Source organism: Caulobacter sp. LARHSG274 (genome assembly GCF_052871235.1).
Genome location: NZ_JBIXJO010000002.1, coordinates 616,225 through 730,978, shown reverse-complemented (window position 1 = coordinate 730,978; position 114,754 = coordinate 616,225). Strand labels below are relative to the sequence as shown.

Genomic DNA, 114,754 nt, shown 5'->3' with positions numbered 1-114,754 from the left:
TGACCGCCAAGATCATCGCCGACGCCGACTTCGTGGTCGCCCCGCTGGACCGGCGGATCTTCGGCACCTTCGTCGAGCACATGGGCCGCTGCGTCTATGGCGGCATCTACGAGCCCGGCCACCCCACCGCCACGCCCGAGGGCTTCCGCCAGGACGTGCTGGACCTGACCCGAGAGCTGGGCGTCACGATCGTCCGCTATCCAGGCGGCAACTTCCTGTCGGGCTACAACTGGGAGGACGGCGTCGGGCCCAAGGAAGATCGCCCGGTTCGCCTCGATCTGGCCTGGCACTCGACCGAGACCAACCAGTTCGGGACCAACGAGTTCATCACCTGGTGCCGCAAGGCGCAGCTGGAGCCGATGTTCGCGGTCAATGTCGGCACCCGCGGCGCCGACGAGGCCCGCCACTTCCTCGAATACTGCAACCATCCGGGCGGGACCTACTATTCCGACCTGCGTCGCGCCCACGGCTACGAGCAGCCACATGGCGTCAAGTTCTGGTGCATCGGCAACGAGATGGACGGTCCCTGGCAGATCTGCGCCAAGACCTCGGCCGAGTACGGCCGCATCGCCCAGGAGACCGGCAAGGTGATGAAGTGGGTCGACCCCACCATCGAACTGACCGCCTGCGGCTCGTCGCAGCGGGCCATGCCTACCTACGGCAAGTGGGAGTACGAGGTGCTGGACCAGTGCTTCGACCAGGTCGACTACATCTCGCTGCACCATTATTGCCGCAACGACGCCGACGACATCCACGAGTTCCTGGCCACGATCGACGACCTGGACCACTTCATCCGCGAGGTGGCCGCGATCGCCGACGCCGTGGCCGCGAAGCGCCGCTCCAAGAAGCGGATCATGCTGTCGCTGGACGAATGGAACGTCTGGTACAAGGCCAGCGGCCCCGACGACCTGAGGAAGCCCGGCTGGCCCGAGGCCCCGCCGCTGATCGAGGAGGTCTATAATCACGAGGACGCCCTGGTGGTGGGCGGCTGCCTGATCGTGATGATGAACAACGCCGACCGGGTGAAGGCCGGGTGCCTGGCCCAGCTGGTCAATGTCATCGGCCCGATCATGACCGAGACCGGCGGCCCGGCCTGGCGCCAGACCATCTTCCACCCGTTCGCCGACTGCGCCCGCCACGGCCGCGGCGAGGTGCTGAAGCTGAAGGTCGAGACGGGCGCCTTCCCGACCAAGGCCCATGGCGAGGTCCCCACCCTGCTCGCCACGATCGTTCGCGACCCCGAGACGGGCGCGGCCACCTTGTTCGCCCTGAACCGCAGCGTCACCGAGGACATGGCGCTGTCGGTCGACCTGCGCGGCGTCGCCGACGACCTGGCGATCGCCGGCGCGACCCAGCTGCACGACCCCGACCTGAAGAGGACCAACACCAAGGCCGCGCCGGACGCCGTCTCGCCGGTCGCCAACCCGACGGCCAGGCTGGAGGGCGGTCGCCTGACCGCCACCCTCAAGCGCCAATCCTGGAACGTGATCAGCCTGGCGCGGGGCTGATTCTCACGGCGGCGGCCGCGTCCACGGCCGCCACCGCTCGGGATCCCCGTCGGCGCTCACCAGCCGTGCAATCTATTTATTTGTCTGACCAAGATTCGTGCGTTTTTCGCGCCAGAGCTTTCAACCGCCCTGACGTCGGCCTCAACCCGCTGCTCTATCGACGCCCCCGAAGGATCAGGCAACATCCAATTGATTTCGCTGCATTATCATCATTTATCATAACAATAAAGCGAACATTTATCGGCTCATTGCACGCCGCTTGCGCGCCAGAATACCGCTTCCATTTCACGCCCTCCCTGCGCAATACGCTTGCGCTTCATCCATTTGTCAGACAAGCTAACGCTCATCGAGAAACGCCCCGCGCAGACGGGGAGACGATGAAACCTGGGAGGGACATCCATGACTACCGGCATCCAAAAGCCGATCCGCTCCGCCGTGCGCCGAGCCCTGCTGATTTCGGCCGCCTCGGCCACGGCCATGCTGGCCGCCGCGCCCGCCTTGGCCCAGACCGCCGCGACCAAGAACGACCAGACGGTCGAGGAGATCGTCGTCACCGGTCAGCGCAAGGCCGCCCAGAGCGCGCAGCAGATCAAGAAAAACAACGACCTGGTCGTCGACTCGATCGTCGCCGAGGACGTCGGCAAGCTGCCGGACAACAACGTCGCCGACGCCCTGGCCCGGGTCACCGGCATCCAGGTGCGCCGCGACTCCGGCGAGGCCAATTCGGTGCTGATCCGCGGCCTGCCCAACCTCGTCACCGTGCTCAACGGCCGCGAGGTGTTCACCACCACCGGCCGCTACATCGCCCTGGCCGACATCCCCGCCAACATGCTGCAGCGGGTCGACGTCTATAAGAGCGCCGCGGCCGACCAGATCGAAGGCGGCATCGCCGGGGCCATCGACGTGCGCACCCGCCGGCCGTTCGACTTCGCCGGCGCCCAGTTCAACGCCTTCGGCCACGCCGACTACGCCGACAAGGCCAAGTCGTGGGATCCGGACTTCGGGGCCACCGCCTCGAACCGCTGGGACACCAAATATGGCGAGGTCGGCGCCCTGATCGGCGTGTCCTTCGTCGAGCGCAACTATCATGAAGAGCGCGCCTTCAACGTGCGCCCCGACCCCAAGACGCTCTGCGCCGACGGGACCAAGAACCGGACCTGCGGCTCGTTCAACGCCGCCCATCCAGCGCCGCAGGATGACGTGCAGGGCCCGTTCGTGATGGGCTACATCCCGATCGCCGGCGACCGCAAGCGCAAGGCGGTCAACTTCGCCCTGCAATGGCGGCCCGATGACGACACCGAGCTGTACTTCGAAGGCTTCGACACCGACTACAGGAACAAGTTCGAACTCGACTTCCTGGTCGGCCTGCCCTGGCTGGGCGACGGTAACCTCTCGGCCACCGTGTTCCCGGGCACCAACCAACTGAAGACGCTGACCAACCACAACGTCTTCACGATCATGTCGACCCAGGCCAACGACCAGCACTCCAACACCAACCAGTTCTCGCTGGGCGGCTCGCGGCGCCTGGGCGATTTCAAGGTCTCGACCGACCTGTCGGTGACCAACTCGTTCTTCCGGTACGAGAACCCGATCATGGACAGCGGGACCGTGGTGCCGCTGGTCCAGGTCGACACCAGCCACGACGGCGTCGCCCAGCTGAACTATAACAGCCCCGGCTACGACATCACCAACCCGGCCGGCTACAACATCGTCAACTGGTTCGACAACTACGGGAAGCAGACCGGCCACTCGGTCGATTGGCGGGCCGACGTCGTCTACACCGCGCCCGACGACGGCCTGGTGCGCGAGATCAGCGCCGGCGTCCGCTACGCCGACCGCGACGCCGAATCCAACCAGTCGTATGGCGGCGCGGCCTATCCCTTCGCCGCCTCGTCGGTGAATTCGCTGCCCGGCCTGAACGGCCTGTCCGAGGCCATGGCCAGCGGCGGCCCCGACTATGTCACCACCCAGTGGTACACGCCGAGCGCCGCCTACCTGCTCAACAACACCGACAAGGTCCGGGCGGCGACGGCGCTGGCCTATGATCGCTCGCTGACCACGGCCGCCGAGTTCGCCCTGCGCAACGATCCGGTCACCGGCAAGCGCAGGATCGATCCGGGCATGTTCTTCTCCGACGTCGAGAAGACCATCGCCGGCTACGTCCAGAGCAAGATCGGCGGCGACCTGGGCAGCGTGCCCTGGAGCGGCGTGGTTGGCCTGCGCCTGGTGCGCACCGACCAGACCCTGGGCGGCAACAATGTCGACACCGCCACCTCGGTGCTGGTCTACACCCCGACCAGTCAGAAGAACTCCTCGGTCGACCTGCTGCCCAGCGCCAACTTCAAGTTCAACCTGCGGCCTGACCTGATCGCCCGCCTTTCGGTCGGCAGGACCGTCACCCGGCCCGACTTCGCCCAGTTGAACCCCGGCGTGTCGCTGTCGACCGTGGTGTCCAACACCACCTTCCTGTCGGGCTCGGGCGGCAATCCCAAGCTCAAGCCGGTAAAGTCCGACAGCGTCGACGCCGCACTGGAATGGTACTTCGCCGCCGACGGTTTCCTGACCGCCGCCTACTTCCACCGCGACATCAACGGCTACATCGAGACCACCTCGGCCAACGAGTCGATCAACGGCACCACCTACATCATGACCCGGCCCAGCAATTCGGGATCGGACAAGCTGCAGGGCGTCGAACTGGGCTACCAGCAGTTCTACGACTTCCTGCCGGGTCCGCTCGGCGGCCTAGGCCTGCAGGCCAACGTGACCATCATGGACGGGTCGATGAAGAACGCCGTCACTGGCGTGAAGACCGATTTCCGCGGGCTGTCGAAACTGTCCTACAACCTCGCCCTGCTCTACGAGAAGGGTCCGCTGTCCGGGCGGGTGGCCTATAACTGGCGCCAGCACTTCCTCGACACGCCCAATTTCGAGAACAGCGGCTTCGACCTGATCGCCGACGACACCGCCCAGATGGACGCCAGCCTGTCCTACAAGGTCGGCGGCAACCTCACCCTGACCCTCGAAGGGGTGAATCTGCTCGACACCGAGTTCAAGGACTACTTCACCGACAAGCACCTCTATCCGCGCGACACCCGCCGCTACGACCGCCAGGTCCTGGTCGGCTTCCGCTGGAAGATGTAGGGCCCAGGGCGTCCGGCCCTCGCGGCCGGGCGCCCGCCTTCGCCGGAGCGTCCCCCATGCCGACCCGCAGACGGGCCCTGCTGACCCTGGGCGCGGCGGCCGCCCTGGCCCGGCCCCTGGCCGCCGGGGCCGCCGCCAGCCTCAACGACCGGCTGGCCGGCGACCTGTCGCCCGTCCACGACCCCTGCATCATCAAGCAGGGCGACACCTATCACCTGTTCTGCACCAGCCAGGTCGGCCAGAAGCCTGGCCTGATCCCCTGGCGCACCTCGCCCGACCTCGTCACCTGGACCCTGGCCGGCGCGGTGATGCCCGCCCTGCCCGACTGGGCCCAGAAGGCCGTGCCCGGAACGCGCGGGGCCTGGGCGCCGGACATCAGCCTGATCAACGGCCGCTACCACCTCTATTACGCCCTCTCGACCTTCGGGAAGAACCGCTCGGCCATCGCCCTGCAGACCACCGCCACCCTCGACCGGACCGATCCGGCCTTCGGCTGGCGCGACGAGGGGGTGGTGCTGGCCTCGCAGGCCGGCGACGACTTCAACGCCATCGACCCCAACATCGTCGCCGCCGCCGACGGCCGCGTCTGGCTGGCGTTCGGCAGCTTCTGGTCGGGCCTGAAGCTGGTCGAACTCGACCCGGCGACCGGCAAGCCCAGACCCGGCGCGCCCCTGACCGCCCTGGCCGCCCGCAGCCGCCCCCATGCGATCGAGGCGCCCTACATCATCGCGCGGCGCGGCTGGTTCTACCTGTTCGCCTCATTCGACTTCTGCTGTCGCGGCGCCGACAGCAGCTACTACACCGTGGTCGGCCGGTCCCGCGACCTGGCCGGTCCCTATGTCGACCGCAACGGAAAGGCCATGCTCGACGACGGCGGCCTGATCGTGCTGCACGCCGACCTCGACCCGGCCAAGCGCTTCAAGGGTCCCGGCCACGTCGCCGTCCTCCACGACGGTGACCGCGACCTGATCGTCTACCACGCCTATGACGCCCGCCGGGGCGGGGTTCCGACCCTGCGGATCCAACCCCTGGGCTGGACCGACGACGGCTGGCCGGTCGCGCTCTGAGCTTCCGCCAACGCGCCGATTGCGCGGCGCGGCGCTCGCTCGGACACCTATCGCCTTTGGCCAGGCGTTGCGTCGGATGCGGCGGAAAACACCGCGGAGGCGACATCCAGTTCGAGCCAGATCCGACGCGGGCCGTGAGAACTCTCGCCGGGTTTCCGAGGGACGGATCTGCTCCCCAGATATTCTCCAGAAACGCTCGGGAAAGGAGCGCGTGGTCGCCTAAAGGAGCTAAAGGACCATCGCCGAAGAGCAACGCTCTTGACCCGCTTCCACAGCCTCGGGACGCCGCGAAATTCATCGTCGGTCGACCGTCGCCACGGGCCTGGGGATTTTGACAACAGGCGGGCCAGTAAGGGAGTTTCGCCTCTTGCGCGCCCCGAAGAGCCGGGCTATACGCCCCTCCTCTCGCGACGAGGTCCATGTCTTGGACGCGCGATAAGGATGCTTAGCTCAGCGGGAGAGCACCTCGTTCACACCGAGGGGGTCGCAGGTTCAATCCCTGCAGCATCCACCATTTCCCCCTTCTGCAGACCTGAAACCCCGACGCCGGCTAGGCCAGGGTGAACGACGGCGGGCGGTCGGCGGGGGCGGCGCCGAAGGCGGCGTTGGGGGCGGCCGACATCGAAAATCGCAGCTCGCCGCCGGCCATCAGGTCGGCATGGCTGATCCACGACTTCGTGTAGGGCCGGCCGTTCCGCGTCACCGCGCCGATATAGACGTGGGCGTCGTCGACGCCGTCGGCGATGATCGTCAGCGTCTTGTCCCCCGGCAGGGCGATCTGCGCGCGCGGGAACAGCGGCGCGCCGAACACATAGACGCCACTGACCGGATCGACCGGATAGAAGCCAAGCGCGCTGAGGATGTACCAGGCGCTCATCTGGCCGCAGTCCTCGTTGCCGGCGACGCCGTCGGGCGCGGCGCGGTACTGGCTCTTCAGCAGCATCCGCACGCGGGCCTGGGTCTTATGGTGCGCGCCGCAGAAGGCGTAGAGATAGGCGATGTGGTGGCTGGGCTCGTTGCCGTGGATGTACTGGCCGATCAGCCCCGACATGTCGGGCGGCGCGTCGGGCGGCAGCTCGGAGGAGGCGTTGAACAGCGCGTCGAGCTTGGCCTCGAAGGCGGCGTCGCCGCCGAACAGCTCGATATAGCTGTAGACGTCATGCTGGTTGAGGAAGGTGGCCTGCCAGCTGTTGCACTCGGTATAGTCCCACCAGACCGTGGGATTGTGGCCCATGCCCCGGGGGTCGAACGGCTCGGCCCAGCCGCCGTCGGCATTGCGCGGCCGCGCGAAGCGGCTCTTGGCGTCGAACAGGTTGCGATAGTTCTTCGAGCGCGTCCGTAGCGCCTCGGCCGAGGCGCGATCGCCGGCGGCGTCGGCGATGCGGGCCATCGCCCAGTCGTCATAGGCGTATTCCAGCGTCTTGCTGACCGACTGGTCCTCCAGGTCGCACGGGATGTAGCCCTTGGCGCGATAGGCCCGGACGCCGGCGGCGGGGCTGTTGAAGGCCAGATCCTTGTATAGCGACCACGCCGTCTTGGCGTCGACGCCGGGCAGTTGCTTGTGCAGGGCCTCAGCGATGACGACCGCCGAATGCCAGCCGATCATGCAGAAGGTCTCGATGCCCTGCAGCGGCCAGATGCAGGGCCCGCTCGGGCTCTCCAGGCCCATGTCCACCAGGTTGCGGGCGAAGGCGGCGGCGCGGTCCGGCGCGATCAGGGTCATCAGCGGATGCCAGGCGCGGTAGGTGTCCCAGAGGCTGTAGGTGCTGTAGTTGCGCTGGCCGGCGGGCAGCTGACGCACCTTGGTGTCCATGCCGCGATAGCGTCCGTCGGCGTCGCTGAACAGGGTCGGCGCCAGCTGGGCGTGGTAGAGCGCGGCGTAGAAGATCCGGCGATCGACGTCGGACGGGGTGTCGATGCGGATGCGCGCGAGCTCGACCTCCCAGGCGGCGGCCGCCGCGGTCCGCGCCCCGTCGAAGTCGAAACCGGGAACCTCGCGGTCGAGATTGTTCAGCGCCCCGTCGATGTCCACCGCCGACAGCCCGACCTTGACCAGCAGCGGGGCGTCGAGGCCGCGGCCGTAATCGAACACGCACTTGAGCGCCGCCCCGTCGGCCCGGGTCGCCCCGTCCGCCAGGGGCACGTCGTTACTATAGAGCCGCGCGGCGACGAAGGGGCGCGAGAGCTTGAGGGCGAAGTGGATGACCCGGCCGCCAGCCCATTGGCTGACGCGGCGCGAGCCGACCAGGGTGTCGCGCCCGATCAGCCGCAGATGGGCGTCGCTGACCTTGCACGGCCGGGCGTCGTTCTCCTGCGAGCCGTGGGCCCAGTCGATCAGCAGATGCGCGTCCTGGCCGGCCGGGAAGGTGTAGCGGTGCAGGCCGGCGCGCTCGGTGGCCGTCAGCTCGCAGCCTATGCCGGACTCCGGCAGGACCAGGCGGTAGTAGCCGGGCCGCGCCGTTTCCGCCGCGTGGTCCATCCGCGTACGGTAGCCGCCTTCGGGCGCGGCCAGGGTTCCGGGCCGCAGCCGCACCTCGCGGACCTGCGGCACGACCAGCAGGTCCAGCATGTCGCCGACCCCGGTGCCGGACAGGTGAGTGTGGGAGAAGCCGAGCAGGGTCGCGTCGCCGTAATAGTAGCCCGACGAGGCGTCCCAGCGGGCGTTGTCGGTGTCGGGGCTCAGCTGCACCATGCCAAACGGCAGGCTGGCGCCGGGATAGACGTGGCCGTGGCCGCCGGTCCCGATCAGCGGATCGACCTGGGCGCCCAGCAAGGTTCCCGCGCCGCGCGCGAACGCCCCGGACGGGCTCAGGCCCACGCCGGAGGCCAGGCCGGAGGCGGCCGCGGTGATCATCAGGGTGCGACGCGACAGCATGGAAGTTCCCTTCGCCGATAAGTTTACGCTGGACGCATTGGAGGATCGCCGCCGCCGGTTCGCAACGCCCTTCAAAAAAACGGCCTTCGATCGGCAGGGAGTCCGATCGAAGGCCAGTGAAATGCGCCTCGGAGGAGACGCATTCCTCTCGGGGGGGACCCGGGATGGCGGGCGTCAGAACTTGTATTTCACCGACGCCAGAACGGTTCGGCCGGAGTCGATGACGTCGGAGATCGCCAGGGTGTCCTCGCCGATGTGCGACCAGTAGCTGTAGCCGCCCAGCAGGTTGGCCACCGACAGGTCGAAGCGGACGTCGCCGAACTCGTAGCCGGCGTGGAGGTCGACCCGGCTGACCGGCCGGACCCACAGGTCGTCCCACGAGCCGTTCTTGCCCAGCTTGTCGTACTCGGCGACGTAGGCGCTCGAATAGTGATAGAGGACGTCCAGCGAGAAGCCGCCCTTGGCGTAGTAGATCCCGGCGTTGCCGGTGATGTCGGGCGCGTTCTGGATCCGCTCGTCACGTCCCCAGTCGGTGCCGATGTCCACCTTGGACGACTGGAACGTCACGTTGCCGCCGATCGAGATTCCGTCGAACGGCGCGGGCATGCCCGAAAGGCGCTGCTGGCCTTCCAGCTCCAGGCCCAGGATCTTGCCGTCGCCGCCGTTGCGCGGCTGGCTGGTCAGGGTCGCCCCGCTGGTCAAGGGGTCGGCGTTCACATAGCCGGTGCCGCTGTCGTAGAGGTAGTGGCTCAGGCGCTTGTAGAACAGGCCGGCGCTGTAGAAGCCGCCGCTATCGGTGGTCCAGGTCCCGCTGACGTCGAAATTGATCGCCTCGATCGGCTTCAGGTCCGGATTGCCCTTGCGCACCGTGGTCGTGCCGCTCGACGGATCGAAGCTGGTCGACGAGCTGCCGCCCAACTGGAAGAACGGCGGCCGCGTGTAGCTGGTCCAGATCGAGGCGCGATAGACGGTCGCCGAGGTCGGCCGGTAGTTGAAGAAGATGCTGGGCAGGAATTCGGAGAAGTCGGACTTATTAGACGCGAATTGCTCGGGCCCTCGCACCCAGTAGGTGTTGTGGATCTTGGCCGACTCGTAGCGGGCGCCGGGGATGATCTCCCAAACGTCGTTGCCGAACTTCGCCGAGATGTAGGCCGCCGCGACGTCCTCGGTGCCCGACAGGGTGTTGCAGTTGTAGTTGGTGGTCACGCCCTCCGGCGTGCTGCCGGAGGTGCAGACGTCGCTGGCCGCGTCGAGCTGGGCCTGGGTGGCGGTCAGGGCGTGGAAGCGGCGGTCGAGTTCGGAGTGGACGATGATCGGGATCGGATAGTCATAGTGGCCGGGGAAGCCCGGATAGTAGCCCGACAGGATCGCCGTATCGGCCGCGAAGCTGGCCGCCGGCGAGGGTTCGTTGACGGTGTAGTCGCGGTTGCTGACGTTGCGCTTGCTGCTGACGTACTTGGCGCCGAAATTGATTTCCTTCAGCAGGGCGCCGGCGGCGAAGTCATAGCCGGCGTCGAACCGCCCGCCGTACTTCTTCTGGTCGCTCATCCCCGAGGTCAGCTCGTAGCAGCAGGGGCCCGGCATGGTGCCCGGGTTCTCGGCGGAGAACTGCATGCCCGGCGTCAGATGCGCGACCGGCAGGTTGTCGCGATAGGTGACCAGGGTCGCCGCGCCATAGGGGCTGGCGCCGCTGCTCGACGAACCGGTCGGGATCGAGGTGGTCCACAGTTCCAGGTGGTCGGGGCGGTCGTTGCGGCCGAACGAATAGAAGACGCTGGGCTCGATATGCCAGGAGCCGAAGGCCTTGCGGGCCCCAAGCTCCACCGTGCTGAGCACCGCCGTCTCCGGGTTGGTCTCGTACCAGAGGCGGTTGGACACCGACGGGATCAGGGTCTGGTAGAGACCCGCGCCCGCGGCGACATAGCCGGGCAGGACCGTGCCTTCGGAGTCGACCGGGGCCGTACCTTCGTTACGCACCGTGCCCTCGCCGACGATCTGGTTGAGGATCGAGTTCTGGGTGGTGTCGTCGTGCGCATAGGTGAAGTGCGCGTAGTAGCTGGAGTCGGCGTCCGGCCTCCAGTCGAGCGAGGCGGTGCCGCCCCAGAGCTTGGTCTGGCCGCTGGACACCCCGACGTTGAAGCCCGCCAGGATCAGGTCATCGATCGGGTTCATGCTGGCGGGAATGTTGCCGCTGGCGTCGACATAGGACAGCGCATAGGCGCGGTCGCCGCCGGCGGCCTCCATGACGCCGCCGAGCTCGGAGTTGGCGTAGTTGCGCCGGTTGTAATAGCCGCTGACATAGACGCCGAAATTCTCGTCCGGACCGAACTTGCGCGAGAAGTCGGCCGTCGCGCCGTAACCCTTGTCCTTGGCGTGCAGGGCGTGGGCCTGGCTTTCGTAGTTGCCGCTCAACGAAATCGAACCGGTCTGCTTGGCGGCGAAATCGAAGGCGGTCGGCGTGCGGAAGTCGATGGTGCCGCCGATCGCGTCCCCGTCCATGTCGGCCGTGGAGGTCTTGTTGAGGATGACGGTCTGCAGGCCGGACGGCGGGATCAGGTTGAGCTGGACGCCGCGCGAATAGGGCTGCGCGGTGGCCACTTCGACGCCGTTGATCAGGTTGACGTTATATTCCGCGTTCATCGAGCGGATCGAGACGTACTGGCCTTCGCCGCGCGAGGCGCCGTCAATGCCGCCGATAAAGGAGTTGCCGGTCATCATCACGTTGACGCTGGGCATCAGGCCCAGCACCTCGGCGGCGTTATGCACGGCCGTGTGCTGGAGGTCGGATTCCGACAGCACCGAGATCGCCTGGGCCGCCTTGAGCTGGGCCTGGCGGGCGCTGAACCGGTTGCTGACGACGACGATCTCGTCGAGGGTCGGGCGAGCCACAAACTCGACCGACGCCGCGCCGGTGGTCGGTACGCGCAGGGTCGCCGCGCCGATGTCATAGCCTCGCGCATAGGCTTCGACATTGTACTGGCCCGCCGGCACGCCGCTGAGGACGAAGGTCCCGTCGGCGCCGGTGGTGGCCTTGAACGGCAAGCCCGGTATGTCGACCGTGGCCCCGGCCAGCGGCCCGCTGGTGCCCGCGTCCTTGACCTTCCCGGAAATGTCCCCGGCCCAGGCCCCCGTCGCGGCGAGCACGCCGCAGACGCTGAGCGCCGTCAGGGCCGATGCGTTGAGAAGGGCCCTCCGTCCGATGAAACCCGCCATGTTCCCCACCTTCCTAGTTGCATGCCGCTCTTGCGGCTCGGCCCAAGCCCCTGCCGGCCTGTTGAGAAATTTGGAACATAATTTGCATTTTGTCTATAAATGATAATGTCGTTTCATAAATCAGACCAGAACGCTCGGAACCTATGCATGGTCGCGCCGCAACACCCTGATTTCACGAACGAAACGCCCTCATAAAGTTCACTGCGGGGCACGCCCTCCCCGCCTCTCCGCGGATCAGCAATGGATGCAGGTCGGGTCGAGCAGGTCGCGGATCAGCGGATCGGTCGCCTCCCAGTCCTGGATGGCGGGATGGAGCAGGAAGGCCTTTCTCTGCCGCAGCCGGGCCAGGGGCTCGATCGGCGGGGTCAGGGCCGCCTTGATGGCGGCGCGCTCATAGGCCTTGATGGCGGTGACCAGCCCGCGCGTCTCGTCGGGCAGTTCGCCCAGCGGCTCGGGGAAGACCCCCGCCCGGCTGACCGCGCAGGTGGTTTCGATGACGTCGTCATCGGCCAGGTCGGCCAGGGCCCCGCGGTTGCGGGTGTTGACGATCAGCCGGGCCGGCGTCTCGGAACTGAGGGCGCGGATGACGTCCATGGCGATGATGTGATAGCCGCTGGCGACGCGGAACGGGTCGATGTCGAACGTCGCCTCGGCGTCGAAGGCCGAACCGCCGCTGGCTTCGAGCCGCATGTAGGAGCCCGAGCGGCGGTTCAGATAGGCCGCGTAGGCCTCGACCGCGGCGGCGCCGTCGCCAGCCCGCAGATGGCCGTCGAGGGTCTGCAGCAGCTCGGTGTTGAGCTTGTCCACCTCCGCGCCGCGGCTGCCGCCGTGGGCGACCTGGTTGGCCAGGGCCTTGCGCCGGCAATAGTAGAAATAAAGGTATTCGGTCGGGATCAGGCCGAGCTGGCGGATCATCTCCGGGTCGAAGATCGGCGCCGAATAGGCCTGGGCCAGAATGGCGTCGTCGGCGAGCACCCGGGCGGTGACGTCTTCGCCGTTCAGGCTGATCTTCCGCAGCCAGCCCAGGTGGTTGAGCCCGACATATTCGCAGCGCACCGCCTCGGCGCTCGCGCCCAGGGCGCGGGTGATGTTGTGGATCAGCTCGATCGGCGTGTCGCAGATGCCCACCACCTTGGCCGCGGTGTGGGTGGAGATCGCCTGGGTGACCAGGCCGGCCGGATTGGTGAAGGAGACGATCCACGCCTCGGGGTTCAGCTTTTCGACCAGCCGCGCCTGTTCCAGGACCACCGGCACGGTGCGCAGGGCCATGGCCGCGCCGGCCGGGCCCGTCGTTTCCTGGCCGGGATAGCCGTTCTTGATGCTGGCCAGCTCGTCGGCGGCGCGCGAACGGATGCCGCCGACCCGGATCGAGTTGAGCACGAAGGCGCAGCCCTCGATGGCCTCCTCGATGCGCGCGGCCACGGTGATCTTCAGGTCGCCGCCCTCGCGCGCGACGATCGCGCGACCCAGCTGCGCCATCAGCTGCACGCGGGCGGTGTCGGGGTCGTAGAGCACGACCTCCGAGATGCCCAGCGTGCGCGACAGGTCGTTCAGGCCGAAAATCACCAGCGGCGTGCGGATGCCGCCGCCGCCGATCAGCGAAACCCTAAGGGACGGAAGCGTGGTCATGAACGGCCTTTACGTCGTCTGAAGTCGGCAGGGCGCTGAGGGCGCCGGCGGCGCGGGTCGACAGGGCGCCGACGACGCAGGCCCGGCCGAGCCGCTGCGCCAGCGGGACGCCGTCCAACAGGGCGTCAATGAAGCCGGCGTCGAAGGCGTCGCCGGCCCCGGTGGTGTCGAGCGCCGCAACGGCCGGCGGCTGGGCCCGGTCGCGCCGCCCGCCCTCCTCGGCCGCGGCGCCGCGCGCCCCCAGCTTCAGCAGCGGACGGACCAGGCCCAGCCGCGCGGCGTGGGCGAAGAAGGCCTCCTCGCCCGGCGCGCCGCACCACAGCTCGGCCTCTTTCTCATTGGGCAGGAAGTGGTCGATCTGGGCCAGGGTCGCCGTATTGGCCGGGTCCGCCAGCCAGTCGGGCTGATAGCCGACGTCGAGCGAGGTCGTGCAGCCGGCGCGCCTGAGGACCGGCAACAGCCGCTCGGCCACGGCGCGGGGCAGCGGCAGGGCGAAGTGGACGTGGCGCGCGCCGGCCAGTTCGGCGGCGGTCTCGGCGGTCGCCAGGGCGGCCGCCAGCTCGCGATTGACGCCCAGGTGGGTGAAGAACGACCGGTCCTCGCGGGTGGAGACGCTGAGGGTCACGCCGGTCACGCCGTCGGCGACGAGGCGCAGGCCGTCGGCGGCGACGCCGAAGCCCGCCAGGCGCTGGCCGATCCACGGCGCGTCGGCCGCGCCGATCAGGCCGATCAGCCGCACCGAACGGCCCAGCCGGGCCAGGCCGCAGGCGGTGGTCGCCGCCCCCCCGCCGAGCTCGCGGGTATAGTCGTCGGTGACGATCTCGACGCCGGGCGCCGGCCAGGCCTCGAAGCCGGAAAAGACGTGGTCGACATAGAGCTCGCCGACCACCGCGACGTCATGGCTCTTGCTGGACGCCCGCATGGTCAGGCCCCGGCCGGCTGGACGATCGGGACGGCGAACGGCCATTCCTTGCGGCGGTGGGCGAGCAGCAGGAAGATCAGGCTGCCGACCGCGAACAGCACCACGCCCAGGCCGATGTAGATCAGCTTGCTGGTGGTGACGATGTAGATCCAGCCGGCCAGGGCCAGCAGGGCCGGCAGCGGGAACAGCGGCATCCTGTAGGGCATGCCGATTTCCTTGAGCGCCTTGCGCCGGACGATGACCCCGATGCACTGCACGCTGTACTGGAACAGGGTCTGGATGACGATCAGCACCTCGATCAGGGCGTCGAGCCGGACCAGGCAGCACACGGCCGAGGCCACGCCCATGAACACCAGCGACACCGTCGGGAAATGCCCCTTCGGGTGCAGGGCGGCGAAGGGCTTGAAGAACCGTCCCTCGGCGGCGGCGGCGTAGGGCACGCGCGAATAGCCCAGCAGCACCACATAGATCGAGCCCCAGCCGGCGATCATGATCAGGCCTGCGACGATGACCCCGCCGGTACGCCCGTAGAGGGCGTGCATGAAGTCGGCGACGACAGCCTTGGAGGCCACGACCTCGCGCCAGGGCATGGTGCCCAGGATCGACAGGTTGAGCCCGATATAGAGCAGGGCGATCAGGATGATGGAGGCGATGATCGAGTTCGGAATGTTGCGCTGCGGGTTCTTCACCTCGCCGCCCAGGCGGCAGACATTGGCGTAGCCGCCGCAGTCGTAGATCGCGATCAGCGTCGTCGTGCCCAGGCCGGCGAAGAAGCCGGTGTGCAGGGTGAAGGCCCCCGGCGGGAAGTCGAACGCCCGCGCGGCGTGGAAGTGGAAGACGCCGGACAGGATGATCCAGGCCAGGGCGCCGATGACGATCAAGGTGGTGACCTGGGAGATGCGCTGCACCGAGCGGATGTCGCGATAGAGCAGCGCCGTGCTGACCAGGCAAAGCACCGCGGCCACGCCGATCAGGGCGCCGTGGCTGAGCGAGGGAAAGATGTAGCTGGCGTAGTTGGTCAGGCCGACCGCCCCGGCCGCGACGTTGAGCGGACCGTTGACCAGGGTCTGCCAGAGCAGCAGGAAGGCCAGCATGTTGCCCAGGCCCCGCTCGCCGAACAGCCGCTTGAGATAGACGTAGGAGCCGCCGGAATCGGGCATGGCCGCGCCCAGCTCGGCCCAGACCAGGCCGTCGCACAGCGAGATGAAGGCGCCCAGCACCCAGCCGAGCAGGGCCTGCGGCCCGCCCATCGCCCCCAGGGCCAGGGGAATGGTGATGAAGGGCCCGATCCCGACCATGTTGAGAATGTTGGTCGACAAGGCGCCCCAGAAGCCGATGGCGCGGTCCGGCGCGACGCGGCCGGGCAGATCGGCGGGCTGAGGGCTGGCGGACACCGGCTACACCTTCACGCTTTGGCCGCTGCGCGCCGAGGCGTCGGCCGCCTCGGCCAGCTCCAGCGCCCTCACCCCGTCGCGATAGCCGACCGCGGGCGGGCTGCGCCCGGCGATCACCTCGACGAAGTGGTCGAGTTCGGCGCGATAGGCCTGTGCGTAGCGGTCGAGGAAGAAGTTCTGAAAGCGGTCGGCCTGGGCGCCTTCGCCGCCCCAGTGCGACACCGTGCTCTCCAGCACGTTGTCGGCCCTCAGCAGCCCGCCCGCGCCATAGGCCTCGATGCGCTGGTCGTAGCCGTAGCCGGAACGGCGCGAGTTGCTGATCACGCAGATTTTGCCGGAGGCGGTCTTCAGGATGGTCTTGGCGGTGTCGACATCGCCGGCCGCGCCGATGGCCGGATCGACCAGGCAGGCGGTGCTGGCGAACACCTCCACCGGCTCCTCATCGAGCAGGAAGCGGGCCATGTCGAAATCGTGGATCGCCATGTCCTTGAACAGGCCGCCCGAGGTCCTGACGTACTCCGCCGGCGGCGGCGCCGGGTCGTGGCTGATGATCAGCAGCGATTCGAGCGCGCCGATCCGGCCGGCCAGCAGCTGCTGCTTCAGGCCGGCGAAATGGCGGTCGAAGCGGCGGTTGAAGCCCAGCACCAGCGGCTGGCCGCCGCCCAGGGCGCCCTCGGCGGCGCGGGCCTTGGCCAGGTCGAGGTCCAGCGGCTTTTCGCACAGCACCGCCTTGCCGGCGGCGATGGCCGCCGCGGCCTGGGCGAGGTGCTGCTGGGTCGGGCTGGCGATGATGACCCCGCGGATCCGGGGATCGCCGATCACCGCCTCGAACGAAAGAACCGCCGCCCCGGTCTCTGCCGCGACCTCCGCCGCCGTCATGGCGACCGGATCGGACACGCCCGCCAGGACGAGTTCCGGGTGCGCGGCGACGTTGCGGGCATGGATCCGCCCGATGCGTCCGGCGCCGATTACCGCTATGGGAAACATCCGGACTCCAGCAAGATCTTACCGTTCAGGTCGGCGTCGATTTGGAAAGAATATTCCAAATTATGTCAATGTGGAATTTGCAACACTTTTGCATTTGACGGCGGCATGATTTGGTCTAGGGCTTGGCATGGCGAGCCGTCGTGGCGCCGAGCCCTCCGCCAGGACATTATCGCCTATATGATAAGCGGACCCATGCATGACGGCGCCTCCCGAAACTGCTGAAGCGCTGCGCGCCCAGATCCTCGAAGTCTATGACGGTCTCAGCAAGCGCATGAAGCAAGTTGCGCGCTACGTGCTGGACCAGCCCGACGACCTGGCCTTCGAGACCCTGTCCCTGGTCTCGCAGCGCTCGGGCGTGCAACCCTCGGCGGTGGTCCGCTTCGCCAAGAGCCTGGGCTTTTCCGGCGCCAACCAGATGCAGCGGCTGATTCGCGAGGACCTGCTTTCGCGGCGGGTCGACCTGGCCTATGGCGAGCGGGTCCGGCAGTTCGCCCGCGCCCGCAGCGCCGCCGACGACGACGCCGGCATTCTGGCCGAGCACGCCGACGCCGATACGCTGGCCCTGGCCAACCTGAAGGAAGCGATCAGCGAGGAGACCCTCAATCGCGCCGTCGACCGCCTCGAACAGGCCGACACCATCTATGTGGCCGGCGCCCGGCGCTCGTTTCCGGTGGCCTCGTACCTGGCCTATTCGTTCCAGCAGATCGGCAAGAAGACCGTGTTCATCGACGGGGTCGGCGGCTTCCACGCCCAGGCCGCCCGGACCCTGACCCCGGACGACCTGCTGCTGGCCGTCAGCTACCACGCCTATGCCGAGGAGACGATCGCCTGCGCCCGGATCGCCGCCGAGCGCGGCGCGCCGATCCTGGCCATCACCGATTCCGCGGTCAGCCCGCTGGCGACCCTGGCCAGCGAGGTGCTTCTGGTGCGCGAAGCCGAGGTGCGCAACTTCCGCTCGCTCGCCGTTTCCCTGTGCCTGGCCCAGAGCCTGGTCATCGCCTACGCCTTCCGCGTTACCGCCCGCCCGCCCGAGGAAGGCAAGGGCGGCTAGCCCTCCCCCTTGTCGGCGACGCAGCGCCGAGCGCCGTTCCACGCTTCGTTATGAAATGGTAATTGCATTTTGAGAACGAATGGAATTTAGTTTCCAACTGTACGACGGTTGCGGGCAAGTTGGGGTCCATGCGTGGTTGAGCGAAACGAGAGTCAGGCGCGCGCCCCGGGCGGCGACGCGGCGGGGCAGGCGCCGAAGCTGGACCTGATCGGTCTGGGCCGGGCGGGCGTGGATCTCTACGGCCAGCAGATCGGCGGCCGCCTCGAGAACATGTCGACCTTCGCCAAATATGTCGGCGGCTCGCCGACCAATACGGTGATCGGCGCGGCCCGCCTGGGCCTGAAGGTCGGGCTGATCTCCCGGGTCGGCGACGACCATATGGGCCGCTTCATCCTGCAATCGCTCGAGCAGGAAGGCGTCGACGCCCGCGGCGTCCGTCTCGATCCCGACCGCCTGACCGCCCTGGTGATCCTGGGCATCCTGGAGCCCGAGGTCTGCCCGCTGATCTTCTACCGCGAGAACTGCGCCGACATGGCGCTGACCCCGGCCGAGATTGACGCGGACTGGCTGCAGGGGGCCGGGACCGTGCTGCTCAGCGGCACCCACCTGTCGCGCGACAATGTCTATGCCACCTCGCTGCGCGCGGCGCAGCTCGCCAAGGCCGCCGGCCGCAAGGTCGCCCTCGACATAGACTACCGCCCGGTGCTGTGGGGCCTGACCGCCCGGGACCAGGGCGAAAACCGCTTCGTCGCCGCCGAGGCGGTGACCCGGACCATGATGACCATCGCCTCGCTGTGCGACCTGATCGTCGGCACCGAGGAAGAGATCTGCATCATGGGCGGCGCCGACACCGTCGCCGAGTCGCTGCGCGCGATCCGCGCCGCCACCCCGGCCGTCATCGTCTGCAAGCAGGGCGCGCGCGGCTGCGCCATCTTCGACGGCCCGATCGTCGACGACGGCCTCCAGGTCCAGGGCTTCGCCATCGACCTGCTGAACGTGCTGGGCGCGGGCGACGCGTTCTGCGCGGGCTTCCTGAGCGGCTGGCTGCGGGGCGAGGACCTGCAGGCCTGCGGGCGCCGCGCCAACGCCTGCGGCGCCCTGGTCGCCTCGCGCCATCCCTGCGGCCCGGCCATGCCCACCCAGGCCGAGCTGGACATCTTCATGAACGCCGGGCGCTGGCCGATCGACGCGGCCACCCGCGACGCTCTCGACCATCTCAACTGGGTCGAGCGCCGCCGCCGCCACTATGACGTGCTCAACGTGCTGGCCATCGACCACCGCGTCCAGCTGGAGCAACTGGCGCAGGAGCAAGGGGCCGAGCCCGGCCGCATCGCCCAGTTCAAACGCCTGGCCCTAAAGGCCGTCGACGCCGCGGCGGCGGGCGACGGCTCGTTCGGCGTGCTGCTCGACGGGCGGCTGGGCGAGGACGCCCTGGTCGAGGCCGCGGCCTATCCCTACTGGATCGGGCGGGCGATCGAGGTTCCCAAATCGCGCCCGATCACGTTCGAGTCCTCGGCCGATGTCGGCATGGAGATCGCCACCTGGCCCGCCAACCACGTGGTCAAGTGCCTGGTCTCCTACCATCCCGACGATCCCGAGCCCCTGAGGTCCGAGCAGGAGCGGCAGTTGCTGCGGCTGCAGGACGCCTGCCGCAAGACCGACCACGAACTGCTGCTCGAGGTGATCCCGCCGGCCGAGATGCCGGCCGACGACACCACCCTCGGCCGGGCCCTGGCGCGGCTCTATTCCATCGGCGTCCGCCCGGATTGGTGGAAACTGGAGCCGCAGCTCAACGTGGGGAGCTGGGCGCTGGTGCAGGCGACGATCGAAGCCCATGATCCCCATTGCCGCGGCGTCCTGCTGCTGGGGCTCAATGCGCCCGAGGCCGATCTGGTGCGGGGGTTTGGAGTCGCGGCGCGGTTCCCCTGCATCAAGGGCTTCGCCGTCGGGCGCACCCTGTTCCAGGAGACCGCCATGCTCTGGTTCGCCAATGCGATCACCGACGATGAGGCCGTGGACCGTCTGTCGCAGAAATTCCAGGTGCTGATCGACGCCTGGCGCGCGGCCCTCAAGGCGGAGGAGCGCGCGGCGTGAGCAGCCTGCGGCTGACGACAGCCCAAGCCCTGGTGCGCTATCTCACGCATCAGCACGTCGCGTGCGACGGCGTGGAAACGCCGTTCTTCGCCGGCGTCTGGGCGATCTTCGGGCACGGCAATGTCGCGGGCCTGGGCGAGGCCCTCTCCGCCGCCCGCCAGGCCTTGCCGACCTACCGGGCCCACAACGAGCAGGCCATGGCCCACGCCGCCATCGCCTTCGCCAAGCAGGCCAAACGGCGGCGCGCCATGGCCTGCACCACCTCGATCGGTCCGGGGGCGACCAACATGGTGACCGCCGCGGCCCTGGCCCACGTCAACCGCCTGCCCGTCCTGTTCCTGCCGGGCGACGTCTACGCCAGCCGCCGCCCCGATCCGGTGCTGCAGCAGATCGAGGATCCCGCCGACGGGACGGTTTCGGCCAACGACTGCTTCCGGCCGGTGTCGCGCTATTTCGACCGCATCACCCGTCCCGAGCAGATCCTCAAGGCGCTGCCGCGGGCCATGACGGTGCTGCTCGATCCGGGCGATTGCGGCCCGGTGACCCTGAGCCTGTGCCAGGACGTGCAGGCCGAGAGCTTCGATTTTCCGGAGCGCTTCTTCGACAAGCAGGTCTGGCGCATCCGCGCGCCGCCGCCCGATCCGCATGAGATCGCCGACCTGGCGGCGGCCCTGCACGAGTCGGCCGCGCCGCTGCTGGTGCTCGGCGGCGGCGTGAAATATTCCGGGGCGGAGGACGCGACGGCGGCCCTGGCCCTGGCGCGGCGGCTGCCGTTCGCCGAGACCCAGGCCGGAAAGGGCGCGATCGCCTGGGACCATCCCAACAACCTGGGCGGCGTCGGGGTCACCGGCACGAGCGCGGCCAACGACGCGGCCCGCACCGCCGACCTGATCATCGGCGTCGGCACGCGGTTGCAGGACTTCACCACCGGCTCGGCCGCCCTGTTCGATCCTCGGGCGCGGATCGTGCAGATCAACGCCAACCGCCACGACGCGGCCAAGTTCGGGGCCCTGTCGGTGACCGCCGACGCGGGCGCGGCCCTGTCGGCGCTGTCGGAGCGGCTCGGCGACTGGCGCGCGCCCGAGGCCTGGCTCAACAGGTTGCAGGAGGCCAAGGCCGGCTGGGGCGAGGTGACCGACGCCGCCTTCGCGGCCGACGACGCCGGGCCCTCCGACGCCCCCCCTTCCGACGCCCAGGTGCTGGGGGCCCTGCAGCGCGCCCTGCCCGCCGACGCCGTCGTCATGGCCGCCGCCGGCGGGCTGCCCGGGGAGTTGCACAAGCTGTGGCGCACGCGGGCGGCGGGCGGCTACCACGTCGAGTACGGCTATTCGTGCATGGGCTACGAGATCGCCGGCGCCCTCGGCGTCAAGATGGCCGAGCCCCAGCGCGAGGTCTGCGCCCTGGTCGGCGACGGCAGCTACCTGATGCTCAATTCCGAGATCGCCACCTCGGTGATGCTGGGCCTGAAGCTGATCATCGTCGTACTCGACAATGGCGGCTTCGGCTGCATCGATCGCCTGCAGCGGGCGAGCGGCGGCGAAGGCTTCAACAACCTGCTCGCCGACTGCCTGCACGTCGAACTGCCGGCCATCGACTTCGCCGCCCACGCCCGCGCGCTCGGCGCCGAGGCCGAGCAGGTCGACACCGTCCAGGACCTCGAGGCCGCCGTGCAGCGGGCGCGCGCCGCGACCCAAACCCGCGTGATCGTGATCCGCACCGACCCCCGCCGCGCCACCCAGGCCGGCGGCGCCTGGTGGGACGTGGCGGTCGGGGCGGAGACGGCGCGCGGCGCCTATGAAGACAGGCTCGCGCAGATCAGGAAGGACGGGCGGCCATGACCATCGAATTCGGCGTGAGCCCGATCGCCTGGATCAACGACGACATGCCCGAACTGGGTGCCGACACCGCCTTGCAGGACGTGCTGCGCGACATTTCCGAGCTGGGCTTTTCCGGCGTCGAGCTGGGCGGGCGGTTTCCCAAGGACCCCGCCGAACTGCGGCCGCTGCTCGACGGCTTCGACCTGAAGCTGGTGGGCGGCTGGTACAGCGCCTCGCTGCTGACGCGCACGGCCGACGAGGAGATCGCCGCCCTGCAGCCGCACCTGGCGCTGCTGAAGGCGATGGGCTGCCGGGTGTTCATCATCGCCGAGACCAGCAACGCCATTCACGGCGACCGCGCCATGCCGCTGGCGCAGAGGCCGCGCCTGGCGCCGGACCAGTGGGACGCGTTCGGCCAGCGCCTGAGCGCCGTCGCCGACCATGTGGCCGGCCACGGCCTGGCCCTAGCCTATCACCACCACCTGGGCACCGTGGTCGAGGACGCCGATGACCTGAACGCCTTCATCGCCGCGACCAGCGACGCGGTGGGCCTGACCCTGGACACCGGCCACGCCGTGCTGGGCGGGATCGATCCGCTGGCGGTGATCGAGACCTGGCCGGAACGCATCCGGCATTTTCACTGCAAGGACGTCCGCCGCGAGGTGTTCGCCCAGGTCGCCGCCCGGGGCGACAGCTTCCTGGACGGCGTGCTGGCCGGCATGTTCACCGTCCCCGGCGACGGCGAGATCGACTACGGCCCCCTGATGCGCGCCCTGCGTCGCCAGGACTATGAAGGCTGGGTCATCCTCGAGGCCGAGCAGGACCCCGCCAAGGCCGACCCGCGCGCCTATGCCGAGCTCGGCCTTGGGACCCTGAAACGGCAAGCCCTGGCCTCGGGCCTGGCGCCGGGAGCGGGCGGATGAGCCGGCTGCGCGTGCGCCCCGCCCCGCCCGATGCGGCGGGGGTGGTCCTGGACGTGACGCCGCAGTCGGCGGGCTGGTCGCATGTCGGCTTCCGGGTGCTGAAGCTGTCGGCCGGCGCGACCTACGCCGCCTGCGAGCCGGCTCGCGAGACCTGCGTCGTCGTGCTGGCCGGGACGGCGGACATCACCGCCGGGGGCGAAACCTTCGCAGCGGTCGGCGGGCGCCTGCGGGTGTTCGACGACACCCCGCCGGGCGCGGTCTATGTTCCGCCGCAAACCGAGTTCCGGATCGAGGCCTCCGGCGACGCCGAGATCGCCCTCTGCACCGCGCCGGGCGCGTCCGGCTTCTCGCCGCGCTTGATCCCGGGCGAGGCGATGACCCGGGAAGTGCGCGGCGCAGGGGCCAACACCCGGCATGTCCGCAACATCCTGCCCCAGGACGCGCCGGCCCACAGCCTGCTGGTGGTCGAGGTGCTGACCCCCGGCGGCCACTGGTCGAGCTATCCGCCGCACAAGCACGACACGGCCGGCGAGGGCGAGACGGCGCTGGAAGAGACCTATTATCACCGCCTCGACCCGCCCCAGGGCTTCGCGTTCCAGCGGGTCTATACCGACGACCGCAGCCTGGACGAAACCGTCAGCGTCGAGGACGGCGACGTCGTCATGGTGCCCCGCGGCTACCACCCCGTCGGCGCCCCGTTCGGCTACGACCTCTACTATTTGAACGTGATGGCCGGGCCGAAGCGCGAATGGAGGTTCCGCAACGACCCGGCCCACGACTGGATCGTCAAGCCCAAGCCCGCAGGCGGGTGAGCGCCATGCCTCCGCCGCTGGACCGCCGCGCCTTCCTGCTGACCACGACCGGCGCGGCCGCGGCCCTGGCGCTTCCGGGGGCCAGGGTCTTCGGCGCCGAACCCGCGCCTTCGCCCTCGCCGCGCCAGGACCTGCTGCTCGACAAGGGCTGGCGCTTCCACGAGGGCGACATCCCCTTCCCCGAGATTCTGACCCAGGACGGCTCCTACGACAACGCCAAGGCCGGCAAGGCCTCGGGGGCCGCCGCCGCCGGCTATGACGATTCCGAATGGCCGACCGTCACCCTGCCGCACGACTTCGTCAGCTTCCAGCCGATCGAGCCAAACGCCAACCGCGCCCAGGGCTACCGCCGGCGCGGCCTGGCCTGGTACCGCAACACCCTTCGCTTCGCGCCCGAGGACGAGGGCAAGCATATCGAGCTGGAGATCGGCGCCGCGGCGACCTTCGCCACCGTCTGGTTCAACGGCACGATCGTGGCCCGCAACTTCAGCGGCTACAACGCTATTCGCATCGACCTGACCCCCTTCGCCCGCTACGGCGAGAACGCCAACAGCCTGGCCATCCGCGTCGACGCTCAGGCCATGGAGGGCTGGTGGTACGAGGGCGGCGGGCTCTATCGCGACGTCCGGATCCTCAAGCGCCAGGCGGTGCATATCGCCACCGACGGCGTCTACGCCAACCCGGTCAAGGGCGAGCGTGGCTGGACGGTCCCCGTGGAGGTGACGGTCGCCAGCATCGCCGCCGCCGACCGGCCGGTGACGGTCATGACCGAGCTGCGCGACCCGGCCGGCGTCGTGGTCGCCGCGCAGAGCGTGGGCCTGGCCGTCCCGGCCCTGGATTCCGCCGTCGCCCGGCTGACCCTCGACGTCGCCGCGCCGCGGCTGTGGAGCATCGCTGCGCCCGCGCTCTACACCGTCCGCACCCGGCTGATGGACGGCGAGGCCTGCCTCGACGAGGTCGCCACGCCCTGCGGCTTCCGCACGATCCGCTTCGACGCGGCCCGCGGCCTGCTGCTGAACGATGCGCCGGTCAAGGTGCAGGGCGTCTGCCTGCACCAGGACCACGCCGGAGTCGGGGTCGCCATCCCGGACGCGATCTGGGCGTTCCGCATTCGCCGGCTCAAGGAGCTCGGCTGCAACGCGATCCGCTGCTCGCACAACGCCCCCTCCCCGGTGCTGCTGGACCTCTGCGACCGCTACGGCCTGCTGGTGATGGACGAGAACCGGCAGTTCAACCCGACGCCAGAGTACATGGCGCAGCTGGAATGGATGGTGCAGCGCGACCGCAACCATCCCAGCGTCTTCCTGTGGTCGGTGTTCAACGAGGAACCGATGCAGGGCAGCGCGGCCGGCCGCGAAATGGTCCGGCGCATGGTCCATGCGGTCAAGGCCCTCGACCGGACCCGGCCGGTGACGGCGGCGATGAACAGCGGCTATTTCGAGCCGGCCAATGTTTCCCAGGCCGTCGACGTGGTCGGCTTCAACTACAACCACCAGAGCTACGACGCCTTCCACGCCGCCCATCCGGACCTGCCGATGATCTCGTCGGAGGACACCTCGGCCTTCATGACCCGCGGCGACTACGCCAGCGATCCGGGCCGCCACGTCCTCGACAGCTATGACGACCAGATCGGCATCGACACGCACCGCGCGGCCTGGAGGGCGATCGCTGAGCGCGACTTCGTGGCCGGCGGCTTCGTCTGGACCGGCTTCGACTATCATGGCGAGCCCTCGCCCAGCGGCTGGCCGACCAACAGCTCGCAGTTCGGGATCATGGACCTGTGCGGCTTCGACAAGGCCGCCTTCTACATCCACCAGGCCCAGTGGGTGAAGGACCGGCCGGTGCTGTGGCTGGTCCCGCACTGGAACTGGGCCGGCCGCGAGGGCCAGCCGATCAAGGTCATGGCGATGAGCAATCTCGACGAGGTCGAGGTGCGGCTCAACGGCATGTCGCAGGGTCGCCAGCGCGTCGACCCGTTCGAGATGAACAGCTGGTCGGTGGCCTATGCGCCCGGCACGCTGGAGGCGGTGGGCTATCGCGCCGGCGCCGTCGCGGCGCGGACCCGGGTGCAGACCACCGGCGAGGCCGCGGCGCTGAAGGTCACTTCCGATCGGGTCCGGGCCCGGGGCGACGGACGCGACGCCGTGGCGTTCCGGATCGAGGCCGCCGACGCCCAGGGCCGTCCGCATCCGCTCGCCAAGCCGCTCGCGCGCTTCGCCGTCGAGGGCGGCGAGATCATCGGCCTGGGCAATGGCGATCCCAACTGTCTCGACCCGGAGAAGGGCGACCGGCGGGCGCTCTATAACGGCCTGGCCCAGGTGATCGTCCGTCCCCGCGAGGGCTTCTCCGGCGACCTGGTCCTGACGGCCAGCGCCGAGGGGCTGCGGCCCGGTCGCGGCGTCGTGCGGGTCGTCGCGGCGGCGCCGCCGCCCCGCCAGGCGGCGGGGCCCTCCTTCATGCTGCTGGACTGGTGGTACCAGGCGCCGGCCACGCCCCGCTACGAGGACGCCCTGGCCAAGCGCCACGACAACCTGCTGCAATGGCCCGATTTCGGCGGCCGCGGCCTGCTCGATCCCCTGCCCGCCGACGGCTACTGCCTGTGCTCGGCCCAGTTCACGCCGCACGCCCGCATGCAGGCCCAGGGCGGCGTGGTCGACTTCTTCCGCGTGGTCGGCGCCTGCGAGGTGTTCGACGGCGATGACCTGATCGCCCGCAAGTCCGAGCCCGCCGAGGGGCCGCTGACCGCCGCCCTGCCGCCGAAGCCGGGCCCGCGGCGGCTCAATGTCGTGTTCCACGTCGTCGCCGGCCAGCCGTTCGGCTTCCGCAAGGACGTCACCGTCAAGCTCAGGCCGGGGGACCAGCGATGATCGATCCGATGGACGGCGCCCTGTCGCGGCGCGACGTGATGGTGTCGGCGCTGGCGGTCCCGATGGCGCCCCAGGCGTTCGCCGCCCCCCTGAGCCCAAGACCCTATGGCGCTGTCCCCTCCCCGCGGCAGATGGCGTGGCAGCGGCGCGAGGTCGTCGGCTTTGTCCACTTCACCGTCAACACCTTCACCGACCGGGAATGGGGGCTCGGCGACGAAGACCCCGCGGTGTTCAACCCGACCGACCTCGACGCCGACCAGATCGTCGCCGCGTTCAAGGGCGGCGGGATCGGCCAGATCGTCCTGACCGCCAAGCACCACGACGGCTTCTGCCTATGGCCCAGCCCGCTGACCGAACATTCGGTCAGGAACAGTCCGTTCCGGAACGGCAAGGGCGACGTGGTTGGGGAAATGGCGGCCGCCTGCGCCCGCGGCGGGGTGAAATTCGGGCTCTACCTGTCGCCGTGGGATCGCAATCACGCCGAATATGGCCGAGCGGCCTATGTCGAATATTATCATCGCCAGCTGCACGACCTGCTCACCCGCTATGGCCAGCTTTCCGAGATCTGGTTCGACGGCGCCAATGGCGGCGAGGGCTATTACGGCGGCGCCTGCGAAACCCGCCACATCGACGCTCGCACCTATTACGGCTGGCCGGAGATCTACCGCCTCGTGCGCGAGCATCAGCCCCAGGCGGTGATGTTCGCCGACGCCGACACCGACGTGCGCTGGGTCGGCAACGAGGACGGCGTGGCCGGCGATCCATGCTGGCCGACCATGGGCCGCGCGCCGTACACGCCGCGCCTGGGAAACGCCGGCGTCCGCGGCGGGGCGCTGTGGAATCCCGCCGAAGCCGACACCTCGATCCGGCGCAGCTGGTTCTGGCACGCCGACGAAGACGAGCAGGTGCGCTCGCCCGCGAATTTGCTGCGCACCTATCTGAGTTCGGCGGGGCGCGGCGCCAATCTGATGCTCAACGCTCCGGCCAATCAGCAGGGGCGGATCGCCGAACAGGATGTCGCCGCGCTGCAAGGGTTCCGCGCCATCCTGGACCAAACCTATGGCCGCAATCTCAATCAAGGCGCGGTCGTCGCCGCCAGCAGCAGCTTCGGGCCTGGCTTCGAGCCCGAAGCCCTATTGCGGGCGGATGGCGCCTGGGCCGCACGTGAGGACGATCGCGCCGGCGCTTGGTTGCAACTTGATTTGCCCGCGCCGGTCACCTTCGATCTGATCCGGCTGCGCGAGGCGATCGAATTGGGGGCGCGCGTCGACGCGTTCGCGATCGAAGCCTGGACGAACGGCGGATGGCGGCAGATCGCTCGCAAGACATGCATCGCCTCCCAGCGCCTCATTCGTCTGGATCAGCCGGCGACAGCGCAAAAAGTGCGGGTGCGGATCTTGTCGGCGGCGGCCTCGCCGGTGCTGACGGAATTCAGCCTCTATCGCTTGCCCGAACTCATCGACGATCCGGTGATCAGCCGGGACGATCGCGGCTGGGTGACGATCACGGCGCTTGGCGAGGATCTGGAGATCCGCTACACGCTCGGCTCCGATCCGCCGCACGCCGAGACGCGCCTCTATGCCGGCGCCTTCGATCTGTCCCGCGGCGGCGTCGTTCGCGCGACCGCGGTGCGGCCGACGACGGGCGCCCGCAGCGCGACGGTCATGGCCAGTTTCGAGATCTTGAAGTCCGATTGGCGCATCGTTTCCGCCAACGGTGAAAACGCCAAGGCGCTTCTCGACCAGCGCCCGACCTGGGACGGGGACACCTTCATCGGGGCCGACGGCCAGGCGACGGAGATCGTGATCGACATGGGCCACACCCACGATGTCGCCGGTGTCGCGCTTAGTCGGGGACAGTGGCTCCCCTACGGGGCCGGCCCGCCGGAAAGCTGTGAGGTCTGGATCGCTGAGGCGCTCGGCGCGTGGGGCGAACCCGCCGTGACGGCGGCGCTGGATGCGATGGCGGGCCGCCGCGCCTGGATCAAGACGCCCTTCGCAGCGCCGGCGCGCGGCCGCTACCTGCGTCTGAGACTTTCCCGAGCCGCTGGCGGCAAGAGCAAGATCGGACTCTTTCGCGTCAGCGTTATGCCGGTCTGAACGCGAGGGACCATGAAAAAGCTGATCACCGCGCTGCTCGTCCTGGCCAGCGCCAACGCCGGTTCGGCCGCGTTCGGCGCCCAGCCCGCCCCAACGGCGGCGCCCTCGCCCAGGCCCGCCGCCGCCGCCGAGACCCTGCGCCCGAGCCCGGCCACCATAGAGCAGTGGCGCGACCGCAAGTTCGGGATGTTCATCCACTTCGGCCTCTATTCCCTGGCCGGCGGCCAGTGGAACGGCCGCAGGATCGACAACGGCTACAGCGAGCAGATCCTGGCCAACGGCAACCTGCCGCCCAAGGCCTATGCCGCCCTGGCCAGCCAATTCGATCCTGTAAAGTTCGATCCCGACGCCATCGTCGCCTTGGCCAAGGCGGCGGGCATGAAATACATCGTCATCACCGCCAAGCATCACGACGGTTTCAACCTGTTCGGCACCAAGGTGACGAACTACAACATCGTCGAGGCCACGCCCTATGGTCGCGACCTGGTCAAGGAACTGGCCGAGGCCTGCAAGCGCGGCGGCGTCGCCTTCGGGGTCTATTATTCGACGATCGACTGGCATCATCCCGGCGGCAACCGCTACATCGAGGGCAACAGCAACCCGATCACGCCGGCCCAGGAAGCCTTCAATGTCGCCCAGCTGAAGGAACTGCTGTCGAACTACGGCCCGATCTCCGAGATCTGGTTCGACATGGGCAAGCCGACGCCGCAGCAGAGCCTTCACTTCGAGCGCACGGTCCACCGCCTGCAGCCGGAGACCATGGTCTCCGGCCGGGTCTGGAACCACCAGGGCGACTTCACGGTCATGGGCGACAATGCCGAGCCCAGCGTCGCCGTTGAGGAGCCCTGGGAATCGCCGGCCTCGATGTTCCCCGACACCTGGGGATACCGCGCCTGGGAAGTCCGCGGCGACGTGAGCGGCAAAATCCACGAGCATATCGGCCGGCTGGTCCGGGTGGTCAGCGCCGGCGGCAACTACATCCTCAACATCGGGCCGGAGAGCGACGGCGCCGTGGTGCCGTTCGAAGCCGAGGTGCTGCACGGCGTCGGCGACTGGCTGAAGACCAACGGCCAGGCGATCTACGGAACCCGGGCCCAGCCGTTCAAGGCGCTCGACTTCGGCTACGCCACGGTCGGCCCCCACACCCTCTACCTGTTCGTCGAAAAGCCGCCGGCCGACGGGCGGCTGCGGCTGCCGGGCGTGGTCGACACCCGGCTGGGCGACGCGGCCGTGCTGGGCGCCCCCGGCGTTTCCCTGCCGGTCTCGACCGACGCCGACGGCGCCGTGGTCGATATCAGCCAGGCGGCGGGCCTGGGCGGCGGGTTCATGCCGGTGATCGCCGTTCCGCTCGAGGGCGCCCTGCATGTGCGCCCCAAGGCGGTGGCGCCGGACGGCCAAGGCCGCGCGCGCCTGGTCGCCGCCAACGGCGAGGCGTTCCTCCGCCACGACGGCTACGGCTACGCCGACCCGCCGAAGATCTACAAGATGGGCTGGAACGTCGGCCTGGGCCCGGGCCGGTACGTCGCCGCGATCGCCTACAAGCCGGTGGCCAAGGCCCGCCCCGCCAGCCTGGTCGTCGACGGCCGGGCCTATCCGCTTCAGGTGGGTCCCAGCGGCCATGCCGCGATCACGATCCAACGCGACCCGGCCGCCTCGCCCTACGCCATGCGCCTGGAAATCACCCCGCCCGCGCCGATCGGACGGGCCGACCACCTGCCGATGGTGGTGCGCAGCGTCGAGCTGCGTCCGAACTAGGGCTTGCGTGCGGCCGGACCCTTGGCCCGCTTCGAAGCGGCGGGTTCTCGGCAAAAAGCTGGAGCGACGGTCGACCGCTCCGCTATAAACGCCAAAACCGGCGTTTTCGCCCTTGCCATCCGCCCGCCGCGCCGGGCAGCTTCACCACATCCATAGGTCGCATTCCGTGCAAGATCTCGCCCACGCCGCCTACCTGACCCTCGGCCTCGCCCTCGTCGGCGGCTACCTGCTGGGCTCGATCCCGTTCGGGTTGATCGCCACCCGGCTGGGCGGGGCCGGCGACATCCGCCAGATCGGCTCGGGCAATATCGGCGCGACCAACGTGCTGCGCTCGGGCCGCAAGGACCTGGCGGCCATCACCCTGCTGGGCGACGCCGGCAAGGGCGTGGTCGCCGTGCTGCTGGCCCGCTGGCTGACCCACGACACCCCCGCGATCGTCGCCCTAGCCGGGGGCGCGGCCTTCACCGGCCACCTGTTCCCGGTCTGGCTGAAGTTCAGGGGCGGCAAGGGCGTGGCCACCTTCTACGGCGTGCTGCTGGCCGCCGCCTGGCCGATCGGCGTGCTGGCGGCGGCGACCTGGCTGGCCGTGGCCTTCCTGTTCCGCATCAGCTCGCTGGCCGCCCTGGTCGCCGCCGCCTTCGCCGCGCCCTTCGCCCTGGCCACCGACCAGCCCTATCCGATGCTGGCGCTGAGTCTGTTCATGGCGGTGCTGATCTTCATCCGCCACAAGGACAATATCGGCCGGCTGCTGAAGGGTCAGGAGCCGCGCATCGGCAAGAAGAAGACGGCGGAACCGCCGACTCCCGCCGCATGATCCCGCGCCGCCTCTCGGACAGCGAGCGCCTGGCCTGGCTGCGGCTGGCGCGCACCGAGACGGTCGGCCCCGTCGCCTTCGACCATCTGCTGACCCGCTTCGGTTCCGCCGAACGCGCCCTGCAAGCCCTGCCCGACCTGGCTCGCCGGGCCGGTCGGGCCACGCCCCTGCGCCCGCCGCCCGTCGACGAGGTCGCCGGCGAGCTGGAGACCGGGGCCGGGCTCGGCGCGCGGCTGATCTGTTCGTGCGAGCCGGACTTCCCCGCCCGCCTGGCCGCCCTCGACCCGCCGCCGTCGGTGCTTTGGGCCCTGGGCCGGGCCGAGATCCTGTCCCAACCCAGCCTGGCCATCGTCGGGGCCCGCATCGCCTCGGCCGGCGGCCAGCGCTTCGCCCGCCAGCTGGCCGCCGAGCTGGGCCGCCACGGCTATGTGGTGGTCTCGGGGCTGGCGCGCGGCGTTGACGGCGCCGCCCACGAGGGGGCCCTGGCGACCGGCACGGTGGCGGTGCTCGGCGGCGGCGTCTGCGACATCTATCCGCCCGAGCACGCCGCCCTGCACGCCCGCATCGCCGCCGAGGGCGGCTGCATCGTCAGCGAAAGCGCCCCTGACCGCCGGGCCATCGCCAAGGACTTCCCGCGCCGCAACCGCATCATCTCCGGCCTGGCGCTGGGGGTGGTGGTGGTCGAGGCCGAGCTGAAGTCCGGCTCGCTGATCACCGCCCGCCTGGCCGCCGAGCAGGGCCGCGACGTCTTCGCCGTGCCCGGCTCGCCGCTCGATCCCCGCGCCAAGGGCCCCAACGACCTGATCCGCCAGGGCGCGATCCTCTGCGAAGGCGTCGAGGACGTGCTGCGCTCGCTGTCGGGCCAGGCCTCCTTACGCGAACGCGACCGCCCCTATGCGGCCGAGGACGACGGCGCCGAGATCGACCACGACGCCCTGCGCGAGGAGATCGCCCGCCTGCTCTCCCCCGCCCCCGTCTCCCGCGACGACCTGGTCCGCGCCACCCGCGCCCCGACCGCGGCGGTGATGGCGGCCCTGGTCGAGCTGGCCCTGGCCGAACGGGCCGAGCTGCTGCCGGGCGGGATGGTCGGGGGCCTCTAGGGCCAGCCGCGCGACGTCGGAAACGCCTGGCCGCCCATGAGCGGCTCAGCGGTAATCCACAGGCCTGTCGCTCGCGTGGTTCTTTCCGACGCAACCATCCTGGCTTGTGCGCGATTAACCGTAATCGCGGGCTGGAGCGACTGCCGCCAAATCAAAACCTAACCGATTGCAATCGTTCCGCATCGCCTCGTCGGCGCACCCGCAATTCAAGCGCGGCGCCGAACTGTCCTGGGGAGGATTCATGCAAAGACGCCTTGCTCTTCGCGCCCTGCTGCTTGCCGGCTGCAGCGGCCTTGCGGCTCCGGTCCTGGCTCAGACGACGCCCACGCCAGCGCCGACACCGATACCGGCGCCGCCCGCCGAGGCCAGCGACCAGACGGTCAGCGAAGTCGTCGTCACCGGCATGACCTCGCGCAACCGGCCGCTGATCACCGCCTCGGCCGACATCACCCTGGCCACCCGCGCCGATCTCGAACGCAAGGCCCCGCGGTCGACCGCCGACCTGCTGGAGCTGGTGCCCGGCATCTTCGTCGAAGGCACGGCCGGCGAGCTGTCGAACAACTATTCGGTGCGCGGCCTGCAGGGCGGCGGCCAACGCTTCATCCAACTGCAGGAGGACGGCCTGCCGGTCATCTACCAGGGCGGCGGGGCGGACTTCTTCTTCTCCGAAGACGTCACCATCGATCGGATGGAAGCGGTCAAGGGCGGCACCTCGGGCATCCTGACCGTCAACGGCGCGGGCGCGACGATCAACTTCCTGTCGCGCAAGCCCAATTTCGACAAGCCCGAGGGGGTCGTGCGGGCCACGGGCTATAATTACGGCCTCAAGCGCGGCGACTTCTACTATTCCGCGCCGATCGCCAACAACCTGGCCTTCAACATCGGCGGCTATGTCCAGAGCAGCCCCGGGGTGCGCAAGAACAGCTTCGACTATGACGGCTATCGCCTGAAGGGCATGTTGGAATACCGCTTCGACGGCGGCGGATTCGTGCGCCTGACCGGCAAGATCGGCGACCTGAAGAACGCCTATTACGCCGACCAGCCCTACGCCTACAGCAACGGCAAGCCCCACGGCATTCCAGGGCTGGGCACGCAGTTCGGCAATGTCGGCGGCGACGCCTTCAACCGGATCTCCGTGCCGGTGTCGACCTTCGTCGAAAGCGACGGCTTCCGCGATTTCCGGCTCAGCGAGGGGGTGCGGGTCAAGACCAAGCAGCTGCGCATCGATTTCGAAAAGCCGCTCAGCGACAGCGTCGAAGTGTTCGCCCGGGCCCGCTACCTGGACCTGAAGGACGACTTCAACGGCCTGTTCCCCGGCTCGGGCACCGGCAATGCGGGTCTCGCCAGCGCGGTGACCTATCTGACGCCCGGCGCGACCTCGCCGATCAACAACCTGCTGACCGCCGGAACCGCCGCCTATCCGGCCACGGTGCGCTTCGGCATCCGCAACCTGCGCACCGGCGTCGTCACCGGGTCGAACGACACCGCGACCCTGAACGCCCTGAACGGCAACGGCTTCCTGCAAGAGACGACGCTGAACCACGACTATCAGTCGGGCCACGACTTCGGCTCCAACATCGGGGCGCGCTGGGAGTACAGCAGCGACGCGTTCCAGAACTCGCTGACCGCGGGGGTCCAGTACTACGACGTCAGCCGCAAGCAGAACCAGTCCGCCGTCGCCACGGTGGTTAACGACGTCCGCACCAACAGCGACATCTATGACATCGTCTCGCTGGACGCCAACAACCAGGTCATCGGGACCCTGAGCGACAACGGGATGGTGTCCTATGGCGACTGGGGCGCGGGCATGCGCCGGCGCACCGACAAGTCGGTGTCGCTCTACGCCAACGACGAACTGGCGATCGGCGACAAGATCCACATCGACGGCGGCGTGCGCTGGGAAAGCGACAAGGCCAAGTACCTGGAAGGCAACGCCGCAGCCGTCAACCAGCCGGTGCAGCCCGGCGTGGTCGGCGTCGTGCGAACGGTCGGCTCGACCTTCGATGGGACCTATACCGTCACCCGCCGGACCCAGGACAAGGTCGCCTGGACGCTCGGCGCCAGCTACCTGATCACCCCCCACTTCTCGGTCTATGGCCGCTACGCCAACGGCTTCCAGACCAACAATACCGACCCGATCACCAAGATCGAGCTCTACGAGGCCGGCGTGCGCTTCGAATATGGCCGCCTGCTCAACGCCTCGGCGACGGTGTTCCGGACCAATTTCGACAACCAGTTCTACAACTTCATCGACCCGTCCGACCCCACCAAGCAGACCAGCTTCCTGGCCGACCTCAAGACCAAGGGCGTCGAGCTGGACGCCCTAGTCCGGCCCGTCGACTGGTTCTCGGTCAATGTCTCGGGCGTGATCCAGGATCCCACCCTCAACAACCTCAGCCTCGCCGGGGTCCCGCAGCCGACCTATGACGGCAACCGGCCCGAACGGACGCCGGCGCGGCTCTACACCATCACGCCGGCCATCAAGCTGCCCAACGGCCGGGGCGAGGTCTATGCGCGCTACAAGTACGTCGGCAAGATCTACGCCGACTCCGGCAACGGGGTGGCCCTGCCCTCCTATGGGGTGACCAGCGCCGGCGTCACCCTGAACCTGAAGGACAATCTCCAGGCCAATTTCAACGTCGACAACATCTTCAACGTCGTCGGCCTGACCGAGGGCAACCCGCGCCAGGGCCAGACCCAGAACGCGGCCTCGGGCTATTTCTACGCCCGCGGCATCGTCGGCCGGACCTATGGCGGCTCGCTCACCCTGCGCTTCTAGGGCGCGGGATTGGAGACAGCGATGATCGAGGACCTTCGACGGGCCGCCGCCGGGCTCCTGCTGGCGCTGACGGTCTCGGGCCAGGCCCTGGCCGCGCCCGACCTGGCCTATCAGCTGACCGAGGGCCAGAACCTCAACGCCTTCGTCCGCGAGGACAAGGTCGCGGCCCATCTGCTGCTGCGCAACGGCGTCGATCCGCGCATTCTGGTCGCCTTTCCCGCCGGCAACAGCGGGGTGGGCCTGTGGTTCGAGCCCACGGCCCGGCCGGCGACCTGGCGCCTCGACCAGCCGCCCCGGCCGGTCCGGCGCGGCGCGCTGAACGGGGTGATCGCCATCGCCAGCAGCGATGCGCCAAGGCTGGTCGTGAAGCAGGCCGTGCTCTCCAATGTGCGCTTCCTGCGCGACTACCAGGCGGTCGGCAAGTTTCCGCCCGAGGTCGCGGCCGAGCCGAAGATCGCCGCCGACACCATCACTTGGCGTCGCACCCGCCTCGACGGCGGCCTCGGCTACGAGCTGAGCGTCCGTGTCATCGACGGCCGCATCGACAACGGCGCCATCACTGCCGGGGCCAATGGACGGATCGCGCTGGAGATCACCGCGCTGAGCGGCGACGCCCCGCTGACCCCGCTGCCGGTCGCCCAGTTGCTCAACGCCGACGCGGCCGCGGATCCGGCGGCGCGCAACGCCCTGGCCTTCCTGAGCTATCGCGAGAAGTTCCTGGCCGGGTCCTGGCGCTTCAACACCTATTTCGGCCGCGACACCCTGATGTCGGTGCGGCTGCTGACGCCGGCCCTGCGGCCGGCGGCGGTCGAGGCCGGCCTCAATTCGGTGCTGGCGCGGCTGTCGCCCGGCGGCGAGGTCGCCCACGAGGAGGGCATCGGCGAGTTCGCCGTCGTCCAGAATCGCAAGGCCGGCCGCGGCGGCGACGCGGCGGAACTCGACTACGGCATGGTCGACGACGACTACATGCTCGGCCCCGTCGCGGCCGACTACCTGCAAGGCCCCGGACAGGCGCGGGCGCGGAGCTTCCTGGCCCAGCCGCTGGCCAGCGAGAGCCAGCCTGGGGTCCGCCCGCCGACCGGGACCCTGCTGGTCAACAACCTGCGCTTCGTGCTGAACCAGGGCCGCGGGTTCGCCGATGCGCCCTCCGTCCGTACGCTGATTGCGATCAAGCCGGGCCGGACTACCGGCGAATGGCGCGACAGCAACGAAGGGCTCGGCGGCGGGATCTACCCCTATGACGTCAACGCCGCCCTGGTTCCGGCGGCGATCGAGGCGGCCGATCGGCTGTTCCGCGCCGGCCTGCTGGAACCCTACCTTTCCGCCGAGGACCGGGCCCTGTTCGCCGACGCCGGCCGAATGGCCCAGGTCTGGCGAGACAAGGCCCCGCCGCTGTTCCGGGTCGAGCTGCCGGCCGGCCAGGCTGCTTCGTCGATCCGATCCTATGCGGATAGTCTCGGCGTTCCGGCCGCGCCAGCCTTAAGGGCGCTAGGCTCGCAGCCGCTGGTGTTCCATGCCCTGTCGCTCAAGGCGGGCGGCGAACCTGTGCCGATCCTCAATTCGGACGAGGGCTTTGCGCTGCTGCTCGGCCGCCCGTCGGCGGCGGATCTCGACACCTATGTCGCCGCGATCATGCGTCCCTTTCCGGCCGGCCTGATGACCGATGTCGGCCTGGTCGTCGCCAATCCCGCCTTCGCCGAGCGCGAGGCGCAGGCCCGCTTCACGCCGGCCGCCTATCACGGCGCCGTGGTCTGGTCGTGGCAACAGGCGATGCTCGCCGCCGGTCTGGAACGACAGCTGGCCCGATGCGACCTGCCCGCGCCGCTGCGCGCCAAGCTGGTCGCCGCCCAAGCCCAGCTGTGGCGGGCGATCCGCGCCACCCGCGCGGTGCAGAGCTCCGAACTCTGGTCCTGGGCCTTCCGCAATGGTCGCTACCAGGTCGCCCCCTTCGGCGCCGACAAGGCCGACGCCGACGAGTCCAACGCCGCGCAGCTGTGGAGCACCGTCTATCTGGCCGTGCAGCCGCCTCGGACGCCCCAGCAAGCTCGCCCTGTAACGACGGCTGCCCCCGAATGGAGCCACTGTCCGGCCTAGAACCACCGCGTCAGCCGATCAGCGCGGCGATAGCGTCATCGTGCTTCGGCAAGGTCGGGACCGCCCGCGCGACCACCGCCGCGATCTGTTCGAGCTGCTGACGATTGACGGCCCCGTCCAGCGTGTCGGCCAGCGGGCTATGGCCTTCGGCGTGAACACCTTGGCCTTCGAGCACGGCCAGCCAGCTGGCCTCGCGGAACAGCTCGTTGGAGGTCAGCATCAGCCGTCCGGCCCGTCGGTACTGCGCTTCCTTGTCGACTAGGCTGTCGGGCAAGGCCATGCCGCGCGTATACCGCCACAGCGGGGCGTCGTGCCCTTCGGTGGCGTGATAGTGCAGGATCAGGAAGTCGCGGATCCCGTCCATGTCGCGGCCAAGCAGCGTGTTGAACTGCCGCGCCAGGCCCGGATCGCAGTCCTGGTCGGGAAACAGGGCGATCAGCTTGGCGATGGCGCTCTGGATCAGGTGGATGCTGGTCGACTCCAGCGGCTCCAGGAAGCCGGACGACAGGCCGATGGCCACCACGTTCTTGCGCCAGACCTCGCGCCGGAAGCCGGCCTTGAAGCGCAGCAGGCGCGGTTCGCCCAGCGCCGCGCCGTCCAGGCCGCCCAGCAGCGTCGCCGCCGCCTCGTCGTCGGAGAGAAAGGCGCTGGAATAGACGTAGCCGTTGCCGGTGCGATGCTGCAGCGGAATGCGCCACTGCCAGCCGGCGGTCCGCAGGGTCGAGCGGGTATAGGGCGTGGTCTCGGCCGCCCGGGCGCAGGGAACGGCGACGGCCCGGTCGCAGGGCAGCCAGTGCGACCAGTCCTCGAACGGGGCGCCCATCACCCCGTCGATCAGCAGGGCGCGAAAGCCCGAGCAGTCGAGGAACAGCTCGCCTTCGATCCGCGCGCCGCGGTCGGTGGTCAGGGCGGTGACGAAGCCGGTGTCGGGCGCCCGCTCGACCCTCTCCAGCCTGCCCTCATGCCGCGTCACCCCGGCGGCCTCGGCCAGGCCGCGCAGATGCCGCGCATAGAGCGTCGCGTCGAAATGATAGGCGTAGCCCAGAGTCGACAGGATCGATCGCGGATCCTCCACCGGCTTGGCGAACCGGTTGACGGCCGCCAGTTGGGTCGCCAGCGAGAAGGCCGGCAGCGGGTGGTCGAGCCCGTCCGCGCGGGCCCTGAGCCAGCGCTGGTGGAACGGCACGGGCCCAACGTCGACGCCGTAGCGCCCGAACGGATGGAAATAGCGGCTTCCAGGCCGAGCCCAGTCGACGAATTCGATGCCAAGCTTGAAGCTGGCCTTGGTGGCGCGGACGAACTCCGCTTCGTCGAGACCAATCAGTTGGTTGAGCCAATGGATCGTCGGAATGGTCGCCTCGCCGACCCCGACCGTGCCGATCGCCTCGGATTCGAGAAGATCGATCTTCAGCTGAGGCCCAAAGGTCCTGGCCAGGGCGGTCGCCGCCATCCAGCCCGCCGTGCCGCCGCCCAGGATCACCAGACGCTTGACCCGTTTCATGCTGTGCTCCGACCTGAGGCGACACCACGATCGTTTGTAGCAAAGACAACGCCGACTGGGACGCCGTCGGATGATCGGACGTCGAGATCAGATTACGGCGATTTCATCCCGTCCCTCTCATTGCCGGCTGGATCCATTACGCATGTAGCGCTACACATGTAGCGCATCAGACCTGCGGAGACGCCATGATCGAAGCCCTGCCCCGACGCGAACGCGAGGTCTTCGAGACCCTCTGCCGCCTGGAGACCAGCACGGCCGCCGGCGTCCGCGGCGCCCTGTCCGATCCGCTCAGCGATTCCGCCGTCCGCACCCTGCTCTCGCGGCTCGAGGCCAAGGGCCTGGTCGAGCGGTCGGCCGGCCCCGACGGCTTTCTGTACCGCCCGTCCCAGCAAACCCGGACGGTCGCCGTCGGCGCCTTGCAGCGGATGATCGACACCTTCTTCGCCGGCTCGGCCGCCAGCGCCGCCACCGCCCTGCTGAGCCTTGGCCAAAGACTGACCCCTGAAGAGGCCGCCGCCCTGGAACGGATGATCGACCAGGCCGTGGAGCGCAAGCCGTGACCGGGGCCCTGCTCGTCGCCCTGCTGGTCAAGTCGAGCCTTGTCGCCGGGGCCGGCCTGGTCTGCTCCCGCTTCCTTTCCGCGCGCGCGGTCGACCGGGTGGACATCCTGCGCGCCACGGTCTGCCTGCTGCTGGCGCTGCCGGTCATCATGAACATCCTGCCGGCCATCGACCTGGCCCTGTTGCCGCCGGCGCCGCCCCCGGTCCCGTCCGCCGCGCCCCTGACCTGGACGGCCGAACCGGTCGCCACTGGCGCAACCTCCGCCGCCCTGTCCTGGCCGCCCTCGCCACGTCTGATCGGCGCCGTATGGCTGTTCGGGCTGGTCGCGATCGCCGGCCGCCTGCTGCTGGGGCTGCGCATCCTCGACCGCTGGACGCGCGCGGGAACGCCGGTGACCCACGCCGAATGGCGGGCGCCGCTGGAACGGCTGACGCCCGCCGACCGCCCGCACATGGTGTCCAGCGATCGGATCGGCAGCCCGCTCAGCTGGGGCGTCGCCCCCGGCTTCATCGTCGTCGATCCGGCCAGCCTGGCCGAACCTGGCGCCGCCCCCGCCATCCTGGCCCACGAACTGGCCCATCTGCGGCGCCATGACTGGGTGTTCCTGGTGCTGTCGCGGCTGGCCCTGGCGATCTTCTGGTTCAATCCGCTGGTCTGGCGGCTTCACGCCGTCCTCGCCGAACGCTCGGAAGAAGCCGCTGACGCCGCCGCGCTCAAGACCGTCGACCGCGCTCTCTACGCCCGGGCCCTGGTTCACCTGGCCGCCCATTCCCCCTCGCGCCTGGCCGCCCCGCGCGCGGCGATCGCCATGGCCGCCGACGCGCGAACGCTGAAGACAAGGATCGCCTGCATCATGACCGACACCTCCGCTCGCCGCCGGCCCCTTATGGTCGCCTTGACGGTCGCCGCCCTGGCCGCCGTCGCCACGCCGCTGGCCGCGCTGGGCGTGGACCGCCAGGCCTGGGTCGCGCCGCCCGCGCCGCCGCCCCCGCCCGCCGTTCCCTCGGCGCCGCCCGCCCCGCCAGCGCCCCCCGCCCCGCCGGAAGCCGTCGACCCCCTGACGCTCGCCGTCGCGCCCGCGCCGCCAGCGCCCCCGGCCCCTCCCGCACCACCAGCCCCTCCTGCGCCTCCCGCGCCTCCCGCGCCCCCGCCGCCTGAACCCGCGGAAGGGCTCGGCGACAGCGCATCGCGGTTCGCCACGCCCGCCGAGCAACAGGAAGCCGCCGCGGCCCGGGCCGCGGCCGAGGAAGCGCGGATTCAGGCCGATGCGGCCCGTGTCCAGGCCGACCAGGCCCGGACGGAGGCCGAACGGGCCCGCAGGATCGGCGAACGCGCCCGCGAGGCGGCCGAGCGAAGCCTGGTCAAGGCGCGCGTGCAGATGGCCCGAGGCGCCGAAGAGATGCGCAAGGGCGCACAGGAGATGCGCGCCGAAGCCCGCCGCCTGCGCGATCCCGCCTATCGCGCCCAGCAGATCTCCGAGAACCGCGCCCGGGGCTATGTCGTCACCGACGCCGAACTGCGCGACGTGGCCGACCACCTGCCGTCGCAGGCCGACGAGCTGGAACGTGAGGCGGGCCGACTGGCGGACGAGGCCCGCGGGCCGAGTTAGGTCGCCATCCCCCGGCCGCGATCGTCCTGGACGCCAGATTGCGCGGGTCGGCGGTCTTCACCCGGCGCTCGGCGAACTGAGGTGTTTTCGGACCAACGCAACCTCCAGGACTTCCGCCGTCGGACGGCCGCCACCCTACCGCTCGCTGAACCGCAGCCCTATATCGCCGTTGGGGAAAGGGCGTCGGCGCGAATCCAGTGGAGGCGATGTGATCCCTGCGGAACGGCCAAGATGTCGACCGGCCAGCGACAATCCGGGACAGGGCCTCAGGCTCGCGCTCTTTTCCGGCAACTACAACTACACCCGCGACGGGTCCAACCAGGCGCTCAACCGTCTGGTCGCCTATCTGCTCGACGCCGGCGCCGAGGTTCGGGTCTATTCGCCGACGACGGACAGGCCGGCCTTTCCGCCGCAGGGCGATCTGGTTTCGGTGCCGTCGATGAGTCTGCCCGGCCGGGCCGAATATCGCCTGGCCCTGGGCCTGCCGCGGGCGGTGCGCGCCGATCTCAGGCGCTTCGCCCCGACGGCCGTGCACCTGTCGGCGCCCGATCTCCTGGGCCTGCAGGCGCGCAATTTCGCCCGCCGCCACGGCTTGCCGATCGTCGCCAGCCTGCACACCCGGTTCGAGACCTATCTGGGCTATTACGGCCTGGATTGGTTGCGCCCCAGCGCCGAGCGCTATCTGCAGCGGTTCTACGCCAGCTGCGACCGCGTCCTGGCCCCCAACGCGCCCCTGGCCGAGCGCCTCGAAGACCAGGGCTTGGGCGGCAAGGTGCGGATCTGGGGTCGCGGCGTCGATCGCGACCAGTTCTCGCCCTGCCGGCGCGATCTCGCCTGGCGGCGAAGCCACGGCGTTGGCGACGACGAGGTGGTGATCGCCTTCCTGGGCCGCCTGGTCATGGAAAAGGCCCTGGACGTCTGGGCCGACACGCTCGACCGGCTTCGCGGCCTTCCGGTGCGGCCGCTGGTCATCGGCGAGGGGCCGATGGGCGGGTGGCTGCGCGGGCGCCTGCCGGATGCGATCTTCACGGGCCTGCTCACCGGCCACGAACTCGGGCGCGCCGTGGCCAGCAGCGACGTGCTGTTCAATCCCAGCCTGACCGAGGCGTTCGGCAACGCCACGCTCGAGGCCATGGCCGCCGGCCTGGCCGTGGTCTGCCCGGAGGCGCCCAGCACCCAGGCGCTGGTCGTCAACGGGCACGACGGGATCCTCGTCAGGGACCCCGCGGCCCCAGCCTTCGCCCGGACGCTCCGGAGCCTGGTGGCTGACCCGATGCGACGGCTGCGCCTGGGCCGGGCGGCGCGAGCGGCGAGCGACCGCCACGGTTGGAGCCAAAGCTGCGCGTCGGTCCTGGAGGTCTATCGCAGCTTGAACGCGACCTCGGCGGCGTTGGCGCGCTCGGCGGCATGAGCCTGCCGGACAGTCCCAGGCTTTCGGCCCGTCAAGGCTGGCTGCTGACCTTGGGCGTGGCGCTGCTGGCGGGATTGCTGGCCGCCCACGGGTTCGGCGAGGTGCGCGACATCGTCGTGCAGGCCCGCTATCGCGCGCTGGCGGTCATCGCCGTCCACCTGCCGGTCACCCTGATGGCGACGATCGGCTGGCAGGTCCTGCTGCCGCGCGGGACTCGGCCGCCGCTCGGCTTCCTGTTCCGGCTGCGGCTGATCAAGGAGGCGATCAACGGCCTGCTTCCGGTGGCCCAGGTCGGCGGCGACGTGGTGCGCGCCAGGCTCGCCGTCCGCCCGGGCCTGACCCTGGCCCAGACGACGGCCAGCTGCATCCTCGACGTGCTGGCCGGGACGCTGGGACTGGTGGTGTTCGTGCTCGCCGGTCTGGTGCTGGCCCTGCTGGCGCTGCACGATCCGCGCTTCGCCCGGCTGAGCCTGGTCCTGATCGCCGCCATCGCCCTGACCGGCCTGGCGATTGTGCTCTGGCGGCGGCTGGGCCTGCTCGACCGCCTGAGCGCCCTGGCCGGCCGGTGGCGCGCCTGGCGCGACCGGTTTTCCCATTTGGGCGAGGCGCTCGGCGACCTCAGCCGCCAGCGCGGCGATCTCGTCGCCTCCTGGCTCTGGCACCTGGCCGCCTGGATCTGCGGGGCGCTGGAGACTTATGTGGCGGTCTGGGCGATCGGCCTGCACCCGACCCTGACCCAGGCCCTGATCCTGGAAAGCCTGACCCAGGCGGTGAAGGGGCTAGGCTTCGCCATCCCCGGCTCGCTGGGCATCCAGGAAGGCGGCTACATCCTGCTCGGCGGGGCCCTGGGCGTCACGCCCGACCAGGCCCTGGCGCTGTCGCTGCTGCGGCGCGTTCGCGAACTGATGCTCGGCGTCCTGGGCCTGGTCCTCTGGCGTACAACCAGACCGCACCGCGCGGACCTGGAACACCGTCAGCCCGGCGCAGGCGCCTGACCGGCGGCGGTCTGCACCTCGCGCCAGCCGCCGCCCAGGGCCCGGAACGAGCGGACGGCGGCGCGGGCCGCTTCCGTCCTGGCCTGGGCTCTTGCGTCGCGCACCGCCAGCAGCCGGGCGTCGGCGTCGAGCACCTCGACCAGGCTGACGACGCCGCCGGCATAGGCCGCCTGCGAAGCCTGCCGGGCCTGGGCGAGGGAGCCTTCGCCGTCGGCCAGGATCCGCTCCTGGCGCTCGCGCCTGACCAGGCTGGAGAAGGCGTCCTCCACGTCCTCGGTGGCCCGCAGGACGGACTGCTGATAGGCGGCCAGGGCCTCGGCCCGGCGCCCGCGCGCGGCCTGGACCTCGGCCCCGATCCGGCCAAAGTCGAACAGCCGCCAGCGCAGGCCGAGAACGCCCTGGGCCTGGGCGGCCCCGCCGTCGAAAAAGGCGTCGCGCGTGGTGGTGGCGGCGCCCGCCAGCGCGCTCAGCGAGAACTTGGGAAAATACTCCGACAGCGCCGCGCCGACACGGGCGTTGCTGGCCCGCAGCCGCTGCTCGGCCACCACCAGGTCCGGCCGACGCCGCAGCAGTTCCGCCGGTCCGCCGGCCTCCGCCAGGGCCGGCGCGGCCGGGATCGGGGCGGCCGTCGCCAGTTCGGCCCGATAGGTCCCCGGCTGCGCGCCGAGCAGCACGTCCATGGCGTTCAACGCCGCCTCCAGCCCATCCTCAAGCACCGGCACGCTGGCCCGCGTCTGCTCCAGGGCGCCGCGGGCCTGGTTGAACTGAAGCTCTGCGGCGACGCCTTGCTGGCGCTGCAGGCGGACGGTTTCGACGAGCCGGGTCTGGGTCTCGACCTGCTCTCGGGCCACGGCCAGCCTCGCCTGCAGCCCGCGCACCAGCATGTAGGTGTCGGCGGTCTGGGCCGCGACCTCCAGGCGGGCAGCGGCGACGCCGGCCCGCGCAGCTTCGTATTCCGCCCCGGCCGCTTCCCGCTCGCGGCGGGTTCCGCCGAAGACGTCGAGCTCCCAGCCGGCGACGAGGTTGCCTTCATAGAGCGCGCCGTCGCGATCGAAGTTGGGGGTGGAGGCCAGGAGACGCCCTGTCGGCGTCTGGGTCGAGTTGTGGGCCTTGGCGCCGCTCGCCTCGACCGAGGCCGACGGCAGCAGCGCGGCGGTCGCTGCGCCCAGCCCCGCCCGCGCCTGGGTGACGCGGGCCGCGGCCTGGGCCAGGTCGAGGTTCTGCGCCAGGGCGCGATCGATCATCCGGTCGAGGACCGGATCGTTGAAGCCGCGCCACCAGGCGTCGGCCGGAGCCGTCGCGGGCGGGGCTTGCCGGGCGGCGACGGCCGCCGCTCCCATGAAGCGCGGCGGCGCCGCGATGGTCGGTGCGACGTAGTCCGGGCCGATCGCGCATCCGCCCAGCAGGCCGGCGGCGGCGACCCCAGGAAGGGCCCGAAGGATGATAGAGCGCATGGGACCTCGCCTGGACGAACAATTTGATTGTGACTAAATTCCACTATGGTCACAAGTTTGTCAATCGAGAGACCCGGTGATAGCGTGCCGCCATGAGCACAATCGACCCCTCATCCCCCGCAGCCGGTCAACGCGGCCCGGCCGAACACGACGTCCGCGATCAGATCGTCGACGCCGCCAGAGCCCATTTCAGCCGCTTCGGATACGGCAAGACGACGGTCGCCGACCTGGCCAAGGCGATCGGCTTCTCCAAGGCCTACATCTACAAGTTCTTCGATTCCAAGCAGGCCATCGGCCAGGCGATCTGCGTCCAGTGCCTGGACAAGGTCCTGGTCGCCGGCGAGGCGGGCATCGCCGAAGGCAAGACGGCATCGGAAAAATTACGCCGTTTTTTCAATGGGATAATCGACACAAGCACCGAGTTGTTCTTTGAAGACAAGATGCTGTACGACATCGCCACCCATTCGGCCGAGGAACGCTGGCCGTCGGCGATCGCCTATGTGGCGCGGGCCGAGGCCCTGCTGCGCGAGATCATCGTCCTGGGCCGCGAAACGGGCGAGTTCGAGCGCAAGACGCCGATCGACGACACCTGCGAAGCGATCCTGCTGGTCATGCAGACCTTCATGAACCCGCTGATGCTGAAGCATAATCTGGACCAACTGCCCCAGGCCTCCACCCAGGTGATCAATCTGATCCTCCGCAGCCTGGCCCCGTAGTGACAAGTGACTAGTTGACATTTCGGTCACAAGGAACCAGCCTAGGGTCCTCCGTCAAGGCAGGACCCTCAAGCCATGTCGCCTCGCACCGTCGCCGCCGCTCTGTTATTGAGCGGCCTCACCCCCCTGGCCGCCTGCGGCGACAAGGCCGGCGCCGACGATCCCCGCACCCTGCCCCCCATCGTCCGGGTCGCGGTCGCCGGTCCGGCGGCCGGCGGCGAGCGGCGGTTCAGCGGCGTCGTCTCGGCCCGCATCCAGAGCGACCTGGGCTTCCGGGTCGGCGGCAAGGTGGTCGCCCGCCTGGTCGACGCCGGCCAGACGGTGCGTCGCGGCCAGCCCCTGATGCGCATCGACGCCACCGACTACGCCCTGGCCGTGTCCGCCCAGACCGAACTGGTGGAAGCCGCCCGCGCCCGCGCCGTGCAGACGGCGTCCGACGAGCGACGCTACCGCAGCCTGGTCGCGGCCGGGGCGGTCTCGGCCCTGGCCTATGACCAGACCAAGGCCGCCGCCGACAGCGCGCAGGCCCAGTTGGCCGCCGCCGAGGCCCAGGCCCGCGTCTCGCGCAACGCCGCCGGCTATGCGGTCCTGACCGCCGACGCCGACGGCGTCGTGGTCGAGACCCTGGCCGAGCCCGGCCAGGTCGTGACCGCCGGCCAGCCGGTCGTCCGCCTGGCCCATGCCGGTCCGCGCGAGGCGACCGTCACCCTGCCCGAGACCGTGCGCCCGGCGCTCGGCTCGGTCGCCGAGGCCTACGCCTTCGATGGCGACCAAGCGGGCCAGGCGCGCCTTCGCCAGCTTTCCGACGCCGCCGACCCGCGCACCCGCACCTACGAGGCCAAATATGTGCTGAGCGGCGCGGCCGCCCAGGCGCCGCTGGGCTCGACCATGGTCGTGTCCCTGCCGGTCCAGGACGGCGACGGCGCCCAGCGCGGCGTGGAAGCGCCGATCGGGGCGCTCTACGACGCCGGCAAGGGTCCGGGGGTGTGGGTCGTCGCGCCCGGCGCCGCCACCGTCCAATGGCGGCCGGTTCGCGTCGCCGCGCTCAGTGCGGAGACGGCGACGATCTCCAGCGGCCTGAACGGCGGCGAGCAGTTCGTGGCGCTGGGCGCCCAGATGCTGCACCAGGGCCAGCGCGTGCGCGTCCAGGCCGGAGCGGCGCAATGAACTTCAATCTCTCCGCCCTGGCGGTCCGCGAACGCTCGATCACCCTGTTCCTGATCATCGCGATCACCTTCGCCGGCGCCTTCGCCTTCCTGAAGCTCGGCCGGGCCGAGGATCCCAGCTTCTCGATCAAGGTCATGACCATCGTCACCGCCTGGCCCGGCGCCACCGCCCAGGAGATGCAGGACCAGGTCGCCGAGCCGCTCGAAAAGCGGATGCAAGAGCTCAAGTGGTACGACCGCGCCGAGACGTTCACGCGGCCGGGCCTGGCCTTCACCACCCTGTGGCTGAAGGATCAGATTCCGGCCAAGGAAGTCCCCGAACAGGCTTACCAGACCCGCAAGAAGATCGGCGACGAGGCCGCCAACCTGCCCCGCGGGGTCCTGGGCCCGTTCGTCAATGACGAGTACGGCGACGTCACCTTCACCCTCTACGCCCTGAAGGCCAAGGGCGAGCCGCAACGGCTGCTGGTGCGCCAGGCCGAGACCCTGCGCCAGCGGCTGCTGCACGTGGCCGGCGTCAAGAAGGTGATGATCATCGGCGAGCAGCCGGAAAAGATCTTCGTGGAGTTCTCGCAGGCCCGCCTGGCTACGCTGGGCGTGAGCCCGCGGGACCTGTTCGCCGCCCTCAACGACCGCAACCTGGTCACCCCGGCCGGCTCGATCGAGACCCAGGGCCCGCAGGTGCAGATCCGGCTCGACGGGGCGCTCGACGATCTTGCCAAGATCAAGGAAACCCCGATCGTCGTGGGCGGCCGCACGCTCAAGCTGGCCGACATCGCCGAGGTCAAGCGCGGCTACGAGGACCCGGCGACCTTCCTGATCCGCAACGGCGGCGAGCCGGCCATCGAACTCGGCGTGGTGATGAAGGAGCGCTACAACGGGCTGCTGCTGGGCAAGAGCCTGGACAAGGAAGCCAAGGCCATCTCGGCGGAGATGCCGCTGGGCATGAGCTTCACCAAGGTCACCGACCAGTCGGTGAACATCACCGAAGCCTATAACGAGTTCATGCTGAAGTTCTTCGTCGCCCTCGTGGTGGTGATCGTCGTCAGCCTGGTCAGCCTGGGCTTCCGGGTCGGGCTGGTGGTGGCCATGGCCGTGCCCCTGACACTGGCCGGCGTCTTCGTGATCATGCTGGTCACCGGCCGCGACTTCGACCGCATCACCCTGGGCGCGCTGATCCTGTCGCTGGGCCTGCTGGTCGACGACGCCATCATCATCATCGAGACCATCGTCGTGAAGATGGAGGAGGGCCGCGACCGGGTCTCGGCCGCCACCTACGCCTGGGGCCACACGGCCGCGCCGATGCTGGCCGGCACGCTGGTGACGATCATCGGCCTGATGCCGGTGGGCTTCGCCAAGTCCAGCGCCGGAGAATATGCCGGCAACATCTTCTGGGTCGTGGCCTTCGCCCTGGTCACCTCGTGGTTCGTGGCGGTGATCTTCACGCCCTATCTCGGCGTCCTGATGATCCCCAAGATCAAGCCGGTCGAGGGCGGCCACAAGGCGATCTACGACACCCCGCCCTATCGCCGCCTGCGCGCGCTGGTCGTCTGGACGGTGACCAACCGCTACAAGGTGATGCTCGCCGTCGGCGCGGCGATGGTCGTCGCCGTCCTGATGATGGGCGGCACCAAGAAGCAGTTCTTCCCGATCTCCGACCGCCCCGAGGTGCTGATCGAGGTGCAGATGCCCGAGGGCCAGAGCATCGGTTCGACCAGCCAGGCCGTGGCCCAGGTCGAGACCTGGCTGCGTCGCCAGCCCGAGGCCAAGATCGTCACCAGCTATATCGGCCAGGGCGCGCCACGGTTCTTCCTGGCCATCTCGCCGGAGCTGCCCGACCCGTCCTTCGCCAAGATCGTCGTGCTGACGCCCGACCAGAAGGCGCGCGACGCGCTCAAGCAGCGGGTGCGCCAGTTCGCGGCCAGCGGCGCGGTGCCGGGCGCCAAGATTCGCGCCACCCAGATCGTGTTCGGCCCGCCGTCGCCCTTCCCCGTCGCCTTCCGCGTCATGGGACCCGACGTCGCCCAGGTCCGCGGGATCGCCGAGCAGGTCCGCACGGTGATGCTGCGCAACGACGCCATGCGCCAGGTCAACACCGACTGGGGCGAGCGCGTGCCGACCGTCCACTTCGTGCTCGACCAGGACCGCCTCCGGGCCTTCGGCCTCACTTCTAGCGACGCGTCCCAGCAGCTGCAGTTCCTGCTGACCGGGATTCCCGTCACCCAGGTGCGCGAGGACATCCGTTCGGTCGAGGTGGTGGCCCGCACCACCGGCCAGGATCGGCTCGACCCGGCGCGGCTGGGCGCCTTCACCCTGGTCGGCGCATCGGGCGAGCGCATCCCGCTCGACCAGATCGGCCGCGCCGAGGTGCGCATGGAAGATCCGATCCTGCGCCGCCGCGACCGCCTGCCGACCATCACCGTGCGCGGCGACATCGACGAGCGGCTGCAGCCGCCGGACGTCTCCGCCCAGGTCCTCAAGGAGCTCAAGCCGGTCATCGCGGCCCTTCCGGCCGGCTACAGGATCGAAATGGGCGGTTCGATCGAGGAGGCCGCCAAGGCCAATGTCGCCCTGGCCGCGGTGTTCCCGCTGATGTTCATCCTGATGATGGTGGTGATCATCTTCCAGGTCCGGTCGCTGTCGGCGATGTTCATGGTGCTGCTGACCGCGCCCCTGGCCCTGGTGGGGGTCGTCCCGACCCTGCTGATCTTCCACCAGCCGTTCGGGTTCAACGCCATCCTCGGGCTGATCGGCCTGGCCGGCATCATCATGCGCAACAGCCTGATCCTGATCGGCCAGATCCACACCAACCAGCAGGACGGCCTGACGCCCTACCATGCCGTCGTCGAGGCCACCGTGCAGCGCGCCAGGCCGGTGATCCTGACCGCCCTGGCGGCCATCCTGGCCTTCATTCCGCTGACCTTCTCGGTGTTCTGGTCGTCGATGGCCTACACCCTGATCGGCGGCACAATCGGCGGCACGATCCTGACGCTGGCCTTCCTGCCGCCGCTCTATGCGATGTGGTTCAGGATCAAGGACGATCAACCCGTCGATGCGCCGATGCCGTCCACGGCCACGGCCGCGGCTCACGCCTAGCGACCTGGAGCATCGTGCGGAAAGGTGAACGCCTGGAGCCGGTCGCGTGAGTCTCGTATCGCGCGGCCGGCTCTAGTCGGCGTCGGCCTGCGCGGCGGCGTCCCTCGGGCGGGCCAGCCGCCGCAGAAGCTCACGTGCGACCGCAGGAGCATCGCGCCCTTCGAGCGCCATGGTCGCCTTTCCGTAGGGGCTGCGCACCTCCACCACGTCGCCGGTTCGCAGCCAGGAGCCCTGGTAGCGGACACCGTCCACCTCGATCTGAAAACTGTTCATCACGCGCCTTTCATCCCTCAACCCGCGACGGTTTCGGTGCAGGAAGCCGCGGCCCGGTTCGACGGTTTCACCAACAGTAAAAAGACGGGTGCTGAGCATCAAAAGCTAAACCGGACCGCCACGACAGGCCGGGAGCCGCCGCACGATCGCAAAGGCCGCAGGCTAGGGGGAACGGCGCCGGTCCTGGCCGTGTTGTTCGACCATGCAGGACCTGGCTTCGACGTGGACGCCCTATTGCGGCGCGGGATCCACCCCCGCGGACGCCTGGCTGCGCTGGAACCTCGATCCCATGCTGCTTCTGGTGCTGGCCGTCGCGGGCGCCGTCCTGCTGTGGCGGGCGCCGCCGAGCCGCAGGGGCCTGGCGGGCGCCGCCCTGGCTGTACTGGCCGTGGCGTTCGTCTCGCCCCTCTGCGCCCTGAGTTCGGCCCTGTTCTCGGCGCGGACCGTGCATCACGTGCTGCTGGCCGCCGTCGCCGCCCCGCTGATCGCCTGGAGCCTGCCCGCCGCCCGGCGGCGACAAGGCCGCCTGCATCCGAGCTCGCCGCTGCTGTTCGCCCTGACGTTCTGGGCCTGGCACGCGCCGAGGCTCTATGACTGGGCGCTGTCGAACGATCTCGCCTATTGGCTGATGCAGGCCAGCATCCTGGGTTCGGCGACGGCGCTGTGGCGGTCGGTCCGCGCCGTCCCGCCGCCGACGGGCGTGGCGATCCTGCTGGCGACCGTGGTGCAGACGGGGCTGCTGGGCGCCCTGCTGGTGTTCATGCCCGAAGCGATCTATGCGCCCCACGCCCTGACCACCGCGGCCTGGGGTCTCAGCCCGCTGGCCGACCAGCAGATCGCCGGCCTGATCATGTGGGCGCCCGCCGCCGGAATCTATCTGGCCGCCGCCCTGGCGATCCTCGGACGCTGCCTGAAGGGCGCTCCGGGAGGATTGCGTCCGGCATGATCGACCGGCTGATCACCAACCTGCTGGCCTGGGCGGCGGGACATGCCGACCAGAGACGCTATTCGCCGGTCGGCATCGTCTTCCATTGGACGATGGCGGGGCTGGTCCTGTTCCAGCTGGGCTGGGGCTGGTGGATGGGCCGCGCGCGTCCGGGCGGCGACATGGTCACCGCCTACGAACTGCACTTCCTGATCGGCGTCCTGATGCTGGTGCTGGCCCTGGGACGGCTGGGCTGGCGGCTGTTCGCGCCCGAGATCATCAACGACGCCGACAAGCCGGGCTGGGAAAGCACCGCGGCCCATGTGACCCACTATGTCTTCTACACCTGCCTGCTGGGCCTGCCGCTCAGCGGCTGGGCGATCGTCTCGGCGACGGCCCGCGAGACCCGGCTGACCCTGCTGGGCCTGATCCCCTGGCCTCTGTTGCCGCTGCAGAACCTTTCCGCCCCCGCCCTCTGGAGCATCGAGACGGTCGCCGAATGGCTGCACCGGGGCCTGGTCGTCAGCCTGCTGGCCCTGATCCCCATCCATGTCGGCGCGGCCCTGAAGCACCACGTCATCGATCGCGACGACGTCCTTCATGGGATGCTGCCGATCTTGCCGCAGCGGTCCCGGCGACGGACACGCTGGCAGCGCCGCTATCGGGCCCTGGAGAAGCGGGTTGCGTCTCTAGCCAGTCAGCTATGGCCGCGATTTCGGCGGGGGTCAGGCCGGCGACAGCCGTCGCCATGACGCCGCGCGGGTCGTTGCGGCGTTCGGCGGCTCGCCAGCGGCGAATCTGCTCGATGGTGTAGGCGGCCGGCTGGGCGGACAGCGCCGGATCGCCCGCCCCGACGCCCTGCCCCGCCGCGCCATGGCACGACGCGCAGCCGCGCGCCGTCCAGGCGGCCGGGGCGGGTTTCGCGACCGCCGGCGCACGCTCGGCGGGAACCGGGAGACCAGCGTAGTAGGCGGCCGCCGCCTGCCGCGCCTGTCCCGACAACGGCCTGGCGGCCGGCGACATCACCGGATCGTGGCGCAGGCCGGCGGCGTAGTCGTCGAGCTGCTTGTGCAGATAGCCGGCGTCCAGCCCGGCCAGGCGCGGCGTGGACACCCCGTCGCCCGCGCCGTCCAGGCCGTGGCACGTGAAGCACGCCCGGGCCGCTCCGCCTTCGCCGCCGCTCAAGGCGACCAGTTCGCCGCTCCGGGTCAGCCGCGCGTCCGTCCGGCTGGACCCGGGGTCGCAGCCGCCCAGACCTTGGGCCAGGCCCAGCAGGGCCAGCGGGAGGATGGTGAGGCGCACCGACGCTAAACCGGCCGGGCAAGGCCAAGGTTCCCGGACCCGCGCGCCGGAACTTGAATCCGGCTGCGGGGTTCAAGTGCTGGGCGGCGGTGGCGACGACACGTGCGGTGGACGACACGCCTGGCGACGATGGTTCCCTTGCTGGCCCTGGCGCTGCTGGCCGGCTGCGCCGAAAAGGCCGATCAGCCCCGCGTCCTGGCCGGCGCAGACGCCGGGCGCGGCCTGGCGCTGGTCCGGGCGAACGGCTGCGCCGCCTGCCACGCCGTGCCCGGCGTGGCCTGGCCGCGCGGCGAGGTCGGCGGCCCGCTGGCCGGTTTCGCCGATCGCCCGCTGATCGCCGGCCGCCTGCCCAACCAGCCCCGGACCCTGGTCGCCTGGCTGCGCGACCCGCCGGCCCTGTCGCCCGGCGCGGCGATGCCGGCCACCGGCCTGAGCGAAGCCCAGGCCCGCGACGTCGCCGCCTATCTCTATACGCTCGATGGCCGCTGATCGCGTCGCCTCCGACAGCCTGAGGGGCTGGCCGCCGCCGGTGCTGGACCCTGCCGGGCCGTTCGCGGCGCCGCTGCACCTGCTGACCTGGGTGCTGATCGGCGTGGTCGTGGCGGTGCTTGCGGTGGTCGTCGCCGCCCTGGGCGTGGCGCTGTTCGGCCCCCGCGCCTGGCGCAAGGCGCTGGGCGGCGAGCGGCTGGTCTGGATCGCCGGCCTGGGCTTTCCGGTGGTCGTGCTCTCGGCCCTGCTGGTCTACGGCCTGGCCCTGACCGCGCGGCTCAGCGACGCGCCCCGACCGGGCGAGATGCGGGTCCGCGTCACCGGCGAGATGTGGTGGTGGCGGGTGGCCTATCTCGACCCCGCCGGCCGCGAGATCCTGCAGGACGCCAACGAGATCCACATCCCCACCGGCCGCCCCGTCGCCCTGGAGCTGGAGTCGACCGACGTGATCCACGCGCTCTGGATCCCGCGCCTGGGCGGCAAGCTGGACATGATCCCGGGCCGGCGGAACATCCTGCGGCTGCAGGCCGACCGACCGGGCGAATATGGCGGCCAGTGCGCGGAGTTCTGCGGCGGTCCCCACGCCCTGATGGCCCTGGTGGTGGTCGCCCACGATCCGGCCCGGTTCGAGGCCTGGCGGGCGGGCGCGCTCCGGCCGGCGGTCCCGCCGCCCGCCGTCGCCGCCGGGCGCGACCTGTTCCGCACCGCCGGCTGCGGCGCCTGCCACACCGTCCGCGGAACCGAGGCCAACGGCCTGGCCGGACCGGACCTCACCCATGTCGGCGCGCGCCGCACCCTGGGCGCGGGCGTCCTGCCCAACAACCCCGGAACCCTGGCCGGCTGGATCGCCGACAGCCAGGCCATCAAGCCCGGCAACCGCATGCCGGCCTATCCGGTGCTGAGCGGCCGGGAACTGCGCGATCTGGCCGCCTATCTGGACAGCCTGAAATGAGCGGCCCCGCCGGGTCCGAGACGGGGTTCGACCCCGCGCTCTACAAGCGCTTTCCGACCCGGGGCGACCGGCCGAAGGACGAGCTGGCCAAGCTCGAGGCGATCTGGTGCGCGCCCCGGGGCTGGCAGTGGATCACGGTGATCAACAACAACTATGTCGGCGTCTACTATGTCGGCGCGGCGATGCTGTTCTTCGTGCTGGCCGGGGTGCTGGCGCTGCTGATGCGGGCCCAGTTGGCCCTGCCAATGAACGGCGTGCTGTCGCAGGAGACCTATAACCAGGTCTTCACGATGCATGGCACGGTGATGATGTTCCTGTTCGCCGTGCCGGCGGTCGAGGCCCTGGGCGTGCTGCTGCTGCCGCAGATGCTGGGCGCGCGCGACCTGCCCTTTCCCAGGCTCTCGGCCTATGCCTTCTGGGCCTATCTGATCGGCGGCCTGGCTTTTTTCTGCTCGCTGTTCGTCGGCCTGGCCCCGGACGGCGGCTGGTTCATGTATCCGCCCCTGACCTCGGCGACCTATTCGCCGGGGATCAACGCCGACTTCTGGCTGCTGGGGATCGGCTTCATCGAGATCTCGGCCATCGCCGGCGCCATCGAGATCATCGTCGGGGTGCTGAAGACCCGCGCGCCGGGCATGACGCTGGACAAGCTGCCGATCTTCGCCTGGGCGATGCTGGTCTTCGCTGTGATGATCGTCATCGCCTTTCCGTCGGTGATCCTGGCCACCACCCTGCTGGAGTTGGAGCGGGCCCTGGGCTGGCCGTTCTTCGACGCCATGCGCGGCGGCGATCCGCTGCTGTGGCAGCACCTGTTCTGGTTCTTCGGCCATCCGGAGGTCTACATCATCTTCCTGCCGGCGGCCGGCGCGATGTCGACCATCGCGCCGGCCGTGGCGCGCACGCCCCTGGTCGGCCACTGGCTGGTGGTGCTGGCGTTCCTGGCCACCGGCTTTATCAGCTTCGGGGTCTGGGCCCATCACATGTTCACCACCGGCCTGCCGGGAGTGTCGGTCGGCTTCTTCGCCTCGGCCTCGATGGCGGTCAGCCTTCCGGCCGGCGTGCAAGTGTTCGCCTGGATCGCCACGGCGGCCTCCGGCAAGATGCGGTTCAACACGCCGGGCCTCTTCGTGCTCGGCGCGCTGCTGATCTTCGTGATGGGCGGGCTGACCGGGGTGATGGCGGCCATGGTCCCGTTCGACTGGCAGGCCCACGACACCTATTTCATCGTCGCCCACCTGCACTACGTGCTGATCGGCGGCATGGTCTTCCCGCTGTTTGCGGCCATCTATTACTGGACGCCGATGACCAGTTCCCGGCCGCTGAGCGAGCGGCTGGGACGCTGGGTGTTCTGGCTGATGTTCGCCGGCATGCACCTGGCCTTCCTGCCGATGCATCTGAGCGGCCTGATGGGCATGCCCCGCCGGGTCTATACCTACGCGGCCGGCCGCGACTTGGAATGGCCGAACCTGATCTCGACCGCGGGCGCCTTCCTGTTCGCGGTCGGGGTGCTGGTCTGGGCAGTCGACATGGCCCGCAACTTCCGGCCCTTCGGCCAGGCCGCCGGCAATATCCACGGCGGCGGCGGACTGGAGTGGCTGCCGACCGGCCTCTATTCCACCCGCAGCATTCCGATCGTCGCCTCCCTCTACCCCCTGTGGGACCAGCCCGGCCTGGCCCGCGACGTCGAGGCGGGACGCTATTTCCTGCCCGGCGCGCCGACCGGCGACCGCGAGACCCTGCTGACCAGCCCGCTCAACGCCGAGCCGCAGCAGCTTCTGCCCATGCCCCGGCCGTCCGGCTGGCACGTCTGGGCGGCGGTGTTCACGGCCGGCTTCTTCCTGTTGCTGACCGTGCAGGCCTACGCCGCCTCGGTGACCAGCGGCGTCCTGGCCGTCTTCTGCATCCTGCGCTGGTGCTGGTTCCTGGACCATCCGGCCCGAGCGCGATCCGTCGATGTCGGCGCCGGCATCCGCCTGCCCACTTACCTCACCGGACCGGCCAGCCATGGCTGGTGGGCCATGGTCGTCACCCTGATCGTCGCAGGCATGGTCCTGGCCATGGCGGTGTTCTCCTATGTCCTGCTGTGGAGCCGTGCGCCCCATCCGTGGATTCCGCCGCCGTCTCCGGCCTGGCTGGCGGCGATCGTCGGACTGAACCTGGCCGGCGGCGCCCTGGCCTGGCTGGCCAACCGCCTGCTCGCCAAGGGCGGCGGCGGCGCGCCCCGCCTGGCCGTCGCCCTGATCCTCCTGGCCTTCGTCGCCCTGGCCGCGGCCTGGACGATCGACCTGGCGACCTGGCGGCAGACCGGGCTGACGCCCCGGCTCAGCGCCCAGGGCGCGATCGTCTACGCCCTGCTGTCCTGGCACGGCGTCTTCGCCGCCGTCGCCGCCATGATGGCGCTCTATGTCGGGCTGCGCTGGCTGTTCGGCTACGTGACCGCCGAGCGCCGGGCTACCGTGCAACTGGTGGGGCTGTTCCTGGGCTATTGCGCGTTCCAGGGCCTCGTCACCGCCCTGCTGCCGCGCCTGTTTCCGGGCGCATGAGATGAGACGGTGGGCGTTCATGCTGGGCGGACTGATCGTCTGGGCGGTCCATTTCCTGGGCGTCTATGCGCTGGCCAGCCTCGCCGACCTCCGCGGTCCGTCGGAGCGGGGCCTGTGGCGCAGCGCCCATCTCGCGTTCAGCCTGCCATGTGCGGCGGCCGCCGCGGCGCTGGCGGTCATGGCCGTGCGGCAAATCGCGCGCGGCCCGTCTTCCGAACGCTTCATCGCCCGCATAGCCGCTCTTGGCGCCGTCCTTGGCCTGGTGGCGATCGTCTGGCAGTCCCTGCCCGCCCTTCTTTGATGGCCTGCCTGTTGAGTCCGCATCAACGCCGCCTTCAGGCGAACCGCTTGGCGCCGGCCACGCAGAGGACGATCACCGCGGTGACGACCACCATAGTCAGGGCGATCGGTTCGTGCAGCAGCAGCCCCGCCAGCGCCAGGCCGAAGAACGGCTGGAGCAGTTGCAGCTGTCCGACCTTGGCGATGCCGCCCAAGGCCAGGCCGCGATACCAGAACACGAAGCCGACCAGCATGCTGAAGACCGAGACATAGGCCAGGCCGAGCCAGGCCGGCGCGCCGATCCGGCTCCAGGTTCCGGGCAGGGTGAGCAGGGCGATGACCGTCATGACGGGAAGGGCGAGCGCCAGGGCCCAGCAGATCACCTGCCAGCCGCCCAGTCTGCGGGACAGGACCGCCCCCTCCGCATAGCCCAGGCCGCAGGCGACGACGGCCGCCACCATCAGGAGGTCGCCGGCCAACGAGCCCGAACCGCCCCGCGAGACGGCGAAGCCCGCGACCGACAGGCTTCCGATGACCGAGAAGATCCAGAACGCCGGCCTGGGCCGCTCGCCGCCGCGCAGGACGCCGAAGATCGCCGTCGCCAGGGGCAGGAGGCCGATGAAGACGATGGAATGGGCGGTGGTGACGTGCTGAAGCGCCAGGGCCGTCAGCAGCGGAAAGCCGACCACGACGCCCAGCGCCACGACGACCAGAGCGCGAACGTCGGACCGGGCCGGGCGCTTCTGCCTCAGCGCCAGCAGCAGCAAGCCGCCCAGCACAGCCGCGATCACGGCCCGGGCGGCGGTGAGGAAGACAGGGTCGAAGCCGCTAACCGCCACGCGGGTGGCGGGCAGCGAGCCGCTGAAGATGAGCACCCCGAGCAGGCCGCTGCCCCACCCCTTTGATGTCCGTTCCATTCGCCCCTCCGCGAGAATGACGCATTGGGCTTAGTCGGGGCGGGTGCGATCAGCCCAGGAACAATCGGTACGATTCCGATCGAACTGTATGCTATTGAAGACCATACAGTTGAGGCAGGACCCCGATGAGCAGCCGGACCGGCGACGTGATGGAGGCGATCCGGGGCAGGATCGCCAATCGGGCCTTGTCGCAGGGCGACAGGCTACCCTCCATCCGCGGCCTGGCGGCGGCCCTGAAGGCTTCGCCCTCGACCGTGGTCGAGGCCTATGACCGGCTGGTGGCGGAGGGCGTCGTGCTCTCGCGGCCAGGGTCGGGCTTCTATGTTTCGGCGGGCGTGGCGACGCCGATCGTCAACGCTCTGCAGCCGCAAACGGATCGGGCGATCGACCCGCTCTGGGTTTCGCGGCAGGCGCTCGATGCGGCGCCTGAGGCGCTGAAACCCGGCTGCGGCTGGCTTCCCCCCGACTGGATGCCCCATGCGATCATCCGGCGCGCCCTGCGCGGCCTGGCCCGCGGCGACGACGCCGTGCTCGCCGACTATGGCCATTCGCGCGGGTCGCTGGATCTGCGGCAACTCCTGGCCCGGCGCTGCGGGAGCGACGGCCTGGATATTGGCCCCGAGCAGCTGTTGCTGACCGCGTCCGGCACCCAGGCGATCGACCTGATCTGCCGGTTCCTGCTGCGCCCAGGCGACACGGTTCTGGTCGACGACCCTTGCTACTTCAATTTCCAGGCCCTGCTGCGCGCCCATGGTGTTCGGATCGTCAGCGCGCCCTACACGCCCATGGGCCCGGACACGGCGCGCTTTGCGCAGGTCCTCGCCGAGGAACGGCCGCGCCTCTACATCACCAATTCGGCGATCCATAATCCGACCGGCGCGACCCTGTCGGCCCAGACCGCGCACAGGCTGCTGACGATCGCCTCTGCTCAGAGCCTGATCATCGTCGAGGATGACATCTTCGCCGAGTTCGAACCGGAACCCTCGCCGCGCTTGGCGGCGTTCGACGGCCTGGTCAACGTGATCCGCATCGGCAGTTTCTCCAAGACGCTCTCGGCGTCCGTCCGCTGCGGCTACATCGCGGCGCGGCCGGACTGGATCGAAGCGATGGTCGACCTGCAGGTCGCGACGAATTTCGGCGGCGCCAGTCCGATGGCGGCTCAGCTTGTTTTCGACAGCCTGATGGACAGCGGCTATCGGCGGCACGTCGAGGCGCTGAGGCGGCGGCTTTCGACCGCCCGGCGCGACGCGACGGCCAGATTGGCGGACCTCGGGGTGCGGGCCTGGGTCGCCCCACGCGGTGGTTTCTACCTCTGGGGCCGGCTGCCGGACGGCAAGGATGCGTCGGTCATCGCCCGCTCCGCCCTCGCCGAAGCGGTGATCCTCGCCCCGGGGAACGTCTTCAGCGTCGCCCAACAGGCCTCGGACTTCATGCGGTTCAATGTCGGGCAGATGCAGGATCCGCGCGTCTTCGAGGTGCTGAAGCGAGCGCTTGCGAGGGCTTAGAGCATCGCTGAAGCACGCCGCCGGAGGGAGATCCTGCGATCTTCGTGCGCCAGTCGAAGATCGGAGGCGGCGCGTGCCCGCTACATTCCACCAGCGCCAGGAGCATCGGCCATGCCCGCAGCGCAACGGCTGAACGCGCGCGCGAGACCGTCCGACCTTGATCGAGGTCAGCCGACCCCGCATCCTGGCGCGACGATCTCAACGCGCCCACGTCGTGGACGAACGGCTCAGGCCACCGTCAGAATTTGGCGCTCAGCACCAAACGCACGTCGCGGCCGGGCATCAGCACGGAGTCCTTGTTCAGCGCGGTGGCGTTGCGGATCGTCTCGTCGGCGAGGTTGTGGCCGACCAGCGTCAGCCCGATCCCCGGCTTGGCCTTGAACGGCTTCCAGCGGACCTGGGCGTCGACCGAGGTGTAGCCGTCGGTCGCCAGGTCGGCCACGCCGACATGGTCCTGCGACGACACGGCCAGCACCAGGAAACTGGCGTCGATGGCCCCGTTGTCCCAATCGAGACCGCCGCCGAAGCGCCCAGGCTGGATCCGCGGCACGTCGCCGCCGCCGCCGGTGAACTTGGCGCGGACATAGTCGCCCAGCACCTGGCCCGACAGCTTGCCGCCCGCCACCGTGGTCAGCGGGAAGAAGGCCTTGCCCTCCAGGCCCCAGAAGTTGGCGTCGCGCTGGCCGTAGTTGAGCTCCTTCAGCTCACCGTCGCCGCCGGCCGCGCAGACGCCGTCGTCGTCGCACAGGCGTCCGGTCAGGGCGCCATAGATATAGTTGTTGAAGTGCGCCGCCCAGGCCGAGGCCTCGATGCGGCCTTCCGAGCCCAGCTTGTAGCGCGCCGTCGCCTCCAGCGAGGTGGCCCGTTCGATCTTCAGCTCCGGATCGCCGGTCTCGAAGGTCGCGGGGCCATCGTGCGGCCCGCGGGCGAAGAGTTCGGTCTGGGCCGGGGCCCGCGCCGCCGAGGCGGCCGTCAGGCCCAGGCGCAGGGCGTCGGAAGCGTCATAGGTGAAGCCGGCCGACACGCTGAACGGCGTATAGTCGCGGCTGGTCGCGATCCCCGAGGCCGGCGTGCCGTCGATCTTGATGTGCTCGACCCGCGCCGCGCCCTGGAACTGCAAGGCCCCGACCGGCGCCTCGACGAAGGCGAAGGCCGCGCCGCTCCGGGTGTGGGTAGGCAGCAGATAGTTGGCCCCCTCGCCCAGTGCGCTGAACTTGCGGTCCTGGAACTGCACGCCGACCGCCGAGGCCGAAAGCGGGCCCGTGGCGCCGAACAGGGCCTCCATCCGCCCGTCCCACTCCTTGTTGTTGAAGGTGGACAGGACCTCATTAGTCTCGGGATCGATTTCGCTGTGGGTGTAGTCGGCGTAGCCGGCGTCGACGTTCACGCGCTGCAGCAGGCCCTGGCCGAACTTGAACGATCCGCCGAACGCGCCCTTGTCCTGCTTCATGCGGATGAAGGTGTCGTCGGACGGAATGCCGTAGCGGGCTTCGTAGTGCGTGCCGCTGGCTCCGACCCGGCTGTCGTCGCCGAAGAAGTAGGACGCGCCGCCCGAATAGCCGTTGCCGCGGAAGAACGAGTTGCTCTGCTCGCCGTCGGGCGTGTCGTAGCTGCTCGCCCGCCGACCGAAGCCGTCCAGGTGGACCGCGAACGGCCCCTGCCCGGCGTCGAGGCTGACCGTGCCCTCGCCCGTCGCCGCGCCCGTGGAATAGGCCGTCGTGGCCTCGCCCTGAATCCCGTCGATCGGCTTGAGCGGAATGCGGTTGTTGATGACGTTGACGACGCCGCCGATCGCCTGGCTGCCGTAGCGCAGGGTGGCCGCGCCGCGCACGACCTCGATCTGCTCGGCCGCCAGGGGATCGATCGGCACGCCATGGTCGGGGCCGACGTCCGAGACGTCGGAGCTGGAAAGGCCGTTCTCGGCCAGCTTGACGCGCTGGGCGTCCATGCCGCGGATGACCGGACGGCTGGCGCCGGCCGCGAAGCCCGTGCCGGCGACGCCCGGCACGTTGCGCAGGGCGTCGGCCAGGCTGGCCCCGCCATTGCTCAGCACCTGGTCGCGGCTGACCTGCTCGACGATGGTGGCGAAGCGGTCGGGATCGCCGGCCAGCGGCGAGGCGGTGATCACCACCTCCGACACCGAGTGACCCAGATCCTGGGCCTGAGCGCCCGCGCCCCAGGCCATCAGGATCCCGGCGCTGGACGCCGTCAACAACATCGAACGCAGCCGCATTTGGCCTCTCCACAAAAAGCGAATGCCGGCCCATTATGTTATATCGTAACGTTTGCCAAGCGCATCCCGTGCAAATGGCGTGAAGATGATGTCGGTGTTGCATTTTTGGAAGACGATGCTCAGGCGGCGGCGATCGGCGCCCCGTCATGCCGAGCATGCAAGCATCGTCCTGGCGGCCATAGCCCTGCGCTATTTTCGCAAGCGGGGCGCGCAGCCGGTCGATGGGACCGTCCCCAACGTTCAGGCCACCACCGCGACGATCTCGCGCGATATCCAAGCCGTCATCTGACCGGCGCATCGAGGAATGCGCCGCCACGGCCATTGCAGACACTCACCGCATATGAAACTGTCTTCGCATATAAAATAACAGGCGAGGAACGACAGATGACGCCCAGCAGACGAACGCTCTTTCACGGCTTGGCGGCGGCGGCGGGCGCGGCCAGCGCCCTGCCCGTCCAGGCGGCCGAGCTGGCCCCGCCCGGCTTCGACCGGATCACCGAAGGTCCGTTCAAGCCGACCTGGGACTCGCTCAACGCCGGCTACAAGGCGCCGGACTGGTTCCGCGACGCCAAGTTCGGGCTCTGGGCCCACTGGGGCGCGCAATGCGTGCCGGAAGCTGGCGATTGGTATGCGCGCAACATGTACATGCCGGGACAGGCCGCCTACGACCATCACCTGAAGACCTACGGCCATCCCGCCGACACCGGTTTCATCGACCTCTATCCGAAGTGGGGGGCGGAGAACTGGAACCCCGACGACCTGCTCGACCTCTATGCGAAGGCCGGCGCCAAGTATTTCGTCGCCATGGCCAACCACCACGACAATTTCGACGCCTATGATTCCAAGTTCCACGACTGGAACGCCGTCCGCATCGGCCCGAAGAAGGACATCATCGGCATCTGGGCCAAGGCGGCCCGCCAGCGGGGCCTGCGGTTCGGGGTATCCAACCATTCGGCCCACGCCTGGCACTGGTTCCAGCCCGCCTACGGCTACGACCCCGAGGGCCCCCGCAAGGGGGAACGCTACGACGCCTTCAAGCTCTACAAGGTCGACGGCAAGGGCAAATGGTGGGAAGGCCTGGACCCGCAGGAGCTCTATGGCGGCGCCGTCATGCCGATGCCCGACGGGATTCAGAGCATCGCCGAGGCCGACAAATGGCACGAGGCCCACGATCGCGTCTGGAGCGAAAAGGCGCCGCTGAACAATCCGGCCTTCACGCGCCAGTGGTACCTGCGCTGCAAGGACCTGATCGACAGCTACAAGCCCGACCTGGTCTATTTCGATGATTTCGACCTGCCGCTGGAGCAGGCCGGCCTCGACATCACCGCCCACTTCTACAACGCCTCGCGGCAGTGGAACGGCGGCCGCCTGGAGGCGGTGGTCAACATCAAGCCCGAGCAGGGGCGTCATGCTCCCGGCGTGGTGCCCGACGTCGAACGCGGCCTGCGCAGCGACATCAGCCCGATCGCCTGGCAGACCGACACCTGCATCGGCTCCTGGCACTATGACCGGCGGATCTTCGAGCAGAAGGCCTATCTGCCGGCGGCCGAGGTCATCCACCGCCTTTGCGACATCGTCTCCAAGAACGGCAACCTGCTGCTGAGCATTCCGGTCCGCCCCGACGGGACGATCGACGCCGAGGAGCGGCGGATCGTCGAGGAGATCGGCGGCTGGATGGGACGGTTCTCGGACGCGATCCACGGCACCCGGCCCTGGGTGGTGTTCGGCGAAGGGCCGACCGAGGTGATGGGCGGCATGTTCAACGAGGGCAAGCAAAGGCCGTTCACGTCCAGGGACATCCGCTTCACCACCAAGGGCGCGGCGCTCTACGCCATCACCCTGGGACGGCCCGAGGGCGGCCAGGTGTCGATCGCGTCCCTGGCCAAGGGCGGAGCCCACACCGCCCGGCCGGTCCATCGCGTGACCCTGGCCGGCGAGCGCACCTCGCTGACCTATCGCCAGGACCGGACCGGCCTCCACGTCACGATCCCCGAAGGCGCGCTCCACCCGTTCGGCGTGGCGCTTCGGATCGAGGGCCTGGTCTGACGCCGGGGACTTGAGGCGACGCCAGATCATCGTGCGGAAAAGCGGGCGCCAGCCTTCCGCAAGAACGATGCGAAAACAAAAGCCTGGAGCCGGCCGCGTGGGTCTCGTATCGCGCGATCGGCTCCAGGTCGATGGCGAGGCCCGCCAGGCCTCTCGTCATTTGGCGGCTTGCGGACACATCTGGCTGACGGGATTGGGCCCGGTCGCGGTCAGAAGGGCGAGGCGGTAGGGCAGATTGATGTAGTCCGTGCCGTCCGGGTGCGCCGCCAGACCCTGGTAGAGGAACCGCAGGGGCTTGCACGGATCGAGCGTCAGCGTCTGGTCATAGCCTTCGCGCACGAGTTCGCCGTGGGAAACCCCTTCGGACCAGGCCGGGCCGTCGAACTTGACGTTGTCCGCGCCGGCGAACGACTTGGAGGCGCTGTCGGCGAGCGGACGCCACGTCCCGTCGAGCTTGTCGCTGGTCCAGGCACGGAAGTAGCGGCCCTGCGGACCGATCGCCTCGATGGCGGTGAGATAGGTGTTCGTCCCCGCGATCTTGTAGTGCATGCCGGCCTCGAAGACGTCGTCGCGACGGCCGGTCAGGGCGATCTTGGTGTCGGCGAAGCCCTCGGGAAAGCGGCCGATGGGCGTCTGCGACCGGAACAGGTCGCCATTGTCGTTGGTGTTGAAGAGGTAGCAGCTTGCGTCGTCGCAGATGACCCAGAAGTCGAGCCAGGACGCCTCGCCCGCGGCGTTCTTGACGGCGGCCGGCGGCTCCGAAAAGAACGGCTTCGGCGCGCTCCAGGACAGCGGGTCTTCGATGGTGGCGGTGGTCGAATAGAAGGGCGGGCCGCCCTGATAGACCAGGTACCAGAGCTTTTGCGGCGCGAAGTAGAAGACCTGCGGCGCGGCGCGATAGCCGGGGCCGATGCCGGACTGCTTCAGGCTGACGAGCTTGGCCTTCGGCGCCTCGGACCAGTCGGTGAAGCGGGTATAGGCCAGGTTCCAGCCATCCGAGGCGGCCGTAGTCATGAACACGTGATAGGCGCCGTTGAAATAGACGACCGAGGAATCCTTGAGGCCGGAATAGGCGTGCTCGCCTTCGGCGGCGGGCGCGATCAACGGCCCGGACGAACGCCAATGGAAACCGCTGCCTGCGCCTGCCTGCGCCTGGCCGGCGCCGAGCGGCGCGAGGACGCCAAGGACGGCGGCGGCGACGCAGGCCAGGATCCGGGGGTTGGTGGTCGTCATGGCGTCTGTCCTGTCTGAAATCGAAAATGAAGCGGAATGTCGCGGGGAGGATCAGGTCGGCGATCGCCGACGAGAACCGGCCAGGAGCTTGCCGCCCAGCCAGCGCCGCATGGGTTCGTCGTAGAGCTTGAGGCAGGCATAGGCGATGGCGACGGCAGCCACGAACACCCCCGCCCCGACCAGCGCGCCCTGCGCCGGAGGGACTTTCCTGTCCACCACCCAGCCGGTATAGATGTAGATCAGCGGGTAGTGGGTGATGTAGAGCGGATAGGACAGGTCGCCGAAGAACCGGGCGATCCGCACCGACGGCCCGTCCACGGTCTTCTCGCCGGCCCCGATCAGGACGATCAGCGGAAACAGCAGGATCACGCAAGCGGCCTCATAGAGGCCGTTGACCCACAGCCGCTCGGTCCCGCCGAAGCGCGGGAGCGCCAGCGCCACGACCAGCAGCAGGCTGCAGACGGCGAAGGCGCCGCCGATCTTGATCCGCTTGCCCAGCCGCATCAACAGCACCCCGGCGAAGAACGGGAAGAGCACGCGCGTGAGGCCGATGCGGACGCCGCCGGCGTCGAGCGCCCAGCCGCCGATGACGTCGCCTCGGGGGCCGAACACCAGCATGTGGACCAGCGCCAGGGCCGCCAGGGCCACCAGGACTCCGAGCGCGCGGTTCGACAGCTTCCGCAGCCCCGTCGCATAGAGGATATTGGCGAGGTACTCGTAGAACAGCGACCAGGCCGGTCCGTTGAGCGGATAGATCTCGCTCCATCCGCGGATTTCCGCCGACGGCGTCAGCGGGATCATCAGGCAGCCGAGCAGCATCACCGCCGCCACCTGCCAGGCCGAAACATCTTCCAGCTTGGGAAAGACCGAAAAGTGCTGGAAGCCGACCAGGGCCGCGCCGATCAGGCTGCCCATGATGATCATCGGCTGCAGCCGCACCAGCCGGCGCTTGTAGAACCCCCACGCACTCATGCCGCCAGCCCAGCGCTCGTCATAGGCGTAGGCGATCACGAAGCCCGACAGCAGGAAGAAGAAGTCGACCGCGAGATAGCCGTGGTTGACGATCTGCTTCTGCGGATCGCCGCCCGCATAGACCTCGAAAAGGTGGAAGACGACCACCATCAGGGACGCGACCCCGCGCAGGCCGTCGAGGATGACATAGTGGCCTTTGGCCGACGCGATCGCGCCGGTCGACGCCGCTTCCGACCGCGGCGCCGCCAGGGTCTGCGTCTGCTCAGTCATGCATCCTCCCAAGGTCGTTGCCGGTTGCGCCGAAGGTTCTGTGTCGGTCTGGGGCGAGTGTTTGCTTGCGCCGCAACGCCGCGAACGCGCAAGGCTTGGCGGGTCCTCGATGGCGCGGCCATCGTCAGCCAGGCTCGATGGCCGGGCCGCAAAAGGGTCAAACGCCCGATCCGGACGCCTGACGCGACAGCGACATTACGCCTCCCCTTCTTCGCGCGCGCTTGTCGGCGCCAGAGCTATCGTCAATGGGCGGCGCTATCAATAGATATTGTCCGGGTTAACCGGCGCTGAGGGCGGCTGGTGCGGCGGCAATGAGGGACGTGGCGCAGAAATCGCGGACCATCAGCTGCCAAATTCCCATTGTCTATCGGGAGAAATTGCGTCCTAGGCCGATAGGTCCAGCCAAGGCGTTCTTGTCTGATAAATAGAGCATCACGGGTGGAACCTAAACAGGACGAAATGGCCGGTTCTTCGGGAACGACCTGGATCGGAGAAGGCGACAACGCCGCGCGATGCGGGTTGATCAGACGCGACGCCGACGATAGGCTCCGGGGACGCTAAGACATGGACGGAGCCCCGCCCCTGCACCTTCTGCGGCCCCTAGCCGTTGACATTGCGCCACGGGAAGTGCGCTCCTGGCTTCGCCCCGATAGGCAATCGACGCCGGCCGAGCGGCTTTGTGTGCGAGCAACTTGCTAATATAAAACCCATCGACTACTCATCTTGGAATGGACGCCTCCTCGACACACGACCAAGGGCCACGCACGGCGGCACGGACCTATTCCGCGCCGGCGCTCGAAAGAGGATTCAACGTCATCGAGTTGCTGGCTCGGGCGCCGCGCGGCCTGAAGGCGAGTGAGATCGCCGCCGGCCTGAAACTCTCGATCGGCGAGATTTTCCGGATCATCGTCGTCATGGAGCGTCGGCAATGGTTGAACAAAAACCCCGAGACCGATCAGTACACGGTCAACCCGAAAATCCTCGAACTGGTATTTCGCGCCACGCCGGCTGAAGAACTGACCGTCGTCGCCGGTTCGCACATGCGCGAGATCGCCAACAAGATTGATCAGTCCTGCCACCTGGTGATGCCGAACGGCCGACGCGGCCTGGTCATACTCCGGCAGGAAAATCCCGGCCCGACGGTGTTCGTCGTGAGACTGGGCGCCGACCTGGATCTGGTGAGGAGTTGCTCGGGACAGGTGCTGCTGGCCTTTGGCGACGACGCGTGGGTCGGCGACGTTCTCGACAGCGACACCACCCTGCTCCCCAAGGATCGCGCGGCCTTGCTCAGCCGCCTCAAGCTCGTCCGCAGCCGCGGCTTTGAAATGCGGCCAAGCGCCCGCACGCAGGGCGTGACCGACATCAGCTATCCCATATTCGGGCTTGGTGGTCATATCGTCGCAGCCCTGACCATCCCCTTCACGGTTCGCATCGACGGCTCGGAAGTCTTCGACGCCGACCGCGCCCGCGCCGAGCTGGCCCTGACCAGCAAACGGATCTCCTCGGAACTGGGCTGGTTTGAACGCGACGAAGACGCCCTGCCCTTGTTGGCCGACATCGGCGTCAAGGCGGAGACGACCAAGGGCAAGCGTCGGAAACTGCCGGCCGAAGGCTAGCTTCCCGCGCGCCGGCGACGGTCCATGACGGTCGCCCAACATCCGTAAAATCAGGCCGTGCAGGGCTTTGTGCAGATCCCGCCGCCCTTGATCCCCGCCATGACGGCCCGCACCGAACCACGCCGCCAAACCCGCTCTCGCCCCGAGCCATGACCCGTTGACCACGGGCTGACGCCTTTTCGTGCCGATGCGCCTGGACGCCTCGAACCGCCGGTGACGCCGGCCCGGCTGCGGCTCGCCTTCGGCCGCCCGCCCGCGCCTGGCGGCGCCCTTTTTCGCGATCCTCAAGCCGCCGCCGCATCGGATTTCGGCGCCGACGTTCATGAAATCTCATTGACTTATAAAAATGAAAGCCGGTAGCATATGTGAAAGTGACGCCGACTGACCGGCGCATCAGTAAGGACCCCGGGGAGCGAACCTGGGGGAAGGGGGAACAAACGTGAGAAGTTCAATCCGTGCGCGTCATCTGCTGGTCGCCGGCGCTTCGCTGGGCGTGCTCTGCGCGCTGACCGGGCCGGCCATCGCGAAGGAAGCCGCCTCGCCGGCGCCCGACGCCGCAGCGGCGCAGGGCGCGCCGGCCGCGGCGGCCGACGAGACCATCGACACCGTGAAGGAAGTGGTCGTCACCGCACGCCGCAAGGCGCTGCAGAGCGCCATCGAGATCAAGAAGAACTCCGACACGCTCGTCGACTCGGTCGTCGCCGACGAGGCCGGCAAGCTGCCCGACAATTCGATCACCGAAGTTCTTCAGCGCGTGTCGGGCGTGTCGATCTCGCGTTTTGGCGGGACCAACGGCGGAAGCACCGCATTCCAGATCGAAGGTTCGGGCATTACCGTGCGCGGCCTTCCCTTCAATTCGAGCATGCTCAACGGTCAGCAGGTGTTCAGCGCCAACGGCGCAAGCGCCATCAGCTGGAACGAAGTCACGCCCGAGCTGATGGCTGGGGTCGATGTCTACAAGGGCACCCGCGCCGACCTCATCGAAGGGGGCGCGTCCGCGGTCAATCTTCGCACCCATCTGCCCTTCGATTTCAAGGACACCCAGGTCAACCTCACCGCGGGCGGCAGCTACGGCACCCAGGCGAAAAAGGCTTCGCCCCGGGCTTCCGCCATGTTCTCGAAGCGTTTCGACACCAACATCGGCGAATTCGGCGTGTTGTGGGATCTGGCCTACAGCCGCCTGAACCAGCAAAGCAGCGACCTGCAGGTGGGCGCCATGTACGCCCAGTATGCGCCGACCGCCACGCGCGACGATGATCTTGCCTTCGTTCCCAGCTCGTTCAACTGGAACATCAACCAGAGCAGACGCGACCGGTACGGCGCCTATCAGGCCCTTCAGTGGAAGCCGAATTCGAACCTGACGCTGACCAACACCGTGTTCTACTCGCAATATGTCGACGATAGCCACGGGAACAGCGGTTCCTTGGGGATGAACCCATCCGCGTCGACCGCGGTCATGCCCAAGGTCGGCAGTCCGGTCGAGTATGACACCAATGGCGCCTTCAGGAAGGGAACCCTGACGGTCGGTTCCACCGGCAAATCGGTGGATTGGGGAAACACGACCGCGAGCGACAGTTTTAAGGCGGCGAATTCCTGGTTCCCCGCCCAGTATATGATCGATTGCGGCGCCACCTATGGCACCCCCGCGTCGTCGATCCAGTGGGACTGGTCGGGCCCCGTTCTGGCGCAGTGCGGCCCCGCCGCCACGCTGAACCCCGTCGGCGGCGCGACCGCGTCGCACAGCAAGAGCTCCACGCTGGACGTTTCGCAAAGCTTCGTCTGGACCCCTGGGGACCGGGTGGCGGTGCGTGGCGGCGCCCAATATGTTTCTTCCCGCATGACCGGGCAGAGCATGTATGTTGGCATCACCCAGGCCAGCCCGTTGGTCAATTCGCTGGACGTCGATCTGACGGGCTCGCTGCCGACAGTGTCTGGCCTATCCACGGCCGGCGTGCTCGATAAGAGTACGGCGAACCTAGCCTTCATGGGTTATCACAAACCCAAGAATGTAGGGGCGATGGTGGCCGTCCATATCGACCTTGAATACCGGGTCAGCGACGATGGATTCCTGCGCAGCATCACGTTTGGCGCACGTACCGCCAACCGCAGCGAAAACGACAACTTCGCGGGAACCTATTTCGCCCCGCTTGGTCAGTCATGGATGAATAGCAATTTCGGAAGCCATCCCGGGGATCCGACGTTTGGGCCGGGGAATATTCAATATCTCACTAACCCGAATGTCCTGCCGTCGGATTATCAAGTCGCCACCTTCCCGAATTTCTTCGGCGGCAAAGTGGCTGTTCCGTCACAGCTTTTCGTCGCCAGCGATTCGCTCACGCAGAGCTATGACTGGTACCATTTGCTCAAGACCTATAGCGGTTCGGTCCCCAACGGGACCGCTGATCAGTATTGGACGAAAGAACTCGATCAGGGTCTGAACAAGACCGATAGCCGCATCGTCAACCAGGCCGCCTATGTTCAGGCCAAGTTCGCGCATGATGGTGTCGGGTTCATTCCGGCGTTCTCGGGCAATATCGGTGTTCGTGTATTCCACGATTCTCTGCGGGCGAGCGGTTTGCTGCAAACGCCGGACGCTGATAGGCTTGTTCTGAGCGAGGCGGACAGCACGGCATACTTCAATGCGCAGCAGGCGAAGCGGGCTGATCCGAATGCGTCGCCGGTGTACCCGACGACCTATTGGTTTGATAAAACCTATGCCATGCAGAACCGCAGCTATGATTACACGCGCGTTCTGCCTGCGTTCAACATCAAGTTCGACGTATCCGACAAGTTCATCATTCGCGGTGCGGCGTCGAAGTCGTCTGCTCCGCCAAATCTCAATGACATTCGCGCGGGCGGTGTCACCGACGTCACGACGCTTAAAAACCCTATCTATGGAGACCAGGCGCCCCTGATTCTCACGGGTTTTGCCGCCCGCGACGCGGGCGGAAAACTGAAGCCAACCATGATCACCAGCGAAGATCTGGCGTTCGAATTCTATCCGTCGTCGTCCAGCTTCCTCTACGCCAGCCTGTTCGCCAAGCAGATCAAGGATCATCCGCAGTTCTATTCGTTCATCGCCAGCAATCTTCCCGTTCCGGGGAAGGCCTACACCGATGGTAACGCCCCTCCCCCTCCTCCCCCCGCCCCGGGGTCGGAGGCCCCGGACCTGGGGACGCCGTCAAGCCACGATCTTCCGTGGCTCTATCTGCAGAACAGGACGTCGACGGAGAAGGCCACTATCAAGGGCTTTGAGATCGGTGGCCGCAAGTTCTTCGACCAACTGCCGGGATTGCTTCGCGGGTTCGGCCTCGAAGGCAACCTGACCTACATCGACAGCCGCAACCCTGCCCAGCAGGCCAACAACATGTTGACCCGCCCCCCGGCCGGTGGCTACAAGCCGGGCCTCAATCCGGACGGCACGATTCCGCAGACCTACTCCAAGCTCCCCTACGCTGGATTGTCGAAGTGGGCCTACAACGTCCAGCTGCTGTACAGCCGCGACAGGGTCAATTTCCGTCTGGCCTACAACTGGCGCAGCAAGGCCTTGCTGTCGACCAACGTCAATCCGCTGTCCTATGCGACCAGCGGCGGCAATCCCTACATCCTCAACACCAGCCCGACCAACTTTGACGACGAACATTCCTATCCCGTGTACAACATGGTTCCGGCCTACATGTCGGCGGCCGGTTACCTGGATTTGGGCTTCGACTACAAGCTGAGCGAAAAGGTTTCCGTCTCGTTCAACGCCAACAACCTCCTCAACACGAAGTCGAAAACTGTTCAGGAACCTGTGCCTGGCGTGTACGAGCCCTATGACTATAACGTCAGTGACCAGCGTTACGAGGTCACCGTACGGGCGCGCTTCTAACGATCTGAACGGGGAAGGGCGCTTCATCTCGAAGCGCCCTTCCTTTTTCCAATACAGTCTTGCGGCCGGGTCCTGCCTGGTCGCCCGTCACAGGCCCAGCCGGTCGGCGCGCCTTGACCGACGTCCACCCCCCGCATAGGCCTGAAACCCATCCGGCAGCCGCGGCGCCGGGTAAGTTCATGGCGAGGCATGTGTATGAGCAACGGCCCTCAACAGGATATCGTCATTCTCGGTGGCGGCGCGGCGGGGTGGATCGCGGCCGCGCTGCTGGCCAAGAAGACGGGTCGCCATCAGACGCGCATCACCCTGGTCGAATCCGAGGAGATCGGCATCATCGGCGTCGGCGAGGCGACGATCCCGATCCTGGCGCAATGCAACGCCTTGCTCGGCATTGATGAATTCGACTTTATTCGCCGCACCCAGGGCACGTTCAAGCTGGGTATTGAATTTTGCGACTGGGGCGTTGCGGGAAACCGGCATTTCCACGCCTTCAGCGACTATGGCCCGCCGGTTCAAGGGGTGTCGGCCTACCATTACTGGCTGAGATTGCACCAAGCCGGCGACGACCGTCCGATCGATGATTATTCGTTCGCCTACGCCGTCGCGAAAAACAACAATTTCGCCCCGAGCGGCCCGCTGGATTCGCGCTATCACCACGCCTATCATTTCGACGCCGCACTGTACGCCCGCTATCTGCGGGACGTGGCGACCGAGCTGGGCGTACAGCGTATCGAAGGCAAGATGACGCACGTCGATCTGGATGGCGAGACCGGCGATATCGCCGCCATCCATCTGGCCAATGGCGTGACGGTCGCCGGCGACCTGTTCCTCGATTGCACCGGGTTCGCGTCCGAATTGCTGGGAAAGGCGTTGGAGACGCCGTTCGTCGATTGGTCGCGCTGGTTGCTTTGCAACCGGGCCATGGCGGCCCCCTCGAAACGCCCCGACGCGCCCACGCCGTTTACGCGATCCACCGCGCACGCCGGGGGCTGGCGCTGGACCATTCCGCTGCAACATCGCAGCGGCAATGGCATGGTCTATAGTTCGGAGTTCTGGAGCGACGACCAGGCGCGCGAAGCCTTGTTGGCCAATCTCGACGGCGAACCGCTGGCCGAGCCCCGGCTGTTCCGCTTCACCTCCGGCCATCGCAAGCAGTTCTGGAACCGCAATTGCGTGGGGATCGGTTTCGCCTCCAACTTTCTCGAACCGCTGGAATCAACCGGACTGCAGTTGATCATCTTGGGAGTCTTGAAGCTGCTTCAATACTTCCCCCAGCGGACCATCGACCCTGTTCTGCGCGACGAATATAATCGGATCTCGACCCGAGAGATCGAACGCATCCGCGACTTCATCATCGCGCACTATTACCTTTCGCGCCGTCCCGAGCCGTTGTGGGCGGCGTGCCGCGAGATCGAGATCCCCGACAGCCTTCGCCACAAGCTTGATGTCTGGAAGGCCAGCGGACACATCCCGCTGGGCGATCTCGAATCCTATATGGAGCCGAGCTGGCTCGCCATCCTGTTGGGCAACGGCGTCGTTCCAGCGCGCTACCACATATCGGCGGATTTCTATCCCTTGGAGCAGATCCGCACGGGCATGGACTTGCGCCGCGAAGAGATCATGAGTTCGGCGCAGGCGGTCAGTTCACACCAGGATTTCATCAATAGTCACTGCAAGGCTTCCTAAGCGGCGCTTCCGGCCACGCCGGGGCGGCTGAGCGGGGTCCCGGGCGCAAGGCCCGGGACCCCTTGTCGCTATTGCCCGATCTTGCCCGCCACCACGCCGCCGCCGCCGCGCGCGACATAGACGGTTCCGTACTCGAACGGGTCGCCGGCCAGCACGCCGCCGTCGCTGAATCGGTGGACGTCATCATTGATGCGCACCCAGCTCTTGCCCTCGTCGTCGGAGCGCCAGATGCCGGTCTGGCCCTTGATCTTCCCCGTCAGGAACACCGCAGGATAGCACCGGCCGGGCGCGGCCTTGCCGAAGCCGATGTGCCAGGCCTCGTCAAGGCCCAGGACCCCTGTGGCCGCTATTTCCCGATCTTGCCCGCCACCACGCCGCCGCCGCCGCGCGCGACATAGACGGTTCCGTACTCGAACGGGTCGCCGGCCAGCACGCCGCCGTCGCTGAACCGGTGGACGTCATCATTGATGCGCACCCAGCTCTTGCCTTCGTCGTCGGAGCGCCAGATGCCGGTCTGGCCCTTGATCTTCCCCGTCAGGAACACCGCCGGATAGGACCGGCCGGGCGCGGCCTTGCCGAAGCCGATGTGCCAGGCCTCGTCGACGTCCTTCACATTGGCCAGCGGCTTGGCGGCTTCCGCCGAATGCATCAGGCCGAACGGTCCGGCCAGCCACAGGTCGCGCGCCCGTCCGGGGACTACGGCCAGTTCGGCTTCCATATAGCCGGGCACGGGGGGAATGCCCCGGATCACCGGCTTAAAGCTCTGGCCCCCATCGACGCTGATCAGGATCTGCCCGCCCGCGCCGTCATGGACGTAGAACACCCCGTTGACGGTCCTGTCGGCGACTGGGACGTGCCGGCCGTCCGGGTCCTGGGGCCAGCCGGCCGACGGCGTCCACGTCTTGCCCTTGTCGAAGGAGTAGTAGGCCTTGTCCCGCGGCATGGCCCAGACGATCGAGGTTCCCTCGGCGGAGATGGCGAGCTTGCCGATGGCGCGCCAATCCCCCTGGGCGTTCTGGGGCGCGGGCGGCGCCGACGGGAAGGCCGTCCATTTCAGCCCGCCGTCCTCGGAATAATAGCCGTAAGGCTTGGCGTCGAGCGTGCGCGCGACGAAGCCGGGCTTCAGCCAGGCCACGTCCACCGACCGATGGCTTCCGCCGGTGAACAACCCTGAGGCCGGCGGGGATTTGGTCACGTCGTCCCAGCTCCCCCCCGCCACGTCGCCCAGGGCCGCGATCAGCGTCGCGCCGGCCGGCGGCGACACCATCTGCAGGATCGCGGTTTCCTCAAGCTCGTCGTCGGCGAAGTCGAACTCGACCGTCTTGCCCGAGTCCGCCGCCGACAGGTTGCGGGTCATCCACACCCCGCCGCCGGTGCCGTAGATCAGCTCGTCCGGATTGAACGGATTGAACTTCACGTCGGAGAGCCAGCTGCCCATGGTTTCGCCTTCGCGCCATGGAAAGCGGGTAGTGAACCGCGACTTGGCCCGCAGCGGCGTCCAGTGCGCGCCCCCGTCCCGCGACAGGAAGATATCGTCGGGCTCGGGCCACCAGCGGTCGACAGTCGAGGTCACGATCGTGCCCGGATGGGCGGGGTCGACGTCGACCCCGGAATAGCCGAACTGCCGCTGGCCCAGCATCGGCTGGACGGGCGTGATGTCCTTCCACTTTCCGGTCTTGAGGTCCATTTTCCAGACCCCGCCGATCGCGGCGTTGTTGGGGTTGAGGTCGGACTTGGACTTGCCGTCGCCGTCCGCGAAGGTGACATAGAGAAAGCCGTCGGCCCCGAACGCCGCGCGCTGCGGCGTCTGCCGCGGCGCGCCGGGTACGAGCGCGAAGTTCGCGCCGCCGTCCTGGCTGACCCAGAGGCCACCCTTGTCGTCGCTCGAGCCGATATAACTGGCCCCGACATAGAGCCTCTGGCTGGGCGAGCCCTTGGCGCCGGAGCTTGGGTCGATCAGCACCAGCGACACGCTGGAGCCCGGGAAGCCGCCAAGCTTGGCGAAGGTCTTGGCGCCGTCGGCGCTCTTCCACAGGCCGTTCTCGTTGGAGCCCAGGAACAGGATGTCGCCCAGGTTCGGATCGACCCGCAGGCGTTCGCCCGCCCCGCGCCCTTCGGCATTGCCGCCGAGCTTGATGCTCAGCTCGGTCTTGCTCCAGGTCGCGCCCCGGTCGTCCGAGCGCAGGACCGATGCATTGTGAGCCCACTGGCCCAGATAAAGCCCGCACGCCAGATAGAGCTTGTTGGCGTCGTTGGGATCGACCGCGATGCTGAGAATGCCGTTCAGGTCGGCGTCGGCGTGGCTGAGGCTGTCGAGCAGCGGGATCCAGCGCCTGGCGGCGAAATCGTAGCGATAGGCCCCGCCGACATCGGTGCGGGTGTAGAGGAGGTCCTTGACCTTCGGATGATAGACGAAGCCGTCGACATAGCCCCCGCCGCCCCAGGGCACGGTGCGCCAACTGTAGGCCGCTTCCGCGGCATCCGCCCGGTTGGCCAAGCAAAAGACCGTCGCGGCGGCGGCCAAGCCAACGCCAAGAGCCCGCATCTTCATGAGCGCCCCTCCCCCTTCATACCCTGATCGGCGGCGCGTCCGTGCGCGTCGCATCTGTTTAGTTTTGATATGAAAATCAAATCTCATATATAAAATCAACTGCGATTACGCATGCCCCTGCCGTGGACATGGCTTTTCCGTCCGTTGCAGAACCATTCTTCCGATTTTTCAATGGATAGCCGCCGAACAGGCGGCTCACGCTCGATCGGGAAACCGAGCGACGATCGTCACTAATGCAAGCGACTTTTCATGCTGGCGCGCTGGCGCTGGATCATGGCCCATTCCCTGATGCGCGAGCAGGCGGCGGCTTCCGTGGCGCGGCGCATAAAATCGACGCCTCAGCTCGTCCTTGACGAGCGTCTGGCCGCCGCATTCGCCCGCGCCGACCTTCTCGGTAGCGGCAGGCGCGGCCGTTCCGCCAGCCCAGCCTACTTCGGCAGCACCAAACCGGGATCCACCGGGCGGGCCTTGTCCTTCGGGGTCGGGGCGTAGCGGACTTCGAAGTGCAGTTGCGGTTCGGTGACGCCGCCGGTCTGGCCGACCGCGCCGACGACCTGGCCCTGGGTGACCTGCTCGCGCATCTTCACCTCGGTGGACGACAGGTGGGCGTAGGCCGTCACCCAGCCGTCGGCGTGCTTGATCAGCACGAGGTTGCCGAAGCCCGGCACCTGGTTGCCGGCATAGACCACCTCGCCGGCGGCGGCGGCGCGGACCGGGGCGCCGAGGGCGGCGCGGATATTGACGCCGTCATTGCGCTGGCCCGTGCCCTTGGGACCGAAGTCGGAGAGGGTCTCGCCCTGCAGCGGCCAGACGAAGCGGCCGCGGCCGGCGGCGGTGATCTCGGCCTCGGTCGGCGGGGCGCTGCTTTCGATGATCGGGCGGCCACCAGGCGGCATGGCGGCCGGCGGCGGGACCATCGGCTGGGCCGCGACGGGGGCGCTGGGCCGCGGATAGCTGCTGGCCGGCGGCGGGGTATAGGGCCGCGGCGTCGACGGGCCGGGGGCGTAGGGGACCGGGGCAGACGGCGTGGTCGCGGCCGGCGGCACATAGATCGGAGCCGGCGTGGTCGGGCGCGGGACCGGGGTCGGGGCCGGCGGCGGCGCGGTGGTCACCGTGGTCCGCAGCGGGCCGCGGTCGCGATAGCCGGACGGCAGGCGCAGCTTCTGGCCCTTCTTCAGGGTCGCGCCGACGCGGATGTCGTTCTCGGAGGCCAGGGCGGCGGGCTTGACGCCGAAGCGCTTGGCGACCTCGGCCACGGTGTCGCCGCCCTGGGCGACATAGGCCTTGGCCGTGGTGGCCGGGCCCTTCAGCTTCTGGCCCGGATGGATGCGGTACGGGGCCTTGAGGTCGTTGTCGTCGACGAGGTCGGCGCGGGTCGTGCCCAGCTCGCGGGCGATGGAGTCGATCGCGTCGCCCGACCGGACGGTGTAGACGCGGCGCGGGCCGGCGACCTCGACCACCGGACCAGTGACGCTGACCGTCGTGGTGGTGGTCGGGCGGGCCGGCGGCGGCGCCTCGGCGCTGACCGTCTCGGTCATCCGCGAAGGCGCGGCGGCCGGCGTACGGCTTGGGGTTCCGATCGCCGCCTGCCGGGTCGCGGCTTGGGCCGGGAGCTCTTGAGCCACCGGCGGCAGCACGGTGGTCTTGGTCGGGCCCCTGTCCTTGTAGCCGGCCGGCAGGCGCAGCTTCTGGCCCTTGCGGATCGCCGCCCCGGTGCTCAGGTCGTTCTCGTCGGCCAGGGCCGCGGCGGTGACCGAGAAGCGCTTGGCGATGGCGAACATGGTGTCGCCGGTCTGGACCACATAGGCCTTGGCCTCGGTCTGCGGGCCCTTCAGGGTCTGGCCGGGCTTGATCCGGTACGGGGCCTTCAGGCCGTTGTCCTTGACCAGGTCGGCGCGGGTCGTGCCCAGCTCGCGGGCGATGGAGTCGATCGCGTCGCCCTTCTTGATCTTGTAGGTCCGGCCCGGGCCAGCGACCTCGACGACCGGGCCGGCGACCGTGGTGACGACCACGGGCCGCGGCGGCGGGGTCGGCCGGGGTTGCGGCGGCGGCGGGGGCGGCGCGGCCGGCGGCGGCTCGGCGGCCTGGACCGGGGCCAGGGGCTGGCTGGACACCCCGACGCTGGAGGGCGGCGGCGACAGCGACTGCGGCGGCTCGTCGGCCTGGGTCTGGACCGGGGCCTCGGGCTGCGGATTGGCCGGCGGGGCCTGGACGATCGGGAAGTTGGGGGTCAGGCCGCGCGGCGCGGCCCCGGCCGGCTCGCCCGCTCGCGTCGGATATTGCGCGCCGCCGGTGGTCTCGCAGGCCGCGAGGGTTCCAGCCGTCAGGGCGATCACCGCCGCGCGCGTCCACAACTGCCTCATAGCCTCTCCTCTCCCTCGCGAGGCTCTAGTGGCCGCCGCAAGGGTAAACCCATCATTAAACATCTTGCCCCGCGTCGGGAAACCCGGCGGCGCCGGCCCGCTATTCGCGGGCGACGCCGTCCAGGATCGGGACGAAGCGCACGTCGCATAGGACCTCGACCGTGAAGCCCCCCTCGCCGTCGCCGGCATAGCGGCGAAGGCTCTGCACCGGACCCTTGCCGACCGGCGCCACCAGGACGCCTTGCGGCTTGAGTTGGGCCAGCAGAGCTTCGGGCTCATCCTGGGCGGCGGCCGTGACCAGAATACGGTCGAACGGCGCCTGTTTGGGCCAACCTTCCCAGCCGTCGCCGAACTTGGTGATGACATTGGTCAGGCCCAGGGTCGAAAACCGGGCCTCGGCCTCCTTCATCAGGGTGCGATAGCGCTCGATCGTATAGACCAGCCGCGAGACCCGGCTGAGCACGGCGGTCTGGTAGCCCGAGCCGGTGCCGATCTCCAGCACCCGGCAGCGCGGCTCCAGGGTCAGGGCCTGGGTCATCAGCCCGACGATGAACGGCTGGCTGATGGTCTGGCCGCAGGCGATCGGCAGGGCCGAATCCTCCCACGACCGCTCCTTGAACAGGTCCGGCGTGAACAGGTCGCGCGGGGTCTTCTCGATGGCGCCCAGCACGGCCGGGTCGGTGACGCCCTGGGCGCGCAGGGCCGCCATCAGGGCCTTGAGCCGGGCCTCGGGGGTCTCGGGCGACCGGGCCTGGGCCATCACGCCGCCGGCTCCGCCGCGACGGGATCGGGCCGCGGCGGGGCGCCGCCGAGCAGGCCCTTCATGGCCGCGATCGTCGGGTTGTGGGTCAGGTCGATGTGCAGGGGCGTGACCGAGATGCGCCCCTCGTAGACGGCTTTCAGATCGGTTCCCTCCGCCGGGCTGGACGGCTGGGTGGTGAAGCCGGTCCAGTAATAGTCGCGACCGCGCAGGTCGGTGCGTTTTTCCATGCGCCGCATGTGCGAGTCGCGGAAGCCCTGGCGGGTGACTTCGACGGCGGTGATGCTTTCGGGGGCGATGGCCGGGAAATTGACGTTCATGATGACGTCGCGGGGCCAGCCGATCTCCAGCAGGCGGCGGACGATGCCCGGCCCGTAGGCCTCGGCGGTCTCCCAGTGGGCGACGACGTCGTCGTGGAAATAGGCCATGGCCTGGGACAGGGCGATCGACGGCACGCCGAGCGCCATGCCCTCGATGGCGCCGGCCACGGTGCCCGACAGGGTGACGTCCTCGGCGAGGTTCTGGCCGCGGTTGACGCCCGACAGCACCAGGTCCGGGGCCGGGCCGTCGATCAGCTGCTGGACGGCCATGGCCACGCAGTCGGTCGGCGTGCCCTCGACGGCGAAGCGGCGCGGTTCGATCCGCCGCACCCGGATCGGGTCCGACAGGGTCAGGGCCCGGCTGGCCCCCGACTGCTCGTATTCCGGGGCCACGATCCAGATGTCGTCCGACAGGACCCGGGCGATCCGCTCCAGACTCTGCAGGCCCTCGGCGTGAATGCCGTCGTCGTTGGTGAGGAGAATGCGCATTATTTCCTTCTCCCCTTGCGGGAGAAGGTGTCGGCGGAGCCGACGGATGAGGGGTCGCACAGGCGGTTGGGGAGGAAAGCGGCTGAAACGGTCTTCGACCCCTCATCCGTCGGCCTTCGGCCGCCACCTTCTCCCGCAAGGGGAGAAGGGAGAATGGAGCGCGCGCCGGTCACCCTTCGCCCCCGATTTGCGTCACCCCGCCCATGTACGGGACCAGCACGTCCGGCACGGTGATCCGCCCGGCCTCGTCCTGGTAGTTCTCCAGCACCGCCACCAGGGTGCGGCCGACCGCCAGACCCGAGCCGTTGAGGGTGTGGACGTACTGGGTCCCCTTCTCGCCGGCCTTCTTGAAGCGGGCGTCCATGCGCCGGGCCTGGAAGTCGCCGCAGTTGGAGCACGAGCTGATCTCGCGATAGGTGTTCTGCGACGGCAGCCAGACCTCGAGGTCATAGGTCTTGCGAGCGCCGAAGCCCATGTCTCCGGCGCACAGCAGCATGGTGCGGAACGGCAGGTCGAGCTTCTTGAGCATCGCCTCGGCGCAGGTCACCATGCGCTCGTGCTCGGCCTCGCTCTGGTCGGGGGTGGTGATCGAGACCAGCTCGACCTTGTAGAACTGGTGCTGGCGGATCATGCCGCGAGTGTCGCGGCCGCTGGCGCCGGCCTCGGAGCGGAAGCTGGGGGTCAGGGCGGTGAGCCGCAGCGGCAGCTCCTCCTCGCCGGTGATCTGCTCGCGGACGAGGTTGGTCAGGGAGACTTCGGCGGTGGGGATGAGCCACCGGCGGTCAGGACTTTGCCCTGCTTGATATTCTCCTAGGGCCTCAGCAAAGGCCAACCTTTGCCTAGCTTCTTGATCAGCCCGTGTTTGTATATTCCGCTCGTCGCCGGGCTCATGGATGTCCTCAACCTTGGTATCGAGAAGAGCCTTCCAGCGAGCTTGTGACAGGGCCTTTACGTCGTCGAAGTAGTTGGGAATACGGAATAGGTCCTCGGCGAACTTCGGCAGCTGCCCCGTCCCGAACAGCGCCTCGTCCTTGACCAGCAGCGGCGGCGACACCTCCGTATAGCCGTGCTCCACCGTCTGCAGGTCGAGCATGAACTGGCCGAGCGCCCGCTCCAGCCGGGCGATCTGGCCCTTCAGCACCACGAAGCGGGCGCCGCTCATCTTGGCGGCGGCCTCGAAGTCCATGCCGCCGAGGGCCGCGCCGAGGTCGACATGGTCCTTGGGGGCGTTCAGCCGGCCGGCCGGCAGCTTGGACGCGTCGCCCCAGCGGCGGACCTCGACATTGCCGGCCTCGTCCTCGCCCGGCGGCACGTCGGCGGCGGGGACGTTGGGCAGGCTGGCCAGCAGGTCGCGCAACTCGCCGCCGACCTCGGTCTCGGTCCGGGCGGCCGAGGCCATGACCTCCTTCAGGCGCTCGACCTCGGCCATCAGGCGGGCGGCTTCGGCCTCGTCCTTCTTGGCCTTGGCCATGCCGATCAGCTTGGAGCTCTCGTTGCGCTTGGCCTGGGCCTCTTGCAAGGCGGTCTGGGCCGCGCGCAGGGCCGCGTCCAGCTTGACCGCCTGGTCGGCCGCGCCCGAACGGCCCTTGGCCGACCAGGCGGCTTCATAGGCTTCGGGGTTGTCGCGGATGGCCTTGATGTCGTGCATCGGGAGCGCTCGGGAGGATGCGTCGGGAACGGACCTCTCTAAGGCGCGTCGGCGGGGGCGCCAAGCGCGGTGTCGGGTCGCGGGCGGACGCTCGACGCCAAACCGTCCATCATGACAAGGCCGCGTGGAGAGGAGCCCCTCCTACGAGGCCCAGGATCACACGGCAGGAAGAAAGCCCGGCGTCGAACGGGGCGCCTGGCCCTACTCCGCCATCGCCTCGCCGGTGCCGCCGAACTCGGCCGGGAAGTCCTTCAGCTTGGGCAGGCCGTCGCGCATCGGCAGCACGGTCTGGGCGTAGTTCACGTGCACGCCGGGCGTGAAGGCCAGGGTCGGCAGGGTGGCGGCGAACACGTCCACCAGACCCAGGGTCGGATGGCCGGTCATCAGGTGGCCGCCGCACTTGGCGCAGTATTGCCGCTGGCTGAACCCGGTCTTCTCGTAGGTCGCCACCGCGTCGGATCCGGCGGTGATCCGCACGGCCTGCGGCTTCCACAGGCTGAAGGCGTTGACCGGCCCGCCGGACCAGGAGCGGCATGAGGCGCAGTGGCAATAGCCCATCGCCTCCGGCTCGCCCTCGGCCTCCAGCTGGACCGCGCCGCAAAAGCAACTTCCAACATAGGTCATGGCGCGCTCCTCAACGGATCGTCGGTCGGCCGCAGCGGCTACGGTACCGCTGGCGGGCCTTGCCGACAAGCGCCGGGACGAGCGCGCCGCGTCAGGTCCGGAAGCGGGCCGTGATCCTCTGGCCGTTGCGCTCGATGGTCACCGTCCAGGTCCCCGCGCCGCTGCTGGTCGCCGCCGCCAGCTCGGCGGTGGTGCCGATGGCCTTGCCGTTGACCTCGCGGACGAAGTCGCCGGGCCGCAGGCCGGCGTCGAGGGCGAAGCCCTGGCCGATCTTGGTGATCAGCACGCCGCGGCCGGCGAACGGGTCGACGCCCAGGTCCTGGGCCGCGGCCGGCGACAGGTTGACCACCGTGGCGCCGTCGAACGGGTTGCGGCCCTTCAGCACGCGCTCGTCCTTGGCCGGGGTCTGGGGCGCGGCCTCGGCCCGCAGGGTCAGGGTCTGTTCCTTGCCGCCCCGGTTGATCAGCACCGACACCCGGTCGCCGATCTTGTGGGTGCCGATGGCGAAGGCGCCGCCGCCTTCGTCGTTCACCGCCCGGCCGTCGATGGTCAGGATCACGTCGCCGTCGCGGATGCCGGCCCGGTCGGCCGAGCCGCCGGGATAGACGTCGGAGATCACCACCCCGCGCGGAGTGGCCAGGCCCAGGCTGCGGGCGATCTCGCCGGTCACCGGCTGGCCCTTCACGCCCAGCCAGGGCCGCACCACGCTGTGGCCGCCGCCCAGGGCCGTGCTCACCACCTGGCGCACGACCGCCGCCGGAATGGCGAAGCCGACGCCGCTGGACGAGCCCGAGCGCGAGATGATGAAGGTGTTCACCCCGACCAGGTCGCCGTCCATGTCGACCAGCGGGCCGCCGGAATTGCCCGGATTGATCGCCGCGTCGGTCTGGATGTAGCTGCCGAACTCGGCCGCCCCGACATCGGTGCGGGCCAGGGCCGAGACGATGCCGTTGGTCACGGTCTGGCCGACCCCGAACGGGTTGCCCATGGCCAGCACCAGGTCGCCGACCTCCAGCTGCTCCTGGTCGTCGATGGCGATCACCGGCAGGCGCTCGCCCTTGGTGTCGATCTTCAGCACCGCCAGGTCCGAGCGCGGATCGTCCAGCAGCACCGTGGCCGGGAACTCCCGGCGGTCGGTCAGCTGGACGGTGATGTCGCTCATGTTCTCGATATTGTGGTGATTGGTGATGATCACCCCGTCGGCCCGGACGATCGCGCCGGAGCCCAAGGACCCTTGCACCTGCTCGCGCGGCGCGCCGCCGCCGCCGCCCATGAAGAAGTCCCAGAACGGATCGGCCTGCTGGCGCACGACCCGGCGGCTGGCGACATTGACGATGGCCGGCGCGGTCTTCTTCACCACCGGCGAGAACGAGGCCTTCATCGACATCGGATCGGTCGGGGCCCGGCGGGTGGGCTGGGCCAGGTCCGGGATCGACTGGGCCTTGGACGGTCCCTGCGGCGAGCAGGCGGCCAGCAGGACCAGAGCGGGAAGCACGGCGCGATGGGATCGCATGGGCGTTTGGCGACTCCGTGATTGGCGGCCCGCGAGATCAGCGAAGCTTTCGGGCGCATTGATGGCGGCCGAGGTTCGGATTCGGCCGCAAACGCCGAGGACGGACCCTGGCACTTAAGCCGCTTCGGCCGCCTGAGGTTCCGCCGCCAGCGGATGGGCGACGCGGAAGGCCAGGAGGCTGGCCCCCAGCAGCAGGGTCGCGGCGATCAGGACCGGCAGGCCGGGCATGTGCAGGGTGGCGTCGTGGCGGACCACCCAGGCGAACGGCAGCAGGTAGAGCGACGGGCCGATGATCGACGAAATACCCATCATCGCCGAATTGGCCCCCTGCAGCTGGCCCTGCTCATAGGGCGCGACCCGGCGGGTCATCAGCCCCTGCAGGCCCGGCTGGATCAGGCCGGTGAAGGCGAAGATCGGCAGGCCGCACAGATAGAGCCAGCCGGTCGGGGCCAGGCCGTAGATCATGAAGCCGACGCAGCCCGAGAACAGGCCGATCAGCAGCGCCCCGCGCTCGCCGACCCGCTTGACCACCGGCCCGACCACGAAGCTCTGCAGCAGGATGCCGGCCACGCCGCTGCCCATCAGGGTCAGGCCGATCAACTGCGTGGACCAGTGATAGCGGAAGCCCATGTACAGCACGAAGACGCTGGGCAGCACGTTGTGCGACAGCTGGAAAAGGAAGCCGACCACGGCCAGGCCCAGCAGGTTGGGCTTGCTCTTGAGCAGGTTCAGCGAGCCGACGGGATTGGCCTTCTTCCAGTCGAAGCGCTCGATCCGCTTCTCCGGGGGCAGGGACTCGGGCAGCACGAAGAAGCCGTACAACCAGTTGCACAGGGCCAGGCCCGCGCAGACCAGGAACGGCAGGCGATGGTCGAAGTGCCACAGCCAGCCGCCCAGGGCCGGGCCGAAGGTGAAGCCCACCCCGAACGCCGCCCCCATCAGGCCAAAGCCCTTGGCCCGGTCCTGGGGCGCGGTGACGTCGGCCACATAGGCCCCGGCAGTCGAGAAGCTGGCCGCGGTCATGCCGTTGAACACCCGGCCGACGAACAGCCACCACAGGTTGGGCGCGAAGGCCATGAACAGGAAGTCGATCCCCAGGCCGAAGATTGAGGTCAGGATCACCGGCCGACGGCCGAAGCGATCGGACATCAGGCCCAGGATCGGCGAGCAGAAGAACTGCATCACCCCCCAGGTCGTGGCGAACAGCACGGCCCACAGGGCGGTGGCGGCGGTGTCGCCGCCGTTGAACCGCTTCATCAGTTCCGGCAGCACCGGAATCATCACGCCCAGAGACAGCACGTCCATGCTGGCGGTGACGAAGATGAAGCCCAGCGCCGCCTGGCGCCGCGTTCCGCTGATGGCTTTGGTCATGGCTCGGCGTCTTCCCTGGGGTGGTGTTTGTGCGACCTGGAAGGGAGTCGGGCAAGCCCTCAGGAGCTCGTCCGGCGCGCCTCCAGCAGGGCGATCTGGCGCTTGTTGGCCTTCAGTCGCCAGGCCGCCTCCAGGGCGCCGCGCAGGGTGAGCTCGTCGACGGCGTCCAGCACCACCAGGGTCGCGCCCTTCAGTCCCCACGCGCCGGGGACGGGCGCGAACATCGCCGGCTCGACCCCGACCACCATGTCCTGCTGCTCGCGAGTCAGGGACACCATGCCGAAGCCGGGATTGGGATAGCCCAGGGTGGCGAAGATCCGCCCGACCCGGAAGTCGACGGTGCCCATGTGGGCGCTCTCGACCGCCTCGGGCAGGGCCAGGGCCAGGCGGCGGAAGTCGTCGGGCGTCATGAACCTAGAGCCAGCCCTGGATCTTCAGGCCAAAGGCCGCCTCCAGCCACTTCAGCGCCGCCTTGGGATTGCGATAGCAGAGGGCCGAGGTGAGGGAGGCGCGGTGCATGACGGGACTCCATTCGCAGTGTCGGGGAATATCTAGCGCTACAAGATCATTGGCGACAGGAGGGACCTTCGCCCAGGCCGGGCGGCGGCCCCGCCCCTTTCAGCGCAGCGCCGCCTTCACCGGCGCCAGTGAACCGTCCCCCTTGTCGCCCTTCACGCCGATCAGCCGCGTCAGCAGCGGATAGACGTCGACATTGTCGAACACCGGCAGCACCACGCCCGGCTTGAACGCCGGACCATGGGCAACGAACACCGCGCGCATGTCCGGGCTGGCCGGATCATAGCCATGCGCCCCGCCGTCGCGCGGATGCTCGGCCCAGCGCTTCTTGAGGGCGCTGGCGGTGGTGAAGTACCAGCCGCTCTGGGCCAGGCAGACGATCGGCGGCACCCGCGGATTGGTCCCGTAGCCGAAGCGGGCCGGGATCCTGGCCTTTTGCCAGCAGGTCAGGTGCGGATGGGCTTTCAGCATCGCCGCCGTCACCTCGGCCTCGAAGCCCGGCAGCGGCCGGACGCCGACGATCGAGCCGGTGCTGACGAACTTGGCCTTGGCCGGGTCGGCCAGGGTGGCCACGTCGACCAGACCGCTCAGCGGCTGGGGGGCCATGCCGTGGTCGGCGACGACGACGAGGTTGGTGCTCTGATAGAGCCCCCTCGCCTTCAGCCCCGCCACCAGCCGGGCGATGGCGGCGTCGACCTCGGCGGCGGCGGCGTTCACCTCCGGAGAATAGGGACCGTAGTGGTGGCCCTCGGTGTCGGTGCGGTCGAAATAGAGGGTGGCGAAGCCCAGCGGCGGCTCCCTGGCGTCGATCCAGGACAGCAGGGTGTCGACCCGGTCATTGGACGGGACCTTGATGTCGAACGCCTGCCAACGGCTGGGCCGCACGCCGTCGATCCGGGCTTCCGAGCCGGGCCAGAACAGCGTGCCGGCGTGGACGCCCTGCTGCTCGGCGCTGACCCAGATCGGCCTGGCCTGGTCCCACCAGCGGCCGTCGGCGACCGCCTCGTGGTTGGACATGCTGAAACTGACGCCGGGGATGGCGTCGTCTTCCAGCGTGTTGTTGACCATGCCGTGGTGGTCGGGCCGCTTGCCGGTCACCAGGGTGTAGTGATTGGGATAGGTCAGGGACGGGAACGACGGTCGCATCGCCCCGCGCACGCCGTCGGCCGCCAGGGCGTTCAGGGCGGGGGTGTTTCCCCGGTCCAGATAGTCGGGCCGGAAGCCGTCCAGGGAGATCAGGATGGTCAGGGCCGCCCCCTGGGTCGGCGACGGCGGCGGCGATGGCGCCGCCGAGGCGCAGGCGCCCAGGGTCAGGGCCAGGACCAGGGCGACCAGACGACGGACCATCACGCATCTCCAACTCGACGCCTCGCCTATAGCCCAGCCGTGTGACGGCCCGCCATCCATGACCGCGACTTCACTTGGCGGTTCGAGCGCCCCCGGCCATAGTCGCCGCATCTTTCCAGGGAGTCGCCGCATGACCGCCACCGGAACCCTTTCCGCATGAGCTTCGCCCTGGAGGCCGAGGGCCTCGTCAAGACCTACGGCCCGGTGCGGGCCCTGGACGGCCTGACGCTGAGCATTCCGGCCGGCGGGGTGTTCGGCGTGCTCGGCCCCAACGGCGCGGGCAAGAGCACCCTGTTCCGCATTGCTCTTGGCCTGGTCCGCTCCACCAGCGGCGCGGCGCGGCTGTTCGGGGCTCCGGCCGGGGCGACGGCGTCGCTGCGCCGGGTGGGGGCGATGATCGAGACCCCGCGCTATCCGCCCTATCTGACCGCCCGCGACACCCTGAGGATGCTGGCCCTGGAGAGCGGGGCCGGCGACAAGGCCGATATCGACTTCTGGCTCGACCGCGTCGGCCTGACGGCCGCGGCCGACCGCAAGACCGGCGGCTTCTCGGTCGGCATGAAGCAGCGGCTGGGCCTGGCGGCGGCCTTCTTCACCCGGCCCGAGCTGGTGATCCTCGACGAGCCGACCAGCGGCATGGACCCGGCCGGCATCCAGGAGATCCGCGCCCTGATCCGCGACCTGGCCGACAAGGAGGGCGTGACCATCATCCTGGCCAGCCACCAGCTGGACGAGGTGCGGCGGGTCTGCGACCGGGTGGCGATCCTGTCCAAGGGCAAGCTGGCGGCCGAGGGCTCGGTCGAGGCCCTGACCGGCGGCCGGGCCCGCCTGCGGCTGGCGGTGACGCCGGTCGAGCGGGCCCTGGCCGTGCTGGGCGAGCGCGGCGCCGCCGACGGCCCCGACGCCGTGCTGGCCGACATCCCTCGCCCCGAGACCCCCGCCCTGATCCGGGCCCTGGTCGAGGCCGGGGTCGAGATCAGCGAGGCCCGCTGGCGCGAGGCCGACCTGGAGAGCGCCTATCTGGGCGCCCTGGACCTGAAGGAGACGGCCGATGCTCGCTGACGCCATCGCCGCCGAGCGGTTCCGCCTCAGCCGCGACCGCGCCGCCCTGTTCTGGGGCTTCCTGTTCGCGCCGCTGGCCGCCCTGCTGTTCAGCCTGGCCACCGATCTCTTCGTCCGCGCCGCTTTCCATCGGACTATTCCCGGCGCGACGACCGACCTGGCCAACCGGGCTATGGGCGCGGTGGCCGGGGCCTCGGGGCCGATGACCGCCCTGTTCCTGCTGATCGGGGCGGCGTCGATCCTGGCCGGCGACTATCGCTGGGAGACCTGGCGGCTGCTGACCCCGCGCAACAGCCGGCTGAACCTGCTGGCCGCCAAGCTGATCGTCTTCGCCGAGGCCGCCGCCTGGAGCCTGCTGGCCACCGCCCTGGCCGCCGCGCTGGGCGGGGTGTTCAGCAGCGTGATCAACGCCGCTCCGCTGGTCGGCCCCGCCGTCGGCTCGGCCTTCCTGGGCCAGTTCGCCGGCGTGTTCCTGATCACCTGGCTGGAGGTGGTGATGATCGGCGCCCTGGCCGGCGTGGTCGGGGTGTTGACCCGCTCGACCCTGGGGGCGGTGATCGCCGGCCTGGTCGTCGTCGCCGTCCAGTCGACCCTGGCCGCGGCGGTGCAGGAGACCAGCTGGAAGAGCCTGGCCATCCCGGCCTACGCCGCCCGCCTGCTGAAGGCGTTCGTCGCCTCCCCGGCCGAGATGCGGCCGGAGGGTGGTCCGGCGGGTCTGGGTCTGGTGCTGCTGGTCGCCTGGCTGGTGGCGCTGGTCGCCGCGGCCCTGGCGCTGTTCCGCCGACAGGACCTGACGAAGGAGTAGGCGCGCCCTAAGCCGCCGCCCGCCCCGGCCGCGCTGCGCCGACCTGGAAGTGTCCGACCTGGTCCTGCAGGCGCACGGCGTCCTCGGCCAGGCCGCGGCTGGCAGCGGTGGCCTGCTCGGCCATGGCGGCGTTCTGCTGGATGACCTGGTCCATCTGGGCCACCGCCTGGTCGACCTGGACCAGGCCGGCGGCCTGCTCGCGGCTGGACTGGGCGATCTGGCCCATCAGCCCGCCGATCCGTCCGACCCGGGCGATGATGTCGTCCAGGGCCGCCCCGGTCTCGCCGACCAGGGCGACGCCCGAGCGGACATGGTCGGAGGACTCGGCGATCAGGCCCTTGATCTCGCGGGCCGCCTCGGCCGAGCGCTGGGCCAGGGCCCGCACCTCCTGGGCGACGACCGCGAAGCCGCGGCCCGCATCGCCGGCCCGGGCCGCCTCGACCCCGGCGTTGAGCGCCAGGAGGTTGGTCTGGAAGGCGATCTCGTCGATCACGCCGAGGATCTGCGAGACCTTGCTGGACGAGGTCTCGATCTGGGTCATGGCCTCCGCCGCGCGGCCGACGACCTGGCTGGAGCGGTCGGCCACGGCGCGGCTGTCGGTGACGGCGGTGTTGGCCTCCTCCGCGCCCTGGGCGGTCTGCTGGACGCCCGCCCCGAGCTGGCGCAGCGCCGCGGCGGTCTCGGCCAGGCTAGCGGCCTGGCGCTCGGTGCGGGCCGAGAGATCCTCGACCGCCCCGCGGATCTCGCCGGCTCCCGAGCGCAGCACCCCGGCCCCGCCGATCACCTCGCCCAGCGTCTCCTCCAGGGCGGCGATGGCGCGGTTGAAGTCGCCGCGCAGGCCTTCATAGGCCGGCGGGAACGCCTGGGACAGGCGGGCGGTCAGGTCGCCGGCCGACAGCCGGGCCACGGCGGCGCCGAGGGCCTCGACCACCTGCAGGCGGCCGGCCGCCTCGGCCTGGCGCTCGGTATCGGTGCGGGCCTTGATCGCCTCGGCCTGGCCCTGCTCGGCGGCGATGCGCGCCTCGGCGGCCTGACGGTCGAGGATGGCCTCGCGGAACACCGCCACCGAGGTGGCCATGCCGCCGATCTCGTCGCCCCGGCCCGCGAACGGCACGGCGCTGTCATAGTCGCCGCCGGCCAGCCGGCCCATATAGCCGGTCATGGCCTGGATCGGCCGGACGATGCGGCGGCTCATCAGCACCACGCCCCCGCCGACCACGGCCAGCATCAGCGCCCCGGCCCCGGCCAGCAGCAGGAAGGCCAGGCGGGTCTGGCGGGCCGCGGCGGCCTCGACCGCCTGGGCGTCGTGGTTGGCCATGACCACCACCTTGTCGATGATGGCGCGGTGGGCCTCGTACGCGGCGTCGGCCCTGACCAGACCCTGGCGGGCGCGCTCCAGGTCGCCCGAGCGCACGGCCGGCAGGACCTCCTGGTCGATCTGGCGCCAGAACTCCGCGGCCGGCGCGGCCGACTGGACGACCAGCATGTCGCGCATGGTCGGGTCGATCGGCGCCTGGGCCCAGTAGGCGCGCCGGGCGTCATAGTCCTTGCGCAGGGCCGCCAGCTTGTCAGAGGCGGTCGCGACGGTCTCGGGATGGGCCACCAGCTTGGTCGCCACCAGGTCGGCCTCGACCACATAGAGCGGCGGCGGCAGGATGTCGGCGACGATGTCCTTGTTGGCGACGATCTGGCGGAACAGCGGCCCGCCGACCCTCAGGCCCTCGATCGCGAACAGGGCCAGGCCGCCGGCCAGGACCACGCCCACGGCCAGCGCGCCGCCGAAGCCGCGCATGACGCCGGAGATCTTCATCTCCACCCTCCCCAAAATTCTTAGGGCGGAGATTGAGCCGACGAAGTGAACAAAGGCTCAACCATGCCTCCGGCCCCTGGGATCAAACGTCCTTGAGACGAAATGACGCGCCGAGGGCGGGCGGCCAAACGAAAAGGGCCCCGGATCGCTCCGAGGCCCCCTCCATCAGCTTGCGCCGAAAATCCTAGTCTTCCGAACCCGTGAACACCGGACCGGAGTCCTTGCCCTTGGCCGAGACGTCGCGGTCGACGAACTCGATGACGGCCAGCGGGGCGTTGTCGCCGTAGCGGAAGCCGGCCTTCAGGACGCGGATGTAGCCGCCCTGGCGGTCCTTGTAGCGGGGACCGATGGTGGCGAACAGCTTGCCGACTTGCTCGACGTCGCGGACGGTGCTGATGGCCTGGCGACGGGCGTGCAGGTCGCCGCGCTTGGCCAGGGTGACCAGCTTCTCGACGAACGGACGCAGTTCCTTGGCCTTGGGCAGGGTGGTGACGATCTGCTCGTGCTTGATCAGCGAGGCCGACATGTTGGCGAACATGGCGGTGCGGTGAGCGGACGTACGGCCCAGTTTACGGTGTGCTTTACCGTGACGCATTGTGGTCTCTCCTGGGCCTTGGCCCGCTGTCGCGCGAAGAAGAAGCGCGGATTGTCACCTATCCCGGCGGCGTCCCAGCCGGGGTCAGAACGAAGCGCCGGGGCCCTCCACCGCTGTTGCGGCTTCAAAAGGCCCAGGCCGCCCACCGGTTCCTGGGAACTGGCGGGCGGCCCGGATTAGGCGCGTTACGCGGTCTTAGATCTGGTCTTCGAACTTCTTGGCCAGGTCTTCGATGTTTTCGGGCGGCCAGTTCGGCACGTCCATGCCCAGGTGCAGGCCCATGCCGGCCAGCACTTCCTTGATCTCGTTCAAGGACTTGCGGCCGAAGTTCGGCGTGCGCAGCATCTCGGCTTCGGTCTTCTGGATCAGGTCGCCGATATAGACGATGTTGTCGTTCTTCAGGCAGTTGGCCGAGCGGACCGACAGTTCCAGTTCGTCGACCTTCTTCAGCAGGGCCGGGTTGAACGGCAGTTCCGGCTTGGCCTCGTCGGCGGTCTTGGCCTTGGGCTCTTCGAAGGTGATGAAGATCTGCAGCTGGTCTTGCAGGATGCGGGCGGCGTAGGCCACCGCGTCCACCGGCGTGACCGCGCCGTTGGTTTCCACTTCTAGGATCAGCTTATCATAGTCCAGCGACTGGCCCTGGCGGGTGGGCTCGACGCGATAGGCGACGCGCTTGACCGGCGAGTACAGGGCGTCGACCGAGATCAGGCCGATCGGCGCATCTTCCGGACGGTTGCGGTCGGCCGGGACATAGCCCTTGCCGGTGTTGACCGTGAACTCCATCCGCACCGAAGCGCCGTCGTCCAGCGTGCAGAGCACGTGGTCGGGATTCAGGATCTCGATGTCGGCGGGGGTTTCGATCTGACCCGCGGTCACCGGGCCGGGGCCCGTGGCGCGCAGGGTCATGCGCTTGGGGCCTTCGGCGTGCATGCGCACGGCCAGCTGCTTGATGTTCAGAACGATGTCGACGACGTCTTCGCGGACGCCCTCGAGCGAGGAGAATTCGTGCACCACGCCATCGATCTGGATGGCGGTGACGGCGGCGCCCTGAAGCGAGGAGAGCAGGACGCGGCGGAGAGCGTTGCCGAGCGTCACACCGAAGCCGCGTTCGAGCGGCTCGGCCACGATGCGAGCCTTGCGGGTCGCGTCGGCGCCAGTCTCGATCTGCGGCTTCTCAGGACGGATCAGCTCGTTCCAGTTTCTTTCGATCACGTGGTCGATCCCTTGAACGCGGCTCGCCGGCCGCGAATCTCGCAGCCGGCGATGGAGAATTGGGTAGTGATAGTACTAGACGCGACGACGCTTGGGCGGACGGCAGCCGTTGTGCGGGATCGGCGTCACGTCGCGGATCGTCGTGATGGTCATGCCGGCGGCCTGAAGGGCGCGCAGGGCCGACTCACGGCCCGAACCCGGACCTGACACGTTGACCTCGAGGGTCTTCACACCATGCTCGGCGGCCTTCTTGCCCGCGTCTTCCGCTGCCATCTGAGCGGCGTACGGGGTCGACTTGCGCGAGCCCTTGAAGCCCATCGCCCCGGCGCTCGACCAGGAGATGGTGTTCCCCTGGGCGTCGGTGATGGTGATCATGGTGTTGTTGAACGAGGCGTTCACGTGCGCCACGCCCGAGGTGATGTTCTTGCGTTCGCGCTTTTTAACGCGCGCCGGTTCCTTGGCCATCGGTTAGGCTGCCTTACTTCTTCTTGCCGGCGATCGGCTTCGCCGGACCCTTGCGGGTGCGGGCATTGGTGTGGGTGCGCTGACCGCGGACCGGCAGGCCCTTGCGGTGACGCAGGCCGCGGTAGCAGGCCAGGTCCATCAGGCGCTTGATGTTCATCGAATTTTCGCGGCGCAGGTCGCCTTCGACGGTGAAGTCCTTGTCGATCGTTTCACGGATCGCGAGCACTTCGGCGTCGGTCAGCTGGTTGACCCGGCGGGCGTCATCGATGCCCACCTTCGTGACGATGTCACGAGCGGACTTCTGGCCAATGCCATGAATGTACTGAAGCGCGATCAGAACGCGCTTGTTCGTCGGGATGTTGACGCCTGCGATACGGGCCACGTCTAATGTTCTCCTAGTCACGCACTAAAGACGCGAACGGCGCGCCCGGCCCGGTCTTTCGACCCAGTCCGGCGCGCACAGATCGCGCCCTTTCGCGGAAGCGCCCCGTTATAGGGATAGTTGCGCATCCGTCAATGGCGGAATCCGATCGAATGAAAGGATTCCAACGAAGTCTTAAGCCACGACCGAAAGCGCGGCGTCGATGGAGGCGGCCACGGTTTCCACCGAAGCCATGCCGTCCAGTTCCACGAGCTTGCCCTGCTCGCGGTAGTAAGGAAGCAGCGGCGCGGTCTGGGCGTTGTAGGCCGCCAGGCGCGTCACGAACACTTCCGGATTGTCGTCGGGTCGGCCCTGGTCGGCGAATCGCTTGCTGATCCGTTCGATGAGCGCGGGCTCGTCTACCTTGAGTCGGAGAACGGAGTCGATCTTCTGCCCCCGCTTGGCCAGCATGGCGTCCAGCGCCTCGGCCTGGGCCACGGTGCGCGGAAAGCCGTCGAAGATGGCCCCGCCGGCCGCTTCGGCCTCGGGCAGCCTGTCCTCGATCAGGGCGATGACGATGTCGTCGGTGACCAGGTCGCCGCGGTCCAGCACGCCCTTGACCTTCTGCCCGAGTTCCGAGCCCGAGGCGATGGCGGCGCGCAGCATGTCGCCGGTCGACAGCTGGACCATGCCGCGCTGCTCGACCAGGCGCTTGGCCTGGGTGCCCTTCCCCGCCGCCGGCGGTCCGAACAGGATCAAGTTCATCAATTTGCTTCCCGCGTTTTCACGGATCTGCCGCCCGTATCCGCCAGACCTAGAGTGGGTTCGATAAAAACGGAAGCCGGTTTGTGACAAACCGGCCTCCGCGTTCATACCTTCCGCAGGTGCGTTATGAGGCTAGCGCCCCTTGCCGCCGCGCAGCTTGGACTTCTTGATCAGGCCTTCGTACTGGTGGGCCAGCAGGTGGGACTGGATCTGGGCCACCGTGTCCATGGTCACGGTCACGACGATCAGGATCGAGGTGCCGCCCAGGGTGAACTTGGTCGGGCCCATGCTGTTCATCAGCAGTTCCGGCAGGATGCAGACGGCGGTGATGTAGGCCGCGCCGATCACCGTCAGGCGGGTCAGCACATAGTCCAGATATTCCGCCGTCCGCTTGCCCGGGCGGATACCCGGCATGAAGCCGCCGTACTTGCGCAGGTTCTCGGCCGTCTCCTCGGGATTGAACACCACCGAGGTGTAGAAGAACGAGAAGAAGATGATCAGCGAGGCGTACAGCACCATGAACAGCGGCTGGCCGTGCTGCAGGGCGCCGACGACGCTGGGCAGCCATTGCAGCCAGTTGGGCAGGTTGGCGGTGGCCAGGAAGCCCATGGCCGTGGTCGGCAGCAGCAGCAGGCTGGAGGCGAAGATCGGCGGGATGACCCCGGCGGTGTTCAGCTTCAGCGGGATGAACGAAGTGTCGCCGCCGATCATCCGGTTGCCCTGCTGGCGCTTGGGATAATGGATCAGGATCCGGCGCTGCGAGCGCTCGACGAAGACGATGAAGAAGATCACCGCGACGGCCAGGATGGCGACCGCGAACAGGGCGAAGCCCGACATCGAGCCGGTCTGCACCTGGGTGAACATCTGCACCACGCCCAGCGGCAGGGCCGAGACGATGCCGGTGAAGATGATCAGCGACACGCCGTTGCCGACGCCGCGGCTGGTGATCTGCTCGCCCAGCCACATCAGGAACAGGGTGCCGCCGGTCAGGGTGACGACGGTGGAGATCACGAAGAAGGCCGGGGCGATGCCGCTGACCACCACATTGGCCTGGCTCTGCAGGCCGATGGCGATGCTGAACGACTGCACCAGGGCCAGCACCACGGCCAGGTAGCGGGTGTACTGGTTGAGGGTCTTGCGGCCGGCCTCGCCGCCTTCCTTCTTCAGCTTCTCCCACGGCGGATACACCGAGCCCATCAGCTGCACGATGATCGAGGCGCTGATGTAGGGCATGACGTTCAGCGAGAAGACCGTCATCCGCTGGACGGCGCCGCCCGAGAACATGTTGAACATGCCCAGGATGCCCTTCGACTGATTGGCGAAGGCGGCCTGGAAGACCTCGATGTTGATCCCGGGGATCTGCACATAGGTGCCCAGGCGGTACACGATCAGGGCGATGAGCGTGAACCAGATGCGCTTGTGAAGTTCGGTGGCCTTCTGGAAGGACCCGAAGTTCATGTTGGCTGCGAGTTGTTCGGCGGCCGAGGCCATTCAAATCCCCACGTCGAGAGCGCGCGCCGCATCCGCGGTCAGGTCGCGCTCCAAGCATAATTCTGAGCCGAAACCCGGACGGCGATGAATCGACGCCCGGGCCAGACCCTTCGTACGGAGCCGTACATAGGTGAGGCTCGCCGCGATGTCACGGCGAGCCTCATGATTCCGTCATCCCGGCGGGAACTGCGGAGACGATGGGAGATGCGATCTCCCCGCCCCGCGATCCCGGTCGCCGGCGGCGTCCGGGATGACGCTATGGTCTTAGGCTTCGGCCTGAACCTTGGCCTTCTTGGTCACGGTCACCGAACCGCCGGCCGCTTCCACGGCCTTGATGGCCGCTTCGGTCGCCGAATAGACGGTCAGCTTCAGGGCGGACTTGATCTCGCCCTTGCCCAGCAGCTTCACGCCGTCCAGTTCGCGACGGATCACGCCCGCGGCGATCAGGTCGGCGGCGGCCAACTCGGCGCCGGCCTTCAGCTTGCCGGCTTCGACGGCCTGTTCCAGGCGCCACAGGTTCACTTCGGCGAACTCCAGGCGGAAGGGGTTGTTGAAGCCGCGCTTGGGCATGCGCATGTGCAGCGGCATCTGGCCGCCTTCGAAGCCGGCGATGGCGACGCCCGAGCGCGCCTTCTGGCCCTTCACACCGCGACCGCCGGTCTTGCCCTTGCCCGAACCCGGGCCGCGGCCGATGCGCATGCGGCCCTTGGTCGAGCCGGGAGCCGGAGCCAGTTCATTAAGCTTGGTCATGTGTGCCTCTCCTTGGAGATCTGCGCCCGGCCAGCGGCCGGACTCGGCTTTGGAAACGATAGTTCTTTTGGCTTCGCCGAGGCCCGACAGGGGGTCGGGCGTTCAAACGAAAACCACCCCGGCTTTCACCGGGGTGGCGATTTCGACGTCTCGTAGCAGAACTACTCGACGATTTCCAGCAGGTGCTGGACCTTGCGGATCATGCCGCGCACCGAGGGGGTGTCTTCCAGCTCGGACTCGCGGCCCAGCTTGTTGAGACCCAGGCCAGCGAGCGTGGCGCGCTGGACGGCGTTGCGGCGGATCGGGCTGCCGGTCTGGCGAACCTTCACGGTCTTGGTTTTTGCTTCAGCCATGTCTTAGCCCTCGATGGCGTCCGGAGCCGAGGCTCCGTCGGCGCGGCGGCCGAGAATGTCGCCGACCTTCTTGCCGCGCTTGGCGGCGATCTGGCGGGGCGACGATTGAACCTTCAGGGCCTCGAACGTGGCGCGGACCATGTTGTACGGGTTGCTGGAACCCGTCGACTTGGCCACCACGTCCTGGACGCCCAGGGTTTCGAGAACCGCGCGCATCGGACCGCCGGCGATGACGCCGGTGCCGGGAGGGGCCGCGCGCATCATGACCTTGCCAGCGCCCCAACGGCCGTAGCCGTCGTGGTGCAGGGTGCGCGACTCGCGGAGCGGGACGCGGACCATGGTCTTCTTGGCTTCTTCGGTCGCCTTGCGGATGGCTTCGGGCACTTCACGCGCCTTGCCATGACCGTAGCCGACGCGGCCCTTTTGGTCGCCGACGACCATCAGAGCGGCGAAGCTGAAGCGACGGCCGCCCTTCACGGTGGCGGCGACGCGGTTGATGTGGACGAGCTTTTCGACGATGTCGCTGTCGACCCGCTCTTCGGGGGCGTTGCGGTCGCGACGGTCCCGGCGTTGGCCGCCTTCTCCGCGCTGTTGGTCACCACGAGCCATGATGTTTCCCTTAGAAGTTCAGGCCGGCTTCGCGCGCGGCGTCGGCCAGGGCTTTCACCCGTCCGTGGAAGATGTAGCCGCCGCGATCGAAGACGACGTCCTTGACGCCCTTTTCGATGGCGCGCTCGGCGACGAGCTTGCCGACCAGGGCGGCCGCGTCCTTGTCCGCGCCCTTGGTCGCGGCTTCACCCTCGAGGGTGGAAGCCGAAGCCAGGGTCACGCCGCGTTCATCATCGATGATCTGGGCGTAGATGTTCTTGGACGAACGGAAGACCGACAGCCGCGGACGGCCGTTGGACAGAGCCTTGAGGCGGGTGCGGGTGCGTTGAGCACGACGCACGGCGGATTCGCGAGGTGAGAGCGCCATGGCTTACTTCTTCTTGCCTTCCTTGCGGCGAACCTTCTCGCCGGCATAGCGCACGCCCTTGCCCTTGTAGGGCTCCGGCGGACGGATGCGGCGGATCTTCGCGGCAATCTCGCCGACCGCCTGCTTGTCAGCGCCGGCGATCTTGATTTCAGTCTGCTTGGGCACCGCGAAGGTGACGCCGGCCGGAGCCTCGACGTCCACGTCGTGGGAGAAACCGAGCTGGATGGAGAGCGCAGTGCCCTTCATCGCGGCGCGGTAACCGACGCCGACCAGTTCGAGGGTTTCCTCGAAGCCGGTGGTGACGCCTTGCACCATGTTGGCGACCAGCGTGCGGGACAGGCCCCACATCGACTTGGCGCGCTTGCTCTCATCGCGCGCCGTCAGCAGCAGGTCGGAACCTTCCTGCGAGACGGCGATCTCTTCGGCGATGGTCCAGGCGAGCTGCCCCTTGGGGCCCTTCACCGTGACCGTCTGCCCGTCGATCGTGACATTCACGCCCGAGGGGATTGCGACGGCTTTCTTACCGATCCGTGACATGTTTTTCCCTCCCGCGCCTAGTAGACGCGGCAGAGGACTTCGCCACCGACATTAGCGTCGCGTGCGGCGGAGTCCGACATGACGCCCTTCGGCGTCGAAAGGATCGAGATGCCCAGGCCGTTCTTGATCGGCTTCAGGTCCTTGATCGACGAATAGACGCGACGGCCAGGCTTGGACACGCGGCTGATCTCGGCGATCACGGGCTCACCGTCAAAATACTTGAGCTCGATCTCGAATTCGGGGAACGCGCCGGGCTTCTCGACCAGCGAGTAGCCGCGGATGTAGCCTTCGTCGGCCAGCACGTCCAGGACGCGGGCGCGCAGCTTGGAAGCCGGCGTCGCGACCTTGGCGCGCTTGCGCGTGGCGGCGTTCTTGATGCGAGCGATCATATCGCTCAGGGGATCGTTCATCGACATCTGATCGTCCTCACCAGCTCGACTTGACGAGGCCGGGGATCTGGCCCGACGAGCCGAGCTCGCGGAGCGCAATCCGGCTCATCTTCAGCTTGCGATAATAGGCGCGCGGGCGGCCCGTGACTTCGCACCGGTTACGGATGCGAACGGCGGACGAGCTGCGCGGAAGCTTCGCGAGCTTCAGGCGGGCTTCGAAGCGTTCTTCGAGCGGCAGGCTTTCGTCGTTGGCGATCGCCTTCAGCGCGGCGCGCTTGGGGGCGAGTTGCTTGACGAGGGCCTTGACCGCGAGGTTGCGGTTGACGGCGCTTTTCTTGGCCATGGTGTGTTTCCCTGCCCGCTCTTAATTGGTGAACGGGAACTGGAATTCCTTCAGGAGCGCCTTGGCTTCCTGATCGGACTTCGCAGTGGTGCAGACGATGATGTCCATGCCCCAGATCTGTTCGATCTGGTCATAGTTGATTTCCGGGAACACCAGGTGCTCCTTCAGGCCCATGGCGTAGTTGCCACGGCCGTCGAAGCTCTTGCCGTTCAGGCCGCGGAAGTCCTTCACGCGCGGCAGCGCGATCGTGACCAGGCGGTCGAGGAACTCGTACATCCGGTCCTTGCGGAGGGTCACCTTGGCGCCGACCACCATGCCTTCGCGCAGCTTGAAGCCGGCGATCGACTTGCGGGCCTTCGTGGCGACCGGCTTCTGGCCCGCGATCAGGGTGAGATCCTTGATCGCCGTCTGGGCCTTCTTGGAGTCCGCGACAGCTTCGCCGATGCCCATGTTCAGGACGATCTTGTCCAGCTTGGGGATCTGCATCTCGTTGGTGTAGCCGAACTGTTCCTTCATCGCGGCGCGGATGCGCGCGCGATATTCGGACTTCAGCCGGGGTTCGTAAGCTTGATCAGCCATTGATCACCTCGCCCGTCGTCTTGGCGAAACGCACCTTCTTGTCGCCTTCGATCTTGAAGCCGACGCGGGTGGCCTTGCCGTTGGAGTCAACGAGCGCGACGTTCGAGACGTGCAGCGCCGCTTCCTTGCTCTTGATGCCGCCTTGCGGATCGGCTTGGGTGGCCTTGGTGTGGCGTTGAACCAGGTTCACGCCTTGCACCAGGACGCGGTTCTCCTTGGGGAGAACCTGGGTCACAGCGCCTTGCTTGCCCTTGTCCTTGCCGGCCAGGACGACGACGCGGTCGCCCTTCTTGATCTTAGCGGCCATTACAGCACCTCGGGGGCGAGGGAGATGATCTTCATGTGGTTCTTGGCGCGCAGTTCGCGGGGAACCGGGCCGAAGATCCGCGTGCCGACCGGCTCGCTCTGCTTGTTGACGATCACCGCGGCGTTCTTGTCGAAACGGATCAGCGACCCGTCCTTACGCTTCATGCCTTGGTTCACGCGAACGACGACGGCGCGCAGCACGTCGCCCTTCTTCACGCGGCCGCGCGGAATGGCTTCCTTGACGGACACGACGATCACGTCACCGACGCTGGCGTAGCGACGACCTGCGCCACCCAGCACCTTGATGCACATGACCCGGCGGGCGCCGGAGTTGTCGGCGACTTCCAGGTTAGTTTGCATCTGGATCATGGTTCAAACCTTCCAGATTAAGCCGAAGCCTTGGGAAGGACTTCCCAGGTCTTCAGCTTGGACTTCGGAGCGCACTCAACGATGCGAGCAACTTCGCCCGCCTTGTACGCATTGCTCTCATCGTGCGCGTGGTACTTCTTGGACCGACGCACGATCTTCTTCAGCAGCGGGTGAACGATGGTCCGTTCAACCTTGACCACTACGGTCTTGTCGCCCTTATCGGAGACGACAACCCCTTCGAGGATACGCTTGGGCATATCGTTCTCCTTAAGCCGCGGCCTTGGCGCGCAGCACGGTCTTGATGCGGGCGATGTCCTTGCGGATCTCGCCAACGCGGTGGGTCTTTTCCACCTGACCGGTCGCCGCCTGGAAGCGCAGGTTGAACTGCTCCTTCTTCAGGTTGAGCAGTTGCTCGGCGAGCTGGTCGGGAGTCATGCCCCGGATATCAGCAATCTTGGTCATGCCGCTTCGGCCTCCAGAGCCGCACCAGCGTCGATGCGGGTGACGACACGGGTACGGATCGGCAGCTTGGCCGCGCCGAGGCGCAGCGCTTCGCGCGCGATATCGTCCGGCACGCCGTCGATTTCGAACATGATCCGGCCCGGCGCGACGCGCGCGGCCCAGTGATCGACGGCGCCCTTGCCCTTACCCATCCGGACTTCGGCCGGCTTGCCGGTGACCGGCACGTCGGGGAAGATGCGGATCCAGACGCGGCCTTGACGCTTCATCTGGCGGGTGATCGCGCGGCGGGCCGCTTCGATCTGGCGAGCCGTGATGCGTTCCGGCTCAACGGCCTTGAGGCCGTAGGAGCCGAAATTCAGCAGGGTGCCGCCCTTCGAGGTGCCGTGGATACGGCCCTTGAATTGCTTGCGGTACTTGGTTTTCTTCGGTGACAGCATAGCGCTCTATCCTTAGCCCCGATCGCGACGGCCGCGGTCGCCCCGGTCGGGACGATCGCCGCGCTCGCGTCCGCCACCTTCGCCGGCCGGGCCGGATTCAGTGGCCAGACGCTTGTCGAGCGCCATCGGGTCATGCTCCAGCACTTCGCCTTTGAAGATCCAGGTCTTCACGCCGATGATGCCGTAGGTGGTCTTGGCTTCCGCGAAACCGTAGTCGATGTCGGCGCGCAGGGTGTGGAGCGGCACGCGACCTTCGCGATACCATTCCATCCGCGCGATTTCGGCGCCGCCGAGGCGGCCCGACACGTTGATGCGGATGCCCTTGGCGCCGAGACGGACGGCCGATTGGATCGACCGCTTCATGGCGCGACGGAAGGCGATCCGGCGCTCGAGCTGCTGGGCGATGGACTCGGCCACCAGCTGGGCGTCGGTTTCGGGCTTGCGGATCTCGACGATGTTCAGGTGAACCTCGCCTTCGGTCATCACCGACAGGTCCTTGCGGAGCTTGTCGATGTCGGCGCCCTTCTTGCCGATGATCACGCCCGGACGCGCCGCATAGATGGTCACGCGGCACTTCTTGTGGGGACGCTCGATGATGATGCGCGAGACGCCGGCTTGATACAGGCGCTTCTTGAGCATCGCACGGACCGCGAGGTCCTGGTGCAGGAGCTTGCCGTACTGCTCGCCGTCGGCGAACCAACGGCTGTCCCAGGTACGGTTGACGCCGAGCCGCAGCCCGACCGGATTGACTTTCTGACCCATCAGGCGGCCTCACCCAGTTCGCGGACCACGATGGTGATCTCGGAGAACGGCTTTTCAACGCGCGTGGCCCGACCGCGCGCACGCGGCGAGAAGCGCTTCATCACCAGGTTCTTGCCCACATAGGCCTCGGCGACGACCAGCGAGTCGATGTCGAGGTTGTGGTTGTTCTCGGCGTTGGAGATCGCCGAGTACAGCGCCTTGCGGACGTCCTGGGCGATGCGCTTGTGGCTGAATTCGAGCTCGTTCAGAGCGCGCTGGACGTTCAGGCCACGGATGGACTGAGCGACCAGGTTCAGCTTGCGGGCGCTGGTGCGCAGGGTGCGAACCTTGCACATCGCTTCGTTAGCCGGCAGGCGGCGAGGTTGTTTAGCTTGGCTCATGGCCTACTTCCTCTTCGCCTTCTTGTCGGCGGCGTGGCCGGGGAAGTTGCGGGTGGGTGCGAACTCACCGAACTTCATGCCGACCATGTCTTCCGACACGGAGACGGGAACGTGCTTCTGACCGTTGTGCACGCCGAACACCAGGCCGACGAACTGCGGCATGATGGTCGAGCGGCGCGACCAGGTCTTGATGACGTCCTTGCGGCCCGACGCGAGAGCGGCGTCGGCCTTCTTCAGGAGGTACCCGTCGACGAACGGGCCTTTCCAGACGGAGCGGGTCATGGCTTAGCGGCCCTTTTTCGCTTTGTGGCGCGAACGGATGATGAACTTATCCGTGGCCTTGTTGACGCGGGTCTTGGCGCCCTTGGTCGGCTTGCCGGCCGGGGTCACCGGGTTACGACCGCCCGAGGTCCGACCTTCACCACCACCGTGGGGGTGGTCGACCGGGTTCATGGCGACGCCGCGAACGTGGGGACGACGACCCATGTGACGAACGCGCCCGGCCTTGCCGAGGTTTTCGTTCATGTGGTCGGGGTTGCTGACGGCGCCGACGGTGGCCATGCAGCTGTCGAGCACCATGCGCAGCTCGCCCGAGTTCAGGCGGATCTGGGCGTAGCCGGCGTCACGACCGACCAGCTGGGCGTAGGCCCCGGCCGAACGGGCGATCTGACCGCCCTTGGCGGGCTTCAGCTCGACATTGTGGATGATCGTGCCGATCGGCAGGGTGCGCAGCGGCGAGGCGTTGCCCGGCTTCACGTCGACCTTGTCGGCGGTGACGACTTCGTCGCCGGCCTTCAGGCGTTGCGGGGCCAGGATGTAGGCCAGCTCGCCGTCGACCTGATACTTGATCAGGGCGATGAAGGCGGTGCGGTTGGGGTCGTACTCAAGACGAACGACCGTGGCCACGCCCTGCTTGCGACGCTTGAAGTCGACCAGGCGGTACAGGCGCTTGGCGCCGCCGCCGCGGAAGCGGACCGCAATGCGGCCATTGCCGCCGCGACCGCCCGACTTGGTCAGACCTTCGACCAGCTTCTTTTCCGGGCGGCCCTTGTGGAGCTCGCTGCGGTCGATCAGCACCAGGCCGCGCTGGCCGGGGCTGGTCGGATTGAAATGCTTCAAGGCCATGTCTTAGAGCCCCGTCGTGATGTCGATCGACTGGCCGTCGGCCAGGGTCACGATGGCTTTCTTGACGTCGGAACGGCGTCCGACGATGCCGCGGAAGCGCTTGGTCTTGCCCTTGGTGACCAGGGTGTTGACCTTGGTGACCTTGACCTTGAACAGCTCTTCGACTGCGGCGGCGATTTCGTCCTTCGACGCATCGGCGGCCACGCGGAAGACAACCTTGTTCTGCTCGCTGAGCAGGGTGGCCTTCTCGGTGATCACCGGCGACAGGATCGTGTCGTAGTGGCGGGCGGTAGCGGCCATTACGCGGCTTCCTTCTCAGCGAAACGGGCCGAGATCGCCTCGATCGCGTCCTTGGTCAGGACGAGCGTTTGGCGACGCAGCACGTCATAGACGTTCAGGCCGGCGTTCGGCAGCACGTCGATGTTCGGAATGTTGCGGGCGGCGAGCTTGAAGTTGCCGTCCACTTCCGGACCCGCGATGACCAGGGCGTTCTTCAGGCCGATCTTGTCGAAGTTGGCGCGCAGGGCGGCCGTCTTCGGATCGGTCAGAACGGCGCTGTCCAGCACGACGATCGAGCCGGACTTGGCCTTCGAGGACAGGGCGTGACGCAGGGCCATGGCCCGGATCTTCTTGGGAAGATCGAAGGCGTGGCTGCGGACGACCGGGCCGTGGGCCTTGGCGCCGCCGACGAACTGGGCCGCACGGCGCGAACCGTGACGGGCCGAGCCGGTGCCCTTTTGCTTGTACATCTTCTTGCTCGTACGAGAGACCTCGTTACGAACCTGAATCTTGTGGTTCCCGGAGCGGCGCTTGGCCAGCTGCCAGGTGACGACGCGCTGCAGGATGTCGCCGCGGATGTCGGCGATGCCAAAGATGGCGTCGTCGAGATCAACGGAACCGGCCTTGCCGCCGTCCAGGTTGATGACGTCGAGTTTCATTAGCCTTCGCCCTCTTCGGTCGTCGCCGCGGGGGCTTCCTCAGCGGGGGTTTCAGCGGCGGCGGCCGGAGCCTCGCCAGCCTTGCGGAAGGCGCCCGGACGCGGCAGGTCGGCCGGAGCGGCCTTCTTGATCGCGTCGCGAACCTTGACGTAGGAGCCTTCCGAGCCGGGGACGGCGCCCTTGACCAGGATCAGGCCGCGCTCGACGTCCACTTTCCAGACGGTGACGTTCAGGGTGGTGACGGTTTCCTGACCCAGGTGACCGGCCATCTTCTTGCCCGGGAACGTGCGGCCCGGATCCTGGCGGTTGCCGGTCGAGCCGTGCGAACGGTGCGAGACCGAGACGCCGTGGGTGGCGCGCAGACCGCCGAAGTTCCAGCGCTTCATGGCGCCGGCGAAGCCCTTGCCGACGGTGATGCCCTGGATGTCCACCTTCTGGCCGGGAACGTAGTGGTCGGCGGTGAATTCCGCGCCCACTTCGATCAGGGCCGATTCCTCGACACGGAACTCGGTGACGATCCGCTTGGGCTCGACCGCGTTCTTGGCGAAGTGGCCGCGCAGGGCCTTGGAGGTGTTCTTGGGCTTCTTGGCGCCGGCGCCGAGTTGCAGGGCGGTGTAACCGTCCTTCTCGACCGTGCGCTGGCCCGTGACCTGGCAACCGTCCAGCGACAGGACGGTGACCGGGACGTGCTGTCCGGTTTCATCGAAGAAGCGGGTCATGCCCAGCTTCTTGGCGATCACGCCAGTACGATTAGCGGGGAGAGTCATCTGTTCGGCCCTCCTTACAGCTTGATTTCGACGTCAACGCCGGCCGACAGGTCGAGCTTCATCAGCGCGTCCACGGTCTGCGGAGTCGGGTCAACGATGTCGAGGACGCGCTTGTGCGTACGGATCTCGAACTGCTCGCGCGACTTCTTGTCGACGTGCGGCGAGCGGTTGACGGTGAATTTCTCGATAAGCGTGGGCAGGGGGATGGGGCCCCGCACCGTCGCACCCGTACGCTTGGCCGTATTGACGATCTCGCGCGTGGAATGATCCAACACGCGGTGATCGAAGGCCTTGAGCCGGATGCGGATGTTCTGACGATCCATATCGCTCGGTTTCCTAGTGGGCTGCGCCCGCGTCTCGAACCATTTCAAAGACCAACCCGGACCCCTCCGAAGAGAAATCCGCACGCAGCGTCCGCAAAACAAATAGGCCCCAGCGGTCTCCCGCGAGGGCCGGTGACTGAAAACTGCGCCTCAAAAGGCGCGATCGGCAGTCGTTCGCGAACCGCGTCTGAGCTCGAAAGCTCACAGCCGGTCCAACAGAAGGGGGCTTTTACGTGCCGAATCCCGTTTCGTCAAGCGGTTCGGGACGGGGTTCTGAATCCCCCTCCCCCGCCCCGCCGATCGGCCCGAAGGACTCAGTCGGTCGGCCGATCTGACAAACCAGCGTTAGGCAGAACCTGCTCCGTTCAGGCGGATTGTTGAGCATGAACGTGCGAGCACACGCGATAGGAATCCCGCTGGGTTTTCGCAAGTGTCGTAAAACTGCATCAATTCGCCGCTGACGATTTTGGCCGGTCTTGCCGCCCCGGCCGAAGCTCCATAGATCCGCCGCTCCTCGACGGACGGGCGGCCCTCCCCAAACGACCGCCCGCCGATCGAGGCCACACAGTAAGGGGATTACCCACTATGAAGACCCAACTCTTTGCCGCCGCCGCCGTCCTGGCGCTGGCCGTTTCGGCTCCCGCCTTCGCCCAGAACATCGGTTCGGTCGGCGCCGCCGTGAACTACACCGACCTCGACACCAACTTCGGCGGCGCCGACGGCACCTCGGTGAAGGTCGACGGCAACGTCGCCATCCCGACCGGTAACTGGACCGTGACCCTGAACGGCAACGTCTCGGTCAACGACAACGACCTCAGCGACGAAACCGTCGCCTCGACCGCCGCTCACCTGACCACCAAGGTCGGCGACAGCTGGCGCGTCGGCGGCTTCGCCGCCCTGTCGCGTCCGTCCAACGACACCCTGTGGGCCGTCGGCGGCGAAGCCAGCAAGTACTTCTCCAACGTCACCCTGAACGGCCTGGTCGCCTACGGCCAGTCCAACGACCTGGACGCCGACCTCTACGCCGTCCGCGGCGAGGCCCGCTACTTCGTCTCGGACGACTTCCGTCTGGACGCCGGCGCCGGCTACTCGAAGATCGACGGCGACGCCGCCAACGAAGCCGACATCTGGGACGTCAATGTCGGCGGCGAATACAAGTTCGCCAACACCGGCTGGTCGACCTTCGGCAAGTACACCCACACCGAGTCCGACGACCTGGCCGACCTGAAGTCCGACGCCGTGAAGGTTGGCTTCCGCTACACCTTCGGCGGCAGCCTGAAGGCCCGCGACAACGCCGGCGCCGACCTGATCGACGCCGACACCCTGTTCGGCTTCGGCATCCGCTAAGGATCGCCGTTCGCCACAGCGGACAAGACGACGCCCCGGAGCTCAGGCTCCGGGGCGTTTTCTCTTTATATATAGAGCGTGAGCGGAGTTCGGCGTCCGCCTCACTTGGGCGCGACCAGCCCCTGCTCCACCGGCGCCTCGCGATCGACCGACAACACCCCGCCGTCCTCCTTTATCTCCGCCACCTGGATCACGGTCCGCTGGCCATAATACGGATCGGCCTTGGCCTGCGGCTCGTTGGACTGGTGGACGAAGTAATAGAGAAAGGCCCGGCCGCCGTTGACGACCACGTCGGGATGCTGGCCCTTGGCCGTGTCGGTCGGCTGCCGGCCCGGCTGCTCCAGAAGTCGGCTCTCCTGCAGGGTCCAGGTCTTGGCGTCGTCGGAACGTAGGACGATCAGGCCCTTCCAGGCGTCGGCGACCATCCACCACCGGTCCTTGAAGCGGAACACCTTGGGCCCCTCGGCCGCCATGTCGACCACCGGTCCGTCGCCGAGCGGGCGCCAATGGACGAGGTCGGGGCTCTCGACCGCCACGATCCGGGAGCCCCTGCGCTCGTCCTTGTACCAGAGGCGATAGCGGTCGCCGACCTTGGCCACGCTGGCGTCGATGACCCGGTCCGACCCCAGGTCCGGCGTGTCGCCGCAGGCCCAGGCCTTCAGGTCCTTGCTGGTCAGGTGGACGATCCTGGCGGTCGCGCCGGGCTCGCCCCAGCGGTGGAAGACGCCCGGCACGACGGTCAGCCACATGTGATAGACGCCGCCCTCCTGATAGAGCTCGGGGGCCCAGAGGGTCTGGCCGGTGCATTGGGCGGGGAACTTCGCCAGGCCGCCATAGCGCCAGGCCAGGCCGTCCTTCGAGGTCGCCATGCCGATCGGCGTGGCGTGAACCCAGGCCACGTCCGCGGGATCGGGATCCTTCTGGGTGGCGCGGCGGTTGGTGTAAAACATCACCCATTCGCGCCGCCCCTTGTCGAACACGATCGACACGTCGGCGGCGCCGTCCATGACCGGATCGCGATAGAGCGGCTTGGGCGCGGCGGCGTGAGCCCAGGCGGGAAGCGCCAGGGCGCAGATCAGCATCAACGTCCGCAAGCTCATGTCGTCTCCCCGATGGACAGGGGGCGACCCTAGCCCGGGCAAGGCGCACCGATCCACCCTCGTTCGTCAGCGGGAGGATCGGGCGCCGTTCCGCGTCGGCGGCCTATCGGCCGATGATCACGTCGCCTGAGCCGGCCACCGACTTGCTGACCGGGCCCAGGACCTTGGCCACGCGTACGTCGCCCGAGCCGGCCACATGCACGTCGACCTTCTCGGCCACGCCGTCGAACACCACGTCGCCCGAGCCCATAATATTGGCCTCAAGCGACCGCGCGTGGCCGCCGGAGACGGTGATGTCGCCGGAGCCGGCGATGTTGGCCTCCAGCTTGCCGGCGACGCTGGCCGTGGTGACCCCGCCCGAGCCGGCGATATTGACCTCCAGGTCGCCGCCGATCTCCTGGGTGCGCACGTCGCCCGAGCCGGCGATGTTGATCTCGGCCGAACCCGCGCTGCCGGCCTTGGTGTCGCCCGAGCCGGCCTGGCTCAGCTCCAGCTTGCCCCTGACGTTGGCGACCGTCCAGTCGCCGCAGCCGGCGTTGTTCAGCTCCAGCGCGTCGGTGCGGCCGACGCTGCCGAACACCGCCCCGCCGGCGCTGACCTCGGCGTTCATCGGCGTGCGGACCACGATCTGCGGGATGTCGTCCCACTTGACGTCGCCGACGCCGCGGACATGGACCAGGGTCCGGCCCATCACGCTGTTGCAGCCGTTGATGCGGCCCATCTTCAGGCGGCCGTCGACCACGGTCTCCGAACCGTGCTGGCGGATCTCCAGCGGCAGGCTGCGGTTGGTGGTCAGGAACTCGACCTTCACGTCGCTGCGGGCTTCGGGGATCACCACCACCCGGGCGACGGCGTCCTTGATCTTGACGGACGGATCGGCCGCGGCCGCGCCGGCGAAACCGAGGGCCGCGGCGCCGGCGGCCAGGATCAGGAGTGCGCGCATGGAAATTTCCCTCGAACAGATAACGTGTTGCGGAGGAGGCTAGACGCGCCTCCTCCGCGAAACGACTTAATTCGAGGTCATGACCCGCTTGTCATGATGGCGCCGCATTCGGCGCGGCGGCCGTCCACTAGAGCTTCACCGCCCGCAGCCGCAGCGCATTGGCGATCACGCTGACCGAGGACAGGGCCATGGCCGCTGCGGCCATCTGCGGCGACAGCAGCAGCTTCAGGCTGGGATAGAGCACCCCGGCCGCGACCGGCACGCCCGCCACATTATAGATGAAGGCGAACATCAGGTTCTGACGGATGTTGCGCATCACCGCCCGCGACAGCCGCCGGGCCCGGACGATGCCGACCAGGTCGCCCTTCAGCAGGGTGACGCCGGCGCTCTCGATGGCGACATCGGCCCCCGCCCCCATGGCGATCCCGACCTCGGCCGCCGCCAGGGCCGGGGCGTCGTTGACGCCGTCGCCGGCCATGGCCACCGCACGGCCCTCGGCCCGCAGCCTCTGGACGACCTTGGCCTTGTCCTCGGGCAGGACCTCGGCCTCGACCTCGTCGATGCCGAGCCGCTGGGCCACGGCCTGGGCGGTGGCGCGGTTGTCGCCGGTCATCATCACCAGGCGGACGCCCTGGGCCCGCAAGGCGCGAACCGCCTCCAGCGTCGTCGGCTTGACCGGATCGGCCACGCCCAGCAGGCCGGCGAGCCGGCCGTCGACCGTCGCGAACAGGGCCGTGGTCCCCTGCCCCCCGAGGCGCTCGGCCTCACCCTGCAGCGACGCCGTGTCGACGCCCTGCTCGCGCATCAGCCGCGCGCCGCCCAAGACGATGCGCTTGCCGTCGACCACGCCCAGCACGCCCTTGCCGACCGGGGAGTCGAACTCGGACGTCTCCCACAGCTTCAGTCCCCGCTCGGTGGCGGCGCGCAGGATGGCGTCGGCCAGCGGGTGCTCGCTGCCGCGTTCGAGACTGGCGGCCAGGCGCAGCAGCTCGGCCTCGTCGAAGCCTGGCGCGGGCAGGATGTCGGTCACCGCCGGCCGGCCCTCGGTCAGGGTGCCGGTCTTGTCGACCACCAGGGTGTCGATCTTCTCCAGCCGCTCCAGGGCCTCGGCGTCCTTGATCAGCACCCCGGCCTGGGCGCCGCGGCCGACCCCGACCATGATCGACATCGGCGTGGCCAGGCCCAGGGCGCAGGGACAGGCGATGATCAGCACCGACACCGCCGCCACCAGGGCGTAGGACAGCCGCGGTTCGGGACCGACGAGGGCCCAGGCTGCGAAGGCGACGGCGGCGGCGACGATCACCGCCGGCACGAACCAGCCCGAGACCTGGTCGGCCATGCGCTGGATCGGGGCTCGGCTGCGCTGGGCGTCGGCGACCATCTGCACGATCCGCGACAACAGGGTGTCGGCCCCGACCTTCTCGGCGCGCATCACGAACGAGCCGGTCTTGTTGATGGCGCCGGCGATCACCTTGCCGCCCGCCGCCTTGGTGACCGGCATCGACTCGCCGGTGACCAGGGACTCGTCGATCGACGCCCGGCCCTCGGTCAGTTCGCCGTCGACCGGAACCTTCTCGCCGGGCCGCACGCGCAGCCGGTCGCCGACCTGGATCAGGTCGAGCGTGACCTCCTCATCGGCGCCGTCGTCGCGAATGCGGCGGGCGGTCTTGGGCGCCAGGTTGAGCAGGGCCTTGATCGCCCCGCCGGTCCGCTCGCGCGCCCTCAGTTCCAGCACCTGGCCCAGCAGCACCAGGACGGTGATCACCGCCGCGGCCTCGAAATAGACCGGAACCGCGCCCGAGGCGTCGCGGAAGGCGGGCGGGAACAGGCCCGGCCGCAGGGCGGCCACCATGCTGTAGGTCCAGGCCACCCCGACCCCCATGGCGATCAGGGTGAACATGTTGAGCCGCCGGGTGACGATCGAGGTCCAGCCGCGCACGAAGAACGGCCAGCCGGCCCACAGCACCACCGGCGTGGCCAGGACCAGCTGGATCGCGTTGGACACCTGGCGGTCGAGCATCATCATCAGGCCGGTCAGGTGGCCGCCCATCTCCAGGATGAAGACCGGCGCCGCCAGGGCCAGGCCGATCCAGAACCGGCGGCTCATGTCGGCCAGCTCGGGATTGGGCCCGGCGTCGGCGGTCACCGTCGCCGGCTCCAGGGCCATGCCGCAGATCGGGCATGAGCCGGGACCGATCTGGCGGATCTCGGGGTGCATGGGACAGGTGTAGATCGTCCCCGCCGGGGCGGCCGGGGCCTCGGCCTTGGGGCTGAGATAGCGTTCCGGCGCGGCCTCGAACTTGGCCTTGCACCCGGCCGAGCAGAAGAAGAACGGGCGTCCGTCGTGTTCGACGCGATGAACCGCCGTCGCGGGGTCGACGGTCATGCCGCACACCGGGTCGACGACCTGGCCGCCCGGGGACGGCCCGTGCCCAGCATGGTCGTGATGATGATGATGATGATGGCCGGCGTGGCCATGGGTGTCGGCGTTCATCAGGACTCTCCTCGCTAGGCTGGCGGCCGGCGCCAGGCGGTGATATACCCCTATATGGTATTTCCAGGCATACCCCCAAGAGGTATGTGAAGGCAAGCAGGAGCGTGCGCCTTGATCCAGGACAACAAGCCCAAGCTGCTCAATCGGCTCAACCGGATCGCCGGCCAGGCCAAGGGCGTGGCCAAGATGGTCGAGGAGGATCGCTACTGCATCGACATCCTGACCCAGATCCAGGCGATCCGCGCCGCCCTGGGCAAGGTCGAGACCGAGATCCTGCGCGACCACATCAGCCACTGCGTCCACGGCGCCTTCACCAGCGGCGACGCCGCCGAGCAGCAGCGCAAGACCGACGAGTTGGTCGAGTTGCTGCATCGGACGACGCGATAGGCCGCGAGGGCTCGCGCCGCCCGGCGCGTATAGCCGCCAGGACCTTCGTCCCTTCGGCCATGGAAAGATCAAATGACCCTGCGCAAATCCCTCTCGATCGCCGCGGCCGCCGCGGCGTTGCTCGTCGCCGGCCAGGCGGCGGCCCACGCCAAGCTGGTGACCTCGACCCCGGCCGCCAACGCCACGGTCGCCGCGCCCAAGACCATCACCCTGACCTTCAACGAGCCGCTGGTTCCGGCCTTCTCGGGCTTTGACCTGTCGATGGGGCACGGCATGAAGATGCCCGTGAAGACCACCGTCTCGACCGACCGCAAGACCCTGTCGGGCGCACCTCAGGGTGCGCTGACGCCCGGCGCCTATACGCTGCATTGGCATGCCGCGGCGGCCGACGACGGCCACCGCATGGACGGCGTCCTGACCTTCACGGTGAAATAGCCGTGCTCGACGCGGCGATCATCGTCCTCAGGCTGGTGCAGTTCGGCGGGGCGATGATCCTGTTCGGGTCGCCGCTGTTCTTCCTCTACGCCCTGCCAGGACAGGGACCCTGCGCCGCCGCCGCGCTCAACTGGCCGCGGCGGCTGCTGGCCTGGGGGGCCGGGATCCTGGCGATCGGCGCCGTGCTGGGCCTGCTGGCCCAGACCTCGGTGCTCGCCGGCTCGATCCGCGCAGGCCTGGCCCCGGACGCCCTGGTCGCGGTGGTCACCACCATGGCCATGGGTCCGTCCAGCCTGGTGCGGACCGCCGCCGCCCTGGCCGCCCTCGGCCTGCTGGCCTGGACCCGGCCGGGCTCCGTCCTCTGGAGCCTTTGCGCCCTGTTCGGCGCGGTCGCCTGCGCCAGCCTGGCCTGGATGGGTCACGGCGCGGCGACTATGGGAGCGGGACGGCTGATCCACCTGGCCGGCGACATCATCCACGCCCTGGCCGCCGCCCTGTGGATCGGGGCGCTGGCGGCCTTCCTGATGCTGGTCCGCCGATCCGGCCCGCGGGCGCCCGAGGCCGACCAGGCGCTGCACGCGGCGCTGCGGGGCTTTTCGGGGATCGGGTCGGGAATCGTCGCCCTGATCGTCGCCAGCGGACTGGTCAACGCCTGGTTCCTGGTCGGGCCCGGCGGCCTGGGCGGCCTGCTGACGACGCCCTATGGCCGGCTGCTGAGCCTGAAGCTGATGCTCTTCGCCGCCATGCTCGGCCTGGCCGCGGCCAATCGCTTCCGGCTGACCCCCGCCCTGGCCGGCGCGCTCGGCGACCCGGCCCAGGTCGCCGTGGCCGTGGCCCGGCTGCGGACCAGCCTGGTGCTGGAGACCACGGCCGCCATCGGCGTGCTGGCCCTGGTGGCCTGGCTGGGGGCCCTGGCCCCAGTGTCGGCGCAGTAGCCGCTCAGAACCAGGCGCGGATTCCCACCACCAGGCTGGCGTCGTCGACGTCGCGACCGGCGGCGCGGGCGTAGTCGGCGGTGCGGCCGTAGCTGCGCTCATAGGACACCCCGACATAGGGCCCGAACTCGCGGCGCAGTTCGTAGCGCAGGCGCAGGCCCAGCTCGGCCGTCGACAGGCCCGAGCCGGTCCTGGTCCTTGGCGTGTCCTGGGCGGCGAAGTTCAGTTCGGCGCGCGGCTGCAGGATCCAGCGCTGGGTCAGGCGCAGGTCATAGGCCCCCTCCAGCCGGCCCAGCAGGTCGCCCTTGTCGGACAGGAACAGCGCCCCTTGCGTCTCGATCCAGTAGGGCAGCAGGGTCTCGACCCCAAGGCTGGCATAGGTCCGGCCCGGCTTGAAGTCCTGACGCAGGCCGACCTGCAGGTCGCTGTAGCGGGTGACGGCGCGGGAATAGAGCAGCTGGAGTTCGGCCGCCTCGACGCCCTCGCCGGTCGCGCCCTCGCCCTCGGTCTTGACTACCAGGCGGTTGATGTCGCCGCCGAACCAGGCCTCGCCGTCCCAGCGATAGCCGTCGGCGCCCGATTGCGGCCGGTACTCGAACAGGTTGGCCATCACCTTCGACATCGTCGCGCCGCCATGCTCGCTCAGCAGCACGCCGCGGGCCCGAGCCATGGCGGCGGGATCGTAGTAGCGGTCGGCGGCGTGGTCGTCAGGTGCGGGCGGCGGCGGCGTCTGTTGCTCGGCCACGGACGGCGCGCCGGCCGGGCTCTGTTCGGCCGCCTCGGGCGGAGTCGGCATGGCGTGGCCGTCGTGATCCATCGGCGCGGGCGCGGTCTGCGGCGTCGCTGCCGGCGGCGGAGTCGCGGGCATGGCGTGGCCGGCATGGTCCATGGTCTGGGCGGCGGCCGGGGCGGCCAGCAGCGAAACGAGCAGCAGGGCGGCTTTCATCGCACGACCTCCCCGTCCAGCGGCCGCACGGCGAACACCTGAAACATCCCGGCGTGCATGTGGTAGAGCATGTGGCAGTGGAAGGCCCAGTCGCCCGGCTCGGCGGTGAAGTCGAAACTGACCTTGCCGCCCGGCGCCACCAGCACCGTATGCTTGCGCGGCAGGTGTCCGGCCGGCCCGAAGGTCAGGTCGAAGAAGTGGCCGTGCAGGTGGATCGGATGCGACATCATGGTGTCGTTGACCAGGATCACCCGCACCCGCTCGTTCTTGCGGAAGGCGTAGGGCTTGGGGTTCTCGCTGAAGCTCCAGCCGTCGAACCCCCACATGAACCGCTCCATGTTGCCGGTCAGGTGGATCTCCAGCGACCGTGACGGGGCCCGGGTGTCGGGGTTGGCGTCCAGGGCGACCAGGTCGGTATAGACCAGCACCCGGTGGCCGACGCTCTCCAGGCCCTGGCCCGGCTCGGCGGTGCGGTCCATCGGCATCGGCGCGATCATCTGCACGCCGGGTCCCTGCTTGACCTGCGGCGCGTTGGCCGGGTTGAGCATCGACATGTCCATGCCGCCCATGGCGTCCATCTTGCCCATCACGTCCGAGCCGCGCGGCTTGGGGGCGGCCATGCCGGGGACGGGCGCCATGCTCCCGGCGTCGTGGCCCATGGCGGCGTGGTCCATGCCCGGCATGGCGCCGCCCATGTCCATGCCGCCTGAGCCCATGCCCCCCATGTCCATGCCCCCCGAACTCATCCCCCCCATATCCATGCCCATGTCGCGCATGGTGGCCAGGGGCCGAGATCGCAGCGGCGGGACCTCGGCGCTCATGCCGGGCCGCGGCGCCAGGGTGGCCCGGCCCAGGCCCGACCGGTCGACCGCCTCCGAGACGATGGTGTACGCCCGGTCCTCGGCCGGCTCGACGATGACGTCATAGGTCTCGGCGTTGCCGATCTGGAACTCGTCGACCGTGACGGGGCGGATGTTCTGGCCGTCGGCGGCGACCACGGTCAGCCGCAGGCCCGGGATGCGGACATTGAACACCGTCTGGGCCGCGGCGTTGATGAACCGCAGCCGCACTCGCTCGCCGGGCGTGAACAGGCCCGTCCAGTTGTCCTCGGGCCCGTGGCCGTTGGTCAGGAAGGTCAGGGCCGCGCCGGTGACGTCGGAGATGTCGGTCGGGTCCATCAGCATCTTGGCCCATTGCGCCCGCTCGGCCAGGGTCTGGTCCCGGCCCTTCAGCAGCCCGGCCACCGTCTGGCGCTGGTAATTGAAGACGCCGCTCTGCTGCTTCATTTTCTTGAGCACCCGGTGGGGGTGCAGGAAGCTGAAGTCCGACAGCATCACCACGTGCTCGCGGTCGTACGACACGGGATCGGGTTCGGCGGGATCGATGATCATCGGGCCGTAGTGGCCCATCGGCTCCTGCAGCCCCGAATGGCTATGGTACCAGTAGGTCCCCGACTGGATGACCGGGAACTCGTAGACGAAGGTCTCGCCGGGCCGGATGCCGGGAAAGGTGACTCCGGGCACGCCGTCCATCTGGAACGGCGTCAGCACTCCGTGCCAATGGATCGAGGTGTCCTCGTCCAGCGTGTTGGTGACCGCGATCCGGACCGTCTGCCCCTGCTTGAGGCGCAGCAGCGGGGCCGGCACCGTGCCGTTCATGGCCACGGCGTGGCCCATGCGGCCGTCGATCGCCAGGCGCAGGTGGCCGACCGAAAGAGCGATGTCCGGTCCCGGGAGCGCCG

The 114,754-nt window shown here is 68.7% G+C and carries 96 protein-coding genes, 1 tRNA gene and 3 pseudogenes (2 of these 100 running past the window's edge); 41 read left to right on the top strand and 59 right to left on the bottom strand.

All coding sequences use genetic code 11. From position 1 onward, the window contains the following. From arfA to ACIPQB_RS07680, 4 genes are all read left to right on the top strand, one after another. A protein-coding gene (gene arfA, locus ACIPQB_RS07695) for an arabinosylfuranosidase ArfA (protein WP_446484613.1) crosses the window boundary here: on the top strand, positions 1-1,508 show its 3' portion. The gene continues 4 nt to the left of window position 1, outside the view; the window shows 1,508 of its 1,512 coding nt (coding positions 5-1,512); its start codon lies off the left edge, out of view; its stop codon occupies positions 1,506-1,508. A gap of 399 nt (positions 1,509-1,907) precedes the next feature. Further along, positions 1,908-4,649: a TonB-dependent receptor gene (locus ACIPQB_RS07690; RefSeq protein ID WP_446484612.1), complete on the top strand. Its 2,742-nt coding sequence runs from the start codon at positions 1,908-1,910 to the stop codon at positions 4,647-4,649. 56 nt (positions 4,650-4,705) lie between these two features. Further along, the gene (locus ACIPQB_RS07685) at positions 4,706-5,716 is read left to right on the top strand and encodes an arabinan endo-1,5-alpha-L-arabinosidase (protein ID WP_446484611.1); all 1,011 of its coding nucleotides are present in this window, start codon (positions 4,706-4,708) and stop codon (positions 5,714-5,716) included. A gap of 439 nt (positions 5,717-6,155) precedes the next feature. Beyond that, positions 6,156-6,230 (top strand) — tRNA-Val (locus ACIPQB_RS07680). Between the two features lie 36 nt (positions 6,231-6,266). On the opposite strand, the gene ACIPQB_RS07675 is transcribed toward ACIPQB_RS07680, so the two are convergent. From ACIPQB_RS07675 to iolG, 6 genes are all read right to left on the bottom strand, one after another. Continuing rightward, a complete protein-coding gene (locus ACIPQB_RS07675; protein WP_446484610.1) occupies positions 6,267-8,591 on the bottom strand; it encodes a GH92 family glycosyl hydrolase in 2,325 nt (774 codons plus the stop codon). A gap of 174 nt (positions 8,592-8,765) precedes the next feature. Continuing rightward, positions 8,766-11,804, bottom strand: coding sequence for a TonB-dependent receptor (locus tag ACIPQB_RS07670; RefSeq protein ID WP_446484609.1), 3,039 nt, complete (start codon positions 11,802-11,804; stop codon positions 8,766-8,768). A gap of 234 nt (positions 11,805-12,038) precedes the next feature. Then, complete coding sequence (locus ACIPQB_RS07665; protein ID WP_446484608.1) at positions 12,039-13,433, bottom strand: family 4 glycosyl hydrolase; 1,395 nt, start codon at positions 13,431-13,433, stop codon at positions 12,039-12,041. Next, complete coding sequence (locus ACIPQB_RS07660) at positions 13,411-14,355, bottom strand: carbohydrate kinase family protein (protein WP_446484607.1); 945 nt, start codon at positions 14,353-14,355, stop codon at positions 13,411-13,413. Before ACIPQB_RS07660 ends, ACIPQB_RS07665 begins: the two co-directional genes overlap by 23 nt. Before the next feature lie 2 nt (positions 14,356-14,357). Further along, positions 14,358-15,749, bottom strand: a complete 1,392-nt coding sequence (locus tag ACIPQB_RS07655) for an APC family permease (RefSeq protein ID WP_446484606.1) — start codon at positions 15,747-15,749, stop codon at positions 14,358-14,360. 3 nt (positions 15,750-15,752) lie between these two features. After that, on the bottom strand, positions 15,753-16,736 hold the full coding sequence (iolG, locus tag ACIPQB_RS07650) for an inositol 2-dehydrogenase (protein ID WP_446484605.1): 984 nt from the start codon (positions 16,734-16,736) through the stop codon (positions 15,753-15,755). A 196-nt stretch (positions 16,737-16,932) separates the two neighbouring features. Here iolG and ACIPQB_RS07645 point away from each other — a divergent pair, with 196 nt between their 5' ends. The 12 genes from ACIPQB_RS07645 to ACIPQB_RS07590 all read left to right on the top strand — a co-directional run bounded on the left by ACIPQB_RS07645 (position 16,933) and on the right by ACIPQB_RS07590 (position 36,941). Further along, positions 16,933-17,787, top strand: a complete 855-nt coding sequence (locus ACIPQB_RS07645) for a MurR/RpiR family transcriptional regulator (RefSeq protein WP_446484604.1) — start codon at positions 16,933-16,935, stop codon at positions 17,785-17,787. A 132-nt stretch (positions 17,788-17,919) separates the two neighbouring features. Next, a complete protein-coding gene (locus tag ACIPQB_RS07640) occupies positions 17,920-19,881 on the top strand; it encodes a bifunctional 5-dehydro-2-deoxygluconokinase/5-dehydro-2-deoxyphosphogluconate aldolase (RefSeq protein WP_446484603.1) in 1,962 nt (653 codons plus the stop codon). Then, positions 19,878-21,719, top strand: coding sequence for a 3D-(3,5/4)-trihydroxycyclohexane-1,2-dione acylhydrolase (decyclizing) (iolD, locus tag ACIPQB_RS07635; RefSeq protein ID WP_446484602.1), 1,842 nt, complete (start codon positions 19,878-19,880; stop codon positions 21,717-21,719). The genes ACIPQB_RS07640 and iolD overlap by 4 nt, the downstream gene beginning before the upstream one ends. Then, a complete protein-coding gene (iolE, locus tag ACIPQB_RS07630; RefSeq protein ID WP_446484601.1) occupies positions 21,716-22,621 on the top strand; it encodes a myo-inosose-2 dehydratase in 906 nt (301 codons plus the stop codon). The genes iolD and iolE overlap by 4 nt, the downstream gene beginning before the upstream one ends. Beyond that, positions 22,618-23,433, top strand: a complete 816-nt coding sequence (gene iolB / locus ACIPQB_RS07625) for a 5-deoxy-glucuronate isomerase (protein WP_446484600.1) — start codon at positions 22,618-22,620, stop codon at positions 23,431-23,433. Before iolE ends, iolB begins: the two co-directional genes overlap by 4 nt. 5 nt (positions 23,434-23,438) lie before the next feature. Continuing rightward, complete coding sequence (galA, locus tag ACIPQB_RS07620; RefSeq protein WP_446484599.1) at positions 23,439-26,300, top strand: beta-galactosidase GalA; 2,862 nt, start codon at positions 23,439-23,441, stop codon at positions 26,298-26,300. Then, entirely contained in the window at positions 26,297-28,399 is a 2,103-nt protein-coding gene (locus tag ACIPQB_RS07615) for an alpha-L-fucosidase (RefSeq protein ID WP_446484598.1), read from the top strand. Before galA ends, ACIPQB_RS07615 begins: the two co-directional genes overlap by 4 nt. A gap of 12 nt (positions 28,400-28,411) precedes the next feature. After that, complete coding sequence (locus ACIPQB_RS07610; RefSeq protein ID WP_446484597.1) at positions 28,412-30,154, top strand: alpha-L-fucosidase; 1,743 nt, start codon at positions 28,412-28,414, stop codon at positions 30,152-30,154. A 166-nt stretch (positions 30,155-30,320) separates the two neighbouring features. Next, on the top strand, positions 30,321-30,968 hold the full coding sequence (gene plsY / locus ACIPQB_RS07605; protein WP_446484596.1) for a glycerol-3-phosphate 1-O-acyltransferase PlsY: 648 nt from the start codon (positions 30,321-30,323) through the stop codon (positions 30,966-30,968). After that, entirely contained in the window at positions 30,965-32,068 is a 1,104-nt protein-coding gene (gene dprA, locus ACIPQB_RS07600) for a DNA-processing protein DprA (protein WP_446484595.1), read from the top strand. The genes plsY and dprA overlap by 4 nt, the downstream gene beginning before the upstream one ends. A 241-nt stretch (positions 32,069-32,309) precedes the next feature. Next, positions 32,310-34,847 (top strand): TonB-dependent siderophore receptor, encoded by a 2,538-nt coding sequence (locus tag ACIPQB_RS07595; RefSeq protein WP_446484594.1) that lies wholly within the window; start codon positions 32,310-32,312, stop codon positions 34,845-34,847. A 21-nt stretch (positions 34,848-34,868) separates the two neighbouring features. After that, positions 34,869-36,941, top strand: a complete 2,073-nt coding sequence (locus tag ACIPQB_RS07590) for a hypothetical protein (protein WP_446484593.1) — start codon at positions 34,869-34,871, stop codon at positions 36,939-36,941. Positions 36,942-36,951: 10 nt separating this feature from the next. Here ACIPQB_RS07590 and ACIPQB_RS07585 read toward each other — a convergent pair whose 3' ends face one another. Next, complete coding sequence (locus ACIPQB_RS07585; RefSeq protein WP_446484592.1) at positions 36,952-38,442, bottom strand: tryptophan halogenase family protein; 1,491 nt, start codon at positions 38,440-38,442, stop codon at positions 36,952-36,954. Positions 38,443-38,627: 185 nt separating this feature from the next. Between ACIPQB_RS07585 and ACIPQB_RS07580 the strand changes: the two genes are divergently transcribed. The 4 genes from ACIPQB_RS07580 (at position 38,628) to ACIPQB_RS07565 (ending at position 43,018) form a co-directional block, all read left to right on the top strand. Continuing rightward, entirely contained in the window at positions 38,628-39,002 is a 375-nt protein-coding gene (locus ACIPQB_RS07580) for a BlaI/MecI/CopY family transcriptional regulator (RefSeq protein ID WP_446484591.1), read from the top strand. Next, positions 38,999-40,612: a M56 family metallopeptidase gene (locus tag ACIPQB_RS07575; protein WP_446484590.1), complete on the top strand. Its 1,614-nt coding sequence runs from the start codon at positions 38,999-39,001 to the stop codon at positions 40,610-40,612. Before ACIPQB_RS07580 ends, ACIPQB_RS07575 begins: the two co-directional genes overlap by 4 nt. A 208-nt stretch (positions 40,613-40,820) precedes the next feature. Then, entirely contained in the window at positions 40,821-42,023 is a 1,203-nt protein-coding gene (locus ACIPQB_RS07570; RefSeq protein WP_446484589.1) for a glycosyltransferase family 4 protein, read from the top strand. Continuing rightward, positions 42,020-43,018: a flippase-like domain-containing protein gene (locus ACIPQB_RS07565; RefSeq protein ID WP_446484588.1), complete on the top strand. Its 999-nt coding sequence runs from the start codon at positions 42,020-42,022 to the stop codon at positions 43,016-43,018. The genes ACIPQB_RS07570 and ACIPQB_RS07565 overlap by 4 nt, the downstream gene beginning before the upstream one ends. On the opposite strand, the gene ACIPQB_RS07560 is transcribed toward ACIPQB_RS07565, so the two are convergent. Further along, a complete protein-coding gene (locus ACIPQB_RS07560) occupies positions 42,997-44,472 on the bottom strand; it encodes an efflux transporter outer membrane subunit (RefSeq protein WP_446484587.1) in 1,476 nt (491 codons plus the stop codon). The two genes, ACIPQB_RS07565 and ACIPQB_RS07560, sit on opposite strands and share 22 nt — an antisense overlap. Positions 44,473-44,564: 92 nt before the next feature. Between ACIPQB_RS07560 and ACIPQB_RS07555 the strand changes: the two genes are divergently transcribed. From ACIPQB_RS07555 to ACIPQB_RS07545, 3 genes are all read left to right on the top strand, one after another. Continuing rightward, entirely contained in the window at positions 44,565-45,188 is a 624-nt protein-coding gene (locus ACIPQB_RS07555; protein WP_446484586.1) for a TetR/AcrR family transcriptional regulator, read from the top strand. 75 nt (positions 45,189-45,263) lie between these two features. Then, positions 45,264-46,355 (top strand): efflux RND transporter periplasmic adaptor subunit, encoded by a 1,092-nt coding sequence (locus tag ACIPQB_RS07550; protein WP_446484585.1) that lies wholly within the window; start codon positions 45,264-45,266, stop codon positions 46,353-46,355. Continuing rightward, complete coding sequence (locus ACIPQB_RS07545; RefSeq protein ID WP_446484584.1) at positions 46,352-49,450, top strand: efflux RND transporter permease subunit; 3,099 nt, start codon at positions 46,352-46,354, stop codon at positions 49,448-49,450. The genes ACIPQB_RS07550 and ACIPQB_RS07545 overlap by 4 nt, the downstream gene beginning before the upstream one ends. Before the next feature lie 72 nt (positions 49,451-49,522). Here the strand turns inward: ACIPQB_RS07545 and ACIPQB_RS07540 are convergent, their stop codons facing one another. Further along, the gene (locus ACIPQB_RS07540; RefSeq protein WP_446484583.1) at positions 49,523-49,822 is read right to left on the bottom strand and encodes a hypothetical protein; all 300 of its coding nucleotides are present in this window, start codon (positions 49,820-49,822) and stop codon (positions 49,523-49,525) included. A gap of 103 nt (positions 49,823-49,925) precedes the next feature. On the opposite strand from ACIPQB_RS07540, the gene ACIPQB_RS07535 reads away from it, so the two are divergent. After that, the gene (locus ACIPQB_RS07535) at positions 49,926-50,669 is read left to right on the top strand and encodes a cytochrome c oxidase assembly protein (protein ID WP_446484582.1); all 744 of its coding nucleotides are present in this window, start codon (positions 49,926-49,928) and stop codon (positions 50,667-50,669) included. Next, the gene (locus ACIPQB_RS07530) at positions 50,666-51,400 is read left to right on the top strand and encodes a cytochrome b (protein ID WP_446484581.1); all 735 of its coding nucleotides are present in this window, start codon (positions 50,666-50,668) and stop codon (positions 51,398-51,400) included. The genes ACIPQB_RS07535 and ACIPQB_RS07530 overlap by 4 nt, the downstream gene beginning before the upstream one ends. Here the strand turns inward: ACIPQB_RS07530 and ACIPQB_RS07525 are convergent. Beyond that, positions 51,393-51,950, bottom strand: a pseudogene (locus ACIPQB_RS07525) (c-type cytochrome); the annotation flags it as partial. The gene ACIPQB_RS07530 and the pseudogene ACIPQB_RS07525 sit on opposite strands and share 8 nt — an antisense overlap. A gap of 102 nt (positions 51,951-52,052) precedes the next feature. On the opposite strand from ACIPQB_RS07525, the gene ACIPQB_RS07520 reads away from it, so the two are divergent. From ACIPQB_RS07520 to ACIPQB_RS07505, 4 genes are read left to right on the top strand one after another with little or no spacing between them, the layout of a single operon-like run. Further along, entirely contained in the window at positions 52,053-52,439 is a 387-nt protein-coding gene (locus tag ACIPQB_RS07520; protein WP_446484580.1) for a c-type cytochrome, read from the top strand. Beyond that, positions 52,429-53,391, top strand: coding sequence for a cytochrome c oxidase subunit II (locus tag ACIPQB_RS07515; protein ID WP_446484579.1), 963 nt, complete (start codon positions 52,429-52,431; stop codon positions 53,389-53,391). Before ACIPQB_RS07520 ends, ACIPQB_RS07515 begins: the two co-directional genes overlap by 11 nt. Continuing rightward, positions 53,388-55,934, top strand: a complete 2,547-nt coding sequence (locus tag ACIPQB_RS07510; protein WP_446484578.1) for a cbb3-type cytochrome c oxidase subunit I — start codon at positions 53,388-53,390, stop codon at positions 55,932-55,934. Before ACIPQB_RS07515 ends, ACIPQB_RS07510 begins: the two co-directional genes overlap by 4 nt. 19 nt (positions 55,935-55,953) lie before the next feature. Then, positions 55,954-56,235, top strand: coding sequence for a hypothetical protein (locus tag ACIPQB_RS07505; RefSeq protein ID WP_446484577.1), 282 nt, complete (start codon positions 55,954-55,956; stop codon positions 56,233-56,235). A gap of 34 nt (positions 56,236-56,269) precedes the next feature. Here ACIPQB_RS07505 and ACIPQB_RS07500 read toward each other — a convergent pair whose 3' ends face one another. Continuing rightward, positions 56,270-57,130: a DMT family transporter gene (locus ACIPQB_RS07500; RefSeq protein ID WP_446484576.1), complete on the bottom strand. Its 861-nt coding sequence runs from the start codon at positions 57,128-57,130 to the stop codon at positions 56,270-56,272. A 125-nt stretch (positions 57,131-57,255) separates the two neighbouring features. On the opposite strand from ACIPQB_RS07500, the gene ACIPQB_RS07495 reads away from it, so the two are divergent. After that, entirely contained in the window at positions 57,256-58,635 is a 1,380-nt protein-coding gene (locus ACIPQB_RS07495; protein WP_446484575.1) for an aminotransferase-like domain-containing protein, read from the top strand. 238 nt (positions 58,636-58,873) lie between these two features. On the opposite strand, the gene ACIPQB_RS07490 is transcribed toward ACIPQB_RS07495, so the two are convergent. Then, positions 58,874-60,868 (bottom strand): TonB-dependent receptor, encoded by a 1,995-nt coding sequence (locus tag ACIPQB_RS07490; RefSeq protein ID WP_446484574.1) that lies wholly within the window; start codon positions 60,866-60,868, stop codon positions 58,874-58,876. A gap of 79 nt (positions 60,869-60,947) precedes the next feature. Between ACIPQB_RS07490 and ACIPQB_RS07485 the strand changes: the two genes are divergently transcribed. Continuing rightward, positions 60,948-61,157 carry a hypothetical protein gene (locus ACIPQB_RS07485; protein WP_446484573.1) on the top strand — a complete coding sequence of 70 codons (210 nt, stop codon included), beginning with the start codon at positions 60,948-60,950 and terminating at the stop codon, positions 61,155-61,157. 95 nt (positions 61,158-61,252) lie between these two features. Then, positions 61,253-62,914, top strand: coding sequence for an alpha-L-fucosidase (locus ACIPQB_RS07480; RefSeq protein ID WP_446484572.1), 1,662 nt, complete (start codon positions 61,253-61,255; stop codon positions 62,912-62,914). Positions 62,915-63,070: 156 nt separating this feature from the next. On the opposite strand, the gene ACIPQB_RS07475 is transcribed toward ACIPQB_RS07480, so the two are convergent. After that, on the bottom strand, positions 63,071-64,147 hold the full coding sequence (locus ACIPQB_RS07475) for a non-reducing end alpha-L-arabinofuranosidase family hydrolase (RefSeq protein WP_446484571.1): 1,077 nt from the start codon (positions 64,145-64,147) through the stop codon (positions 63,071-63,073). 51 nt (positions 64,148-64,198) lie between these two features. Beyond that, positions 64,199-65,389: an acyltransferase family protein gene (locus tag ACIPQB_RS07470; protein ID WP_446484570.1), complete on the bottom strand. Its 1,191-nt coding sequence runs from the start codon at positions 65,387-65,389 to the stop codon at positions 64,199-64,201. Between the two features lie 728 nt (positions 65,390-66,117). Between ACIPQB_RS07470 and ACIPQB_RS07465 the strand changes: the two genes are divergently transcribed. From ACIPQB_RS07465 to ACIPQB_RS07455, 3 genes are all read left to right on the top strand, one after another. Continuing rightward, positions 66,118-67,005, top strand: a complete 888-nt coding sequence (locus tag ACIPQB_RS07465; protein ID WP_446484569.1) for an IclR family transcriptional regulator — start codon at positions 66,118-66,120, stop codon at positions 67,003-67,005. 439 nt (positions 67,006-67,444) lie between these two features. After that, positions 67,445-70,876: a TonB-dependent receptor gene (locus ACIPQB_RS07460; protein WP_446484568.1), complete on the top strand. Its 3,432-nt coding sequence runs from the start codon at positions 67,445-67,447 to the stop codon at positions 70,874-70,876. A gap of 195 nt (positions 70,877-71,071) precedes the next feature. Further along, on the top strand, positions 71,072-72,562 hold the full coding sequence (locus ACIPQB_RS07455) for a tryptophan halogenase family protein (RefSeq protein WP_446484567.1): 1,491 nt from the start codon (positions 71,072-71,074) through the stop codon (positions 72,560-72,562). A gap of 68 nt (positions 72,563-72,630) precedes the next feature. Here the strand turns inward: ACIPQB_RS07455 and ACIPQB_RS07450 are convergent, their stop codons facing one another. The 11 genes from ACIPQB_RS07450 to ACIPQB_RS07400 all read right to left on the bottom strand — a co-directional run bounded on the left by ACIPQB_RS07450 (position 72,631) and on the right by ACIPQB_RS07400 (position 86,064). Then, complete coding sequence (locus ACIPQB_RS07450; protein WP_446484566.1) at positions 72,631-72,828, bottom strand: hypothetical protein; 198 nt, start codon at positions 72,826-72,828, stop codon at positions 72,631-72,633. Positions 72,829-72,908: 80 nt separating this feature from the next. Continuing rightward, complete coding sequence (locus tag ACIPQB_RS07445; RefSeq protein WP_446484565.1) at positions 72,909-75,113, bottom strand: exo-alpha-sialidase; 2,205 nt, start codon at positions 75,111-75,113, stop codon at positions 72,909-72,911. A gap of 428 nt (positions 75,114-75,541) precedes the next feature. Continuing rightward, positions 75,542-77,476 carry a cell division endopeptidase DipM gene (gene dipM, locus ACIPQB_RS07440; protein WP_446484564.1) on the bottom strand — a complete coding sequence of 645 codons (1,935 nt, stop codon included), beginning with the start codon at positions 77,474-77,476 and terminating at the stop codon, positions 75,542-75,544. A 100-nt stretch (positions 77,477-77,576) separates the two neighbouring features. Next, positions 77,577-78,236 carry a protein-L-isoaspartate(D-aspartate) O-methyltransferase gene (locus ACIPQB_RS07435; RefSeq protein ID WP_446484563.1) on the bottom strand — a complete coding sequence of 220 codons (660 nt, stop codon included), beginning with the start codon at positions 78,234-78,236 and terminating at the stop codon, positions 77,577-77,579. Continuing rightward, entirely contained in the window at positions 78,236-79,045 is an 810-nt protein-coding gene (gene surE / locus ACIPQB_RS07430) for a 5'/3'-nucleotidase SurE (RefSeq protein WP_446484562.1), read from the bottom strand. The genes ACIPQB_RS07435 and surE overlap by 1 nt, the downstream gene beginning before the upstream one ends. Before the next feature lie 169 nt (positions 79,046-79,214). Further along, positions 79,215-80,693 carry a serine--tRNA ligase gene (serS, locus tag ACIPQB_RS07425; RefSeq protein ID WP_446484561.1) on the bottom strand — a complete coding sequence of 493 codons (1,479 nt, stop codon included), beginning with the start codon at positions 80,691-80,693 and terminating at the stop codon, positions 79,215-79,217. Between the two features lie 201 nt (positions 80,694-80,894). Further along, positions 80,895-81,317 (bottom strand): GFA family protein, encoded by a 423-nt coding sequence (locus ACIPQB_RS07420; RefSeq protein WP_446484560.1) that lies wholly within the window; start codon positions 81,315-81,317, stop codon positions 80,895-80,897. A gap of 91 nt (positions 81,318-81,408) precedes the next feature. After that, entirely contained in the window at positions 81,409-82,830 is a 1,422-nt protein-coding gene (locus ACIPQB_RS07415; protein ID WP_446484559.1) for a Do family serine endopeptidase, read from the bottom strand. 114 nt (positions 82,831-82,944) lie between these two features. Beyond that, positions 82,945-84,201, bottom strand: a complete 1,257-nt coding sequence (locus tag ACIPQB_RS07410) for a TCR/Tet family MFS transporter (RefSeq protein WP_446484558.1) — start codon at positions 84,199-84,201, stop codon at positions 82,945-82,947. Between the two features lie 59 nt (positions 84,202-84,260). Then, complete coding sequence (locus ACIPQB_RS07405) at positions 84,261-84,611, bottom strand: MmcQ/YjbR family DNA-binding protein (RefSeq protein WP_446484557.1); 351 nt, start codon at positions 84,609-84,611, stop codon at positions 84,261-84,263. Between the two features lie 208 nt (positions 84,612-84,819). After that, complete coding sequence (locus ACIPQB_RS07400; RefSeq protein ID WP_446484556.1) at positions 84,820-86,064, bottom strand: alkaline phosphatase family protein; 1,245 nt, start codon at positions 86,062-86,064, stop codon at positions 84,820-84,822. A gap of 156 nt (positions 86,065-86,220) precedes the next feature. Here ACIPQB_RS07400 and ACIPQB_RS07395 point away from each other — a divergent pair, with 156 nt between their 5' ends. Together ACIPQB_RS07395 and ACIPQB_RS07390 are read left to right on the top strand one after the other, a co-directional pair. Further along, positions 86,221-87,126 carry an ABC transporter ATP-binding protein gene (locus ACIPQB_RS07395; RefSeq protein ID WP_446484555.1) on the top strand — a complete coding sequence of 302 codons (906 nt, stop codon included), beginning with the start codon at positions 86,221-86,223 and terminating at the stop codon, positions 87,124-87,126. Then, complete coding sequence (locus tag ACIPQB_RS07390; protein WP_446484554.1) at positions 87,116-87,931, top strand: ABC transporter permease; 816 nt, start codon at positions 87,116-87,118, stop codon at positions 87,929-87,931. Before ACIPQB_RS07395 ends, ACIPQB_RS07390 begins: the two co-directional genes overlap by 11 nt. Positions 87,932-87,938: 7 nt before the next feature. Here the strand turns inward: ACIPQB_RS07390 and ACIPQB_RS07385 are convergent. The 29 genes and pseudogenes from ACIPQB_RS07385 to rpsJ all read right to left on the bottom strand — a co-directional run. Then, positions 87,939-88,730: pseudogene (locus ACIPQB_RS07385) on the bottom strand (methyl-accepting chemotaxis protein); the annotation flags it as partial. A gap of 255 nt (positions 88,731-88,985) precedes the next feature. Further along, positions 88,986-89,126 (bottom strand): annotated as a pseudogene (locus tag ACIPQB_RS07380) (HAMP domain-containing protein); the annotation flags it as partial. A 799-nt stretch (positions 89,127-89,925) separates the two neighbouring features. Then, the gene (gene rplQ, locus ACIPQB_RS07375) at positions 89,926-90,336 is read right to left on the bottom strand and encodes a 50S ribosomal protein L17 (RefSeq protein WP_446484553.1); all 411 of its coding nucleotides are present in this window, start codon (positions 90,334-90,336) and stop codon (positions 89,926-89,928) included. A gap of 195 nt (positions 90,337-90,531) precedes the next feature. Then, positions 90,532-91,548 (bottom strand): DNA-directed RNA polymerase subunit alpha, encoded by a 1,017-nt coding sequence (locus ACIPQB_RS07370; RefSeq protein ID WP_056759332.1) that lies wholly within the window; start codon positions 91,546-91,548, stop codon positions 90,532-90,534. A 75-nt stretch (positions 91,549-91,623) separates the two neighbouring features. Continuing rightward, positions 91,624-92,013, bottom strand: a complete 390-nt coding sequence (gene rpsK / locus ACIPQB_RS07365) for a 30S ribosomal protein S11 (protein WP_007662706.1) — start codon at positions 92,011-92,013, stop codon at positions 91,624-91,626. Positions 92,014-92,026: 13 nt separating this feature from the next. Further along, a complete protein-coding gene (rpsM, locus tag ACIPQB_RS07360; RefSeq protein WP_012285684.1) occupies positions 92,027-92,395 on the bottom strand; it encodes a 30S ribosomal protein S13 in 369 nt (122 codons plus the stop codon). A 174-nt stretch (positions 92,396-92,569) separates the two neighbouring features. Further along, entirely contained in the window at positions 92,570-93,139 is a 570-nt protein-coding gene (locus ACIPQB_RS07355; protein WP_446484552.1) for an adenylate kinase, read from the bottom strand. A gap of 132 nt (positions 93,140-93,271) precedes the next feature. Beyond that, positions 93,272-94,630, bottom strand: a complete 1,359-nt coding sequence (gene secY / locus ACIPQB_RS07350; RefSeq protein WP_446484551.1) for a preprotein translocase subunit SecY — start codon at positions 94,628-94,630, stop codon at positions 93,272-93,274. A 264-nt stretch (positions 94,631-94,894) separates the two neighbouring features. Then, on the bottom strand, positions 94,895-95,380 hold the full coding sequence (rplO, locus tag ACIPQB_RS07345; RefSeq protein WP_446484550.1) for a 50S ribosomal protein L15: 486 nt from the start codon (positions 95,378-95,380) through the stop codon (positions 94,895-94,897). A 161-nt stretch (positions 95,381-95,541) separates the two neighbouring features. Beyond that, positions 95,542-95,733, bottom strand: coding sequence for a 50S ribosomal protein L30 (gene rpmD, locus ACIPQB_RS07340; RefSeq protein ID WP_446484549.1), 192 nt, complete (start codon positions 95,731-95,733; stop codon positions 95,542-95,544). Positions 95,734-95,736: 3 nt separating this feature from the next. Further along, positions 95,737-96,342, bottom strand: a complete 606-nt coding sequence (rpsE, locus tag ACIPQB_RS07335; protein WP_018113050.1) for a 30S ribosomal protein S5 — start codon at positions 96,340-96,342, stop codon at positions 95,737-95,739. Between the two features lie 10 nt (positions 96,343-96,352). Further along, positions 96,353-96,709 (bottom strand): 50S ribosomal protein L18, encoded by a 357-nt coding sequence (gene rplR, locus ACIPQB_RS07330; protein ID WP_007662729.1) that lies wholly within the window; start codon positions 96,707-96,709, stop codon positions 96,353-96,355. A 3-nt stretch (positions 96,710-96,712) separates the two neighbouring features. Continuing rightward, positions 96,713-97,246 (bottom strand): 50S ribosomal protein L6, encoded by a 534-nt coding sequence (gene rplF / locus ACIPQB_RS07325; RefSeq protein ID WP_446484548.1) that lies wholly within the window; start codon positions 97,244-97,246, stop codon positions 96,713-96,715. A 17-nt stretch (positions 97,247-97,263) separates the two neighbouring features. Then, entirely contained in the window at positions 97,264-97,662 is a 399-nt protein-coding gene (rpsH, locus tag ACIPQB_RS07320; protein ID WP_007662733.1) for a 30S ribosomal protein S8, read from the bottom strand. A 10-nt stretch (positions 97,663-97,672) separates the two neighbouring features. After that, positions 97,673-97,978 (bottom strand): 30S ribosomal protein S14, encoded by a 306-nt coding sequence (gene rpsN / locus ACIPQB_RS07315; RefSeq protein WP_446484547.1) that lies wholly within the window; start codon positions 97,976-97,978, stop codon positions 97,673-97,675. 21 nt (positions 97,979-97,999) lie between these two features. Next, positions 98,000-98,557, bottom strand: coding sequence for a 50S ribosomal protein L5 (gene rplE, locus ACIPQB_RS07310; protein WP_446484546.1), 558 nt, complete (start codon positions 98,555-98,557; stop codon positions 98,000-98,002). Further along, positions 98,550-98,864, bottom strand: a complete 315-nt coding sequence (gene rplX, locus ACIPQB_RS07305) for a 50S ribosomal protein L24 (RefSeq protein ID WP_446484545.1) — start codon at positions 98,862-98,864, stop codon at positions 98,550-98,552. Before rplX ends, rplE begins: the two co-directional genes overlap by 8 nt. Then, positions 98,864-99,232 carry a 50S ribosomal protein L14 gene (gene rplN, locus ACIPQB_RS07300; protein WP_007662742.1) on the bottom strand — a complete coding sequence of 123 codons (369 nt, stop codon included), beginning with the start codon at positions 99,230-99,232 and terminating at the stop codon, positions 98,864-98,866. Before rplN ends, rplX begins: the two co-directional genes overlap by 1 nt. Positions 99,233-99,249: 17 nt before the next feature. Next, positions 99,250-99,489, bottom strand: a complete 240-nt coding sequence (rpsQ, locus tag ACIPQB_RS07295; RefSeq protein WP_007662746.1) for a 30S ribosomal protein S17 — start codon at positions 99,487-99,489, stop codon at positions 99,250-99,252. A gap of 10 nt (positions 99,490-99,499) precedes the next feature. Further along, a complete protein-coding gene (gene rpmC, locus ACIPQB_RS07290) occupies positions 99,500-99,694 on the bottom strand; it encodes a 50S ribosomal protein L29 (protein ID WP_446484544.1) in 195 nt (64 codons plus the stop codon). Next, positions 99,691-100,131 (bottom strand): 50S ribosomal protein L16, encoded by a 441-nt coding sequence (gene rplP, locus ACIPQB_RS07285; RefSeq protein ID WP_012285672.1) that lies wholly within the window; start codon positions 100,129-100,131, stop codon positions 99,691-99,693. Before rplP ends, rpmC begins: the two co-directional genes overlap by 4 nt. Positions 100,132-100,143: 12 nt before the next feature. Further along, entirely contained in the window at positions 100,144-100,893 is a 750-nt protein-coding gene (gene rpsC, locus ACIPQB_RS07280) for a 30S ribosomal protein S3 (protein WP_028041108.1), read from the bottom strand. Then, positions 100,893-101,273 (bottom strand): 50S ribosomal protein L22, encoded by a 381-nt coding sequence (gene rplV, locus ACIPQB_RS07275; RefSeq protein WP_012285670.1) that lies wholly within the window; start codon positions 101,271-101,273, stop codon positions 100,893-100,895. The genes rpsC and rplV overlap by 1 nt, the downstream gene beginning before the upstream one ends. 3 nt (positions 101,274-101,276) lie before the next feature. Then, a complete protein-coding gene (gene rpsS / locus ACIPQB_RS07270; RefSeq protein ID WP_012285669.1) occupies positions 101,277-101,555 on the bottom strand; it encodes a 30S ribosomal protein S19 in 279 nt (92 codons plus the stop codon). Positions 101,556-101,558: 3 nt separating this feature from the next. After that, positions 101,559-102,398, bottom strand: coding sequence for a 50S ribosomal protein L2 (gene rplB, locus ACIPQB_RS07265; RefSeq protein WP_446484543.1), 840 nt, complete (start codon positions 102,396-102,398; stop codon positions 101,559-101,561). Positions 102,399-102,401: 3 nt separating this feature from the next. Next, positions 102,402-102,698, bottom strand: a complete 297-nt coding sequence (locus ACIPQB_RS07260; RefSeq protein ID WP_029912290.1) for a 50S ribosomal protein L23 — start codon at positions 102,696-102,698, stop codon at positions 102,402-102,404. Further along, entirely contained in the window at positions 102,698-103,336 is a 639-nt protein-coding gene (gene rplD / locus ACIPQB_RS07255; RefSeq protein ID WP_446484542.1) for a 50S ribosomal protein L4, read from the bottom strand. The genes ACIPQB_RS07260 and rplD overlap by 1 nt, the downstream gene beginning before the upstream one ends. After that, positions 103,336-104,103, bottom strand: a complete 768-nt coding sequence (rplC, locus tag ACIPQB_RS07250) for a 50S ribosomal protein L3 (RefSeq protein ID WP_446484541.1) — start codon at positions 104,101-104,103, stop codon at positions 103,336-103,338. Before rplC ends, rplD begins: the two co-directional genes overlap by 1 nt. Positions 104,104-104,117: 14 nt before the next feature. Beyond that, positions 104,118-104,426: a 30S ribosomal protein S10 gene (rpsJ, locus tag ACIPQB_RS07245; RefSeq protein ID WP_004616952.1), complete on the bottom strand. Its 309-nt coding sequence runs from the start codon at positions 104,424-104,426 to the stop codon at positions 104,118-104,120. 585 nt (positions 104,427-105,011) lie between these two features. Between rpsJ and ACIPQB_RS07240 the strand changes: the two genes are divergently transcribed. Further along, on the top strand, positions 105,012-105,773 hold the full coding sequence (locus ACIPQB_RS07240; RefSeq protein ID WP_446484540.1) for a hypothetical protein: 762 nt from the start codon (positions 105,012-105,014) through the stop codon (positions 105,771-105,773). Between the two features lie 101 nt (positions 105,774-105,874). Here ACIPQB_RS07240 and ACIPQB_RS07235 read toward each other — a convergent pair whose 3' ends face one another. The 3 genes from ACIPQB_RS07235 to ACIPQB_RS07225 all read right to left on the bottom strand — a co-directional run bounded on the left by ACIPQB_RS07235 (position 105,875) and on the right by ACIPQB_RS07225 (position 110,310). Then, entirely contained in the window at positions 105,875-106,873 is a 999-nt protein-coding gene (locus ACIPQB_RS07235; protein WP_446484539.1) for a glycoside hydrolase family 43, read from the bottom strand. A gap of 103 nt (positions 106,874-106,976) precedes the next feature. Beyond that, the gene (locus tag ACIPQB_RS07230) at positions 106,977-107,816 is read right to left on the bottom strand and encodes a GIN domain-containing protein (protein ID WP_446484538.1); all 840 of its coding nucleotides are present in this window, start codon (positions 107,814-107,816) and stop codon (positions 106,977-106,979) included. 127 nt (positions 107,817-107,943) lie between these two features. Further along, complete coding sequence (locus ACIPQB_RS07225) at positions 107,944-110,310, bottom strand: heavy metal translocating P-type ATPase (RefSeq protein WP_446484537.1); 2,367 nt, start codon at positions 110,308-110,310, stop codon at positions 107,944-107,946. Positions 110,311-110,421: 111 nt separating this feature from the next. Here ACIPQB_RS07225 and ACIPQB_RS07220 point away from each other — a divergent pair, with 111 nt between their 5' ends. From ACIPQB_RS07220 to copD, 3 genes are all read left to right on the top strand, one after another. Continuing rightward, on the top strand, positions 110,422-110,697 hold the full coding sequence (locus ACIPQB_RS07220; protein WP_446484536.1) for a metal-sensitive transcriptional regulator: 276 nt from the start codon (positions 110,422-110,424) through the stop codon (positions 110,695-110,697). A gap of 72 nt (positions 110,698-110,769) precedes the next feature. Continuing rightward, on the top strand, positions 110,770-111,132 hold the full coding sequence (gene copC, locus ACIPQB_RS07215; protein ID WP_446484535.1) for a copper homeostasis periplasmic binding protein CopC: 363 nt from the start codon (positions 110,770-110,772) through the stop codon (positions 111,130-111,132). 2 nt (positions 111,133-111,134) lie between these two features. Continuing rightward, complete coding sequence (gene copD / locus ACIPQB_RS07210; RefSeq protein ID WP_446484534.1) at positions 111,135-112,067, top strand: copper homeostasis membrane protein CopD; 933 nt, start codon at positions 111,135-111,137, stop codon at positions 112,065-112,067. Between the two features lie 4 nt (positions 112,068-112,071). On the opposite strand, the gene ACIPQB_RS07205 is transcribed toward copD, so the two are convergent. After that, the gene (locus tag ACIPQB_RS07205) at positions 112,072-113,013 is read right to left on the bottom strand and encodes a copper resistance protein B (RefSeq protein WP_446484533.1); all 942 of its coding nucleotides are present in this window, start codon (positions 113,011-113,013) and stop codon (positions 112,072-112,074) included. Further along, a protein-coding gene (locus ACIPQB_RS07200) for a copper resistance system multicopper oxidase (protein WP_446484532.1) crosses the window boundary here: on the bottom strand, positions 113,010-114,754 show its 3' portion. 124 nt of this gene lie beyond the right edge of the window; 1,745 of the gene's 1,869 nt are visible here — the last part of the coding sequence; its start codon lies beyond the right edge, outside the window; the stop codon is at positions 113,010-113,012. Before ACIPQB_RS07200 ends, ACIPQB_RS07205 begins: the two co-directional genes overlap by 4 nt.

Bases quoted from the DNA above. Each gene is read 5' to 3' on its own strand.
- ACIPQB_RS07690 (WP_446484612.1), top strand. From the start codon at position 1,908: ATGACTACCGGCATCCAAAAGCCGATCCGCTCCGCCGTGCGCCGAGCC.
- ACIPQB_RS07685 (WP_446484611.1), top strand. From the start codon at position 4,706: ATGCCGACCCGCAGACGGGCCCTGCTGACCCTGGGCGCGGCGGCCGCC.
- ACIPQB_RS07675 (WP_446484610.1), bottom strand. From the start codon at position 8,591: ATGCTGTCGCGTCGCACCCTGATGATCACCGCGGCCGCCTCCGGCCTG.
- ACIPQB_RS07670 (WP_446484609.1), bottom strand. From the start codon at position 11,804: ATGGCGGGTTTCATCGGACGGAGGGCCCTTCTCAACGCATCGGCCCTG.
- ACIPQB_RS07665 (WP_446484608.1), bottom strand. From the start codon at position 13,433: ATGACCACGCTTCCGTCCCTTAGGGTTTCGCTGATCGGCGGCGGCGGC.
- ACIPQB_RS07660 (WP_446484607.1), bottom strand. From the start codon at position 14,355: ATGCGGGCGTCCAGCAAGAGCCATGACGTCGCGGTGGTCGGCGAGCTC.
- iolG (WP_446484605.1), bottom strand. From the start codon at position 16,736: ATGTTTCCCATAGCGGTAATCGGCGCCGGACGCATCGGGCGGATCCAT.
- ACIPQB_RS07645 (WP_446484604.1), top strand. From the start codon at position 16,933: ATGACGGCGCCTCCCGAAACTGCTGAAGCGCTGCGCGCCCAGATCCTC.
- iolE (WP_446484601.1), top strand. From the start codon at position 21,716: ATGACCATCGAATTCGGCGTGAGCCCGATCGCCTGGATCAACGACGAC.
- iolB (WP_446484600.1), top strand. From the start codon at position 22,618: ATGAGCCGGCTGCGCGTGCGCCCCGCCCCGCCCGATGCGGCGGGGGTG.
- galA (WP_446484599.1), top strand. From the start codon at position 23,439: ATGCCTCCGCCGCTGGACCGCCGCGCCTTCCTGCTGACCACGACCGGC.
- ACIPQB_RS07615 (WP_446484598.1), top strand. From the start codon at position 26,297: ATGATCGATCCGATGGACGGCGCCCTGTCGCGGCGCGACGTGATGGTG.
- ACIPQB_RS07610 (WP_446484597.1), top strand. From the start codon at position 28,412: ATGAAAAAGCTGATCACCGCGCTGCTCGTCCTGGCCAGCGCCAACGCC.
- dprA (WP_446484595.1), top strand. From the start codon at position 30,965: ATGATCCCGCGCCGCCTCTCGGACAGCGAGCGCCTGGCCTGGCTGCGG.
- ACIPQB_RS07595 (WP_446484594.1), top strand. From the start codon at position 32,310: ATGCAAAGACGCCTTGCTCTTCGCGCCCTGCTGCTTGCCGGCTGCAGC.
- ACIPQB_RS07590 (WP_446484593.1), top strand. From the start codon at position 34,869: ATGATCGAGGACCTTCGACGGGCCGCCGCCGGGCTCCTGCTGGCGCTG.
- ACIPQB_RS07585 (WP_446484592.1), bottom strand. From the start codon at position 38,442: ATGAAACGGGTCAAGCGTCTGGTGATCCTGGGCGGCGGCACGGCGGGC.
- ACIPQB_RS07580 (WP_446484591.1), top strand. From the start codon at position 38,628: ATGATCGAAGCCCTGCCCCGACGCGAACGCGAGGTCTTCGAGACCCTC.
- ACIPQB_RS07565 (WP_446484588.1), top strand. From the start codon at position 42,020: ATGAGCCTGCCGGACAGTCCCAGGCTTTCGGCCCGTCAAGGCTGGCTG.
- ACIPQB_RS07560 (WP_446484587.1), bottom strand. From the start codon at position 44,472: ATGCGCTCTATCATCCTTCGGGCCCTTCCTGGGGTCGCCGCCGCCGGC.
- ACIPQB_RS07555 (WP_446484586.1), top strand. From the start codon at position 44,565: ATGAGCACAATCGACCCCTCATCCCCCGCAGCCGGTCAACGCGGCCCG.
- ACIPQB_RS07550 (WP_446484585.1), top strand. From the start codon at position 45,264: ATGTCGCCTCGCACCGTCGCCGCCGCTCTGTTATTGAGCGGCCTCACC.
- ACIPQB_RS07545 (WP_446484584.1), top strand. From the start codon at position 46,352: ATGAACTTCAATCTCTCCGCCCTGGCGGTCCGCGAACGCTCGATCACC.
- ACIPQB_RS07540 (WP_446484583.1), bottom strand. From the start codon at position 49,822: ATGCTCAGCACCCGTCTTTTTACTGTTGGTGAAACCGTCGAACCGGGC.
- ACIPQB_RS07535 (WP_446484582.1), top strand. From the start codon at position 49,926: ATGCAGGACCTGGCTTCGACGTGGACGCCCTATTGCGGCGCGGGATCC.
- ACIPQB_RS07530 (WP_446484581.1), top strand. From the start codon at position 50,666: ATGATCGACCGGCTGATCACCAACCTGCTGGCCTGGGCGGCGGGACAT.
- ACIPQB_RS07515 (WP_446484579.1), top strand. From the start codon at position 52,429: ATGGCCGCTGATCGCGTCGCCTCCGACAGCCTGAGGGGCTGGCCGCCG.
- ACIPQB_RS07510 (WP_446484578.1), top strand. From the start codon at position 53,388: ATGAGCGGCCCCGCCGGGTCCGAGACGGGGTTCGACCCCGCGCTCTAC.
- ACIPQB_RS07505 (WP_446484577.1), top strand. From the start codon at position 55,954: ATGCTGGGCGGACTGATCGTCTGGGCGGTCCATTTCCTGGGCGTCTAT.
- ACIPQB_RS07500 (WP_446484576.1), bottom strand. From the start codon at position 57,130: ATGGAACGGACATCAAAGGGGTGGGGCAGCGGCCTGCTCGGGGTGCTC.
- ACIPQB_RS07495 (WP_446484575.1), top strand. From the start codon at position 57,256: ATGAGCAGCCGGACCGGCGACGTGATGGAGGCGATCCGGGGCAGGATC.
- ACIPQB_RS07490 (WP_446484574.1), bottom strand. From the start codon at position 60,868: ATGCGGCTGCGTTCGATGTTGTTGACGGCGTCCAGCGCCGGGATCCTG.
- ACIPQB_RS07480 (WP_446484572.1), top strand. From the start codon at position 61,253: ATGACGCCCAGCAGACGAACGCTCTTTCACGGCTTGGCGGCGGCGGCG.
- ACIPQB_RS07475 (WP_446484571.1), bottom strand. From the start codon at position 64,147: ATGACGACCACCAACCCCCGGATCCTGGCCTGCGTCGCCGCCGCCGTC.
- ACIPQB_RS07470 (WP_446484570.1), bottom strand. From the start codon at position 65,389: ATGACTGAGCAGACGCAGACCCTGGCGGCGCCGCGGTCGGAAGCGGCG.
- ACIPQB_RS07465 (WP_446484569.1), top strand. From the start codon at position 66,118: ATGGACGCCTCCTCGACACACGACCAAGGGCCACGCACGGCGGCACGG.
- ACIPQB_RS07455 (WP_446484567.1), top strand. From the start codon at position 71,072: ATGAGCAACGGCCCTCAACAGGATATCGTCATTCTCGGTGGCGGCGCG.
- ACIPQB_RS07445 (WP_446484565.1), bottom strand. From the start codon at position 75,113: ATGAAGATGCGGGCTCTTGGCGTTGGCTTGGCCGCCGCCGCGACGGTC.
- dipM (WP_446484564.1), bottom strand. From the start codon at position 77,476: ATGAGGCAGTTGTGGACGCGCGCGGCGGTGATCGCCCTGACGGCTGGA.
- ACIPQB_RS07435 (WP_446484563.1), bottom strand. From the start codon at position 78,236: ATGGCCCAGGCCCGGTCGCCCGAGACCCCCGAGGCCCGGCTCAAGGCC.
- surE (WP_446484562.1), bottom strand. From the start codon at position 79,045: ATGCGCATTCTCCTCACCAACGACGACGGCATTCACGCCGAGGGCCTG.
- serS (WP_446484561.1), bottom strand. From the start codon at position 80,693: ATGCACGACATCAAGGCCATCCGCGACAACCCCGAAGCCTATGAAGCC.
- ACIPQB_RS07420 (WP_446484560.1), bottom strand. From the start codon at position 81,317: ATGACCTATGTTGGAAGTTGCTTTTGCGGCGCGGTCCAGCTGGAGGCC.
- ACIPQB_RS07415 (WP_446484559.1), bottom strand. From the start codon at position 82,830: ATGCGATCCCATCGCGCCGTGCTTCCCGCTCTGGTCCTGCTGGCCGCC.
- ACIPQB_RS07410 (WP_446484558.1), bottom strand. From the start codon at position 84,201: ATGACCAAAGCCATCAGCGGAACGCGGCGCCAGGCGGCGCTGGGCTTC.
- ACIPQB_RS07405 (WP_446484557.1), bottom strand. From the start codon at position 84,611: ATGACGCCCGACGACTTCCGCCGCCTGGCCCTGGCCCTGCCCGAGGCG.
- ACIPQB_RS07400 (WP_446484556.1), bottom strand. From the start codon at position 86,064: ATGGTCCGTCGTCTGGTCGCCCTGGTCCTGGCCCTGACCCTGGGCGCC.
- ACIPQB_RS07395 (WP_446484555.1), top strand. From the start codon at position 86,221: ATGAGCTTCGCCCTGGAGGCCGAGGGCCTCGTCAAGACCTACGGCCCG.
- ACIPQB_RS07390 (WP_446484554.1), top strand. From the start codon at position 87,116: ATGCTCGCTGACGCCATCGCCGCCGAGCGGTTCCGCCTCAGCCGCGAC.
- rplQ (WP_446484553.1), bottom strand. From the start codon at position 90,336: ATGCGTCACGGTAAAGCACACCGTAAACTGGGCCGTACGTCCGCTCAC.
- rpsK (WP_007662706.1), bottom strand. From the start codon at position 92,013: ATGGCCAAGGAACCGGCGCGCGTTAAAAAGCGCGAACGCAAGAACATC.
- ACIPQB_RS07355 (WP_446484552.1), bottom strand. From the start codon at position 93,139: ATGAACTTGATCCTGTTCGGACCGCCGGCGGCGGGGAAGGGCACCCAG.
- secY (WP_446484551.1), bottom strand. From the start codon at position 94,630: ATGGCCTCGGCCGCCGAACAACTCGCAGCCAACATGAACTTCGGGTCC.
- rplO (WP_446484550.1), bottom strand. From the start codon at position 95,380: ATGACCAAGCTTAATGAACTGGCTCCGGCTCCCGGCTCGACCAAGGGC.
- rpmD (WP_446484549.1), bottom strand. From the start codon at position 95,733: ATGGCTGAAGCAAAAACCAAGACCGTGAAGGTTCGCCAGACCGGCAGC.
- rpsE (WP_018113050.1), bottom strand. From the start codon at position 96,342: ATGGCTCGTGGTGACCAACAGCGCGGAGAAGGCGGCCAACGCCGGGAC.
- rplR (WP_007662729.1), bottom strand. From the start codon at position 96,709: ATGGCGCTCTCACCTCGCGAATCCGCCGTGCGTCGTGCTCAACGCACC.
- rplF (WP_446484548.1), bottom strand. From the start codon at position 97,246: ATGTCACGGATCGGTAAGAAAGCCGTCGCAATCCCCTCGGGCGTGAAT.
- rpsH (WP_007662733.1), bottom strand. From the start codon at position 97,662: ATGTCGATGAACGATCCCCTGAGCGATATGATCGCTCGCATCAAGAAC.
- rpsN (WP_446484547.1), bottom strand. From the start codon at position 97,978: ATGGCCAAGAAAAGCGCCGTCAACCGCAACCTCGCGGTCAAGGCCCTC.
- rplE (WP_446484546.1), bottom strand. From the start codon at position 98,557: ATGGCTGATCAAGCTTACGAACCCCGGCTGAAGTCCGAATATCGCGCG.
- rplX (WP_446484545.1), bottom strand. From the start codon at position 98,864: ATGGCCGCTAAGATCAAGAAGGGCGACCGCGTCGTCGTCCTGGCCGGC.
- rplN (WP_007662742.1), bottom strand. From the start codon at position 99,232: ATGATCCAGATGCAAACTAACCTGGAAGTCGCCGACAACTCCGGCGCC.
- rpsQ (WP_007662746.1), bottom strand. From the start codon at position 99,489: ATGCCCAAGCGTATCCTCGAAGGGGTTGTCGTCTCCGATAAGGGCGAC.
- rpmC (WP_446484544.1), bottom strand. From the start codon at position 99,694: ATGACCAAGATTGCTGATATCCGGGGCATGACTCCCGACCAGCTCGCC.
- rplP (WP_012285672.1), bottom strand. From the start codon at position 100,131: ATGCTGTCACCGAAGAAAACCAAGTACCGCAAGCAATTCAAGGGCCGT.
- rpsC (WP_028041108.1), bottom strand. From the start codon at position 100,893: ATGGGTCAGAAAGTCAATCCGGTCGGGCTGCGGCTCGGCGTCAACCGT.
- rplV (WP_012285670.1), bottom strand. From the start codon at position 101,273: ATGAGCCAAGCTAAACAACCTCGCCGCCTGCCGGCTAACGAAGCGATG.
- rpsS (WP_012285669.1), bottom strand. From the start codon at position 101,555: ATGACCCGCTCCGTCTGGAAAGGCCCGTTCGTCGACGGGTACCTCCTG.
- rplB (WP_446484543.1), bottom strand. From the start codon at position 102,398: ATGGCCTTGAAGCATTTCAATCCGACCAGCCCCGGCCAGCGCGGCCTG.
- ACIPQB_RS07260 (WP_029912290.1), bottom strand. From the start codon at position 102,698: ATGGCCGCTACCGCCCGCCACTACGACACGATCCTGTCGCCGGTGATC.
- rplD (WP_446484542.1), bottom strand. From the start codon at position 103,336: ATGAAACTCGACGTCATCAACCTGGACGGCGGCAAGGCCGGTTCCGTT.
- rplC (WP_446484541.1), bottom strand. From the start codon at position 104,103: ATGACTCTCCCCGCTAATCGTACTGGCGTGATCGCCAAGAAGCTGGGC.
- rpsJ (WP_004616952.1), bottom strand. From the start codon at position 104,426: ATGGATCGTCAGAACATCCGCATCCGGCTCAAGGCCTTCGATCACCGC.
- ACIPQB_RS07240 (WP_446484540.1), top strand. From the start codon at position 105,012: ATGAAGACCCAACTCTTTGCCGCCGCCGCCGTCCTGGCGCTGGCCGTT.
- ACIPQB_RS07235 (WP_446484539.1), bottom strand. From the start codon at position 106,873: ATGAGCTTGCGGACGTTGATGCTGATCTGCGCCCTGGCGCTTCCCGCC.
- ACIPQB_RS07230 (WP_446484538.1), bottom strand. From the start codon at position 107,816: ATGCGCGCACTCCTGATCCTGGCCGCCGGCGCCGCGGCCCTCGGTTTC.
- ACIPQB_RS07225 (WP_446484537.1), bottom strand. From the start codon at position 110,310: ATGAACGCCGACACCCATGGCCACGCCGGCCATCATCATCATCATCAT.
- copC (WP_446484535.1), top strand. From the start codon at position 110,770: ATGACCCTGCGCAAATCCCTCTCGATCGCCGCGGCCGCCGCGGCGTTG.
- ACIPQB_RS07205 (WP_446484533.1), bottom strand. From the start codon at position 113,013: ATGAAAGCCGCCCTGCTGCTCGTTTCGCTGCTGGCCGCCCCGGCCGCC.